Consider the following 115,343-nt stretch of genomic DNA (forward strand, 5'->3'; position numbering starts at 1 on the left):
AAGAACAAAAAGTCACCATCAAGGATGTGGCGGAGTTAGCGGGAGTTGGAATTGCTACCGTTTCTAGAGCCATTAATAATTCTGAGGGTATCAGCAGCAAAACCAGAGATAAGGTCATGCAGGCCATTGAAGAGCTCGGTTTTGTTCCCAACACATCTGCTCAGAGTCTTAAAATACGCCAGACCCACCAAATTGCCCTGGTTGTTCCGGATATACGAAATGCCATCATTCCAGAGATCTCCTGGTCTGTGGAACAAACAGCTAAACAGCATGGCTACCACGTGGTACAGATTAATACGGCGGGGAATGCCCGTACAGAACTGGAAACCATTCGAAATATTAAAAAGCTGCATGTGGACGGTCTCATATTTATGCCGCTCGCTTATCCCAAAACGCTGCCAGGCTTGATCGATAAGGCTCCTCTTCCCATCTCCATGATTAACTATGGCAAAAGGCTTGAACCCGGCATGAAGGCAGATATCGTCTCTCTATCTCAGCCCGAGGGAAAACTTGTGATGGAACATCTGATTAAAATTGGACGTACCCGAATTGCCTATGCGGGTGCCCCAAAGGACATCATTGAGGAGCGTTACCGTGCTTATGAACAAGCTCTGCCTCATGTCGATATTTCGCTTGTCTATTTCGGGGAAGATTTCTCCCTTAACACGGGTGCCAACGCTGCGGATTACTTCCATGGACTGACCCATATGCCAGACGCAGTCTACGCCATCAATGACATGGTAGCCATCGGATTGGTTAACCGGTTCAAAGAATTGGGCGTACGTGTACCCGAAGATGTCGCCGTAGTTGGGGTCGATAATAATCAATGGACTACGGTCTCGTCCCCGCAGATCAGCTCGGTTTCCATTATGGGCGAAGAGGTTGCCAGGCTGGCGACAGAATTACTGCTCAAACGAATCCGCGAGATGAGCACTACCGACTATGAGCATATCCAGTTTGAACCCAGACTTATCGTACGTGAATCAAGTGTAGCGATGATTCGTCCCTCTTCATCACGTTCCTAATGGCTCACAATAGATGGATGAAATGATGAAAATTACAAGCAAAAAAGGTGTCCCGCAGCCATCAATCACGGCCTGAGGGTCACCTTTTTGTGTTCTGTATCGATTTAATAAAAACGGACGAGCACTCTGGCATGGTTTGTTATTACTTCACGATCAACTGTCTAATCGGGCTCCCTTTTAGAAACATCTCGATGTTTTCTACCGCATGATTGTAATAGATTTCATAATTCCCTCGGGTCACATAACCCAAATGCGGTGTTGCCAGCACGTTAGGTAAGGTTCGCATGATATGATTAACAGGCAAAGGCTCCTGTTCAAAGACATCAAGTCCTGCCCCGGCGATCAGACCATTTTGCAATGCCTCAACCATAGCCCCCTGATCCACAATTCCCGCACGGGATGTATTGATCAGCAATGCTGTCTTTTTCATCCGCTGGAATTCAGCCTGTCCAATCAGATGACGAGTACGTTCACTTAGCACCAGATGAATCGACACGATATCACTTTGCTCCAGCAGTTCTTCCTTTGTTTCGCACCAGATTACGCCTTGTTCTCCGGCTTGTCCAGGTGTCAGATGCTGACTCCAGGCCATGACGTTCATGCCAAAAGCCTTCGCAATCGCGGCCATCCGGGAACCTATCTTGCCCAATCCGAGCAGCCCGAGCGTCTTTCCGTACAAATCCATGCCGACCGTACTCTGCCAGTTGCGATTGGATTTCAGCGCATTATTTTCGGTAACCAACTGCCTGGACAGTCCCAAGATAAGTGCCCAGGTTAGTTCCGTCGGTGGATTGGAGCTGCCCTCTGTCCCACACACCGTCACTCCATGGCGTTCCGCAGCCTTAAGATCAATTGAGGCATTTCGCATCCCAGTTGTAATCAGCAGCTTCAGCTTGGGAAGCCTGGATATAACCGATTCAGGAAACGGCGTACGCTCACGCATCAGAATGACGATATCCACATCCTGCAGCTCCTGGATGACCTTTTCTTCCGAGCCCATGTAATGATTAAAGGTCTGAACCTCAACCCGATCCTGGACTGAATTCCAATCAGCCAATGACAGGGCGACGTTCTGGTAATCGTCCAATAGGGCGCAACGTAATTTCGTTTGCAAGATGTACCCCTCCTTCAAAATGCGTTGTATCCTACACCTACCCGTATTGTATCAATTCGACACCGGTCTGCCCAATGTCCTTAGACATAAAAAAGAGCCGGAAGTCAGTTCCGCCTCTTCAATTCATATTAACATTTTAAAAATTAGCGCCGTTATTATAATCGCAATCGTGATCTTTGACAACCCCCGAACTTTGAATACAAACCGATCTAATTTTCCCTGATCATTGGTAAAGAGGGATGCTTCTATCGCGGCCAGAGCCAATACTCCAAACATGAGGAGACTGAATGTTATGATGCCTACTCCACCAAGAGTCGTTATCGATACACCTATGACATAAAAAATAGTAAGATACAATCGCCAATATGTAGTAAGTACCATGAAATTCCTCCTCGGAATTGGATGTTACTATATTTACGTTTCACTTTACATATCGTCTCATATAAATCATTATTTTCCTATCAATTTACGATACTGGGGTTTGACGTGCACCCCACTCTTAACACAGCGCATCCAGTTCAATTTCATGACTGACATATAGCTCCATCCTGGATCTCAATTGATTATACCGTTCGACCAACACATGATCCATTCCGAGTGCTCGCGCAATCACACCTAATATGGAATCATCCACATGTGGTGTACTCCAGCTAAACAGCTGATGATACAGGTTCAACATTGATTCTTGGCTCTCCTTAACATATCTAAGCGGGTGTGAGACGGATTCGAGTTTCAACTGGAGCAAGTCGTGGAATACGTGAAACCGATGCTCCGCAGCCACACTTCTTGTTAAGCCTGCTTGGGAAGTCTGCACACTACTCGCTTTATCTGTAAATGCAGCTAAGCCTTCTTCGTCCATCAGATCTCTGATCAAATCCGAGAATGTTAATCCGACCATGGGCATGGCCATGTAGGCCCACCAATGACTGCCTGTTCCATTAGCGCACAGTTCCCAATTCGGGTTCCATAACACATTTCGAAGTTGTTCCTTCTGGGATGTTCCATACATCGCAATACCCCACACCAGCCCGCCATTGCAGTCCACTGACGCCTGTTCTCCCCATGCCAGAAGTCTCGGCACCATCTTATCAGCAGGAGCCCATTTTGCACATAATGCAGGGAGGATCTCCGGGAAAATAGCATTTCCGTAAACTTGCTCAAATTTATCTTTCAATCGCTGATGTTGATCCTCACAAGGCATGTGCAGCAAGGCCAAACAGGCATCTTTGGACAAATACCAATCATCTGTCATTACACAATCCACCAGATATTCGGTGCTGAGTTGATATCCCATGTAAGCCAGGACATGCAGAATGTCTCCGGGAACCTCCTCTTTTAGCTTTCCATTCACAAAACTACATTGATGAAGCTGCCGGGCAAGCTCCAAATCACCGCAACGCATGACGACCTCCAGCAGCAGTACATATCGATAATCCTCCGGATGCTCCAAATATAACTGGAGCAAGACCGCTGCGTCCTCCCGGTCCCCATACCTCGCAATAACTCGGCAATAGGACTGAAGCACACCCAGATCCAGAGGACGACCCGAATGAAACCATTCCAGCAAAGTTTCGGTGGGCTGTATCATATCGAGTCCCCTCCAATAATCAATAACGCCGCCTCAATACTTTGCTCTACAAACGAGCGCTCTGGCCCCGATTTCATTAACACAGTAAGTCCAATCATTGAAATAACCAAAGATTTTGCAGCTGCACTCGCATTCAGATCACCGGACAATTCTCCGGACCGCTGCCCCCGTTCGATCGTCTCCTGAAAAATCACTGCCAGATACATCTGATGCTCCCGGGTTAAAACGGCGAATTTCGAATCGTGCGGGGCCAGTTCAACCATCGTATTAATACAAAAACAACCGTGGCTCGGCTTGGATACATCCCCCTCCGCCCCAATGTGCTCAAATAGCGCACGAAATGCCTGTTTTACAGACCCTTCATGCTGAAGCCTCGATCTAATTTGCGCAGCATGCAGGGTGGTATATCTGCGCAGCGCCGTCTCAAATAACTCTTTTTTGTCCCCGAAGGCAGCATACAAACTGGGACGTTGAATACCCATGGCGGATGTCAGGTCAGTCAATGACGTGGCTTCAAATCCTTTATCCCAAAATATGTGCATGGCTGCATCAAGCACTTTATCGGTATCAAACTCCCGTTGTCTCACCATTTTCTTTCTCCTTTTTATGTACCAATCGATATACTATATCGTAGCTATCATCCATCATGATGTCAATTCTAACCCTTCACTAAATCATTGAATAAATAACACACGAATACTTTAAAATATAAAATTGACATTTGAATGATATATACAGTATGTTAATTCAGAATCATTATGTACTGATCAGTATAAAACAAATTCAAAAATCCACTCTTGAAAGGTGACTCTCATGAATACTCCGATTCAACAGGTACACCCATCTTCAAAAGCTCATGCTGGCATGTCCCGACTTGTTGCGCTCCTCTTTGCTCTGTGCAGCGGACTTTCCGTAGCCAGCATTTATTATGCTCAGCCCCTTTTGGATGCCATGGCCAGAGATTTCCGGATCTCCCACTCACATATCGGCGTAATCATTACAGTGACCCAAGTCTGTTATGCCCTTGGACTCTTTTTTCTTGTGCCTCTCGGTGATCTGATTAACAGACGAAAACTGATCATTGTGCAGATGCTCTTCTCCGTCGCGGCTCTGCTTGTCGTTGGTACCACACCATCTAGTTCCATCTTTTTCACAGCTATAGCACTCGTCGGATTACTGGCTGTTAATACTCAAGCGCTCGTTGCCTATGCCGCAGCACTCGCTGCCCCTTCGGAACGCGGACGGATTGTAGGACTCGTGACTAGCGGAATCGTGATTGGCATATTGCTCGCTCGAACGGTTGCGGGCACCCTGAATGATTGGATCGGCTGGAGATCGGTTTACCTGTTCTCCGCATCGCTAACATTGCTCGGAGTAGTTGCCCTGCTCCTTCTCCTGCCGAAGCATGAGCCTCAGCGAACAAAATTAAATTATCCTCAATTGCTTATTTCGGTAATAAAACTGTATCGGGAGCTGCCTATACTCCGAATTCGTGGCGTGCTGGGCATGCTGATTTTTACTGCTTTCAGCATTTTATGGACTGCCATAGTCCTTCCGCTCAGCGCACCTCCATTCTCGTTGTCCCATACAGCCATCGGTGCTTTTGGTTTGGCAGGTGCCGCAGGTGCACTGGCTGCTGCTCGCGCCGGCAAACTCGCTGATCGGGGTCTTGGACAGCACACAACTGGATTCGCTCTTCTGCTTCTCCTCCTGTCCTGGCTGCTGATCAGCTTCGTTCACCAATCGTTATGGTTTCTGATCGTTGGCGTCATCGTTCTCGACCTCGCTGTACAGGCCATCCACGTCACCAACCAGAGTCTAATCTATCAGGTTCGCCCTGAAGCACAGAGCCGTCTTACTGCTGCATACATGATATTTTACTCGGTGGGCAGTGCAGCCGGATCTATTGCTTCGACTATGATGTATGCCTGGGCAGGATGGACGGGCGTGTGCTGGTTGGGAGCAGGTGTAAGTGCAGCAGGATTTCTGTTCTGGGCTGTTGACTGTTACTTACAACGGAATGTGATCCATTCCTCATGTGCTCCAACACATAAAGGAAACTGAATTATTTTTCTAACTTATTCCATACAACAATGAACAGCGTGGCTAGCGGACCACACAAGAGGGAAATCAGAAACCAGTTAAGCCCACTTCTGTTTTTTCCTTGAGCAAGTCCGGCATTAATTAACGCAAGGGTGCCCCAACCAACAAAATATTCGTTATCCATCACTCATCACTCCTTAATAAGTAATTGTTGTCATACCTATTCATTCAACTGTTCCAGCATGGCTTTCAGCTTCGTGTTGCGGCTTTGGATAAATGCATGCATATAATTCTTCAAGACGAGCCGCTCGGCCAGTCTTCCCAACACACCGAGTGGTGCTTCAAATTTCAGCATGTCCCTCATGCAAGTGGTTTGGTCATCGATCCTGCTGAAATGATGTTCGTGACGCATACTCCGGAATGCCCCTTTTACCATCTGATCGACAAACACATGCGGACGTTCATATTGCACGATACGGGAAGTCAGTTTCTGTCTTATGCCAAAATGAGTTGCTTGAAACGTCACCGTGTCGCCGGCACCTATTCTGCCAGAGGTCACGCCCGAAACAGCTCGTTCCCGTGTATGTCTCCATACCGTCTGTGTATGAACATCAATATCCCGGGCATAATCAAAACATTTTTCAATTGGAGCACGTATTGTCATTTCGGTGACCACTTCGATCAAGGTTTATCGCTCCTCAGGTACAATGGATTTTGTACCCAGTATACGCTTGCTCTCCTTCGAGAACAATGCACCAAAGGCCGTTACACAAAAACAGGTCCCCTGTCATTATGCAGGAGACCTGTTTTTACTCTAAACTTTTATAACCTTAAATAATCAGTTCTTTAATAGCAATGCTGCGTTCTTTGGACAAGTCACGATACTGCTCGGACTCGACCTTGACCAGCGGATTGAAGATGTCCGACGTATTATTCATGATGATTACCCCTTTTTCACCATTGCTCAGAAGAACTTGCTTGCCGATAAAGTTCGGAAGAAGGTGCTGCATCAGGGCCTGAACCGGCTTTTCATTCAGCTTGCCAAATCCCATCGAATAGATGTCACGCAGATTGTTGATCAGGTTCGGATTGCTTCCACCGTGAATACCGGATCTCATGCCGATGTATACGTCTGCCACTGACACGATCTGCGTGTATGGATGGATTTCATTTTTATCTATTTGCATCGGATACCCCGAGCCATCTTCACGTTCATGGTGCTGAAGAGCTACAAGCGCAGTAGCCTCATCTGTCATGGAACTTTTGATGATATCATGACCATAAATGGTATGACGCTGCAATTCAAGCTGTTCATCCGCCGTCAATGGTTCCACTTTGTTACGAATCCGATGGGACACTCTGCATTTGCCTATATCATGCAGATAGCCGCCGCGGCTGATCTGATAGCTTTCCTTCTGAGAATAACCCATCCAGCTGGCAATATAGAAGGACAGCAATCCAACCTGAATGGAGTGTGTGTAGTTGTTTACATCATCACGTTCCAGCATCATCAGGAGATGTACGACATCCTTTTGCTCGTCAAGTCCATCCACCATTGGCTGCAGTGCATCGTCCACCATGGTAGCATTGAATTTACCCACAGTAAGTGCTTCAAGAAATGCATTTTGGTAATTATGTACAGTCTGTGTAAATTGGGATTTCATTTCTTCTTCAGGCGGTTCTTCCTTAATACTCGAACCAGCTGCCATACTCGAACCGGCTGCAAATTTGGCTGCAGCGGCAAAAAACTCAGCTTCTGTTATTTCTTCTTCACGTGATTCAATATCTACATAGTCCACACGGTGCTGCATGAGCAAGGAAATATCCTCACTTTTGATTACAGTCCCTTTCCCGAGAATGTGCAACCCCGCATCGCTAAATGTATCCGCAGTCAGACGGTCTCCGTCTTGCAGGTTCATAATATGGATTCTCAATCGGTATTCCCCCTGAACAATTCATTATAGTAACAGTACCCGATGGATTGGGTCCCCAAAATACCTATACTTCTTTATATCGTTCATTTTCTTGATTTTCTGCATAGTTCAAACGACCTTAATCGCAAAAGGAAATACGAACGAGTAAGACTTTCTTCTCATTCATACTTCTAAAATAATCCCGGTTTTGCCAAATAAGGAACATGGAATGTTACCTTTCTTTGGAAGGGAGAAATATAAAGAGCCCAAACTTCTGTTTGGGCCCTTCCCTATTGAGCTAAATTTTGACTGATGCCAGACTGGCTCCACTGACGAATAAACGTTCGATGCTTTTCTCAACCGCAGGATCAGGTATAAGCGGTGGTGCCTGATGCGGCTTCACCCGGGCATCAATAATTATCTGATCGCAGCCCCAGTGCTTATGCGTATAGCTGCTGTTTACCCCATACATGTCGTGTGATGGATTGCTGCGCGTAAATGTAGCCCATAAGAAGTTGCTGAGGCTTGCACTCAGGAAAGAGCTGTCATCGCACAGAATGATCAATGGACAGGAATCAAGTCCTCCTTGTTCCTTCAGCATATCCGTAAATTGCTGCATTTCCCGCGCCGTCTCTTCATAACTCGTAAAAGCTGACGTCTGAATCGATACGATCCCCGGCATAATCAGCTGTGCATTTGTATAACCACGAATATTTTTCAAGGTATCCGGCACTTCTGTGCACAGCTCCCGAATCTTCTCGCCGTAGGCTGCAAAAACGACCTTACTACCGGTATTTAACCCGGTTCCTGAGTAATCCAGTGTATCGATGGTTGTATTGGTATGAAAATGGATATCCCGCTGCAAATTCATGCGCTCCAGAATATAGGTCAGGAATTCCACTTCGCGGTGGGTATCCAGCGGCTGCTGATCCTCAGCTGTAATAAACAGATACTTGGCCAGACTAAGCTGCCCCGTACCCAGAATACGGTTTGCAATGGTCAACAATTCTGTCGGCTGCTTCACCGTCTGATATGGCGTGTAACGCTCACTTCCGATTGCAAATAAAAGAGGGTGCACCCCGGCAGCGTCTACAGCATGTACTTCTTTGACACCCGGAATCTCCTGTTTGATCGCATCGCCCGTAATTTCATGGATTAGATCACCAAATGCCGTATCCTCCTGCGGAGGACGACCGACTACCGTAAATGGCCAGATTGCATTAGGCTTCGCATACACTTTGTGCACTTTCATCAGCGGGAACTCATGCGTCAAACTGTAATAGCCCAGATGATCACCAAACGGTCCTTCCGGTTTCGTTTCACCTGGATAAATATCTCCGGTAATGACAAAATCAGCGTCATTGCTAATACAGTATCCATCCTTGTAGCTATAACGGAAACGACGTCCAGCGAGCAGACCGGCGAAGGTCAGTTCACTGAGACCTTCAGGCAAAGGCATCACCGCAGACAGGGTATGAGCTGGAGGACCACCGATAAAAATACTGACTTTCAGCGGCTCTCCCTTTTTGACAGCCTTCGCCTGGTGTATACCGATCCCGCGATGAATCTGATAGTGGAGCCCAATTTCCTTGTTCATTGCATAATCATTGCCGCTCAGCTGGACACGATACATACCCAGATTGGAGTTCATGATCCCCGGTTTATCCGGGTCCTCCGAATATACCTGAGGCAACGTTACAAAGGCCCCCCCATCCATAGGCCAATGCTTGATCAGCGGCAGATCCGAGATTTGAATTTCCTGAGCCGACACGGGCAGACTGATCGACTTCTGTTTGGGCAGCGCCTGCCACGCTGCTAGACCTGTGCTGATGTGCTGCAATGGCGTCTTGAGCGCCTTCATCGGATCGTCCCGTACGGCCATGACCCGTTGTACGCCTTCGAGCGTGTTACGGAACATGAATTTGCAGCGTTCGAGCGTGCCAAACAGATTGGATACCGCCTGGAACTTCGAGCCTTTTACATTTTCAAACAACAGCGCCGGGCCTTTCGCCTCGTGCACTTTCATATGTATTGCGGCCATTTCCAGATTCGGGTCTACTTCTTCCTTAATCCGGATCAGATGTCCATGCTGCTCCAGATCGTTGATGCAGTCTTCCATATTGCGATATTTCATGGGATGGCTCCATTCTTTTGATATAATATATATTTATGTTCATATATTCACATGGACGCGCAAACAAAAATTTTAAACCAACCGCCTGAGTCCACGTCCTAATCTACTTCATTCTAAAAGACTCACTCTTCACGTCTCTTCTATTTTATCAAATGATCTGCTAGTAAACAAAAAATATATATTAACCTCACTGACTAAGGTTAAAGATGGGGCTCCCGAACATTACACTTCCGTGTATATGCAATTACGCCAGCTAAGAACCTCGGTTCCAAGCTGGCCTCCTTATCCCTCATACGAAAGAGAATATTAAATTCCCTCAACAATCCGCTTCGCTCTAACTTTCACCTCACGATAAAGTTCATCTTCATCGATCGTTAAGAGCCTCCTGCCTCTCATCAGAACCTGTCCGTTTACAATCGTCGTATCGACGTCCGCACCATTTACGCTGTATGCAAGGAGAGACTCCACCTCATGTACAGGCTGAAGATGGGGCTTCTCCAGATCGATCAGAATCAGATCCGCCTTGCGCCCTGCCTCCAGCATGCCTACTTCCTCTTCAAGCTTAAGCAGACCCGCGCTGCCCCGAGTCGCCATCTGCAGCACTTGTTTTGCCGGCAAGCGAGTCGGATCTCCGTAATCGAGCTTTTGCAGCCATGTTGCAGCTTTGATCTCTTCGAACATATCTAGAGTCGTCGCACTACCAGCTCCATCTGTTCCGAGTCCGACTTGGATCTCCTGTGCAATCATGTCCGTGATTGGAGCAATGCCGCAACCCAGCTTCAGATTGCTGACCGGATTGTGGGCTATGCCTCCACGCATGCCTTTTAGCCTGCCGATATCTCTGCGATTGAGGTGCACTCCATGGGCAAGCAGCACATGTGCGTTCTCGAACATACCTGCTTCCTCAAGGTATTGCGTTGGGGTCATACCGTAACGTTCGCGAATCTTCGCAACTTCTTCCTTCGTTTCGGCCAGATGGATATGAAGAGGTATATCATCCTGTTCAGCCAGGGCAATAACCTCCATTAGCGGTTCCATGGGACAGGTGTATGGCGAGTGTGGCCCATACATCGTTGTAATTCTTCCATCCGCCTTGCCTGACCAGCGTTGAACGAGATCAATGGCTTCCTGCATCCTACGGCCTCCGTCATCCTCCATGAATACCATTCCGCGCGTGAGAGATGCACGCATGCCCGTTTTGGATACGGCTTCAGCGATCTCATTCATGTGGATATACATATCTGCATAGGCTGTGGTACCCGATCGAATCATCTCGGCCATGGACAATTGGGCTCCCCAATAGATGTCTTCAGGCGTCATTTGTGCTTCAGCAGGCAGCATTTTGCGGTCCAGCCAATCCATTAACCTCAGATCATCCGAAAACGCGCGAAGCAAACTCATTGGGGAATGCTGATGTGCATTAATCAGACCCGGCATGGCAAGCATGTTTTTTCCGTTCATGATGTCGTCACCCGGATTGGCGGCAAGGTGATGCGAGATCTCGGCAATCCGGTCTCCTTCAATACGAATATCCCCCAGGAAGGGGGCCTCTCCGTCTTTCATAGATAGAATCATCGCTTGCTGAATCAATATGCCCATTCGTTTCACAGCTCCTCTGGATTCAAATAAATAGCTCAGATCCAAAGGATAAGCCTTCACGTAACGGAAAGGTCAAGTCATGAATATTTCGGCATCGTTATCTTTCGATAACTTTGGATGAAAGGTTTGGGGTCCATTTTCACCATATAGGGATACACCCCGGTACTTGTATGGAGGTAGAAAAATCCCCCCTCATCTCCCATTCTTCGGAAGGACATGTCGAATACATCCTTGATATGAAACTCGCGATATTTCGTTACTATTTTGTCCGAGTACAGGATCATGGATCGTTCGTTCGACTTGATCTCTTGGGCGAGACCTGTCACTTCCCTCTGTACTTTATAGTATGGCAGCACTGCAATACAGGTCATGATCCCCCTCCGCTCTTGTCATGATTCTGGTTCCATCATAGCAGATTGGAGAGGTGAGCCAAAATAATCAACTTGAATTACGATCTATAAAATTGAAGATTGGAGCGCACTTATGGGGTTTATCCAAAATGCTCACTTGATAACGGTCACGACATTCAGCGGAGATGGGAGCGCATTTTGAACATCTTGCAGGGTGAGACATTGTTCAATATGGAAGACGCCGTGGGCCAACTCAGTCCGGTACATTCGTTCCGCAACCGCTGCAGCCACTGCTGCCGTCGCATCGGCTTCGCGCTCACCCACCAGCAGGTGCTCTATTCGAACCGGTTTGCCTTGCTTCCATCCAACTGCATCCACCTTGACTGCAAACATCTCTTCTCCGCCGGGAATGAGAGCGAATGCCTTGACCGTTCCGCTTCGAATGGAAGGGTAACGCAGCAAGCTGAACACCCCTGCTCTCTTTGTAATCGCCATGGATCTTGTAATCCAACGGGAATCCAGGCATAGGCGAGTAGACACGGTTGGAATATTAAGCGTGCGGGCAACCGCATGTTGATCCGAGAAGTTAAACCGATATGCCTTTCTGCGTCCCAGCTTTGGTCCAAAATCAATCCATTTGCCATCCTGGAAACTCCTTACCTCGGTTGGCTTACCATCCTTCATCACAGTATAAGTCGCATTCATCTGATCAACAGTCCACTCCACCGCTGCCTTTCCGTGCTTCTCCCCCAGTCCCAGCATGATGGTAATTTCTGCCTCATCCACCTGATTCAGTTGAGCAGCAGCTTCACGTACAAGCAGATTCGTCACGCCAGGTGACAGGCCCACACTCAGCATGGCTGTTGCCTTGTGATGCTGCATTTTCTTATGTAATGTTTCCACTTGAGCAAGAAAATCCACCTTGGCCGAGATATCCATATAATCCGTTCCTGATTGTGCGCATGCCTCCACAAACCTCGTATCCGATTGATCGACACACATGATGACCAGCTTAACTGATTCCAGCATGACTGGATCGATAGCTTGTCTCACATCCAGCTGCAGCGGCTTCACAGTCCCTCCTGTAGTGCGACTGAATTCCTCCGCTCGATTCATCCGAGTTCCCGCTGCCCGCACTTTACCCGGGAACAACTGCCCTAGCTGGGTGCATATCATTTGTCCTACTTGACCATAGCCGCCTACGACCCAGATTTGGTCTTTATTTGCCTTAACATTAGATTCGAATTGCATAATAACCCTCCACCCAAAATGCTCCAAAATAGCGTGTAATATGAGTAAAACCACATTCAGAGAGCAGCGCCACGGTCTGCTCAGACGAGATCGGATCAGACTCCTTTCCCAGGGATGCCGCAAACCGATCCCATTCTTCCCGTGTTATTCCCGCACTTAACATGTGGTCCCTCCATGCGTTCATCATGACCTTATGGGCAGGTGAACTCAGATCAGCGTTGACGGCGGCAAGAAGCAGCGGTGCTCCGGATTTAAGCCTCGCAGCGAGACTGGTCATAAATTTCCTCTTCGCCTCCATACCCTGAAGGAAATGCAGCATCAGCATGCTTGTTGCCCCTTCGTATAACTCATCCAGTGGCAGTTCTTCCACCGTTATGCCTTCCAGTTTCACTCTTGGACCTAATCCTGCTTCAGCAACCCTTCGCTTCGCTAACTGAAGCATGGGTCCGGAAGGATCAACGCCGGTGAACGTCCACCCTGGGTGTCTATCAGCGAGCAATGTAATCTCTTTCCCTCCTCCGGCACCTGCAATGAGTATCTTAGATTCGTTGTTATCCGTTAATGATGCAGCTAGCAGCCTCTCCATCAGATCATGCATATGGGAATATCCCGGAATCTTCAGGGAAATGGATTGTTCATAACGATTTTCATCTGCTGTCTTCCAGCTCATCAGGGATGAGTGATCCGCGTTCATGGTGCAACACTCCTTCTGTGTTGATGTTAAACTTGACTCCTGATTCATCTAATTTCATTATAAAAGAGTACGATGAGCCTACAATCCCAGAACAATGGGATACCCCCGCGGGAGAGGAGACACCTGATATGAAGTCAGCATTAGAGCAAGGCAGAACATCCATAACGTCTCTCGAAAAAGGATCCTGGACCTCCCGTACCTATAGGGAAGCCGTACTAAAAGCAATCCACGCCGTTGTTCCCTATGATGCATACTGTTTTACGACAGTGGACCCACAGACCCTGTTATCAACCGGTGCTGTGACAGAAGACGGCATTGAAGCGATACATGATCGGCTGTTCATTAACGAATATACGGAAGACGATGTACATAAATATGCAGACTTGATTCGCAGCAACAAGCCTATTGCCCTTCTACAGGCATCCATCCATGCTATGCCCGAACGAAGTTTGCGATATCGTTCGATCTTGCAGCCTGCTGGTTTCAGGGATGAGCTTCGAGCAGTCCTGATCTGTGACGAGACGTGTTGGGGTTACCTCACCCTCTATCGAAAGGCAGATCAGCCTTTCTTCTCGGAAGAGGAAGGGCAATGGATTGAAGAATGGACCACTTCCATAGCCAGGATGTTGAAAAGGACCAGTCTGTCACTTATGGATGAGATCAAACAAGGAAGTCCAGCCGATCCGGGGCTTATAATGATAACCGATACCTTTCAGTTATTGTCATCCAATGACTCAGCACAATATTGGCTAACCCAATTGCAGCGGCTTGAGTTAGTAGGCCCGGACATTCTGCCTCGTCCGGTACGCGCAGTTAGTTCTCATTTGTTGAGCCAGACGCTGTCATCGGCTGTATCTTCGGAGTTGTCCGCAAAGTCACCTTCCAAAGTCTGCATACAGCTACTGGATGGTCGATATCTTGTGCTACACGCAAGTCGCATGCAGCAGATGACTGGTCCGGATCAGATCGCCGTCAGACTTGAACAGGCTATGCCGCAGGATTTGCTACCCCTGCTTGCGGAGAGTCACGGTTTATCTGTGCGTGAACGGGAATTGCTGGGCTATGTGCTCCGGAGCTACTCTTCCAATGAAATCGCTGCAGCGATGAATATATCCGCGTATACAGTTCAGGATCATTTAAAATCCATTTTCGCCAAGACAAGCGTATACTCACGCCGGGAGCTCATTTGGTATTTTGTATCCCGTTTCCAACTTAAAGATGATCGTGCCGTTTAAGAAGGACGGAGAACAAAAAAGAAGCGTAATCCATCTAAGGATTACGCTTCTTTTGTTCTATTCGCTTGAGTACACCTAACCAGCTTGCGCTTCTCATAGCGTTTTTTGTTGATAAGTCACAACTATGATTTTGCGGGTTTGGTTCCTTTGGCTGGTTTGATCTTCTTCTCCTGCAGGATTACTGTTTCCTGAGGATGTTCCACCGGATACAGTTTACGGAACAATAACGTCTGAAGGACAAGGAATGAACCGCCAACCGTCCAATAGAGCGGCATGGCTGCAGGTGCTGTCAGAGAGAAAAAGGCCATCATCAGCGGTGAAATGTACCCCATGATTGCAAACTGTTTTCGCTGCTCAGGTGCCATATTGGCCTGTGAAACTTTTGCCTGAATCAGGTAGATAACTGCAACCACAACAGCAAGCACATAATCGGGTGCCCCGAGTTTGAACCACAAAAAAGAATGTGAAGACAGCTCTGGCGTTAGCCGAATTGCCGTATATATCCCCGAAAGGATTGGCAGCTGAATCAGCAGCGGCAAGCAGCCGATATTCAGTGGATTAAAATTATGCTTTTTGTACAGCTCCATCGTCTCTTGGGAAAGCTTCTGACGATCTGCTGCGTCATTCTTGCCCTCGTATTTTTTCTTGAGTGCATCCATCTCTGGCTTCATGGCATTCATGATCACTCGGGTTCCCTGCTGGGATTTGGCCTGCCGCATCATCAAAGGCAGCAGCGCAAGCCGAATGACCAAAGTAATCACGATAATGGAGACGCCGTAACTGCCACCAAAGATGGTTGCAATGTGCTGAATCAGATACGACAGCGGAAATACAATATAGTGATTGAAGAATCCAGGTGTTGAAGCGTTAATCTCCGAAACATTGTTACTGCATCCGGCCAAAAGCATGACTGCAAATAAAATGGCAATCAGCCCATAGATCCGTCCCTTGCCAGATGTAAAAGTGAATCCCTTGCTTGTCTTATGTTCCATATATATCCTCCTCGTTGATTAGGTTTCAATGTATCCAACGAGGATATACAATCTGGCTCATCTTCATCCGGTGCTTCTCTACGTCTGATCATCCTGGTTAAATCTTCAGGTCTATGCTTTCCATCGAGCGTCAGTGTAGGGAGTCCGGGTTCAACGCCGTCTCCGCCTCCGCCTTCCATCCAGTACTCTGTCAATCCACAGTGCAGATGGGCAATGTAGGCATAGCTCACGGTGAAAATAAGCCCTATTGAGAATAAATAAGGTAATAACTCCTGAAGTTCAAACAAGGGATTCACCCCCTTTATAGGTTCATTTTTATATTATAACACTTACATATCCGTTTTGCATAAATTCAAGGCTCAGATGTTACAATCAATCGCTATTCCGTTCTCAATTTGGACAATTCCTTCGCAGCCCTATGTCTTGCCACGTTATAAGAAGGCCAGGAACTGCTGTTTTCTCTCTCATTCATGTAAGCTTCACGCTCCAATAGATGATCCTTCAGTGCCGGAAATTCCTCTTGCGCAAACTTTCTTAACTGCGGAATTGCATCCGCTGACAAATTCGCCAGATAAGCTGCATCAATGTTACCTGTCTTATGGTAACGTTCCACGTTCAGCTCGGCGATCCGGTTATCCATACCCACATAATTGACGGCTGCATAAGCTGTAAGTGACAGTACAATGTACCAGCGAAGCAGTGGAATGGAGGTATATCGGATGCGTAAACCGGCGATGAGAAGCAGCAATGCCAGAAAAATCATAAAGGCATGTACCAAGAATCGAATATACGTGTACCCGTATGCCTGTTCGTACAGATGGAGACGCATAAACGCAGAATACAGCATGATGGCTGTGCAGCCCACAAGAATAAGCAGAAGCACCTGATGAATAATCGAAGCTGTTCTCCCACTCGGTCTTGTACATTGGAGTGCAACAATCAAAATGAGAAAGTTAATACTGGTGACCAGCACAAGTTCGGCAAAGCCACTGCGGGCATATTCTGCGTAAGACAGGTCAGAGGGAAGATGCCCACTCCCTGCACCAAACAGGTAGGAAAACTGTACAAATACAAACAGTACATACACACAGTTAATAACGAACAGCATAGTGCCCACGATGATGGGATCCAGCTTCAACGTCTCCCTGCCGGTAGGGATGGAATGAGTATGGGTTTTGGGTTCAACCGTCTTGCTCGATTCGGTTTCCGTATTCTTCTGGCCTGCATGGTCATGATCGGAGACATGTACTGCCGCAGGCGATAACAAGTTTGCATTTTTCCAATGGGCGTTCTCCCTCTTCTCAGCTTCGTACTCCATAGGTTGAACGAATCCCCATACATAACTAAACAGCAAAATGCCTCCTATGAAAATCCAGAGGATTCTCGGAAATCCAGGTGTTAGGGTCAGATGGTTCAACCATTCCGGAAAACCGGACAAATATTGATTGAATACGCCATCTGCGGAAGTCAGCAATGCAACCACCACAATCAGGATCGGGAAGGATGCGGCCAGTCCAATGAGAACTTTGACCAGAACTGCTTTCTGGGACTTCTCCATCCCACGTCCCCCGGCTTTTACCACAATGCCCCCGATGGTCCCCCAGTGGCGAATCGATTGTGGCAGCAAATGATCCAAGGAGGTACCGATGATTCGGAGATCCCACCACTGCTTCCGCTTACGTCCAGCCAAATAAGTCATATGTAAAATAATCAAACCGGGGACAAGCAGAAAATTGAGAACACGCAGCAGTTCATTGTCAAAAAGTAAAAAGGTTAGCGCGAGCATGAGTACGACTGCAGCCATCCATGCGTCAATCAGGGTTAATGTACGGATTCGATCCCTCGCAAACACATACATAAATGCATAAAAGAGAAGCACAAAGAGCAGATACGATACGCCTGGCTCTCTTCCATAAAACAAATACTGATGAATAACCGCCAGGAGCAAGGCAGATAACAGCGTAATCAAAGCACGATTCGGTGAAGCCAGTATTTTCTCAATCATGGGAAAAACCTCCATTATCTTTCTAGACTTTATTCTAGATGATAAAATAAGAAGATAAAGAGAAATTATAATAGATAAAATTTCTTATTTTAGTCCGGTTGCAACAACAGCTCTTTTCCCAAGGAGGCTTGAAATCGTGAAACTGCATCAACAATATTTGCTGCTTCATAACCGCTTTGGTGATATGTCCGAGCATGAAGCTACGCTCTCCGAGCTCGCAGAACTGCTGGATTGCACACATCGAAATACGCTTACCATTGTCAAAAAAATGGCGGCCTGCGATTGGATTCGCTGGATCTCCCAGCGTGGTCGAGGTCGCAGGTCAACACTCACGCTGCTCGTACCAGCCGAACAGATCGCAGCAGAATATATGATGCAAGCCCTCAATCGCCGTGAATTGCATCAGGCCTCTGAACAGGTGCGCGCCTTCTCCACCTCGACCATGATGCGAGAGCATTTAAACCACTGGCTGCTCGGTTACTCGGGCCATCATACAGAAGCAGGGGAGCATGACGAGCGAATTGATACGTTGAGACTGCCACTGCAGCAGCAGCTTCATGCCCTTGATCCGCTGTATATTAATCTACTTGCCGAGTCCTTTGTCACCAGTCATGTGTTTGATGGGCTGGTTCAGCGTAATGAGCAAGGAGATATCATTCCATGTCTTGCCCACACCTGGGATGTTAGCCCAGATCGGAAAACCTGGCTTTTTCATTTGCGCAAAGGTGTCCTGTTTCACAATGGAGGACGATTGACTGCAGAAGATGTGGTGCATACATTTGCCAGGCTGCAGTCTACAGAGCGACGTACATTGTATCGGGATGTGAGCAGACAGATTCTATCTGTGGAAGCCCTGAATTCGCTCACCGTAGTTTTCCGTCTTAAAGCACCGCATGAATTATTTCTGTCCTTTCTAGCCACAAGCCGTGCAGCCATAGTCCCTTCGGACAGCATCACGAAGCCTAGCGATGACAAGTCAGTTGAATCCACGTCCTTGCAAAAGCCTGTAGGAACAGGCCCCTTCAAGGTGACGTTATGGGATGAACACCTGTGCAGACTGGAAGCATTCCCGGCCTATTTTCAAGGAAGAGCCCATCTGGACCGGGTGGATATTCTGCAGATTCCTTGGAGTGCCGAGACCGAATGGGGAGAACATGCCGAAGCGGAAACGCCTTTCTTCCACCTTGTTCCGAATCCGGCTGCCGCTAAGGGTGCTGACTGGACACAAATTAGTGCGGGTGTCATGGTGAATAAGCTGCTCACTTGTAACACGCAAAAAACCGGACCGCTCAGCGATCCGGCTATACGAACTCATCTATACGAATGCATTACTGGCGTGATCCAATCCTCTGATAATCCCTTGGTCAAGGATCAGTCGATTCCCTTACAGCTGGCTACCATTCCACAATATCGCAAGGATGCTGCTCTCATCGCAGCCAAACTGGAACAATGCGGATATGCTTGCAAGATTCATACGGCAACGATGGAACAATTCAAAGGTCAACTGCGGCTGGAGTCCGATCTCATATTATTCTCCCTGATCCGGGACCAGGATGAAGAATTGCGGAGGACAGACCTCTATCTTACCCTGTCGGAGCATCTGGATGAATCCATACAATTGCGTGTGCAGATGATGCTGAAAACCGTTATCGAGTCACCATTAATGACAGATCGAATTGCAGGCCTTGAGCGGATTGAACAGTTTTTGCTGGATCATCATTTGATGTTTCATTTATCTGAGAAACCTGTGGAAACCGCCTATCTGCCTTCCGTGCGCGGGCTTTCGTTTAATAGTCAAGGCTGGGTCAACTTGCGCCATATCTGGTTTCCATCTGGAAGTAAAGTGTTAGAAGATTGAAAGACAAGTTACATTCAGTTAATGTGTGAACGATAATAGACTGCTCATTGTATTGGTGTTGCTGTCTGGTGGCTCTTCTCATTCCTTAGCGAAACGGTGTCTTTGCGGCGATACACCCCAAGAAGCAATCCGATCATGGCATAATCAAAGATGAGATGGTTGCCGTATCCTATAAAAGGAAAGACCACACTTAAAATCGGAACTCTACCAGTGGTCATTGCCAGCGAATAAACCATTTGCAGTGCAAACATGGACGTAATAATGACGATAATCATCCGACCAAAGTCATCCCGAATGCGAGGGAGCGTCTTCACCATACTTGCTACAAACCAGATGATAGCCACCAATAGCCCTATACCGGCTGCCCAGCCAAATACATCGATGAGCAGCACACCTGGGTAGTCAAAATAACTCGTTTTAAATTGGTCAAATGCTGTGTCAAGCCCGTTTCCCCACCATCCGGCTGATTGAAGAATGCCCATGATGGAGTTATAGATATAGCCATCTCCCAATGGGGCATCCTCAAGATTAAACACAACCGAGAATCTTTCCAAACGATGGAATGAATCCGTTGTAACCAACAACAATAACCCGATACTTGCAGTTATTACTGTAGCTACGGCTGTATAGAGCCATTTACGCGTGATCCAACCAAATAAGACTAGTGAAATGATCCCGAACATCACAAGGCGTACCCAGTCCGATATTTGAAACAACAGCACTGCCGGTAACGCCACCATCGCTATATAGGATAATATGGTTTGCACACCAAAATGGGAACGAAGCTTATCCATCAAAATAGCACCAATGGCAAGTGGTAATACCCACATTGCAGCAGTAGTCAGATCTAATACAAATCCATATCCGGTCATGTATCTGTTTGTCCCATTGACCCTTGGGGATATCATTGGATTGATCCACAACATGAGATTAAGCAGAATGTAAATCCACCAAGCGGATCTTTTCCATTTACGATAATCAAAAAATATAAAGAAGGACATGAACAATATCCCCATGACGGTGTAAACCACATGATTGTAATACATGGATTGGTACATTGTATTTGTGACATTGGTTGTAAAAATCCACATCAGAAACAGACTGACGATGGCTAAACTAATCAATCCGATTATCAGCCCCCAATGCATCCGATGACGATGCAGCTTATGCATGCTTTTGCCTACTGCTGTGGGATCACCCATTTGCTCTATGGCATACTCGGCAGCCTCTTCCTGAGTTAAACCCTCCTCTTCCTTGTCCAGCATCATTTCTCTTATGTGGTTTCCCAATTCATCGCGCAGATCGGTATGTACTTCACGAGCTTTGACTTGACTGCACATCTCGTCTAGATAACGTTTAATCTTATCATGTTGATCCGTCATGTTAAGCCTCCTTCTCCAAGTACACGATCCACAGCACGTCGAAATAAAAACCACTCGTTTTTTTTGTGCTGTAAGGCCTCCACGCCCTTGTCGCGAATGGAATAGTATTTACGTTTTCGGCCGTCTACCTCCATCCAATAGGATTCGACCCAACCTTCAATCTCCATGGCATGGAGGATAGGGTATAATGTGCCTTCTTTCAAATTAAATACACCTTCCGATTGACGGTGAAGTTCCTTGATCAATTCATAACCGTAAAGTGGCTGATTGTGCAATAAAGTCAAAATTAGAGTTTCTGTACTTCCTTTAATCATTTGTTTGTTTACATTCATATGAATTCTCCTCCTTCCTGTCATTCAAGTAGTTACATCGGAAACCTATGCATTGTTAATCTAGGTATCATACTACCTTATTCTTCCTTTTCTGTCTATCCATCGTTTCGATCTGCTTTGTGATAAAATAACCCTATTAAGGAGGGTGACTCTCATGAGTAAACTGATTTTCTTTCTCGGCGGTGCAGGCAGCGGCAAAACAACACTGGCCAAAGCCCTTTCCCGCAAATATAAGGCAGCCTTCTTCGATATGGATATCCTGCTCCGCCTGGCAGCCGAGGCAATCATGACGCTTCAGGGACTTGATCCATCTGACCGGGATTCACCTGAATACAAACGTCTATGTCGTGATCTGGGATATCGCATTACAATGGATGCGGCACTGGATAACGTTCAATTAGGAATCGATACCGTGGTCGTCGGACCGTTTACCAAAGAAACCGAAACAACGAATTGGATTGAGCAAGAGCTCAGCCGAATCGGACGTTCACTGGAAGATACGGATGTTCGCGTAGCGTACATTTATTTGGCAAACGAAGAATTGTATCACAAGCGGATCATGGCAAGACAATCTCCTCTTGATGAATATAAGCTGGCTAACTGGGATACCTTCACCGCTTCCCTTGCCCGCAAGCAAGTGGCCTGGCCACTGCCTGCTTCGTCCGTCGTTTATATCGATAATTCAGAGGAAGATGTGAATGTGGCTCTATCCGAAGTTGAGAGACACATGTACGGGTAAATAGAGCCGTACATTCTCTTAACCTTTTTTATACTCTTTTAGACGTTTATCTGTTTCCGAAATGTTGACCCTTACATAGAATGAACTATCACTAGTCAGGAGGGGTCGAAATGAATAGAAAGAAGCATAGATGTCATCCACCCGTAACGAAATGCTATTACAAAAAGATTACCAAAACTTGTGTAACTAAAATCAAATATGTTCCCACCAAGGTTAAAAAGCACTGTCATGTTACTGTTAAATATGGTGTAATCAGAAAAAGAAATCATCATTAATAATAATCTTCAGCCCTTCTCGATGGAGAAGGGCTTTCTTAGTACCAAAAAAACCGGGGGCATCGTGCCTCCGGTTTTACTTCCTTATATATTAGGTTTTGGATAGTTCGATAAATCCTTCACCGAACACGTCACGAACATCGTGAATCGTGATAAACGCGATCTCATCCTCAGCACGTACAATCTTCTTCAACATGGGAACTTCCTGTTTGCTAATGACAATATAGAGAATTTCTTTCGGTGTTTTCGTATAGTAACCATGGCCCGACAGAACCGTTACACCGCGATCCATTTTCTCGATGACCTGCTTCGCAATCGCATCCTGCTTTGTCGAGATGATGGTAACCGCCTTTTTCGGATTCAACCCTTCTATAATAAACTCCATCGTTTTGGTTCCAACAAACAGCATGACAATCGTACACATGAGTCCCTGTGCCCCGATTATGAAGAAAGAGGAGAACGCCACGATCAGATCAAAAAACAGAAGTCCATAGCTGATGTTCCAATCCAGATACTTATTGGCGAGTCTCGCCAAGATGACGGTTCCCGCGGTTGTGCCGCCAACTCTCACAATCAAACCAATTCCCAGACCGGCAAACAATCCCCCAAAAATCGTATTAATCCACAGCTCATGCGAATCAATTGTCCAGCTCTCGGTCAGATGCAGGAACAAGGAATTGAATACCACTGCAATAATGGTGTATACCGTTGTGGTCTTGTCCAGAAACCGGTAACCCACAATTAACAAAATCCCGTTCAGAATCAAATTCATTAAACCTGGTGACCATTCGAACAGATAATACAAAATAATGGTGATCCCCGTTACGCCACCCTCAGCAAGATCATTTGGAATGACGAACAGATTCACCGCCAAGGCAAATAAAAATGCACCCGCCATAATAAATAAAATATCCGTTATTCGTTTCTTCATCAAGTATTCCTTCCAATCCTTCAGAAATCAACCTATCCATCAGGCTCATAAGTTGTCATATGCACTCACAATGATAGATTCTACCATGTCGCCAGCAAAATTTGTATACATAATACAAATTGTTGCACGAAATGTGCAAAGGATTCTAGATTGGGATCATTTTTGAATGGGTAAACAAAAAAATAGCCACACCTTTTCCACACATGACAAATGTCATGTGTCATCCTTGATATTCATCATTACACATGGCTGACGTTTATGACTTACCGGATGAAACGAATTCTTTTACAATAATAAAAACGCTTCCCATTCAGGATTGATCAGGGAAACGCCAGGTTATAGCCGTGCTTGGTTATAACGACTGAAGGAGGACTACCATTCATGAGCAGAGCAAAAGAAATGGCACTGAAAAAAGAAGTTACCCCTTACGAGAAAAATGATCTACGATTAAGTATCCGACAAATTATAAATACGATCCTTCCACTCTTTTTATTGTGGGCCGCAGCCTACTATAGCCTGTCCGTTTCGTATTGGCTGACATTTCCGATTGCCTTGGTGGCATCAGGATTTGTACTTCGAACGTTTATCATTTTCCATGACTGCTGTCACGGTTCCTTTTTCAAAAACAAACGTGCGAACGACATTCTAGGGACTATTACGGGCGTCTTAACCCTTACTCCCTACCAGCAATGGAAAGCCGAACATTCCATCCATCATGCCACCAGCAGTAATTTAGACAAACGTGGTGTAGGCGATATCTGGGTCATGACGGTTGAAGAGTACAAAGCAGCATCACCATGGGGACGGCTTTTCTACCGCATCTATCGTAATCCAGTCGTAATGTTTGGCATTGGTCCAATCTATGTATTTCTACTCGCTTACCGTTTTAACCGCAAGGCTGCTCGTCGCAAAGAACGCATCAACACACATCTGACTACGGTACTGATCGTTGCACTTTATGCATTCATGTCTTGGTTGGTTGGATGGCAGGCCTTTGTTATGGTGCAGGCACCCGTGTTTTTCTTCTCCGGTTTCTTCGGCATCTGGTTGTTCTACGTTCAGCATCAGTTTGAAGACACCTACTTCGAGCATGAGGATGAATGGAGTTACGTCAAGGCTGCTGTTGAAGGCAGTTCTTACTACAAGCTGCCGAAGCTGCTGCAATGGATCAGCGGTAATATCGGATTTCACCATGTGCATCACCTGAGTCCGCGTGTACCGAACTATTACCTGGAAGAGGCACATAATGCGACACCACCTCTGCAAAAGGCAACGACAATTACCCTTCGTTCCAGTCTGGCAGCCCTTCGCTTCCGTCTGTGGGATGAGGAATCCAAACGATTTATCAGCTTCAAGGAGATCAAATCGTTATACCGCAAACCTTATGCTCAGCCACCTATACGCGTAACCAATCAAGCGGGTCTGACAGAGAAGCCTTAAACTCTGTCGGATTCGTTTTCTTGTATTCAGGCTGAAGTCATGCTACAGTCAGGCTAAAGTTGGAATACCGCGCAAAGTCGTGTAAGGAGGAGAATTTTCATTCAAAAGTGGATGCAGCTCTTTTATAAAAATACAGGATTGAATCCGTACGTGTGGCTCGTCTTTTTCATCCTGCCCTTCTATTATATTTCGCAATACTCGAAACTGTGGACTCTGGTGACAGGAATTGTGATCATTCTTGTCTTCTTTGTCTGTTATTTACTCGCCTTCATCACCAAGGGCTGGCAAGTATATATGTGGATCGGCCTTCTTATTGCCATTTCGATTACAATGACGATAGCCTATGATTATGCGTATTTCTCATTGTTTCTTGCTTTTTTCATTGGGAATATTAAAAATAAAGCTGGCTTCATTACCCTCTATTCGGTCAATTTGGCAGCCAGTTTTCTGACCATAAATTACGGATTTATCATTCAGAGCTCCCGGCTGCTTAGTCAATTTCCATTTGTATTCATCAGTCTGATGGCATCCATTCTTCTTCCGGTAAGTACCTATAATAAAAACAAACGGGAGCAGTTGGAGGGGCAGCTGGAGAATGCAAACAAACGACTGGATGATCTGGTCAAAATGGAAGAACGCCAGCGAATCGCTCGTGATCTGCACGATACCCTCGGACAGAAACTCTCCTTGATCGGCTTGAAAACCGATCTGGCGAAACGCCTGCTTCGTGTCAATCCCGAGCAGGCCGAGGTGGAGCTAAACGACTTGCGTCAGACGGCAAGCACAGCACTCAAGGAAGTTAGGGAAATGGTTACTACCATGCGCGGAACACAGCTGGTTGATGAATTGCACCGTGCCGAGCAGATCCTGAAAGCTGCTGCGATCGAGTTCAAGCTCGATGGCAACCCCAAGCTGCAGGACACCTCTCAGCTTAACGAAAATGTGATGGGGATGTGTCTGAAAGAGGCCGTTACGAATGTGGTCAAGCATAGCCAGGCAACAATGTGTACCATCAGCCTGAAAGATACACCTTCCGATAACATATTGACTATTCATGACAACGGAATTGGATTGGAACACAGTAATAACAAAGAACGCCGCGGTACAGGAATTCTTGGCATGAAAGAACGCTTGGAATTTGTTAATGGTTGTCTGGATATTCGCTCGGGAACAAATATAGACGGAACGCAGCTTATTATTCAGGTACCGAAGCTGGTTCGCAAACCAATCAAGGAGGAATAAACATGATCAGAATCGTCATCGCCGAAGACCAACGCATGATGCTGGGTGCCCTCTCCTCCCTGCTTAACCTGGAAGAAGACATGGAAGTGGTTGGGCGAGCAAGCAACGGGCAGGAGGCGCTTGAACTCGTCCAGCAGCATACACCGGATATATGCCTAATGGACATTGAAATGCCTATCAAAAGTGGGCTGGAAGCTGCTGAGGAATTGAAAGGCATGAACTGCAAGGTTATTATCTTAACGACCTTTGCTCGGACAGGGTATTTCGAACGTGCACTAAAAGGCGGAGTTAGAGGTTACCTGTTAAAGGATAGTCCGATCGAGGAATTGGCTGAAGCCATTCGCCAGGTCATGAACGGACGCCGGATCTTCGCTCCTGATCTGGTGGACGAAGCCTATGTAGAGGAAAATCCGCTTACGGAGCGAGAGAATGCCGTTCTCGGCCTCATGGCTGATGGCAAGAACACGAAGGAAATTGCCAAACACCTCTTTATTACAACCGGCACCGTCCGCAACTATATCTCCATCATTTTGAACAAATTAAATGCAAGCAATCGGATTGAAGCCATCACCCGTTCCAAGGAAAAGGGCTGGTTCAAATGAAAGTACCGCTTCAACCCATTACGACACAAATAATAGCTTGGTCAGGAGCTTCCACTCCCAGCCAAGCTATTTCATTAACGTATATTTATTTGACTGATGCTACCATACCCAATGCGTTATTCGGCACCTGGTTTGTTTGCAGCTGATGAATCTGCTTGCCTTCCTGCCATGAAATCGTGACATTTACCGTTTCCCCACCACTCGGATATTCCACGTTTACGAAGCCTTTATCCTTAGGAGCAGGCAGTGTATGTGATTCCAGGTACTCGACCATTTTCTTGGCAATTCCCGGATTGTTCATCTTATCTTCGGAAACCGATCGGATCTGCAGTGTCCATCTGCCTTCCTTCCAGGTTAGATACTGGCTCCCTGCGGCACCTTCGGCCATGCCTTTGATTCCATGTCCAAGATCAACTGACATTTCATCGGGAATGTTGTCCAGATCCGTATCCGGGAAAATCCCTGTACTATCCGGGTCCTTATAGGTTTTCACTTCATAGGAAGCGAGCACATCTGGTGCGTTTTTGGAAGACGACAACGAAGCATCATTGACCGGAATGGTCTGATCTACGGAATAGAAATTCACTTTGAAAGCATCTGACGAATTGACTGGAATGGCTGCTGCAAGATGCTTACCTTTATCCAGGGCGAATGATGTCGGCAGAACAGCATCCTTCATCTTCAACTGGCTGCGAATTTCCTGAAGGACATCGTTCATGCTGGATTGCCCTTGTGTTTCGGTTGTTTCGCCCCCGGAAGTACTGGTGGTACCCTCTGAGTTATTTTCATTATTGGCCGTGCCTGCTGCCGCATTGCTTCCTTCTGAAGTGTTTGAAAAATCGGCCCCCCCGCTCCCGGATTGTGTTTGCTCTCCTGAAGTCGAAGTAGGTGTATTGCTTGCCTGTGACGTATTGTTATCCTGTCCTCCACAACCTGCTAGCGCAAGTAACACAGCTGTGGTAACAGGAATGATGACCCAACGTTTTTGCTTTTTCATGATGATAACCTCCTCGATGTCTTTATTTCCAGTGAATTATGTTTCATTATTAGTTCCATAGAGTGTAACTAGATTAACGTTTATCGTTCCAGAAGTTAACCGGCTGTACTTTTTTGGTCAGTACTTTGAACTGGTATCCTTCTGCTTTCAATGTTTTTAGCAATTGCGGAAGCACTTTTAACGTCGCTTCCTGATCATGCATGAGCACAACCGGTGTTGTACCACTCTTTTGGACCGTGTGGATCTGCTTCATTACACTGTTGTAGACCTTTTGGTGATCTTTCTTGTATTTCCAATCTTCAGAGTCCACATTCCAATCCCAGAGGTGGAATCCACCCTGAGAAAGTAATACTTTACGGTAAGACGATTTGAGATATGGCTTACTGCCATACGGTGTACGGACAAGACTTGTCTTCACTCCGGCAACTTGGTTCAGCGTCGTATTCGCCTGCTGCATTTCCTTCAAGCCGCTATATGCCGATTGATAAAACTTGCTAGGAACGTGTGTCATACCATGAAGTCCCAAGCCATGCCCATCCGCAACTATACGTTTCGTTGCTTTTTGAAATTGCTTCATTTCCGGTCCGAGCATAAAGAATGTCGCTTTGGCATGATACTGATCCAAGATATCCAGCAGTTGTCCTGTATGGGCTGTAGGCCCATCATCAAACGTAAGATATATGATCTTCGCATTCGCTTTTGCTCCAGTAGAGCTTGAAGCACTTGGCTTCGCGGATACCGATTGAGGTAGCAGGAGTGGAATCATAAGTAAGATGGCGAGTGCAGCAATAAATGACTTTCGAATATGTAGCATAAATATAAATCTCCCTTGTGTCTCGTATTTCCCCGGGTGTCTTCGAATCTCTCATTGCATCCCTTGGCGATAATCCTAATACTAGCAAAAAGGACAGGCCTCATTCTCGCTTCAAATGCTACGTTCGAGTTACACTTTTGTCAGATTAGCCAAGGAAATAAAACGAAATTGATAGATTTGTAGTGAAAATCATACCCGTCAGGATAGATCTTTTTTGACATATGTTTCATTAACCTATTTTGAATGATCTGATAGATTTAAGTTAGAAGTTGTTCCTTCTTTGATCAATTAGATCTAAAAAACACAGCAAAAAAAGCCTGCACAAAGGCAGACTTTTCATATGTAGAACGGTATACTCCATGAACATGGAATACGTATTACTAATTTGCTCTCGCTATCACTCCGCAGGAGCGGTGAATGAACGTTTACCGAACTCAGCGTCAAGCATGTAGAAAGCATTGCTGTCTTTTTCAATACGGCGCAGCTTCTGAATGATGCTGTCAAACAACGCTTCTTCCTCTACCTGCTCATCAATGAACCATTTCAGGAAATACATTGTGGCATGCTCGCGTTCATTCAAGGCAAGGTCAGCCAGATTGTAGAATTTTTTCGTGTTTTGCTGTTCATGTGCGTATCCGTGCTCGAACACATCCAGCATGGAAGTATACTCATTTTTCGGTTCCGGCAAAGCCTCCAGTGTCGCGCGTTGTCCGCGATCATTCAGGAACTTGTATATTTTCATGCCATGGAATCGTTCTTCTTCAGCCTGTACAATGAAAAAATTCGCGAAGCCGTCCAGACTTTCACTGGAACAGTATGCTGCCATCGCGAGGTATACATGGGCAGAATAAAATTCAAAGTTCATCTGTTGGTTCAATGCTTGTGTTAGCTCTTTACTCATGTTCGACACACCTCATGCTTTCTCTAGGAATGCTCCTATTCTATCATAATGAACGTTCGACTGACATGGATTATCTACCTAATCGGCCAATGAACGAATTTATGTTCTTCATATGAGATGTGCAGCGAATCAGAATAAAAGAAAGCTCTGCCGGAATGGCAGAGCTCTCTTCTTTCATTTGGAGAAATGAATTATACCAAGAACGCTTTGGAGATGATAACCAACAGGATGAACAGAACCAGAATGGCACCTACAGAAGTGAAACCTCCGTATCCGTAGCCTCTTGTTTCTCCACCTAATACTTCGCTCATTGACCGTACCTCCTCTGCAACAGGTATGGGATATCTTATGCAGGAAGAACGGGTTTGACCGGGCGAATGCCCTATTATTTAAAATTGCACGTTTTTAATAACGGGGAGATTCCACCCGCATGATATCGAGAAAAGGTACTTTTGCCATGAACTCCTCTTCAGTGCACTCTACATGTACCAACCGAGTACGGGAATCCAGCTTAACAATAACCCCTTGCACCTGCTCTTCTTTCCCCCATACCGTCAACAGCACTTCCGAACGCTCATGATACGCTTCAACCAATTGATTCCCCAGCTCTTCCAGCTCAAATTCATCCCGGGTAGGTCTTTTTGCAACTTTTGCTTTTGCCAATGTGGAGCCTCCTCTACAGCTAATCCGACGTCCCGATTCCACGGGTTGTTTGCCGAGGGCATATTCAATTAGTATACCATTCATTTGCGTTCGTGTAATGTCATGGAAGTCATTTGGAGCAAATTTCCCAATTCATCACTGTAAGTGGATTGACGTTATTCATCACGGTACTCGATTACAATCGTGTACTCGTTCGATCGAGCTTCCCCGCTTCTTCTCTGTCCGTTCAGTTCATAGGTGTACAGGGCAGTCAGGAAACCATTCAGCGTTCCCGTTTCCTCTGGCGATAGCTGCGCTACGTAAGAAATATTTTTCTCCGCACCCGGGGCCAGTTCTCCCAGATGCAGAACCCTTGGCGAAGAGTATTCGGGTATGTTCCATTGAACTTGATCTTCCGCTTGACCGCGCCATTTGGCTCCAGGTGGAAGAACACCTGTCAACTGTACACGAGCAGACAGAGAGCCTGTATTCTCGACGCGGACCTGAAAAATAACGGATCCTCCCTGCTCGACTAAATTGGGATTTACTTCAACGTGGACCTTAATCATTGGGCTCTTCAGGTAGACTGTTGCTTCGTTGGAAGCGGCCATGCGCTGCACCGTTCGTGAATCAGGCAATCGATACGTATACAAGAGACGCGCCTGGTTAACCAGCTCGAATGATTCAGGCACCCCGGTCCCGTGTTCAATAATTTTGGCTTCAAATTGAATGTTAATGACAGACCGTGCAGTCAATGTTCCCAGGCTAACGCCTTTGACCGGATTGGCCCCGGGCCGCTTGACTCCATTCCAGCTAAGGCTCCCCTCCACAAAAGTCATGCCGGCTGGCAATGAATCTGACACCTTGGCATCCACCGCATAATTGCTTTCATTCGCTATGGTAATGTCATATCGTATGGTGTCATCTACTGAGGCAACTACTGGATGTACCCTCTTTTGGATCGAAATAAAAGGCTGGATGACTTCAAGTGTAACTTCGTTGGAATAAACGATCTCCTGCTTGCCTGCAGAAGTATACTCCAGCACCGCCTGACTTGGAATGCTTTCAGCATCTCTTACCGAAACAACCTGTACCCGATATTGAATAGTAACCTTACTTCCGGGCTCAATGTCACCGATCTCTATTCCAGAATCCGGGGTCATCTGGGGAGCGAACATTCCGTTAATTACAACACTTGCAGGAATAAACACAAGGCCAGGAGCCAAAGCGATGGTCACCTTGGCACCTGCAGCTGTCAGAAATCCAGGATTGCTCACAACGACACTGTACAAAACAATATCCCCTGAAAAGGTCGGGATATGGTCCGACTGAAGGGCAACCTCCAGACGGGATGAGGCCAGAGTGACCTCAACCGTATTGGATAGTTCTCGGCCTGTAACCGTCCTGCCTTCCGGTGTTAGAAATTCATAGTTAACCTGTGCCTGATTGAGCAGCTTCAATGTCGGAGGTAATCGCACGATGGCAACTTGAAAGTGGTAGCGCAGTGTAGCTCCCGGCGTAACCTCTGCAGGAGGCAGCCCAAGCTGAGGTGATGCACCGGGTAATGGAACGCCATCACGAAGTACACTATTTGGAAGCAGTGACGTATCTTCCGGGAGCGGATCTACTACGTATACGATGGCGGTTCGATTACCTGAATTCGTAATCTCAATCTGGTAAGTGAGCGACTGTCCCAGTGCAGCAACAGTGACATTGGCTTCCTTTCTTACTGCAAGTCTGGGTCCAACCCATGGTGTAACAACGGTATTAGAGTAGGCCACCTGTTCCAGTTCAGTCGTACCCGAGCTGAACCGAACCAGGGACTGATTCTGTAGCCAGTGGGACAACGGACCGGAGGACTGGCTCATATCACCACGACCTCTACTCTGAATGTAACCGTAACCGAAGCGCCCGCAGCGATCGATCCGAGCGTTATTCCCGTATTCGGATTGCCAGTTGGTCTTGCCACTCCATCCACCGTTACACTTCCCGGTACAAACACCGTTCCTACCGGCACAGGGTCAACCATGACCACATTATTGACCACTTCAATACCAGCGTTTGTAACAACAACCGTATAAGTGATTACATCACCGACAACAGCATCAATGGCGTCTGTGCTTTTGACAACCGTCACGTTAGGTGCAGATACTGGAATGACAAGGACGTTGGAAGACACCGTACCCGTTAACTGACGGCCATCCGGCGGACTAAATGTATAATTGGCGACGGCTTGGTTAGTCAACCGCTGATCTTGCGGCAGCGAATCCACGGTAACTTCAAGGGTAACGGTCACATTAACGGACCCCCCTGGCGGTATGGTGCCTACAACAATGCCTGTTTCCGGATTGGCTCCTGGCTGCGGAACACCATCAATCAATACACTGTTTGGAAGAAGCACAGCCCCATCCGGAATGTCATCCGTTAAGGTCAGATTGGCAGCCAGATTTCCGCTGTTGTTAATGGAGAAAGAGTATACGATGGTGTCGCCGATCGTTGCATTGGATGTATTGGCCGTCTTCGTTACAGCTATGATCGGTTGATAAATTGGGGTTACTACGATATTTGAATATGAAGCACCAGAGAAGACACCCGATGTGAAACTTACGGCAGACTGACTGCTCACAACAGGTGGTGTAGGCAGCGTATTGACTCGTACCGCATAGGACACTGCTGCAGATGCACCTGGAGCCAAAGTTCCAATAGCGATACCCAGCGCAGGGTTAGCCGAGGCACGCGGAACACCGTCTACCAGAACACTTCCAGCGACAAATGTGGTGGCTGGATCGATGGGATCGGTTATTACCACATTGTTTACAGGATCAATTCCATTATTGGTTATAACCATCTCATATATAATGGTATCGCCTACTACTGCATCAACTGCCGCTGTCGTTTTCGTTACACTAACATCCGGAGCGGATACCTGAATGTTAAGTGAATTAGAAGTCAGACTGCCTCCCAGTGTTCTTCCGTCTGGCAGCGTATACGTAAAGGTTGCAGAAGCCTGATTCGTTATCGATTGGCTCAACGGAAGAGTGACGATGACAACGGAGAACATAACCATGGTTGTTGTTGACACGACGCCAAGTGGAATGCCCGAAGCCGGATCGGCACCCGGTACAGATGCACCATTGACGATAACACTATTGGGTACAAGTTCGGTTCCGGCAGGGATCGTATCGGTCAACGTAACGGAGGCCCCGTAGTTCCCGGCATTGGAGATGGCGATGCTGTACACAACGGTATCCCCTACCGTGGCTATCGCCTGATCTCCCGTTTTGACCGCCGTCAGAATCGGCTGGAACACTGGTGTTGTAACCGTATTGGAGAACGTGGTGGCTGAGAACGCCCCTGATGTAAAGCTGACCGTGGATTGATTGTTCAAAACCGCACTTGCAGGGAGAGCTGTAACCTGCACACTAAAAACAACGGTCACGGTAGCACCAGGTGCGATGGAACCAATGGTAATTCCCGTTGAAGGGTTAGCAGCGGGGCGAAGAACCCCATCCACAAATACGCCTGTTGGTGCAAGAACGGTGCTTGCCGGTACCGCGTCTGTGAAGACTACATTATTGACCGTCGCAATTCCGTTATTTGTGACTGCTACGCTGTATGTCACAATATCGCCAACCGATACCGACGTTGATGTCGTCGATTTCACCACATCGACATCCGGAGCCGACACGGTGATGGTAAGTACATTGGACAGAACAGAGCCTGTAATTGTCCGACCGTCCGGCAATGTGAAGGAAAGAGCCACCGAAGCCTGATTCACCAGCTGCTGTGGAGACGGCAAAGTATCGATAACCACAGAAAAAGTAATGGTTGTTGTCGCACCGGCAGCGACCGTGCCTGCCGAAATGCCTGTGGCTGGATTGGCGGCTGGCAGCGGCTGGCCATTCACAATGACACTGTTCGGAACAAGAATGGTTCCCGCCGGGATATTGTCCGTCAGGTTAATCTGGGCCCCATAGTTACCCGTGTTGGAGACAGTGACCGTGTAGCTAACGGTGTCACCTACAGTAGCGTTCAGTGTGCTTGCCGTCTTGGTTGCAGTGAGAATGGGCTGGAATACCGGTGTGACCACCGTATTGGAAAACGTTGTGCTCGAGAAAGTCCCTGATGTAAAACTGACTGTGGATCGATTACTCAGCTGGCCGCTTGGCGGTATCGCATCCACACGGAAGGTAAAAGTTACAGTTGCGGACGCTCCTGGAGCAAGTGTGCCGAGTGATATCCCCCCTGCCGGGTTGGCTGCAGGTTGCGCTACTCCATTGACGGTCAGACTGCCTGTGACAAAGGAGGCCCCGGCAGGAATCGGGTCCGAAAACTGAATATTGTTTACAGGAGCTATACCACTGTTTGTTACCTGAACGGAATAAGTGATGGTATCACCTACGGCAGCCGCAGTTGAAGGTGTACTTTTAACGACAGCAACGTTTGGAGAAGAGACCGGAAACGTCAGCGTATTTGAGGTGGCTGTTCCTGTCAACGTACGTCCGTCCGGAGGTGTGAAGGTAAAGGAAGATGTAGCAAAGTTGCTAAGCTGCTGCGGAGATGGAAGTGTATCCACAACCACAGCAAACGTGACAACCGCGGTTGCTCCAGCGGCAACAATGCCTACCGGAATACCCGTTCCCGGTGTCGCTCCAGGCTGCGGTACACCTGATACCACAACACTGTTGGCTACAAAAGAAGTCGCAGCAGGAATCGTATCTGTGACGGTAACATTGGCCTGTAAATTGCCAGTGTTACTTACAGTCACCGTGTATACAACCGTATCACCTACGGTGGCATTGACTGTATTGGCCGTTTTGACAAGTGAAATCTGCGGTTGGATAACCGGAGTCTGTGTCGTATTGGACGAGGATGACCCCGAAAATGAACCGGATGTGAAGCTGACCGTCGACTGATTGTTAATCTGCGAAGGGATCGGCATGGTAATCGTCACCTCAAAAGTTACGGTAACCTCAGCTCCTGGAGCCAAAGTACCGATTGGAATGCCGGCGGTCGGATTGGAGAGCGGGAATGAAGTCCCGTTCACAATGACGCTTCCGGGTACAAATGGGGTATTCGGAGGAAGAGGGTTGACATATACCACATTGTTAACTGCTACGGTTCCGTTGTTGCGAATAACAGATGTGTACCTGATGACATCGCCGACTACCCCGTATTCTACATTGTCACTGTTAACAATCGTTACATTGGGAAGAGAGACAGGGATCGTGATGGAGTTGGATGACGAGAATCCGGCAATCGTCCTTCCACTTGGAAGTGTGTAGGAGAATGAAGCGACCGCTTGGTTAGTCAACTGTCTTGAATCAGGCAAACTTGTGACCGTTGCGACAAAAGTAACGGTTGTACTTGAGTTCGCTGCAATCGATCCCAAACTAATACCTGTTGCCGGACTTACACCTGGCGTAGGTACACCATTAATGATAACACTGTTCGTACTGAAAACAGCTCCCGCAGGAATCGGATCTGTCAAAGTAACCGAAGCGGCGATGTTACCAGTGTTGTTAATCTGAATGCTGTAATTAAAGGTATCGCCTACCGTCAGATTGGTTGTACTTGCTGATTTCACTACTTGAATGACGGGCTGAAATATGGGTGTACTAACTGTAACCGATGAAGAGACACCATTAAAACTGCCCGACGTAAACGCTGCGCTGGCACGGTTGGTCACTGATCCTGTGGATGGAACAGACGTCACTCTGGTCTGGTAGGTCACGGTGACGCTGCTTGAGCTGTTCAGGGTTCCGATAGCAATGCCCGAGACCGGACTTGCACTTCCGGAAGCTATTCCATTAATGGTGACACTGCCCGGCACAAACTCCGAGCCGGTCGGCGTATCCGAGATCACCAGATTTTGGACCGCACTAATTCCCGCATTGGTCGCAATAACGGTATAGGTAAGGATGTCACCTACCGTCGCATCAGGTGTGTTTACCGTTTTGCTAATCGAGATATTCGGGGCCGATGCAGGTATGCGAACGATATTGGATTGACTTGAGCCTGAAAGATTCCGCCCACTCGGTAGTTGGTACGTGTAAGTTGCAGTACCCTGATTCTCCAGTGTTGGCGGAGATGGAAGTGTACTTAGTGTTGCGCGAAACACGACCGTTGCCGTGGCTCCTGGCGCAAGACTGCCCAGCGTTATTCCGGTTAAGGGGCTGGTTCCCGGACGCGCAGTACCATTCACCGTTACCGAATTCGGAACAAACGTCAGTCCTGCAGGGATGGTATCGGTTACCGTAACTTGAGCTGCTATGTTTCCGCTGTTTGTTACCACCAGTGTATATGCAAGCTGATCTCCCAACGTTGCATTCGTTTGACTCGCCGACTTGTTGATCGCAATGATCGGCTGGTACACAGGTGTAGTAATCGAATTGGAGTTGGAAATGCCCGTAAAGGCACCTGAACTATAGGACACAGAAGCCCGATTAAGCAGTGAGCCTGATGCAGGCAAGGATTGAACCGTAACCTGAAACGTCACCGTCGCGGAACTTCCTGCAGTTAATGTTCCAACAGATATGCCACTGTTTGGATTAGCCGATGCAACGACAGTGCCTCTTACGGTCACACTCCCCGGAACAAATATGGTTCCTGAAGGGAGAGCATCCGTCAGAATTACATTGTTAATCGGCTGAATGCCACCGTTCGTGGTAACCACGGTGTAGGTGAACGTCTCCCCTACGGCTACGTCACTGACGGAAGCGGATTTAACCGCGGTGACATTGGGTAATGTCACCGGAATCGTCAAGGTGTTCGATGCTACTGTTCCTGTTATGGTCCGTCCGTCAGGCGAGCTGAACGAATATGAAGCAGCAGCCTGATCCACAAGGGTTGGCGGTGTTGGCAAGCTTGTGACAAGCACTTGAAAGGTGACGGTATTGGCGCTGCCTGCAGCAAGGCTGCCCAAATTCACACCCGTCGCCGGATTGGCGCCTGCAATGACATTTCCGTTCAGGCGAAAGCTGCCTGCTACATACGAGCTGCCACTTGGGATGTTATCTGTCAATGTGACGTTCGCTGCAACATTCCCTCCGTTATTTACCTGAAGCGTGTACGTTACCGTGTCACCCACCGTGGCATTGGTGGTACTCCCCGACTTCACAATGGACAGGTTCGGTGAATATACAGGAAGTGTGGAGTTGTTGGATGGAATTACACCTGTTATGGTTGGACCTCCTGCCACACTCTGAAACGTAAAAGCTGCATTGGCCGAATTCACAAGCTGCAGGATGCTTGCATCCTGTCCGATAAGCGCCCGGTAGGTTACAACAATACTGCTGGACAGGGCTAATGAACCCAGCGGAATGCCTGCGGTTATATCCAGTGTTGGACGGGATACACCTGCAACTGTGACGCTCCCAGGAATAAAAGTTAGTCCAGCAGGCAACGAGTCCGATAGCACTACACTGGCGGCGCTGGCCGTACCTGCGTTGGCAACCGTAACCGTATAGAGAATGCTGTCCCCTGCTACCGCACCGGTGGCCGTTGATCCCTTCGATACGGTAATTCTTGGTGCATTAATATCGACCTGAATGGCATTGCCGTTAACGATATATGCATCTCCCGATGTAGTTAACGTCAACACGGCTGAAGATTGATTGTTGATCAGTCTGGCTGACACATCCACATTGGTGATGTCCCAGCCCTGTCGTCCGCCAGAAATGTTGGAGCCTGGTGCACCGTTGATCTGGTTCCGGGTTCCAAAGGTTCCTGTCGTGTTAAGTGCTCCGGTGTCTCCGTTGATTTGGGATGCAAAAAAGTTGGCTGCCAGGTTGTTAGGCCCTGACAAAGCAACCGAGGTCGCCGACGTTGGTCCAAATAACGCCTGGTCTCCGGTGCGATTCGCGTCACCTTCCTGCGCACTGAACAGCGCTCTTCCTCCGAGCGTGCCTGAGATCGGAGTCGCAAATCCTGTCAGTGTGGTAACCACCGGTGCTGAAGTCGATTGGACAAGTACTCCGCCAGCCCGCAGTGACATGTTACGGAATGGCAGATTCGGATTTTGATAAATGACTCCTAGTGTCCAGCCTGCATGGTTGGCCGTGGCATCATTGTTGATAACGATCGTTCCCACGACCGCTCCGGTGATATATGTACCCGCTCCCCCACTTTGTACCAGCGATGTAACATTGGCCGAACGCACATATCCGGCAGCGCCGTTCCCCAGATCGAATTGATTGTATGTCGCCGGGTCAGGAGTAACGCTGGATGTCCCTGCAGGGGTGATAAACGTGACAGGATTGTTGATGGCTGCACTCAGGTTCACATTGCCATTAATATAACTTCCGCCCCAGATCAACTCTGCGTATAGAACTGTACTGCCTGCTGGAAGGACGAGTATCGCAGCTGAGCTGTTGCTCTGATACAAACTTGTCGTACCTGCTGGATATGTCCCAAAACTTACGGCCGTGTTGGTCGTCGTGAATGCCCCAATACTGTCTTGTGTTCCCGGCACCCCTGCCGTTTCGGAACGACTCAAACCGAGTGTATTTCCTGTAAATGTAATTGCTCCTGTAGCATTGACGGTTGAACGAACGACAAGAGGAATAGAGATCACCTCCTTCATCAAGGATTGTAATCATCGTATGAGACGGAGCCTTGGTTCAGTCTATGAGGTTCATTCCGAAATTTGTTTGTCCCTGTGAAAAGTTTCTGCTCGGTTCTGTGTATATGTCACTTTGTATTCACCCATTTAATTAACATTTGCGTTTTGCACAATCTGTTTTATAATCAACTAATACGAGAGTCATTCTGTCGTACCATTATGATGCAGTCAGCGGTGATATATGAAGAGTTTGTCTACACATAGCAACCATATTCCAACAGAATATGAATTCAAGCATTCCAAATGGATCAAAAAAATGCTTCATGCATATTGGGTTGTTGTAATTACACATTTCGTCGTTCAGATCGGCTGTTTCCTGTTCTTGGACTATGATCGCACTCCTGAGGATTTCATCATTCATGTTCTAATCTGGCCCACAGCCTCAAGTATTGCTTCCATTATGATCGCCAGTTGGATCGACCGACGCTTCAGTCCCTTTTCGTTCTATGCCATGTCAGCAGCCAGCACAGTTGTTGCCTGGACGATCATTCATGTCAATTATGACATTCGAATTATCCAAGCGATCAGCCTGCTGCCCATCTTCACGTCGGTTTTGTTTTTTAGCAGAAAACGGGTCTGGACCGCATGTTTGATGCAAACGACGGGTTATGTTTTGGTTCTGTTTGATTCAGGCTATCGTTCCTATCTGACTTCCTTTGACATGGTCTCCATCCCAGCCTTTCTCATTGTCGGTACATATGTAGCTCAGGTCATTGTTACAAGTGGCGTTGAGGTATTGGATGATCTCAAGGACAGCATGTTAGCCAAGCAGGAACTGATTGTACGAAATGCCATTATGACCAAGCAGTCCAAAACCGATGGGCTTACCAATCTGTATAACCAGAGCTCATTCAAAGACTATTACGATAAAGCATATGAGTATGCCAAGAGCGGTATGAGCCTTCATTTGGCTCTCATTGATATTGATGATTTCAAATCGATCAATGACACCTATGGACATCGGGTGGGTGATATCATACTGGAGAAAGTTTCGCATGTCATTCAGGAGAACATCACTTCAAGTGATATTGCAGCCCGTTATGGCGGTGAGGAATTCGCATTGCTTATGTTTGAACAGTCCTTCGATCAGGCTTACGCTCTCGTGGAACAGATTCGTCAAAAAATAGCCCTGATGGGCCATTTGGAACTGGAAGGGAATTCCATCACCGTAAGTGTGGGACTCAAAAGTTTCAATGCCCGGCTGACCAAAGAAAAGCTGTTTGAAGAGGTGGATGCCTGTCTATACGCTGCCAAAAGGACGGGTAAAAACAAAACCGTGACTTCCATTGACCTTGTTGAGGTTTAGTGAATACAAGAGACATCAAAAAAAGTTGTACCGCACACCGAATTCGGTTGTGCAGTGCAACTTTTTTTACATCTAGAATATTCGTCTTACTCGGCCCATTCCCAGCGATGGGCATACTGCTCCAACTTGGGATGAAGTGTACCCGGCTGGCCATCAATAAGCAGACGAAGTTTCGTAATCCAGTCCTTGAACGAGTCGAACGATGCAAACAGATTCGCCATTTCAGAGGTGAGGTACAGAAAATGAGGCGCCGGATATTCAGCAGTCAGATGACGCAGAGCCGAATCCATTGGTGTGTATTTCTTCCTCTTGCCTTCCAGTCCCTCCACCTTAATACGGAACTCCGTATGATCTCGTTTCCACTCATGCAAGCGGTCCTCTCTCTTATAATACGGCAGTACCCCCTCCTTGCTCATACGCTTAACCGTGTTCTCATGCAGCGGATAAAGGACCAACTGTGTAAATGCGCGCGTATCTGAAGTGACTGCTGCATGTTGAAGTTGTTCATCGGTCACATGCTCGAATGAATCGTAGAAAATCAGTGTACCTTTCCGGCTTGCTGCAGGCGGTTCGTAACCGTACGGAACCGATGTATAATTTCCAGACATGATATTCCTCCAGTCCGTCATCAATTCTTATTTGTTTTGGGTATCCTACTCATCCTGATCCTTGTTCAAATCCACATAGAATGTCATTTTATTCTTGCCCGAACGCTTCGATTCATACAAGGCTTCATCTGCCAAACGGATAATTTCACTCGGATTGCCGCTGTTTGTCGGATACTCGGCACCACCGATACTGCATCCAATATGGATCCGCTCATACTCAATGATAAATGGTTTATTCAAGCTCTGGATAATCTCATTCGCATAATCTTGTGCCTCTTCTTTTGGATTAGCCCCAATGGAACGGAGTACAATGAGAAATTCATCGCCGCCCAAACGAACCGTAATTCCCTTGTCGTGGCTGAGGGCCATTAAACGCTGGGCCACTTTTTGAAGCAGGACGTCTCCGGTTTGGTGTCCAAGGGTATCATTCACACTTTTGAATCCATCCAAATCCAGATAGAGGAAAGTCAATGTGTGATCCGTACTCTCCGTCTCAAGTGATTCCTCCAAATAAACTTCGAGTGCTGTCCGGTTTGGCAAACCTGTCAGTTGGTCGTAATGGGCCAAATTCTGCATAAAAACGAGTTCCGAGTCTTTATTGGTAAGTGCGGTTAGCATGCCCCTGAGCGAGCGACATAACACTTCGATCTCCTTAATCCCCCTGTTCTCCGGAATCTGCACCTCATTACCTGCACGAAGTTGGTCTGCCACTTTAGTTAATCGAGTAATTGGCGAAGAGATCAGGCGAGAAAGCAACCATCCAATGAGCGCAAATAATACGGTAACGGCAAGCCCCGCCCAAACGTTGAACCATAACATATCGGATACGGAAGCAAAAGCCGTTGATTTGAGCTGGCGAACGACAACAGTCCACCCGAGACCGGGATAATCCAGATGACCCTGGCTGTATGCGAGTCCGGTAACATATTCCTTACCGTCAGCCCACTTCTCTATGGACCAGCTCGTCTTGTTGATCTCCGCTGTTTCCGTTCCGGACAACTTTAACGGTTTGCCAACCCATTCGTCAGGACCAAGCAGCACCGTATGTTCTCTCTTGCTCACAATAAACAATTCAATGTCCTTTTCCCGGTATTTCAAAGGCTCGAGGACGCCTTTCTCCACTTCTTTAGCCCATTCCCAGCTTAAATGCGCAGCCAGTACGCCAGCAATCTCACCATTTTTATATTTCAAGGGAAAACTGATATCGACAAATTGCAGTGGTTCTCCGGTAGGGTTCGGAAGCAACTTGGCTAGAAGCACTGCGTTATGTACGTCTCCAATAAACTTACCCTTGATTCCTTCCTGATACACAGGCCGTTCAGATAAATCTTCACCGCGCAATATGCCGTCTGTTGAGGCAAGTACTTTTCCTTTTGGATCCATGAATCCAACCCAGGAGAATGTGGGAAAGCTATTCTGTAGCTGATTCAGCAGCATCTGTATATCAGCAGGCTCGAAGCGATCTTCAAGTGCAGCCATCTGGCCAAGAAGCTCCAGTTCTCCGGAACGCGCCCACATGAAGCGATCCAGCTTGTCTGTTGTCTGAGAAGCCGTGCTGGTCAGCGAGTGACCAATCTCCGTTTCAACAGCGACCGCTGATTTTTGACTAAAAATATAACCGATCGTTAATGTCACCAGCAAGGACAATATGGCGAAGGTCACGGTAAGTATCGTTCTGAGTTTGTAAGACATGTTGGCCTCCAGTAATCGGTGAAACCATCTTGCTTTTTCAACACGAAATATGCTGTAAAGGGCACACGGAATGTCACCTATTCGTTTTCATCTTTATCGGAATTAATGACCTGTTTTATTATACATGCCTTTTGCATTATTCGATTCCATTTGCTCCGTCAAAACAACCGTGTTTCTTCCATTCAAAGAATAGTCACGATTCTGTATATACATACTTGGGTTATGAATATAGAGAGCAAGCATATCATCCAATGATGAGATGATGATTCAGCATGTCTGTCGTACAGAGAGAACTTCAACTAGAAATTGGGGGTGTAATATTGAGCCTGCTTCATCTTGCTGTTATTTTCCCTTTTGCCATGGGGATTTTGCTTACGATGCTGAACCGCTTTTTCCGTAGAATACATATGGGGTGGCCGGTTCTTATTGTTCCGGCACTGTTGTTCGGTTATTTTGCAAGCCTCATACCTTCCGTGTCTCAGCGAAATATGATATCCGGTTATGTGCCTTGGATTCCGTCACTTGACATTGGATTTAATCTATATCTGGATGGCTTAAGCCTGCTGTTGACACTACTTATTACCGGGATCGGAGTTCTGGTGGTGTTTTACTCCATCTACTACATGGACAAAAAAGAGGATTTGAACCGCTTCTACCTGTATTTGCTCATGTTTATGGGGGCCATGCTGGGCGTTGTTCTGTCCGATAACATGATTGTATTGTACGGATTCTGGGAACTTACAAGTATCACGTCATTCTTGCTAATCGCGTTTCATTACAAACGCAAGGCTTCAACTTCAGGCGCTCAAAAGTCGTTTTTGATTACCGTGTTTGGCGGGTTCGCCATGTTAGCGGGATTCATGATGATGTACTTGATGACTGGAACGTTTAGTATCCGTGCAACCATTACGGAATGGGGACAGATTCAGGATAGTGCATTATTTTTGCCTGCACTGGTGCTGATACTGATCGGGGCATTTACCAAATCCGCGCAGTTTCCCTTCCACATCTGGCTGCCGGATGCGATGGAAGCTCCAACCCCCGTCAGTGCATATCTGCATTCGGCCACAATGGTTAAGGCTGGCTTGTACGTTATAGCCCGCTTCACGCCCATCTTTGGGGGAGAGGGAACCTGGTTTTGGCTGGTCACTGGCGTAGGTCTTCTGACCTTATGTTATGGATCATTCCTTGCTGTGAAGAAGAACGACCTGAAGGCCATTCTCGCATATTCCACGATCTCACAGCTTGGATTAATCATGTCCCTGCTTGGCGTCGGCTCCGCAGCACTCTACTTCGGATATGGCGATTCCTCTGCCGTTTATACGGTTGCAATTACAGCAGCCCTACTTCATCTCTTCAATCACGCGACCTTCAAGGCAGCGCTGTTTATGGTCGTTGGCATTGTCGATCATGAAACGGGGACCCGCGATATTCGCAAGCTCGGAGGACTTGCTTCCTTTATGCCAATCACGTTCACTGTAGCGCTTGTGGGAGCACTTGCCATGGCGGGTATTCCGCCTTTCAACGGTTTCTTGAGTAAAGAGCTGTTCTTCCAAGCCATGGTTGAAGTGACACATCTGCGCATCTTCGGACTTGGTTCATGGAGCATCCTGTTGCCTGTACTCGCTTGGCTCGCCAGCGTATTTACCTTAATCTATGCGCTGATCATCGTGTTCAAAACGTTCCTCGGTAACCGCCGAACGGAGCTTCCGGCGGAGAAGCTGCATGAAGCTCCGGTGGGTATGCTGATTCCTCCGGTAATGCTCGGTGTACTTGTCATTACATTCGGACTTTTCCCGGATCTGCTGGCTGGATCGCTTATCGAGCCGGCGATGGCCTCCGTGCTTCCAGCACTGCTGGACGGAAACGAGCATTTTGACGTTCACTTCTCCTTATGGCACGGAATAACTCCGGAATTAATCATGACCATCGGTGTCATTATTCTTGGTATCATGCTGTATAAACTGTTACCTCGCTGGAGAAATGTGTATGAACATTACCCCCAAGGCCTGACCATTAACAATATGTATCACGTCATTCTGGATAATGTGCAGCATTATGCCCGCAAATGGACGGAAGCTTACATGAATGGATCTGTCCGCAATTATCTGGTGTACATCTTCTCGTTCACCGTTGCACTGCTTGGCTATGCCTTTTTCCGCTCAGGCGAGAATATTACCTGGAATTTCAAGGGGCATGCTCCCTTCTCATTCTATGAAGCGGTGCTGCTTGTCGCCCTGATTGCTGCTGCAGTCTCCATTCCGTTTGCAAAAAACAGGCTCTCTGCGGTCATTATGACGGGTGCTGTCGGGTATCTGGTTACGCTGCTATTTGTATTGTTCCGTGCACCCGATCTGGCATTAACCCAGATGATTGTGGAGACCGTATCGGTTGCGCTGTTCCTGCTGTGCTTCTACCATCTGCCTGAGCTTCAACGTGGCCGGTCCAGCCGCAGGTATCTCAGCGTAAACATGATTGTTGCTATTGCGGTGGGTATCGTAATGACCTTCGTAGCTCTTGCTGCAAGCGGAACAGCTTCGCTGGAGAGCATCTCCAATTTCTTCATTCAGGAGAGCTATGACCTTGCAGGAGGTAAAAACGTCGTCAATGTACTGCTCGTAGACTTCCGCGGATTTGATACGATTCTGGAAATCATGGTGCTGGGGGTAGCCTCACTATCCATCTACTCCATGATTAATCTGAATCTTGAAGCCAAGGATCTCGGAGCGCGATTGAAATTCCGCAAAAAAGAAGAAACCAAAGATAACGATAATCTGGATGAAGAAGCCGATAATACGAAAAAATATGGCAATCAGGAACGCAGCTCCTCCACCTGGGATACCGTTCCCTTACAGAGTAACGATGTGCTGCTGCAAACGACAACCAAAGTAGTCGTCTTTATCATTTTGACGTTTGCGCTGCATTTGTTCTTCGCGGGACATCATAACCCCGGTGGCGGTTTCATTGGTGGACTGGTCACAGCCGCTGCACTGGTCTTGATTGCTCTTGCATTCAGTACGGATACGGTACGCAAGGCGCTGCCCATTGATTTTCGTACGTTGACGGCTGTTGGATTAGCTATTGCCCTGTTGACGGGGGCCGGCTCCTTTTTATTCGGGGTTCCCTTCCTCAGTCAGACCTTCGGTTATTTCGAACTTCCTTTGCTGGGAGAGACGGAGCTTGCGACCGCGATGCTGTTCGATCTCGGCGTGTATATCGCTGTCCTTGGTGTCACCATGACCATCATTCTACAGATCGGGGAGGATCGCTGATATGGAAATATTGATGTGCGTTGCCGTTGGCATACTATTTGCCGTCGCCGTCTTTTTAATCTTGTCACGGAGCCTGCTCCGAATCGTGTTAGGCATGTCCATCCTCACGCATGGGGTGCATCTGCTGCTGATTACGATGTCACGTCTTAAGACAGGTGCTCCTCCCTTGCTGGGAGAAAATGCAGAAAGCTATGTCGATCCGCTGCCCCAGGCGCTGATTTTGACTTCCATTGTCATCAATTTCGGGCTAACTGCTTTCTTCTTTGTTCTGTCCTACCGCTCTTATCTAAAATTGAGAACGGACGATATGGAAGAAGTAAGGGGGCGCCCATATGAATAACCTTGTGGTTCTACCTTTGCTTCTACCGCTAATTACAGGTGTTATTACCATACTGTTTTTCCGTAAAGTCCGCATTCAACGCATAGTCAGTGTCATTGGGACACTATTGACCGCTGCTGCATCAACCGTTTTAATTACACAGGTCGCGAGCTCGGGCGTACAAACCCTTAATATGGGCGGCTGGGCTCCACCGTACGGTATCGTTCTGGTAGCTGATATGGTATCTGCACTGCTCGTTGTGGCTGCTTCCATCATTGCTCTGGCATGTCTGCTGTATGCTTTCCGAAGCATTAACCAAGAGAGGGAGGAGCATCATTTCTACGTCTTCTTTCACTTTCTGATTGCAGGCGTGAACGGTTCTTTTCTGACAGGCGATCTGTTTAACCTCTTTGTCTGTTTTGAACTGATGCTGATCTCTTCCTACGCACTAATTGTGCTGGGAGGAACGGAAAGACAGCTTCGTGAAACGATCAAGTATGTCCTGATCAACATCGTTTCTTCCGCTTTGTTTGTCGCCTCCATCGGCTTCCTGTATTCGGTAACAGGCACGCTGAATATGGCGGACTTGTCCAATCGGATTGCCGAGGTGGGTCAGAGTGGTGTAATTACTCTGATTGCTGTCCTGTTTCTCATTGTGTTCAGCATCAAAGCGGGTCTGTTCCTCTTCTTCTGGCTATCAGGCTCCTATGCAGCTCCGCCTGCCGTAGTAACGGCTTTGTTCGCCGGATTGCTGACCAAAGTAGGGCTGTACGCGATTGTGCGCACATTCACGCTCATTTTTTATCATGATCCGGATTTCTTCAATGCCTTAATCGGCTGGATGGCTGGCGCAACCATGATCCTCGGGGTAATTGGCGCCATCTCCTATCGTGACGTGAACAAAATTTTGGTCTATAACGTGGTTGCAGGTGTCGGGTTTGTGGCCTTCGGCATGGCCGCTGCAAGTCGTCAGGCTCTGGAAGGGCTGCTCTTCTACATGCTGCATGACATGTTGATCAAAACGCTGCTCTTCTTGCTGGGAGGTGCCCTGATCGCCGTTGCGGGTACGTCCAAACTTGAAAACATGGGTGGATTGCTCCATCGTTATCCGCTGCTTGGATGGATGTTCTTCATCAGCGCACTTGCCCTGGCAGGTATTCCTCCATTCAGTGGTTTCCCGGGTAAGCTGCTGCTCTTCGAGGGTGGCTTGCAGGCCGGCCTATACGGTCTTACAGGAATTGCGGTACTCTCCAGCCTGCTGATGCTCTACTCGGTCCTGCGCATTTTCATTCAGGCCTTCTGGGGCGAACCGCCAGCAGGTATCGTTAGACGGCCTTACGCGGTAAACGGACTCTTAATCCCTGCAGGCATCCTGTTCATATTTATTATCGTCATGGGCTTGGGGGCTGAAGGAATGTTTCAGCTAACCTCCCGCGCAGGCGACATTCTGCTGCATCCCAATATTTATATTGATGCAGTATTGAAGGAGTAGATGCTTATGGCCTTTCAGATCATACTAAATCTTATCATTGCCTTTGTATGGATGTTTCTGAACAATGCCTGGAATGGCATTGGTTTTCTTATTGGTTACCTGCTCGGTCTGCTGTTAATCGGGAGTATGCGGCGGTTCTTCCCCCAGCGCTTCTATATCGTTCGAGTCTGGGCCATCATGAAGCTGCTTTATCTGCTGTTCAAGGAATTAATACGAGCCAGTATTGAGGTTATACGCCAGATTATCAAGCCCAGGCTTGAAATTCGTCCTGGCATTTTTACCTACCGGACTCAATTGTCTTCCGATTGGGAGGTTACCTTTTTATGCCTGCTCATCTCGCTGACACCGGGATCGTTACCACTTGAGATATCTGGGAATCAACGAAAACTGTTCATTCATGCACTGGATATCAAGGATGAACAAAAAATGAGGGATGATATCAAAAATACGTTTGAAAAAGCCATTATGGAGGTGACGCGATAATGCTATCCTCAATGTTATTTATATCCCTGCTTGTACTGTCCTTGGCCATCCTGGGTTGCTTGTACCGTGTGCTGCGCGGTCCTTCCATGGCTGACCGGATTACGGCCCTGGATACCATCGGCATTAACGTCATCGCCATTGTAGCTGTGCTGTCCATGATGCTTCACACACAGGCCTATCTGGATATCATCCTGCTGATTGGTATTCTTGCTTTTCTTAGTACAGTGGCATTCGCACGTTATATTGAACGGGGGGCGGTATTCAAAAATGAAGGAGATCGTTAATGGAACCGCTGAAATTGCTATCGGTCTGATTGTTCTGTGCGGAGCTTTACTGAGTGCACTTAGCGCCTTTGGACTCATACGATTACCAGACGTTTACCTGCGTGCGCATGCCGCGACTAAAAGTACAACACTCGGTGTGTTTTGCGTGCTCATCGGAACATTTCTCTTCTTCTGGTACTTCGACAACTACATTAGTGCACGCGTACTTCTTGGCATTGTGTTTGTCTTTATTACCGCTCCGGTTGCCGGGCATCTGAATGCGCGCGCAGCATATCGGACAGACGTTCCACTCTGGGAACAGAGTGTACAGGATGAGCTTGAACCGCTGCTCAAAGGTAAAAAAGTCAACCATGAGGCCAAGGATATGATGGAATGATGAAGACCAATTCAATTCCTATTAAAACAACCCCGCAGCAAACGCACCAGTGCGTATTGTTACGGGGTTGTTTTTGGGTCCAGTGACGCGGTGAATTATAAAAACCTGTCCAGCCAATCGTACGCCTTGGCACCACTGATTTCGTGCCCGCCTGCAAAGAAGTCGGCACCCAAAGCATTCAGTGCACCCTCTTGTGCATAGATCTCCTCCAACCTGGTGAAAGCTTCTCTCGCCGCGGCCTGCGGAAATACCCGATCGTCCTTTCCTGCTTCAATGAATAATGGTCTTGGCACGATCAGTCCGATAATATCCGGCAGCTCTGCTTCCCGCAAGATGCCTGGAATGTAATTATCAAGACAGTGGTTCCGGTCCAGAATACTTGCTTGAAAGGTACTGGCATATCCGCTGATTACCGCAGCCTGGAATCTTACATCCAGCGCAGCCGTAAAGGCCGCAACGAGCCCTCCACCCGAGATGCCCATGATTCCAATCCTCTCTGCATGAACTTCAGGGCGGGTAGACAAATAATCAAGCACCCTTATCGTCTCGTAGACACGATGTCCGGCCAGTGTCTGTCCTGCCATGAGCAGATGAGCTGCAATCTTCGTGCAGGAGCTAATTCCTGACGGTTTATCCTTATCCTCTTCCAGTCTTCGATCTCCGAATCCGAGCAATTCTGGAGCGGCAACCATGTACCCTCGCTGCACCAGGGATACGGCAAAATCTTTATGCAGTCCGGGTGCTGCCGCTCGCGGTGAGCCGTCAGGCTCCATACCGCTTATCTCCCGGCTCCCATATCCATGGCCATGACAGGCAATCATGGCAGGCACAGGTGTATTTGTGTTACTTAACTCATTAGGAATCAATACGTAAATTGGCATTCGCAAGCCTGCATAGGTCGTTATTTCCACGCGTTCCCTCACGTAACCCTCGCAGGCAATACGCTCCAACACGACAGCATTCAGCTCTGCATCATCAGCCGGAAAACCACCAAGTCGTGCACGTATTCTTGAACGCAGCTGTTCACTCCATTGTTCCAAAGGCTGTCCTGCCTGATATGCATAACGTCCGCGTTTAGTTGTTTGTTGTTGCAGATAAGATTCAATCGCAGTCATTAATGGTAAACCTCCTTGTTCATTCACTGCACCAATCCATATGGAATAAAACATAATAAATGAACTATACGAATCAACATCCGTACTATTTTCCAGTACATTATAGTGCAAGCCCATGGCCTATGAATTTAATATTCATGCTGCATTACCCCAAAACCCTGCTATTCTTATGAAAAAGGAGACATTCCCCTAGCCTGCAAAAGCAGACTTCAGGAATCTCCCTTTATCATCTGATGGCTACCTTATAGGAACATTTTGCAAGCTGGGTAATCAGATCCATGCTGATCAAGCGTTATGTTTTTGTCCTGGGAGCCACCAATTCCATTTTCCCATCAGCTTCATAAGTGCTGGCACGAGCAGCAAACGAATGACTGTGACATCAATGAGCACCGCAGCAGTAATGCCAACGCCAAGCTGCTTCACTCCTTCCACATCTCCAAAGGCAAAAGGTATAGTCACAGCAAGCAGAATGGCAGCAGCCGATGTAATCAGTCGACCTGTTGAAGCAAGTCCCTGCATGACCGCCTGGTCACTATCTCCTGTCAGACGATACAACTCCTGTATCCGGCTGAGCATAAATACGCCATAGTCCATTGAAATACCGAAGACAAGTCCAGCGATAAACACCGGAATCATGATGGCAATCGCCGAGGGCTCCATCCCCAGATGTCCCTGATTGAAGACTAGCACCAATACTCCAAAAGAAGCTGTCAGGCTGAGTATATTCATCAGAATCGCTTTGATTGGAATCAGCAGCGAACGAAATGCCATTAGCAGTACAATGTAATTAGATACGATTACGAAAACCAGCACCTTGGGCAGCTGTCCCAAAATTTCCTGAATAATCTCAACTTGGGAAGCAGCTTCTCCGCCATACCGAATAGGTACCCCCTGAGCGCCTTGTTGCGCGTCCCTGTCATTCATCATGTTCAGCCAGTCTGCAGCCTGTTCCGATCCGGGATCTCCCTTAATGGTCGCCACCAGACGAATAGCATCCTCAGATACGTATGAGGAGAGAAGCGAATCGTGCAAGATCAGCTCGCTGCTCACGCCTCCAATCGGCAAGGTTCTGTTCTGTCCTGGCCTGTACTTCCGATCCATTCCCCAGACGGATTCAATCTGAAGAACATCCTCATCCTTTTGCAATTCCCTTACCTTTCGAAGCGCCGCATTCCAGTGTGATGCGGTTAACCTCTCTCCCGTTCCTCCGATGAGGATGTCAACGGAAGCGATATCCTTTTGAGCGAATACCTGCTGCATCCTCTCTGCAGCTTGTCTGGATTCTATGGTTGCTGGTAATGAGGTTGCGTCCGGAATCGCCATCTCCAACTGCCTAACCGGAAGCACACAGAACAGCAGAATACCTGTACCCAACAAGGTCATCCGTATCGGTCGTTTCATCACTGTGCCAAACCATCGAAGCCATATGGAGGGTTTACGCGGCGGCGTACGGTTTAAAAGTTGCTTTTTTCGTTTAAAGATCCGCTGGGCATAGAGGGTAAGAATGGCTGGCAGTAAGGTCACATTGATTAACACGGATATCATCAGCACCGTCATGGCACCAAGCGAGACACTCAGAAACATGGGGAGTCTGATCCAGACCAGCGACAACAGGCCAAGCAGCACACAAGCGGCAGAAAATAAAACAGCCCTTCCGGCTGTACGCAGTGTCCTCTGGATAATCTCATACGAACTATGCCCATGATCATGCGGAGACAATTGCATCTCATCCCTGAATCTGCTTAGAATGATCAGCGCAAAATCGATGCTTAACGCCATTCCCACCATCGGTATGACATTAATAACGAAATTCGAAAGTTCCACGTAATGCCCCATGAGAGAGGTCAAACCCATGGCTGTGACCACACCGACGATCCCCATAAATACGGCAACAAGTGCCGCATATAAACCTCGAAAAGCAAAACACAGAATAACCAGGGCAATTGGTAAGCCAACGATTTCCGCACGCTCCAGATCCCGAAAGCTCAATTGATTCACATCCTGCTGAACTACGGGCTTGCCGGTTAAACGAATCATTCCTTGATCACCTGCTGTATTCAGGGAACGAAGCTGCTCAATGGGAGCATTCATCCGGTGTGCCGGTACACTAAAATCCAGGAGTGCATATGCCGTACCATCCCGCATCATTGCGCTTCTTCCAGCCTCAAGTGGAGAGATTATGGTTGAAATATGGGGCAGCGTGGCTACCTCTTGCAAATGTCTGTTGACCCAATTCCGAAATTCTGCTGGAGAGGTGCCTGTCTGCTTTTCATAAACGACAATAATCGGATCATCCGGTATTCCGAAGTCATCCTTAAGAATACGCTCAATATGATGTGCATCTCCATGAATCCGTTTCAACCCATGATCCTGAAGAACGCCGGGCAGATTCCATGCCCATACGGCAGATACCCCGATAATAAAAACCCAGCTGATCATGATGAACCGTGGATATCGGCCTATGAGGTAAGCAAGGCTGCGATAACCCATATCCAAGCTCCTCTTCTATCAGATTGGCATTTCATTCTTCATTTATGATGGCTAGCAGCGCCTACAATACAATCAAGTAACACACCAGAATAGTACAAGTCTATTCAACCCAGAAGAAGTTTATGTTCAGCAAACAAGGAAAGACGGACAAGACCTGCACGTTCGCACAGGTTGTCCGTCTTGATTAATCGATTTAGATAATTAACATGAGGATCTCATATGAAAAGATGAAAAGTAAATGACCAAGTGAATGACCTTATACAGGCCGAACTACCGTGAATCGCTCACCAAGTTTAGCGTAATCATTGCCCGCAAGCCGGCTTACAGGCTTAAGATGATCCATCAAAATGTAGTGATGAGCGGGGTCATACACTTTTTCATTAAAGTGATACTGTACGATGCGAACGAGAAGCAGATCCGTTACAGGTTTTCCTTCGTCATTAGACACCGGAATATGCTGATACAGACGGCATTCCATGCGGATCAGTGCTTCCTGTATTCCGGGAACCGCCACAACTGAACTGGGTACCGTCGTCAGGCTGGTTCGCTCCAGCTCGCTCTCATGCGGCTCAAGCAGTGCTGCTGTCTCGTTCATTTCGTTAACGATTGATTCGTCGCAGATATGTACGACCAGCTCTTGCCCTGCAATCACATTGCGGGCGGTATCTTTCATCACTCCATCCTTACGGTTAATGGAAATGGACAACAACGGCGGATCGGAGCTAACGACATTAAAGAAACTGAACGGGGCTGCATTCACGACGCTGCCGTCTTCTGATAGGGTTGTAACAAAAGCAATCGGTCGCGGCACTACCGAACCGCTCATCAATTTATAATTATCTCTGCTCGTCAGATCATTTGGATTCAATGTATACATCATCGACCTATCCCCTTTCCTAATCGGGAACGAATGGTTCCCATACGGACACTGTTACTTCGTAAGTATATATCGGGTCATACTAAAAAAACAAAAAACTCCCTGATGCCCATGGACACCAGAGAGTTGTACGATGATGTGCAGCACACATCATTGTGCCATTTCATTTATTTAACAATGCTTTTCTGGATATCTTCTAGAATTTGCGTGTTGGCTTGCACTCCGCTATACAACCAGCTGCTTGTGCTCTCAAACTCGTATACTTCTCCGTTTTTCACAGCAGGAATACTTTGCCAGACTGCATCTTTCAACGCTTCTGCCCCTGTTCCCTTATCACTGTTAACCAGGAAGAGATAGTCAGCATTCATATCTGCGATTCTTTCCAAGGAAACCTCGGACCAGTTCCCTGTTGCTTTTGCCGATATTTCCTTCACAACTTCAGGCTGCAGCAGTCCGAGTTCATTGTACATGACTTCACCACTGGAGACATTGTTACTAACCACATAAAACTTGTTATTGAAGAGCCAGAGTGCCGCTGCAGTTTTCGTACCACCTGTTGCGGCAGCCACCTTTTCCTTAATTTCTTTCGCTTTTGCATCATAATCGTCAAGCGCTTTTTGAGCTTCATCTGATTTGTTCAACAACTCGCCTATTTTCAAAAGAGCCTGACGCCAATCCTTGTTCACATCATCACCAAGTACATAAGTTGGGGCAATTTTGTTGTATTGTTCGTATTTCTCCCCTTCTACTGTACTCTCGGAACCCATAATGATCAGATCCGGTGAGAAGCTGGCAACAGCTTCAAAAGGAAGTTCGCTTGCAATAGTAGGGACTCCATTCAGAGTTCCTTGAAGATAATCCTGCACACTGCTGCCATCACGTGCTGACCACTGAGCAGCTGGCTTAACGCCAAGTGTTACCAGATGATCTTCCAGATAGGAAGCTATAATGCGCTGTGGATTAGCTGGAATCGTCACATCATGACCCTGTGCATCTTTTACTGTACGTTCTGTTGGAGCTTCTGTCTGTGTCTCAGTCTCCGTTGTAGTATTTGTCTCTCCTGCTGCAGTTCCATTATCTGCAGATTTCGTTCCGCATGCGGCCAGCCACAATGACATGACCATAATCGTGATTAGCAGCATGATTCCTTTTTTATTACTCTTCAACACGTGATTATCCCCTTTCATGATGAACATCTCAATATGAGCTGGCATGGCAATTTTAAAAGAGCTCTATACCCTTCCGTATATAAACCCTGTATGTACTTGTCCATTTCCATTGACAATGATAATTGTTATCAACTGACTTGTCAATCCGGTTTTACCTTTACCGCGTTCGATATCTGGTGATCCATTCACCTTTGGGCGAATGCCGCCATATGATGTTTTCAGAATACGACGATAGGAAGGATGTTCGTAGATGGATTACTTCAATCATACTTATACAGGTTACGAAGAAGACCGCTCTGTACAGTTTCCTCCATTATTCCCGGGTGGCAGCCAGGGAGGGCAGCCTATCCAAGGAATTCCCGGAGGACAGGGATCGTTTCCCCCTTACTTTCCAGGTGGAACCACCGGGGGACAGCCGCCGTTCTTTCCTGGAGGAGGCCAAGGTACGGTTCAAGGCGTTCCCGTACAGTTGTCACAAGGCAATCTGCCTACCCTGTTAAGCGCCTATCCACGTCCGGTTGGGCAGCCACCAGCTGAGATGGTATTTCTATACAATCTGATCAAAAGCAGCCCCGGACTTCTGCCGTTGTTTATCCAGCAGCAACCACAGAATTTGACCCAAGCCGTGCAATTCGCCCAAACAGGCGTAAGCGCCCCAAGGGAGCAGAATCAGCGTGTTCTGCCGAACTTCTGTTACAACCGATGGTCCCTTGTTTTCACCTACAATGACGTCTTTCTCATGTGGCCTGTCACGAATATCTTTGGTTTTGTCGTCGGTTACTTCTATCCGTTCCTGACCCCTGGCATTTTGCTCAATACGCAAATCTTGTTCGCTCTTTGCTAACACATAAGCGCCCCATCCGAAGTCTAGAGCTTCGAATGGGGCGCTTAGATTTTAATATAGATTTAACGGGTCTGCTGACGGTGCCCACGCTTACCGACCATAACCAGATAGAGCAATAAAGCCCCAAGGTCGGCACATGCGATAACGATTCCCATTGGTACCGCGGTTCCCTCTCCTCCCAAGCCGACGAGCGGAGCTACGATCCCGCCAAACAGGAATGTCATGACCCCTATAAGTGCAGAGGCACTGCCAGCTGACTTCTCCTGGTTGGCCATGGCCAGCGCGAAGGAAGCCGTGTTGACGAGACCCACACTGGAAACGACAAGAAATAACGGAACCAAGATGGAGATCAGATTGCCTCCCAATAGGATGGCAATGAGCAGAGATGTGCCTCCCACAGCAGCGGCAACGAGGCCGGTTATGAGCAAACGCGTTTCAGACACTTTACCCGCCAATCTCCCGGCAATCTGACTTGCCAGAATAATTCCGAGACCATTAACGGCGAAGCAGATACTGAACATCTGCGGAGAGACGCCGTAAATCTTTTGCAGTACAAATGGTGAACCCGATATGTACGCGAACATTCCCGCTGCTACAAATCCTTGAGTCAATGCATATCCCATGAACAGACGGTCCGATGCGATTTGCCGGAATGTGACCAGAGTCTGCTTCAAGCCTCCGCTGGATCTTCGTTCGGATGGCAGGGTCTCTCCAAGTCCAAAAATAACGGCCAGTAACGTAAGCACCCCAATAAGACTCAATAAGATAAAGACACCACGCCATGAAGTATAAGCGAGCAGCTGCCCACCGATAATCGGTGCTGCGATAGGCGCTACCCCGTTAATAAGCATCAGCAGGGAGAAGAACCGGGTCAACTCAGGACCCGAATACACATCTCTTACCACTGCCCGGGATATAACAATTCCGGCTGCACCCGCAGCCCCCTGAATAAAGCGCAGCACAACAAAAGAACCCATTGTCGGACTGACCAGACATAGTATGGAAGCAATCGTATATAGCACAAGTCCTGCAATAAGCGGCGTACGACGTCCTCGTACATCACTAAGGGGACCTGCCAGCAGCTGCCCTACAGCAAGCCCGACCATACAGGCTGTTAAACTGAGCTGTGCATACGAAGGAGAGGAATTAAAATCCTCAGCAAGTGTAGGCAGTGCGGGAAGATACATATCCAGAGACAATGGACCGAAGGCAGACAGTGTCCCCAATATTAAGGCCATACGTACACGTGATGATGATTGATGATTTAAGGAGGCTGATGTACTTTTCATAGGGATTAAACTTGTTCCTTTCCTTACGATGTTTCCTGATTGCTTTAGTGTTCTCCGTCTCCAAGCAGTCGCAGCAGGTTGGATGGCAGTGTAAACTGCTGATTGTTAATGATAATGCGGCGCAGCTCCTCTTCATCCCGTTCATTCTCTGCATCTTTGATCTCTTGAATTTCCCGGTGAAGCCTCTCCATCTGTTGATCAAGGGCATTGGCTGAATCTGCTGCACTTTTTAATTCCTTGGTCAGACGTTCAGGAACGTCCTTATTGTATTTATAAAAGATTTTATGTTCAAGGCTTGCCCAGAAATCCATGGCAATGGTACGGATCTGAATCTCAACGCAGGCCCGCTCTTCACCATTGGACATATAAACAGGTACATCCACCAAAAGGTGCAAGCTTTGATATCCATTGGGTTTCGGATTCTGGATATAATCCTTCACTTCAAGCACACGCAGATCACTCTGATTGCACAGCATATCCTTGATCCGATAGATGTCCGAGATAAAGGAGCATGTGATACGAACGCCGGCAATGTCCTTGATATTTTTCTTGATGCTTTCGAAGGTCAGCTCGTGATTTTTGCGAAACATCTTGTTCATGATACTTTCAGGAGACTTCAATCTGGATTTCGTATGCTCAATCGGGCTGTAATCATGCAAGGACTGAAACTCTTCCTTTAAAACTTCAATTTTGGTTTCCATCTGATCCAGAGCAAATTTATAAATCATCATGAATCTGGTAATTTCATATTTGAATTTCTTGAATTGGTCAATCGGATGTGGAGCGTTCATCATGGTTTTCTTCCTTTCTTTTATGCACACTTGAGTAATTTACAGGTATAAGAATTCAGGCTGTCGCACCTGTCTCAGATTCATTATAAAACATATGGAGCCAATAAACGAATTTGTGACACGTGGGCAGTTAGGATTAACGAGAGGTATGGGATCAGATTTTTGACACATGCTACATGTTATTCCATGCTCTGCACCTTGTCATAACCGCATCTATTGACCATGAAAGAGGCTGATTTTTCTTGCTGTATCAAGTGACCTATTCCTCCAATGAATTCAGGGTTAAAGCATATATGTATCTGCCCGAAGGCTGTATAATCTCTTCTCCTTGCCACAAGCATGAGACGGAGGAACATATTGGAACATGCAGCACGGACTTATTACATGATGCGAAATTCCGGCTGCTGGCAAGTCGTTATCCTCCAACGCAAATCGGTAACCATATGCAAGAAAGTTGGCCTGTTCTTATCTATTGTCGCGGAGGCCTTGGCAACTATGGCGGCGTAAAAACAGCCTGGGTGGAGCAGTTTGCGCACAAGGGGTACATCGTGTTCGCTCCCTCGTATCGCGGCAATGAGGGCAGCGAAGGCCGGGACGAGTATGGTGGACATGATATTGAAGACGTGCGAGCCGCATACCGGCTAGTACAAGCACTTCCATATGCCGATTCTTCGCGTATTTCGCTTATGGGATTCTCCCGCGGGGCCATCAATGCTGTGCATACAGCCACCTTTTTCAACGAAGGCCCCCACCATGTACATAAACTTGTGCTGTGGAGTGGTGTTGCTGATGTCGAACGGACATATCAGGAACGAACCGACCTAAGACGCACATTGAAACGTATTCTGGGCGGATCGCCTCGTGCTGTTCCCGAGGCCTATCTTGCCCGATCTCCGCTGGCTGCCGCCTCCAAGCTTCGCTGCCCTGTACTGATCATGCACGGTACAGAAGATACCCAAGTCAACTATAGTCATGGAACCCGTATGTATCATTGGTTGAAACGAAGAGGAATCGAAGTGACCTTTCATGCCTATGGGGGACAGAATCACTGGTTCCATGACAATATCCATGCAGCCGCGGTAAACAACATGTTTGATTGGCTTGCTTCACCTTAGTTTCACACCATAAGTGAACGTACGGTCTTTATTTTATGGGATGATGCTGTATACTTGAGGGGTTGAGCATTTCTTGAAAGGACGGATTCACCATGCAGCAACCTCTGCAAAAGTATTCACTTCTGCTTCTATGTCTAGCGGCCGGAATGGTCGATGTCATTGGATATCTGGGACTGGGGCATGTACTTACTGCGAATATGACCGGCAATATCGTCCTGCTGGGAATCGCGATTGCCCGTGCGCAGGAGTTTATCGTGGTGCGTTCCCTTATTGCTCTGGCGGGCTTCATTGCCGGCAATGCCATTGCCGCACGCATGATCGGTACCAATAAGACCCAAAACGGATGGTCCCCCCGTGTAACCCGTGTTTTTGTTGTCGAAAGCATCCTGCTTCTGATATTCGCGCTCGTTATGATCAGCCCTTATTCAGAACAGCTTGCCTATCTGTTAATCGCCATACTGGCTGCTGCTATGGGAATGCAGACTACAGCTGCACGGCGGATCGGCATCGCCGGGATTTCCACCACAGTACTGACAAACAATCTTGCCGCAGTCGTCGAAGATGCCGTAGGCATTATGCAGCGTCTCCGGCACACGAGTATAGGTTCACTGATGAAGGCATTATCCAATGATTCGTACTTGCGGGTATTTGCCGTAATCATTTATTTGATTGGTGTCATTGTCGCGGCGCTTATGTTTCATAACATCCCTATGATTGCGGTCTGGGTACCGGTTGTCGTGGTTGGAGGCGTGACTTTGCTTGCCCTATACCGGTTTAACGATCAGCAAGGTGGTACAGCAGAACGTTAACATTCGAGTTTGATAAGGCATGTCAATCTTCTTACGAAACATTCTGGGAGGCATGTAGTGTTAGTGTGCATTTCAGATATGCTCCATTCGTTTATCGGATGTCATCTCCGGTAATCCGGGATGCCTCCTCCCGAATTAGCTGTACCAGATGCTGCGCTGCAGGTGATAACACCTCACCAGCTCGGGTACACACGGCAATCTTATTCTTCAGATGAACTCCTCGGACATATACACGTGAAAGCCTGCCCTCACGAACATCTTCCTTCACGACCAATGAGGATATAAAATTGGCTCCGTAACCGGCCTTTACAGCACTGATCGTTTCATTCAACCCGTTGAACTGCAGCGCAATTCGAGGGGCAGCCACGTTATTCATACTGCATAGTGAGAACAGCCGCTCACGCGTCGCACTGCCTTCTTCACGCATGATGAAGGGTTCTGCTACCATCTGGGTCAACTCCACTTCCCGATCAGCATACGGATGCGCTGGATGCACGACAAACCACATGTCATCCTCAAACAACTCATCCCAATGTACGTCTTGATGTGTAACCCCGCTCCCACCGTATACGGCAATCTCAGCCTCATATCGCAGCAGTTGATCAAAGGCCATCCGGGTATTGGTCGTACTGACCACAAGTTCCACATCTTCGTGCGTTTGTTTGAACTTCGCAATCCATCCAGGCAGCAAAAAATTAGAAGGCAAGTACGTTGCCGTTAATCGAATGATGCCTTTTTTCCCTTCCCGCATATCCTGCACAAAGTTCTCCACATCCTGTTCAAGCAAAAACAGACGTTCTGCGTATTCTTTTAACTGCACACCCACATCGGTAAGAACCAGTCGTCTACCCTCTGAAACAAATAAACGAATGCCCAGCTCATGCTCAAATTTCTTCACCTGTGACGAGACCGCAGGCTGGCTAATATTCAGTTCTTCTGCGGCGCGGGTAACGCCACCATATCTTACAATGGCATGGAACAGTCGTAGTCCGTGCAAATTCATTTCTGTCACTCCTATGTCTGCAAAATATATAACTATAATTTATGATTTTATATATAATATATATTTTATTTATACATCTGTAATTATTATAGTTGAATTATGAAATTCAAACTATCGTTTCTGGAAAGGAAAAAAACCTTTATGAAAAACACTGATTATTCTTCTCTTGAGCACACTTGGAGTCAGGTCGACGACTATTTGAATCAGTTGCTTATTCCCTCGGATCCTCAGCTGGAACAGACGCTTCGTAGGAACACAGAAGCCGGATTACCAGCCCATGATGTTGCTCCTAACCAGGGGAAATTCCTTCAGCTTCTGCTTCAAATCCATGGATCAGCACGTGTGCTAGAAATAGGTACGCTGGGTGCTTACAGCACAATCTGGATGGCAAGAGCACTGCCTGAGCACGGAAAAATCGTTACGCTAGAAGCTGATCCACATCATGCGGAAATCGCACGCACCAATCTGGTGCAGGCTGGCCTAATTGACAAGGTTGATCTGAGGATTGGACCTGCATTAACAACCCTTCCTGACGTTCAAGAAGACTACAGAGAGCCTTTTGATCTGATCTTCATTGATGCAGACAAACCGAGCAATCCCGACTACCTCCGATGGGCGCTCCGTCTGTCCCGGCCGGGAAGTCTCATTATCGGGGATAACATCGTCAGAGATGGCGAAGTGATCCATGCAGAGAGTACGGACCCCAGAGTTCAGGGCGTACGTCAATTCCTGAAGCTGATCGCCGATCACCCTCGGCTTGAAGCGACTGCACTGCAAACGGTAGGTAGCAAAGGGTATGATGGTTTGGTTATCGCTCGTGTCATTGCATAATTAAAGCCTTATGACAAAATAAACAGTGGTCAATTCTTCCGCAAATCCCCCTTTCCTGTTACACTGGAATCACTGCACTGGTAACGACTGGGGGATTACACTTGAGAGTTTTACAACAGATTCGTGCTGAGATTCGGGGTTGGTCCCGAAATATTCAACTCTTTTTTCTGGCAAGCATCCTGTATCAGATCGGAAATGGCATGTTCTCGGTTTTGTACAATCTGTACATTCAGGGTCTAGGCTACAATGATACAATGAACGGCCAGATCGTAAGTATTCAATCGTTAGCCACAGCGATCATGTTTGTACCTATCGGACTTGGTGGTGATCGTTTCAGTCGAAAAAGACTGCTAATCGCAGGGGCTTTATTCAGCGGAATCTTTCTTATCGGCCGGTCATTTGATTATTCGGCGAGCGGCCTGATCTGGTTTGCTGTATTTTCAGGGCTATTCGCAGGCGTCTTTCAGGTTCTGGCCATTCCGTTTCTCGCAGAGAATGTGAAGAAAAGCCAGCGGTTGAAGATGTTCAGCTACTATTCTTCCCTTGTGCTCGCCTCACAGGTGCTCGGAAGTCTTGGCGGGGGAGTGTTTGCCGACCTTCTGCATACACTGGGAATCGCCAAGGTTACTGGACTGCAAACGGTATTGTTCATTGGAGGTGCAGCAACGCTGGCTGCATTTATTCCGATGTTGTTTGTATCCGATGATAAGGCTTCCGCACAGACTGTGACTACGGATCATACTGTTCCTGCGGCGATTGCCACTGAGGATAAGAATCTGTCAACGACCGAGGAGTCTGGGAAATTACAGAATAACAATAAAGATTCCCGACTGATTGGTCAGTTTGTTTTCACCCAATTATTGATTGGATTCGGTTCCGGACTAGTTGTCCCTTATCTGAATCTGTATTTTACCAACCGCTTTTCCGTCTCGCTAAGTGCCATGAGCATACTTATTTCGCTTGGACAAATTATGACGATCGTCTCCATGCTAATCGGGCCGACGCTTGCCGCCAAAGTCGGAAGTGTCAGAGCTGTAGTCATATTTCAGGTCTTATCCCTTCCATTTTTGCTGTTGACCGGTTTCACTAACGTACTTTTCATTGCTTCGGTCAGCTTTTTGTTCAGACAAGCTTTGATGAATGCAGCGAATCCAATTCAATCCGCCATCCTGGTTGACAGGGTATCTGACAAGCGTCGCGGAATCGCCAATTCCCTGATGCAAACTGCATTTATGATTGGGTGGGCAACGATGGGACCTGTTCAATCCTATCTTGTAACCACATATGGAACTTACTGGGGCTACGCCATTACGTTTAGTATTACGGGTGGTTTATACGTGATTTCCTCGCTGATGTACTATATGATGTTTAAAGAACCCAAACCTTCAGCTCGTGTTCGGTTAAACTAATCAAGCTGTAGCAAGTTCGCTTAACATGTCGTAGTTCGTTCATAAATAGCAAACTGTGAAGGGACGTATTTTATCATCAGGAGTGATCACACATGGTTCATACTCTTAATTCAGACTCATACTTACTACTGATACAACCTGATCCAGCAGAAAGACAAAGCGGATGGAACTGATGCATAAGCACAGTCCCTCCGCCTTTTTCCGGTTCATTCTTAGTCTGTGCGTCTCGGTACTCGGCGGACTTCTGTTCACAGCCATCCACACCCCGATTCCCTGGCTGCTCGGCCCCATGGTATTTATGCTGCTTGGGTCCCAGATCGTTAAACTGCCGCTCCTATGGCCAACGTCCATCCGGGATTATGGGATTCTGATCGTCGGTTATTCTATCGGGTTGTCACTGACAGCAGATGCATTGCAGGGCATTCTCCACCAGCTTCCCGTGATGCTGCTCATGACCCTGCTGTTGATTGGATTATGTACGTTAACCGCATACATCGCATCCAAGCTGACTGATTTTGACTTTCCTTCTCTCCTGGTCGGAAGTATTCCTGGCGGGTTGTCCCAAATGGTTTCGCTTGCGGAAGAAATAAAGTCCATTAATCTGACGCTGGTGACCTTCCTGCAAGTGACTCGGTTGATCTTGATTGTGTTCTGTGTGCCTTTCCTGGTGTTCAGTCCATGGATTGGCGGTGCGGCGGGCGCTGCAGCTGATCCGCAAGCGGCCCAGGCAGCGTCATGGATGAATCTCTTTCCGGAGATCCTGCTCTATGGTCCGCTCTGTGTAGCTGGCGCCTGGGTTGCTCGTAAGCTTCGTTTTCCTACGGCGTTTATGCTTGGGCCAATGATTGTTATGTGTGTCATACATCTGACTACAACAATGCAAACATCACCCTTGCCTTCCTCCTTGCTGAATATTTCTCAGCTGATGATTGGCAGTCATGTGGGTCTCATGCTAAGGCCTCAGCATCTGCAGCGCAAAACACAGACCATTACCCTCGCTGTGCTTAGCAGTGTTCTCCTTATTGCCAGCTCGCTTGGGTTAAGTTATGTACTCATGCATCTGTTCTCTCTTTCAGCCGCTACCTCACTGCTCAGCATGGCGCCAGGTGGAATGGATCAGATGAGTATCATGGCTCATGAAGTCAATGCCAACTTGTCCGTGGTGTCAGGGTATCAGCTGTTCCGGATTCTTTTTATTTTCTTCATTGTATCCTCCGTGTTAAAGCTGCTTCTCACACACATGCTGAAGAAAAAAGAAGAGCGTGTTCGTTCCTCCAGATCCTGAGGGACAAGCACACCAAAAAAAAGAGTATCCCTTGGTTGTTATCCATGGATACTCTTTGGTTTGATTTTACACGTTGAGCTTGATTCGTGCAGGGTACATTCTTCTTAGCCACTTATGAGTACATACGATTATACATCCAGCTGACCACACCTACTGCAACCACTGCAGCAGTAATTACAAAAACATAATAGCCCGTTTTACTTTTCGATCCAGAAGTTTGCTTATCATAGAAGTCCGAGTTTCGTCGATAGAATCCCATCCACAGTTCAGCGATCATATTCGCTGTCACGACCAGAAATTGTTTGACCAGATGCATCAACCCCATGCTCCTCTCTACTCATATAACTTCCATAATAAGTATAATTACCCTTTTTCAATAAAACAACTTCACGTTAGAATCCGGGTTTCGTTTCTTCCTCCAACCAGTTCAGAATATTAAAAGCCTCCTGATCCGAATCTCCACACATATCAACAGAAGCCTGTAATCCACTGCAAACAGCCGGACGATCCGGATGACCAAAGATGCTGCATCGATTATCGGCTGTCAGTTGTACGCAGCGTACACCTGCGGGTTTACCATCCTTCATGCCTGGTATCGGTGAAGAGATGGATATGGCGATACAACATGCGGCACAGCCTGTCCTGCATTCCAAAGTAATTCCCCCTTCCAACAGTCGTATCCTAAATACATAGATGTCATTCACGATTCACCCAACTCCAGGTCCGTGCCAGTCCTTGGGCAATCCTGCGGTTCATAGCACTATTGGCGAAGTACCCCCCATGACTGAGCGGATTCCAGCTCCCAATCAAACCACCTGAGTTAATTTCTATATCTTCCTTGACCGCGGCTTCATAAGCAGGATCGATAGGTCTTAATGGATATCCAAGAATATCGTCCCGATCATAAAAATTAACCCATTCCCCCTCCAGCCCGGGAAAGTACTGCTGTGCTGCCATGGAGGATGGCACATGAATCGGACTGCTAAAGTCATGATAACGTAGACTCCAAAGTGGCAGCGTCGTTCCGAACGAATAGAAATTGGTTAACGTATCTCCCCGCTCCAATGCAGAGGTCACATCCACGATCGATGGAACACGGCTCGATGGAAACTGGAGATCATAAAAAAATTGCTAGCAATGACAGCACCCAGGCTGTGAGCAATTACGCAGAGCGGCGTTTCGGGACCGTTGCGCTGTGCCAGTACATGCATGGCCCGGTTGAGGGTGCTGTGTACATCGTCATAATTATGACCTTGATGCTCAACGGGCTGATAGGCGACGGCATCCGCCAAATAGTGAATAACAAATCTGCGCAGCACCTGATAATTCAACCGCTGAGAGCTTACCAACTGTTCGAACAGCGCTTCTTCCCTCTCTTCAAAGACGTCCGCCCAGAAGACCGGCTCAATGTCCAAATATTTCTCCGCTGCACCACGCATGACCATCACTTGATCAAATTCCTTATGCAAACGTGAAATCAATTTATCCGCATAATCATCCTTTTGCATACCCAGCCCATGTATAACCATCACAGCTACACGCGTCATGGCTCTCCTCCTATCGTCCTTAGCACTAGGAACTCTCCTCAGAACCATATGAATAATTCATCCGTAACATGCATACACGCGGAGATCAACGATAGTCTATTTCAAATTTTAGTTATACATAGTGTATCATGACCCCAAAGAAAAACGAACCAGTTCCAGGTTCGCAGACCTGTACTGGTTCGTCTTGAATAGTAGAAAGCGAATATTTTTATAAGCTCGGGTGGGTAATTATCCCTTCAAATGAACGGTTAATATACCATTGCGATTCGATGAAACGTCACCTGTAGTTACTTCTACCCGATCGACCATATCCTGCCCGTCCGGAATAATAATTGGTGTAATGAGCGGATGTCCAGCAGCTTCAATGACATTACGATCAAATTCGAGCAGCGTCTGTCCCGCTCTAACATGTTCACCAGCTTCGACGTGCATGTTGAAGCCCTCGCCTTTCAGCGATACCGTATTGATCCCAACATGGATCAAAATTTGCAAGCCGCTTGCATGTTCCAGAATCACCGCATGTTTGCTTTTGATAACATGTGCAACCTGGGCATCAAACGGGGCAACTACTTGATTGCCTGAAGGTTCAATGGCTACCCCTTCACCCATCTGTTTCTCGGCAAAAGCCGGATCCGGTACCTGCTCCAGCGGAACCGCTGTTCCTGTTAATGGTGCCATGACTTCCAGCGTGTTTACCGGTTCGTCTCCCACTTGTGCGTTTGTGCGTGTCCGTTCGGCTGCGGCTGCTTCCTCACCCGAAACCGCTGTATTGCTCGCGGAGACTGCGGTTGTTTTGCTTCCGGTTACTGCTTCAGCATTAGTGCTGCGATCTTGCTTTCTCAACTTCGCTCTGCCGAAAATCACCGTCAGAACGAATGGAACAATGAGCACAATCGCCATGCCGATGAAGAACACTCCCCATTTGTTCGGGAAGATGGACAGGAATCCGGGAACCCCACCTACACCGATGGAGGTCGCCTGGACATTATTCATGGTCAACAGAACGCCACCAATGGCTGAACCTACCATACCGAAGATAAACGGATAACGATAACGGATGTTTACCCCGAAGATTGCAGGCTCCGTAACACCTAGGAAAGCTGATACGGATGAAGTAGCCGCAAGTCCGCGCATCTTCTGTTCGCGCAGAACCAGCATCATCGCAAGTGCTGCTGAACCTTGGGCGATATTGGACAGCGCCAGCATCGGCCATAAAAAGGTACCTCCCTGACTACCAATCAATTGCACATCGACCGCGAGGAACGTATGGTGCATACCGGTAATAACCAGCAATGCATACAGACCACCATAGATTAGACCACCAAGTGCCGCATAGGATTCATAAATATAAATCAGGCCAGATGTAATCGCATTCGCAATGGCGAACGTAACGGGACCAATGATGGTAAATGCAAGGAATCCGGTAACAAGTAACGTTATAGGGGCCACGACAAGCAGCTTGACGGAGTCATGAACCCTTTTGTTCAGGAAAATCTCAATTTTGGCCAGCAGGTAGGCCGAAACCAATACCGGCAGAACCTGGCCTTGATAACCAATTTTCTCAATGTGCCAGCCGAAGAGATTCCAGGTCGGCACGGTGCCTTCATTTACTGCATTCGCGTAGCTGTAGGCACTCAGCAGATCAGGGTGTACCAGGATCAGCCCAAGCACAATCCCCAGCAGCGGACTTCCGCCGAATCTTTTTACCGCTGCCCATCCAATTAAGGCAGGAAGGAATGTAAAGGCTGTGCTTGCAATGGTATTAATGATGGACGCAAGGTCCTTCCATGCCGGATAAACATCAACCAGCGATTGTTCATCAAAGAATATGCCCGGCCCTGTCAGAATATTGTTGATTCCGAGCAGAAGACCTGCCGTAATAATGGCAGGCAGGATCGGAATAAAAATGTCCGACAGCGTTTTGATCGCTCGTTGGATCGGATTTTGCTTTTTGCCGGCAGCTGCCTTCACATCGTCCTTGGACGCACGGTCACCGCCTGTAATCTGGATCATCTCATCGTATACCTTATCGACAAGTCCAGGTCCGATAACAACCTGGAATTGTCCTTGCGATGAAAATTGCCCTTTGACCAGGTCATTCTGGTCCAGACCTTCAGTATCCACTTTACTCTCATCATACAAGGCGAACCGGAGTCGTGTGACACAGTGCGTCGCAGCTTCGATGTTTTCTTTTCCACCGACTGCCCGTACGATCTCCTCAACCTGTTTTCTATCGATTGCCATGTTGTCACTTCCTATTTAGATAATGTAATTTAGTCCTGTTGTGGTACAAGCCACATATAAGAAGCGTACGGACTAAGTGAGATAGCCTGATCCAGAGCAGGTGCCACCTCTGTGTTGCCAATAAGCAGTTCAGCCGTTTTACCAGATACGTGATCGTTCCAGACCGCTGCTGGTATTGAGAAGGATACCTCTCTCTCGCTGAAGTTGGACACAACGATCAATGTTGCATTGCCATTTGTCCGGGCATAAGCGAATACTTCAGGATGTGCATCATCCAGGCGCTCATACAGACCGTCTGTCAGTACGGGGACCTGTTTACGCAGTGCAATGAGCTTGCGATAGTGATAGTAGATCGAGTTTGGATCAGCCAATTGCTCAGCTACGTTTGTCGAAGGATAACGTTCATCTACTTTGATCCAAGGTGTACCTGTTGTGAATCCGGCGTTCTTGCTGTCATCCCACTGCATCGGCGTACGGGAGTTGTCACGGGAGCGCTCTTTCACGATGGCAAAGGCTTCTTCCGCTGACTTACCGCGTTCTTCCTGAAGCAAACGATACATATTCGTAGATTCAATGTCACGGAATTCGCTTACGTCATTCCAGACGGGATTCGGCATTCCGATCTCCTCACCTTGATAGACATAAGGCGTGCCCTGCATGCCGTGAATGGTTGTTGCCAGCATTTTGGCACTCTCGGCACGGTAGTCCCCATCATCTGCGAAACGGGACAGCGCTCTCGGCTGATCATGGTTGTTAAGGAAGAGTGCGTTCCAACCTCCACCTGCCTGCATTCCTGTCTGCCATTCACTGAACAAGCGTTTCATCGCTTCAAAATCATAAGGCATCAATTCCCACTTCTGTCCATTCGGATAATCCACCTTCAAGTGATGGAAATTGAACGTCATTGAAAATTCACGGGAAGCCGGATTCGAGTAGCGGATGCAATGTTCCAGTGTTGTGGAAGACATCTCTCCAACCGTTACCATGTTGTAAGGACCGAATACTTCCTCGTACATCTCGGTGATATATTCGTGAACACGTGGTCCGTCCGTATAGAACTTGCGTCCATCTCCTGGTCCTTCACTGCCGTCATCATTCGGAAAACGCTGATCCTTGGAGATTAGGTTAATGACGTCCATCCGGAAACCATCTACACCTTTTTCTGCCCAAAACTTGATCATGTCCCTTACAGCCTTGCGAACCTCTTCGTTTTCCCAGTTCAGATCGGCCTGGGTTTTGTCAAACAAAGTCAGGAAGTACTGCCCTGTCTGTTCGTCGTACTGCCAAGCGGGTCCGCCAAATTTGGACTGCCAGTTGTTTGGTACGCCGCCGTCCGGAGCCGGATCTTTCCAAATGTAATAATCCCGGTACGGATTATCCTTGGATGAACGCGCTTGCTTGAACCATTCATGTTCGGTTGACGAGTGGTTCACCACAATATCGATCATCAGTTTCATATCACGAGCTTTCAGGCCCTTCAATAATTCATCAAAATCTTCCATCGTACCAAAGTCCGGATTAATCTCGTAATAGTCCGCTACGTCGTAACCATTATCATTCTGCGGAGATACATATACCGGCTGCAGCCACACAATATCAATTCCGAGGTGCTGCAAATAATCGAGCTTCTCGGTCAGCCCCCGAATATCCCCGGTACCTGAACCCGTGGTGTCGTTGAAGCTCTTGGGATATACCTGATACACCGTGGAGGTTCTCCACCACGATGAGGAAGTTGTATCGTTTGAACTCATGTTAACGCCTCCAATAAGTTGTATTGCACATGATCAATATCTCAGTTGACTACATTTCTATATTACATAAGTAAACATGTATATACAAGTTGAAACTACAATATACCTAGAATATTCCTCTTCTACACATTCCCCATTAATATTCACTCTGTAACATAAATTTTGCAGGTTTGCGTTTGGCAACTCCCTGATACATGTATTGGTGAACGCAAATAAACGTCTGCTTTCGCAGTGATAGCACTGCAAAAACAGACGCCTTTATGGTTGGTAGGTTCGGTTCCCCTTGTAAAGGGGGTGCACTCGTGAATAAAGACTCTGCCCCTTCCTAAAGCATTTCCGGCGAGACGGCTCTTTTCCCTTGTTCAGGCCTACTTACTGGCATTGATGAAAGTGAGGCCTGTTCTTCACGTTCCAGTTCTGCAGCGCCGATCTCACCGGAAAGAACGGCGCGCATGCGCTTCTGATCCAGCAGGCCTTCCCACTTCGCTACGACGAATGCGGCCACGCAATTGCCCATCAGATTTGTGAAGACACGCATCGTGTCCATGAAACGATCTGCACCAAGCAGCAGGGCAACAGCTGCAACCGGGAATGCATTGAGCGCAGCTGCGGTAGCCGATAATGCAAGAAAGGCAGAACCGGGAACACCAGCCATCCCCTTAGAGCTTAGCATTAACACGAGCAGGATTGTGATCTCTTGTCCAAGCGTCAGGTCGATGCCTACGGCTTGAGCCAGAAATACGGTTGCAAGGGAGAGATAGATTGAAGCACCATCCAGATTGAACGAGTACCCTGTCGGAACGACGAGACCAACGACTGCTCGGTCACATCCCGCTTTCGTCAGCTTATCCATCATACGGGGCATAACCACTTCGGATGAACCTGTTCCAATCGCCAGCATGACTTCAGAACGGGTATATTTTACAAATTGTAAAAAGTTAAGACCAGTGATCCACCAAGCCGCAAGTGCAAGCATCACCAAGAACAACAACGCCGCTCCATAGCAGGCAATAATAAGCATTCCGAATGAAGAGAGCGTGGAGGCTCCATACGCTCCAACCGTGTAGGCCATAGCACCAAACGCACCAATTGGAGCAAGTTTCATGATGTACCCAATAATCCGGAACAAAATTCCCAGTATATTTTCAATCAATGTGAGCACATTTTCCTTTGCTTTGTTCTCGGTTGCCGCCAGTGCCACTCCAAACAGACAAGCTACAAGCAGTACTTGCAATAATGCGTTTTGTGCGAAAGCGTCCACAACACTGGTCGGAATGATGTTCATGATAAAATCGACCACATGCGGCAGCTCGGATCCGTTCGTTTTGGCTTCAATGCCACTTGCATCAAGTGTTGAAGGATCAACGTTCATGCTTGCACCGGGACGGAGCAGGTTGGCTGTACCGAGACCAAGGACAAGAGCAATCGTCGTTGCAATTTCAAACCATATAATCGCTTTGAGTCCGATTCGCCCAACCGACTTCAGATCACCAATTTTGGCAATACCTGTAACGATCACCATGAAAATAAGAGGTGCAATAATCATTTTAATCAATTTGATGAAGCCTGTTCCAAGCGGTTGCAGTAAGCTGCCCAAATCAGGCCACAAGATACCTACACCTATCCCAATAATCACCGCCACAATAATTTGGAAAAACAATGATTTCATAAATGACATGAACGTTCCCCCTATTTTCCGTTCCATTCGGAACGTTGTTTACGTGTAGTTTTTTATAACATCCCCCACCAGCCTGCAACAATGAAAATTCAATATTTTTGTTATATGTACCAACTTCAAGCCCACTTTTTGAACCTGAAACCGAAAAAAAGCGAATATCACGTCAGTTATCATAACGTGATATTCGCCTTTGGGCGTATATTTGAATTATATAAAATAGTGTTCATGTACAAAAAACGATTACGTAAATCGACATTACGTGCTAACAAGAATCATTCAATTCAATTAAAGCGTGATGGATTCGCCTGGTGCAAGGACCTGACCTTTCAGTCCTTTCGCAGCAAGTTGCTGTACAAAGTTCTCAGAATCTTGACGGATCATTGGGAATGTATCATAGTGCACCGGAATGGTCAGTTCTGCGTTGAACCACTCCGCAGCTTGTAGTGCGTCTTCTGGGCCCATGGTGAAATGCCCGCCAATCGGCAGAAAAGCTACGTCGATCTGATGACGGTCGCCAATCATTTTCATATCGCTGAACAAGCTTGTATCTCCCGCATGCAGAATGGTTTTACCACCTATGTTAATGATGAATCCTGCAGGCATTCCTGCATACATGATTCGCTGTTCCTCTTCAAGCACAATCCCCGAAGAATGGAACGCCTGAATCATTTTGGCCTGAGCAAAATCCAGATCTACTGTTCCGCCCATATTCATGCCTATGGTGTCCAGCCCTTTCCAGGACATGTATGTAGCCAGCTCCACGATGGCGACGACTTTGGCATTATTTGCCTTAGCAATCGGTTCGGCATCGAGAATATGATCCATATGTGCATGCGTCAGCAAAACGGCATCGGTTTTGATGTCTTCCGGCTTGGTCACGGCCAGTTCATTGCCACGCAGGAACGGATCGATAATTAAAGACTTCTCCTCCGTACCCAATTGTACGCTGGAGTGTCCATGGTACGTCATTTTCAACATCTTAAGTCCTCCTGACGATTGGATGTGAGATGTGAGCAATCTCATTTCTTAAGTTCCGCTGCGTTCACATCCATCTTAATGGCATTTACCTACTTTATTATAAATCAAACCGTTTGCGGGAAGCAAAATGTCGCCTTCAGGATTGCAAACGGTAGACTCTGGCTTCATAGGGTTGCAGCAGAATAGTACCTTCATCCGTTGAATATCGTCTTTTCACATTGCTGATGACCAGCTTCGCACGTTCCTCTGTCCAGCCTTCTGGCCAGTGCATCTCCGGTTCATGCTCTCGAAAATTAAGGATAATGAGCATCTTCTCGTCGTCCAGCGTACGTGTATAAGCATAAATGTCCGGATCATCCGGCAAGAGCAGTTCATACTCACCGTAGATCAGCACTTTGCTCTTCTTCCGAAGGGCAATTAGCTTGCGATAATAATGCAATACGGATCCGGGGTCATTTTCGGCAGAAGCCACATTGATCTCTGTGTAGTTATCGTTCACCTGAATCCAAGGCTCGCCTTCCGTAAACCCTGCATGCTCCGTGTCATCCCATTGCATGGGTGTACGTGCGTTATCCCGGCTTTTCAGCCAGATCGCCTTCATAATGTCATTTTTGTCCCGCCCTTGGGCGATATAATGCCTGTAATAATTCATTGTTTCAATGTCTCGATACTGCTCGATATTCGGAAATGTTACGTTCGTCATACCGATCTCCTCACCCTGATAGATGTAAGGCGTTCCTTCAAGGGTGAGCATCCAGGTAGCCAACATCTGTGCAGACCGAACCCTGTAACGACCATCGTCTCCGAAACGGGAAACTGGGCGCGGCTGGTCATGATTGCCCATATAGTTGGCATTCCAGCCTCTACCGTGCAGGACTGTCTGCCAGCGGCTCATGATTTCCTTCAGTTCAGTCAGCTTCCACTCCTTGTAATTCCACTTCCCTATCCCCGAAGATTTGGCGTCCACAAACATATGCTCAAACTGAAACACCATGTTCAGTTCGTTGCGATCTGTTCCCACGTAAGCAAGAGCCTGCTCTGGACCCAAACCTGACGTTTCTCCGACGGTCATGGGTCCATACGGCTTCAGAATCATGTCGTTTAGCTTGTTCAATATGGAATGTACTTGTTCCAGGTTGGAGAAGAGCTGGTATGCTGGGACAACCGGCAGATTGTCAGGATTGTGTGCACTGGGCAATCCTTCAGCCTTGGCAATATGGGCTACCGCATCAAAACGGAACCCGTCCACCCCTTTTTGCAGCCACCAGTGTACCATTTCGTACATCTCCTCGGCCATTTGTGGATTGTTCCAATTCAGGTCAGGCTGATGCTCGGAGTACAAATGCAGATAGTATTCGTTCGTTTCGGGATCATGCTTCCACACGGACCCACCGAAATAGGATTCCCAGTTATTCGGAACCTGACCATTTTTACCTGATCGCCATATGTAATAATCCCGTTTGGGATTGACCTTGGATGAGCGGGATTCAGCAAACCAGGCATGCTCATCCGATGTGTGGTTCAGTACCAGATCCATCATGATTTTGAGCCCTTTGCTGTGAGCCGCTGCGAGTAACCGGTCAAAATCCTCCATCGTGCCGAATTTGCGCATAATGGCATAGTAATCACTGATATCATAACCGTTATCATATCCAGGAGATTCATAAATGGGACAGATCCAGATGACGTCAATCCCCAGATCCGTCAAATAATCAAGCTTTTCATAAATGCCCTGTAAGTCACCGTGACCATCACCATCCGAATCCTTGAAACTGATAGGATAGATCTGATATACAACACTCTCTTTCCACCACACGATGTGGATCACCCCGTTTCGCTCTTCACTCATTTTTTTTCCGCACATTCGCATTATTTCGATATCTGTCATGAACATAGGTCATTGAGGTACAGAATAACCCGTTAATATGTTTTATCCGAAATGCCGACTTTATAAACACAAACGTGTTCCAAAGCACACAAAAAAAGACCAAAATGAATCCCGCCTGAGTGGCAGACTTCTATTCCGATCTCCTTGTCTTTATGAATTGTATGAACAGACGAAATGCAATATAACCGATCGAGGCACCGAGGATATTGAGGATAATGTCATCCACGTCAAACGAACCCACACGTAAAAACAGTTGCGCCAACTCAACGGCAAGCAGCAGCAAAATAACGATCCATGTAAATTTCAACCCCGCTCGGCATGAACGGAACAACCAGGGAATCCATATGCCGAGTGGAATAAACAATACAATATTACCGAACAGATTTTTCACCCAGGCCTCCGTACTGTATCTATCCCTCTCTAGTAACAAGGGTCTGATCGTCTCGAGCGGAACAAGATTGTATTGATAACGATCCGCGGAGACCCTTCCATGAATAAATAACAAATTCCCCATAATCCATAGGTAGGCTATTGCAAAAACGGCAACCAAGACCATTATCCAGGGCTTGTCTATTCCCCTACCTTTTTGCATGACTTTATCCTCCGGGAGTGATTACCGCAGCGCGGCTCCCTTATTTTACCGGAATATAGATCTTCATGTCCAACTGATCAGGGGTGGATTTCCACACATCGGTTATCTCAAAATCAGGCCCTTCCCTGCGTTCATAATTGGATTGGGGCAGCCAGCTGCCATAAATCATCTTGCGAATATCCTGTCCGGAACCATCCACTGTGAATTCGGCGTACAATCCACCCGGGATCTCAAATGCTGTATAACCTGGTTGAAGCAGTGTCTTGTCAGATGAAGTTTCCTCACCAACAAGAAATGTGAATGCACCATCATCCTCAAATTGACAGGCGACACCATAGGCCAAATCAGGACATGCTCGTTCAGGGATATTCATAAATTTCTGTTCTGAACCAAAATCATGATAGAATCCCGGAATTTCATAATAGTGCTGGTCGTTATTCAAGTTCGTGTGGTAAGCATAACCTATGATTTGGATGGCCTTCATGGTTACAAGGCGTGGTTTGTTCATGATAAACCCTCCTCCCAGTCGGGTACGATAGTCATTAAAGTCAATACTCTGCTGAATCTTAGCAGAAGCGGGCTGCTCATTCAGCTTGCGAAAGCGGGCCGGTGTCGTCCCCCAATGGGCAGTGAATGCTCTGGTGAAAGCTTCCTGTGAATGATATCCCCACTTCAAGGCCACATGGAGGATGCCATCTGCTGAGCTTAGCAATTGCCGAGCTGCTTCTGTCAGTCTGCGCTTGCGCACATATTCAAGTACGGTAAACCCGGTGATCGCCTGGAATAAACGCTGAAAATGAAACGCGGAAAAACCCGCGGCTGCCGCTGCCTCCCTCATGTTGAATTCATCTTGCAAATGCTCCTCAAGATACCCAATAGCCCGTTGTATTTGCGAGTAATGATCCACCATAACGAGTAATTTCCCTTTCTTCATAGAAATGGAGTTGAATGCTGTCTCCTTAATTTGATTATCACTTAACGGAAGTTTATTTTTTTGATATTGCGTGCGGTGTTAAACCCTTTTCCATAAAAATAATACAACAAAGTCCCCTTGCATCAAGGGGACTTCATCTCCTGACTTATTTATCTCAGCCTTTCCAGTGTCCCGAAACCGGATGAATTCCCCAGATATCGGTAGCATATTCACTAATGGTACGGTCACTGGAGAAAATACCGGATTGAGCCGTATTCAGAATCGCTTTATGTGACCAGCCGGGCCCATCACGATAAGCCTTATCAATGGCCGCGTGGGCATCGGCATAGGCAGCAAAGTCACGCAATACAAAATACTCATCTCCATGTGCCAGTAATGAATCATAGATATCCCAGAATTCGCCTTCCCGACAACAGAACGGTCCTGGATGAACCAGCTGTTCCACTACTTCGCGAATGCGCTCATCCTGCTGCACAATTTCGTTAGGACGATAGCTGCCTGAACGATAATAATCCATCACTTCATTCGCTCGCAGACCGAAGATAAACATATTCTCTTCTCCAACCTGCTCAGCCATCTCCACATTGGCCCCATCCATCGTACCAATGGTTAATGCGCCGTTCATCATAAACTTCATATTGCCCGTACCCGAAGCTTCCTTCCCTGCAGTGGAGATCTGTTCGCTGACGTCCGCGGCCGGAATAATTTTTTCTGCCAGAGAGACGGAATAATTTTCGAGGAAAAATACCTTCAGCCGGTCATTTACCGCCTTATCCTTGTTGACGGTATCCGCAACCGTGTTGATCAGCTTGATGATTTTCTTCGCAAAATAATAGCTTGGTGCAGCCTTCGCTCCAAAGATGAATGTACGTGGAACGATCTCGAATGACGAGTCATTCTTAAGACGGTTATACAGGTGCATGACGTGTAAAATGTTGAGAAGCTGGCGCTTGTAGCCATGCAGCCTTTTGACCTGTACATCAAAAATGGAATCCGGATTAACTGCCGTTCCGGTATGATCCAGAATGTATGCCGCGAGCCGTTCCTTATTTTCGTGTTTGATGGACCTAAATTGCTGCTGGAATGACGCGTCGCCTGCAAATTCGGCGATTTCATTCAATCTGCCTGGCTCTGTCATCCATTCACTACCGATCGTATCGGTAATCAGATTGGACAGTTTGGGATTCGCATGCATTAACCAGCGACGATGCGTTATCCCGTTCGTCTTGTTGTTAAAACGCTCCGGATACAAGGCATAGAACGGCGCCATCTCCCGCTCCTTCAGGATCTCGGTATGCAATGCAGCGACACCATTAATGCTATGACTGCCGACAATCGCCAGATGTGCCATACGAACCTGATCGTTCGCAATGATAGCCAAATGCTGAATACGCTCCTGTTCTCCCGGATAACGATCCAGAAGCATACCGCAGAATCGCTTATTAATCTCTTCAATGATCATATAAATGCGTGGCAGCAGTTTACTGATCATGGACACCGGCCATTTCTCCAGCGCCTCACTCAGCGTTGTATGATTGGTATAAGAGACGGTACGCGTTGTAATATCCCACGCTTCATCCCAACCATAACCTTTCACATCAATGAGAATCCGCATCAATTCCGGAATGACCAGCGTCGGGTGAGTATCATTGATGTGGAATGCTACCTTGTCTGGTAGCCGGTCATATGATAGTTCCAGCTTGTTAAATGTACGCAATGCACTCTGTACGCCAGCAGAGCACATGAAGTATTGCTGTTTCAAGCGAAGCAGCTTGCCCTCGTACTGGGAATCATCCGGGTATAAAAACTCCGATATCGACTCCACCGACCGGCTGTAATCCAGGTAACCGTAATAGTTCGAAGGGGTATCCAAGGAGGTTTCCCTCTTCGGCTCTGCACTCCACAGGCGAAGTGTATTCACATGCGGCTGACCGTATCCAAGAACCGGAGTATCGTAGGGTACCGCAACGACGGATTCCGCATCCTTGGTCACAAAATGATAATGTCCGTCCTGCTCATAGGCCTCAACCCGTCCCCAGAACTGAACCTCGACCTTTTTGTCCGGGCGTCTTACTTCCCATTCATTGCCCTTATCGAGCCAGTTGTCCGGAAGCTCTACCTGATTGCCACCAATGATTTTTTGCTCAAATAATCCGTATTTATACCGGATACCACAGCCATGGCCAGCATAGCCGAGGGATGCGAGCGAGTCCAGAAAGCACGCCGCCAAACGGCCCAATCCGCCATTCCCCAGCCCGGCATCCGATTCCTGCTCTTCAATGTCCTCCAGTGAGAAGCCCAGCTCGGCGAGACTGTCGCGAACCAGTTCCAGTTCGTTCACATTCAACAAATTGTTGCCCAGCAGACGTCCAATCAGGAATTCCAGCGAGAAGTAATATACCTGTTTATCCTGGCGCTGCTTGAATCCCTGATTCGACGCTGCCCAGTCCTGACCCGCATACTCGCGAATCATGCTGCCCAGAACGTGATAGACGTCTTCGTTCGTGGCTTCTTCAAGTGGTTTGCCCAATTTACTGACCAGATTCCGCCCAAAAATACTCTTGAATGTTTCCTTGTTGTCAAACAAAAGCAGGTTCCTCCCGGTGAAATTCTGTACATTGTGAAAAGATAATTATTACACTGGCCACTACGCTGGCAGAACAACCTTCCGATCACTGTTACCCCCGGATTTCTATGATCTAGTTTCTCAAATGTAGAAATCCGGGGATAAAGGTGAACGCTACGCTTCTCCAGGTTTTTTCTGCCCTCTTCGTTCACGTGCAATTTTCATTTCACCAAATATACAGAATTTATATTTTATTTATAGATGATATCGGTTAACAGCAGGTATTAGATAATAGTACTCTTAGCCAAGATATACGGGTTCGACGGGTCTCCAATGAGCGTCTGTCCGCCAGTCAGTTTCACGTCTTTGTCCAGAATGACATTCTCCAGTACCGCATCTTCACCGATGTAACATTTCTGCATGATAATTGAGCCTTTAATTCTGGCTCCCTTCGCTACCTGCACACCCCTGAACAAAATGCTGTTCTCCACTTCTCCGCCCACAATACATCCATTGGCAAGCAGGGAATGTTTGACCTCGGCCGTGTCGAGGTATTTCGCAGGTGCCTCGTATTTAATTTTGGTCTGAACGGGTTCTTCTCTGAAAAGTTGTTCATACAGCCCCGTATTCAACAGCTCCATACTGTTGCGATAATAACTGTCAATGGAGTTAATCACGGCATGGTAGCCTTCATAAGCATATGCCGCAATGTTTAAACCATCCGGATTTTTCTGTATAACATCACGGAAGAAATGGCTCTCGCCATGATCAATGCAGCGCTGAACCTGACGCAGGAACAACTCCTTTTTCATGATGAAAATTTCTGTATATATATTCGGGTGATCGGCGCTTTGGTGAATGTCCACCACATTACCGTTCCCGTCATGTTCAACTTTGACACAGGCATCGTGCTCAGGCAGCAGTTGGTCCACTCTTTTGCAAATCAGCGTCACGTCTGCTCCCTTATTCACATGATATCGATAGGCATCCTGCAGATCTACTTTGGTCACATGCCGACTGCCGGCATGAACCACATATTCACCCGAACCGCGGTGAAAGAAATCGAGATTGTTGTGAAAATGCTGCAAATCCCCCTGTGACGTATCCGTTGGATCATTCCAGTCCGGCGGCAAAATGAACATGCCTCCATGCTTGCGATCCAGATCCCAGGGTTTGCCGTCACTCAGGTGATCCATTAACGAACGATATTTGCGGCGGACAAACACCCCAATACTCTCTATGCCCGCATTCATCATATTGGATAATACAAAGTCGATTAGACGGTAACGCCCGGCGTAAGGAACCGCGGCTCCGCAGCGAAAGTACGTCAATTCCTTCAATTCCTCAAGTTCATGATCAAGGTTAATAACACCGATTAATGGTTTCATCGCATGCACCGTCCTTTGGGCTCAGATTAGACTTTAGTTGTCATTCCCTGTTGAAGCTGACGTTCCAATTCTTCATGGTCCACAAGCAATACGTCACTTTCATCCTCAGGCACAGGAGATAGGTAGGTTCCATCCGGAATGACCAGCCCTTCCGCAATGATTGCTCTGTGAATGTGCACATTCTTCCCGATCTTCACCCGTGGCATGACGACAGAATCTATGACGGAAGTGTGCTCTCCAACCTCCACCCCGTAGAACAGTATGGAGTGGTTAACCTCTCCATGTACGATGCTGCCTTCACTTATAATGCAATTACGTACCTTGGCCACAGGTGAAATGTACTGTGCCGGCTGATTCGGATTACGGGTGTAAATGCGCCAATTGGGATCATTCAGGTTGAGCGGTGTTTCCTCATCCAGAAGATCCATGTTGGACTCCCACAAACTGCGGATGGTACCTACGTCTTTCCAATAGCCTTCAAAAGGATAAGCGTATAAGGATTTTTCATTTTCAAGCAATAAGGGAATGATGTCTTTGCCAAAGTCGTATGAGGTGGATGCCTGTTGTTCGTCCTGGATCAGGAAACGTTTCAGTACATCCCACTTGAAGAGATAAATACCCATGGAAGCAAGTGTGCTTTTGGGTTCTGGAGGCTTTTCTTCGAATTCGTAGATGCGGTAATCATCGTGGGTGTTAAGCAGCCCAAACCGGCTGGCTTCTTCCAGCGGAACGTCAATGACTGATATGGTGCAATCTGCGTCCTTTTCCTTGTGATACCTGAGCATTTTTTCATAATCCATTTTGTAGATGTGGTCCCCTGAAAGGATGAGTACATGCTCTGGATCGAATTGTTCGATGAAATTCAGGTTCCGGTAAATCGCATCCGCTGTGCCTCGGTACCAGCTGCTCCCGTCTTCACGCTCATGTGGTGGAAGGACATATACTCCGCCATTTTTGCGGTCCAGATCCCAATCGCTGCCGATGCCGATATAGGAGTGTAGTACCAGAGGTTCGTATTGTGTAAGTACACCAACGGTGTCGATGCCTGAATTGGAGCAGTTGCTTAGAGGAAAATCAATAATTCGGTATGTCCCGCCAAAATATACAGCCGGCTTAGCGAGTGATTTGGTCAACCCTTTTAACCTTTTGCCTTGCCCTCCTGCGAGCAGCATCGCTACAACTTCTTTTTTTGCCATCATTACAGCCTCCTCCACGCGCATTCTTCTGGTTCATTTCAGAGCCCATAATCCAATATTCTGTTGTGTGGACGCTGTTGTCATGATTAGGAGCATGCTGTACAAACAAACCGTGTATCCTGGTATGAAATCTCGATCGAGATTGCAACGGAACGTAATTTTTTGTCATGTCTGAGTAGGATGATTATTGCAGAATAGCCTTGACTTGCCGTGCAGAGGTGATTGGTGGAATCGAAATTAAGATGTACCCCGTGAGAAATGTAATGTAATCCATTATCCCTAATTAACATTAAACACGAAACGGGCTGGGGAATCTTGCTGGAATCATAAGGCAAAAGATTAGGCCGATATCACTCCTTTTTGATACTGCTGTGATTAGATTATTGTATTCGCTGTAGGGAATCAAAATCCTTTTGCTTTTGTTCGATTGATTAAAATGGAAAAATAAGTAACTCCTCTGTGCTATGGCATGACAAAAAGCCAGGACTTCACCCGGCTCATCTGCCTGCTCATTTATTTGTTTCTGACTTGCGCTATTCAGGATGCTGATATTCGTATCTATATAATTTTGCGAAATAGCTCCATCACTTCTTCTCTCGAAGGCTGATATGGATTGCCGGGGGCACAAGCATCTTTCATCGCATTATCTGCAAGCAGCTCAAGATCGGGATCCGTTACGCCCAGTTCGGACAATTTCTCGGGAATGCCCACTTCCCTGGAGAGCTGGCGAATAGCGTCAATGACATACATGGAGCACTCTTCATCACTCTTATCCTTCACATTCATGCCGATGGCTTTGGCGATATGCCGGAATTTACCGGGCACATGCTTCGCGTTCATCTCCTCCACATAAGGGAGCAGCATGGCGTTACATACGCCGTGCGGCAGATCGTACACACCTCCGAGTTGATGTGCCATGGCATGCACATAGCCGAGACCCGCATTATTAAAAGCCATTCCTCCCAAGAAGCAGGCATAGGTCATGTGCTCCCTGGCTTCAAGGTCGCTCCCGTCTCTGACCGCTCGCGGCAAATATTCAAAGATCAGTTCAACCGCTGCGGCAGCGGTCGCGCTGGTCACTGTAAATCCACCAGGTGTCACCATCGCTTCCACCGCATGAGTCAGAGCATCCATGCCTGTTGCTGCGGTCAGACTAGCTGGCTTGCTGAGCATCAATTCCGGATCGTTGACTGACAGGGAAACCAGACTGTTCCGGTCCACCATCACCATTTTCACCTTGCGTTCCTCATCTGTAATCACGTAGTTAATGGTCACCTCACTCGATGTACCGGCGGTCGTATTGAACGCTACAAGCGGTACAGACTTATGATGCGATTGATGCAATCCTTCGTAGTCCCGAATATGTCCACCATTGGTAGCGACAATGCCGATGGCTTTGGCTGCGTCCTGGGGTGAGCCTCCACCTATCGATATAATGGCATCACAGCCATGTTCCTGATACTTTTTGAGGCCTTCATGCACATTATGACAAGTTGGATTGGGCTGTATTTTATCATATACAACGTAGTCTAGCCCTGATTTTCTTAATATAGACAGTACTTGCTCAGCTACACCGGAAGAGATCAACTGCCGATCACTAACAACCAGCGCTTTGCGAATATTCATGTCCTGAATCATCATGCCTGCTTCCTGTAAACATCCCCTACCCATCAAGTTCACGGGCGGAACATAATAAGCATGTGTTGCCATTTGAACCAGCCTCCTGTAACCCCTGATTTACTGTCTTTATTGTACCTGAATCCGTTTTCAGATATAGTGAAATAAATCACATTCAATGCAGAAATGTTACATTTCCCCTTTCCAGATGCTGAATCTCCCTTCCCTTTTTATTTCACAAGTTTAACTGCGTGCAAAAAAAGCGGCCTGAAACCAGAGGTTTCAAAGCCGCTTTTTATGAATGTTGTAATCCTATCATTTACCATCAAAATGGTATGAAACGATCGGTATCTGTTTGCAGAAAACTTGCTTACAGAGCTTTATCGTCTACCCCATCCAGCCACGCTTCAATATCACCGATTACGGAGGAGACACAGCCATCCTCAAACGGGGAATTCAGACCAGCCAGTTCAACCAATCCTGTGAAGGAGAGGCTTCCTCCCGCCTTGCACAATGTCAGATAGTCGGCCCATGCAGACTTCATATCCTCGTTACTGCGTTTCCAGAACTGGAAGGCACAGATCTGAGCCAGCGTATAGTCGATGTAATAGAACGGCGAGGAGAAAATGTGCCCCTGCTTATGCCAGAATCCACCTTGCTCCAGATAGGCATTATCCTTGTAGTTGATGTGTGGCAGATACGTTTTTTCAATGTTGCGCCATGCCTGCTTGCGCTCAGTCGGTGTTGCATCCGGGTTGGCATAGACGAAGTGCTGGAATTCATCCACGGCAACGCCATAAGGAATAAAGAGCAAACCGGAGGACAGGTGATCAAACTTGTATTTGTCCGTATCTTCCTTGAAGAACAATTCCATCCACGGCCATGTGAAAAATTCCATGCTCATGGAATGAATCTCTGCCGATTCGTAAGTCGGCCAGTTGTATTCCGGCACCTCAAAGTGACGGCTCTCATACACCTGGAACGCGTGACCAGCTTCGTGTGTCAGGACATCGATATCTCCGGATGTACCGTTAAAGTTTGAGAAAATAAACGGTACTTTATAATCATTCAGGAAGGTGCAATATCCGCCGCCCTGCTTGCCTTTTTTACTAACCAAATCCATCAGTTCGTTATCCGTCATCATCTGGAAGAACGTATCCGTCTCAGGGGACAGCTCTGCGTACATTTTTTTACCATTCTCAATAATCCAGTCCGGATCCCCTTTAGGAGTCGGGTTACCTGTCTTGAAGCTGAAACCCTGGTCATAAAAATAGAGGGTATCCACATCGATCCGGCTGCGCTGACGCTCTCTGAGCTTCGTGGCCACAGGTACAATGTAATCACGAACCTGTGCTCTGAAATTGGCAACCATCTCCGCGTTATAATCGGTACGATTCATGCGATCATAACCAAGTTCCACATAGGATGGATAGCCTAATTTTTTGGCAATTTGCGTACGTACTTTTACAAGTTCATCGTAAATGCGGTCAAATTCCGCTTCGTGCTCAGCCATGAACGTATATCTTGCTTCCGAAGCGCGTTCCCGCATGGAACGATCTGTAGACAGTTCAAACGGATGCAGCTGTGGCAAGGTACGTTCTTCGCCTTCAAACGGAATTTTTGCGGAAGCAATCAATTGATTATATTCTGTGGACAGCTTGTTCTCTTTTTGAAGATCCTCGATAATTTCAGGGCTGAAGGTCTTCAGGGACTGTTCTGCCAGCTGGAACAGCTGAGTTCCCCATTTTTGCTCCAGTTCCGCACGGAATTTTGAATTCACCAGTGCCCGGTAATAATCGGTGATATACTCTTGAATGATCGGGGAGCTTTCATCCAGAAATTCGTTTTCTGCTTTGTAGAATGTATCATTCGTGTCAATGGAGTGACGGATATAGACCAGTTGCGCCATAGTCTCAAAATCACTGCGCAATGCGTTAATCTGATCCATAAATCCGCTCTGCTCATCCACCGTAGCCGCAGCTTCGAAACCCTTCAACAGCTCACGGAAAGAAGTTTTGATTTTTTCCAGATCGGGACGTGTATACGTATATTCACTAAATTTCATTTATGTACACCCTTTCCTGTTAGGCATATTTCGGGAAATATCCCGAGTTGGACTAATCCCTATTATACAAAAGAGCAGCCTAAAAATCCCATCTTTACGAAAAATATTTGTCCATCGGTCAAATTGTGCGACACCTTTCGTTATATATATATTACGCGATTATGTAAGGTACAAATTTATATGTAAGTAACGTATTGCACAGAACATCAGGATAACATCTTGCCAAAACAAATAAACCTGCCTCGCAAACGCGCGAAGCAAGCTTATGGCTTGTCTCATGTCCATGTCATCCATGTCATTTATGGTTTAGCTATTGTCTTTGTCAAGAATCTGAAAGAACCAGCCCATTCCGATCATTCCCACAACCATTACTGCAATTAGAATAATGATGTATGTCATGAATGTACCCCTCCCTGCATCCGATTGATCAACATACTATTTACAGTTTACACGTTGAAACGCCTTTTGAATTGTCCTAACATTGACAAAAATACGACATCTTTAATTTTAACCTAAATTATTATTGCACAACTATTCGATCAGCATCCCATTCGTCATATCGAAATGGTTATCAAGTCAGGATGACTTACCAGAAGTTCCATCTGACATATTTACGGTGTATACTATAAATCTATTAATTAAGTAATGGTTTGAATGCAGCATGCAGTATGGACTTATGCAAATCGCTTACGTAGAAAGGTTGAAATCAATGTCGCCGACTCGTATCCCCTTACGCCATCTATTTCTCACATTTATGCTTGGCCTCATGCTGATTATTCTATCCGCTTGTGCCGATGGAGAAGCTCATCTGACGGTCAACATGGATGGTTCAACAGACCTGGATATCCATCTCGGTGTAACTGAATCCGCGCTCGGAAAGATTGGACAGGACAATCTGATGCCCCTGCTCGAAGAAGCCCTGAAGAAAAACAACTTTCAGGCCGAGGTCGTAGACGACGGAGAACGGAAGCAGCTCTCAGCAACAACCCACTATGAGAAAAGTAATACTGCCGCTAGCTTCGATCTGTCCAAGCTTCCAAAAGGCATCCAGGTTGAGCAGTCCACGGAGCCAGGCTTCTTCACTTCCAAATTCCATGTTACTGCCACCGCTGACCTGATGGAATCCATGCCGGATGGGGAGATTAAGGATCAGATCAACAAGGTGCCAAGCTTCCTTAAAAACCTGCTGCTCAAAGATGTGAAGTTCGACTTCAAACTGAGTCTGCCAATCAAAGCTGAAGATTCCAACGCGGACCTGGTTGAAGATCAGGGGAAGACACTGACCTGGCACATTTCTCCCCTCAATTCGAATACACTGGATTTGACAGTACAGGTACCAAACATTCGTAACATTATCATTACCGCAGTCATCGCTTTAATTGTCGTCGCTGCACTGCTCATCTGGTTTTTTGTCCGTCGCAAACGGACAAGACGCCGCCGCATGGGATAACTTCACCCGGTTAATGTGAATACTGGAGCATAATTGGATGTTTGACTTGCCAAACCGTGTTATGGATAGTAGAATACATCCGTACTGTGTGAACGGTTAAATTCATTATGGAATAGCTAAAGAGGTGACAGGTTTCATGAATATCCGGGAATGCCCACTGCCTGGTATCGGAGTTAAGTACCAGTTTGATACAAAAAGCGGCAACCAACTGGTTATTATTAAACACGAAGATGGACGCCGCGAATTGTTCTCTGTTGATCCAAGTGATCACGAAGAACTTACATTGATTGCGGAACTGGAAGATGATGAATGCGTAACCCTCTCCGGGTTGATCGGAGGATGGTCCTGATCCTTTTTGGTCATGGACTATGGTATAGACCTAAAAAACCTGCCCCTTTAATCGGGAGCAGGTTTTTTTAGGTTTTATCTCACTCTTTCATGTATCCAGCATTAACCGATGAGCCCGGATATAAGGTACCCAGGTGCGCAGCACACGGGTAATTTCGGATGAACTGAACGGCTTGCTAATAAAATCCTGCATTCCGCATTCCAGGCATGCATCACGATCACTCTCACCCGCAAATGCCGTTATGGCAGCGATGACCGGAATCTCGGGATGGCTTTGTCTTATTTTGCAGGTTGCTTCAATCCCGTCCATGATGGGCATTTTGATATCCATGAAGACGATATCGTAAGATTCCCTTTCGAGTGCGCGTACCGCTGCCTCTCCGTTCTCAACGATATCACAGACGCCGCCCAGCTTGCGCAGCAGCTCCTCCATCAGGTGGCTGTTCACCGGCTGATCCTCCGCAATCAGGATGCGAATATTGGCTGCGAGCAGGGATTGATCTGCTTCAACCCAAGTATGGTCTGAAGCTTCCATTCCGTCATCAGACTCGTCCTGCCATTTCTCAAGCAGCAGGGTAAAATGAAACTCGGCTCCCTTGCCTATTTCACTATGCACCCCAATTGCACCATCCATTAATTCAACCAGCTTCTTGCTGATCGCAAGTCCAAGACCGGTACCACCATATTTGCGATTAATGGCCGGGTCAAGCTGGGAGAAGGATTGGAACAATTGATGCTGTTTGTCCATGGCGATGCCGATTCCCGTATCCTTTACGACAAAAGAGAGCTGGAGTTTGTTCGGATCACCATCTTCGGGGGCATTCACGCTCACACGAATTTGAATGCTTCCTTTCTCCGTAAATTTAACCGCGTTGCCCACAAGATTGATCAGAATCTGACGAATTCGGGTTACGTCCCCTCTCACACGCTCAGGGATCTGGTCAGAAATCTCGCAATACAGCTCTATATTTTTCTCGGCAGCTTTCAGAGCAAACAGTTCAACAACACTGGCTAGCATTTCCTGGATATCCACGGCGTCACGTGACAGATCCATTTTACCAGCCTCAATTTTACTGAAATCAAGTATCTCGTTGAGAATGTGAAGCAGTGACTCCCCACTATCGATGATGATCTCAGCGAATCCGGATTGCTCTTCATCAAGCTCAGTTTCTTTCAACAGATTGGCCATGCCCATAATCCCGTTCAGCGGAGTCCGCAGCTCATGGCTCATAATCGCAAGAAATTCGGATTTGGCACGGTCCGCCTGTTCGGCTAACTCCTTGGCACGAATGATGTCATTCACCGAAGTCATATCCCGGAACACCAGTACTCCTCCGCGGGTATTTCCTTGATCCATAATCGGTTTCAGCTGGAATTCCGCGAGGAAGCTTGATCCGTCCTGCCTCCAGAAAACAGATTCCGATCTAGGCAAACTTCGACCTTCCCGTACTGCCTTTACAATCGGTGATTCATTGACCGGGTAAGGGATTGCCTCGTTTTGCATTTGCAGAATGATATGCTCGAAGTGCACACCATTCATTTCTGTTGGACAGAATCCCATCATCTCGGCTGCAGCGGGGTTGGCAAATATCAATTTCCCGTTCTGGTCCAGTCCAATGACGCCTTCAGACATCGCATTCAGAATCAGGGCACGTTCGTAGCTCAGATTCTCGATCTCCTCCACATATTTTTTGGACTCAGTGATATCACTTGTAATTCCATACACGCCAACGACTCGATCCTCAAGGATAATGGGAACATTGATGACTCTGGTTTCAATTCGGCGTCCGTCCTGGTGAATCAGCCCAATCTCATAACTCTGGGCCTTTCCTTTGACAGACTCTTCAAAATGATAGCGGGTTTTGGCCAGATCCACCGGATCAATCAAATGATCAAAGGATTGGCTGAGCAGTTCCTCCTTGGAATGTCCCGTCAAATGTTCCTGGCCGACATTCGCTTTCAGCAAATTTCCTTCCAGATCAAGAGATGCAACGCCTAACGGGTTACAGTCAAAGAGTGATTGATACTCCTGTAGACTTTGCTCCTGCTTTTTGCTCGCCGTAATATCCCGGGTCACCGCAATCATCTCCTGCAGATTTCCCTGCTCGTCATAGATGTAGTGAGTGATCGTATCAGCCCACACCACAGAACCATCCTTATGCAGCAGACGGTAGTTAATACGGTCTGGTGCCAGACCCTGCATCTGTCCTGCAACATACGCTTCCACGATTGGAATATCGTTCGGATGAATGCAGAACAGTCCGGATTGACCCACGATTTCTTCAGGTTTGTACCCCAGCATCCCAAGACTGGCGGGTGACACATACTTGAAGGTACGTTCCTGATCAGCGTGATGTATGGCAATAAGATCGAGAGAAGATTCCGTAAGGATACGAGAGATTCGGGTGCTCTCTTCCAATTGTTTGCGCTGTTCAATCAAGTGCTGCTCCGCTTCCTTTTGTCTCGTAATATCCACTGCCTGTACAAGCAAATAAAGAGGATGGTTGTTCTCCTCATCCCTAACAATGCAGGCCCGTATGTTCGACCACAGAAGAGAACCGTCCTTACGCTTTAATCGGATTTCCGTCTCGTACATCTGGCTTACCCCATTTGTCATATCCCCGAAGTTGGACCTGAATCTCTCCATCTCCTGATCTACCTCATGGATCATATGTTCAATCGGTGAATCGATTAACTCATCTTCATTGAATCCCAGCATTTCACAAAACGCAGGATTAAGCTGGAGCCAACGTCCGTTCACATGCGAAGCAACAGCAATGCCGATTGGTGCATATTTGTATAGTTGCTCAAACAGAGAGCGGCTCTCTGTAATTGGATTCGACACCGCTTATCCTCCTTTTTACAAATTATTCTCTAATCCATATTATTCGTAATTAACAGCTTGTGCTGTACATAACTTCATCTATAGAGTAGTACCCCAAATAGGATGATGATTAAACGATATCCACTGAATCTTTTGCATGAATCGACATTTTGTGTATGCTCTCACACAGGGAATGTTCAAACAGAGTACAATTCCGGGTGCTAATCGTCATATAAATGAAAAGATACGCGTGAGGTTCCGTTCACACAAGCCCGAACATTCAACGAAACGGAGGTTGTCATGTATGATCATCGTTGCGAATCAACCGCTTGATTTGGTACGTTCTCAGTGGTCTGCTTTTGAATGGCATTGGTTGCAGCAGCTTCAGAACAGACCGACCCTATATTCCTATCAGACCATGGATCATCTGCAATTCGAATGGAAGCTTCGAGCCTCTCTGGTTCATGCAGCAGAAGGATTGAATGCCAGCGGAGTCAGCTTTGCTTCGTTTGAGAAATCAAGATGTAATCCCGCCTACTGGAATCTCAACAATGAGGGAGGATTTGAACTCAAACCGAATGTAACTCCGGCTGAAGGCATTCGGGATATTTGGAGGAATGGTTCCCTGTATGCATTTGAATGCGCAACTGCAACAGTCATTGTGCTGTACGGAGGGGTACTCGAAAGTATTCGCGAGGAGGCCTTCAATTCACTCTTTCGCGACTTACTGCTCTTCGATTGGCACTATGACAGCGATCTGCGCTTAACCGAGAAGAACGGCAGCCATAACGCACTTCCTGGCGATGTACTTTATTTCAAAAACCCGGATGTCTCTTCCGAAACGCCAGAGTGGCAAGGGGAAAATACGATTATGCTCCGTGAAGACCTGTACTATGGTCATGGCATCGGTATTGCCTCCGGGGGACAGATTATTCGTACATTGAACCAATTCCGCACTCCCGGAAGTCAAGTTTCAGCCTACTTGATGGATAACGTGATTTATCCCGATTTTTATTATCTGTCCCGATTCGCCGAAAATAGTGATCTGAATGCACCTGCAGGCACTACACCTGTGTTGCCAGGACAATTATATGTACGGATTGGCGGCAGCCGGTATCTGCGAACATGAAGCTGAACGTTTGGTTAACGAGGATTCAGAGGAAAGAAAAACGTTTGACCACAACATAAATAAAGCCCAATGGAAAAACAGATTCACTGCCTTTTCATTGGGCTTCTGAGCGTAAACTTATTGGGAAACCTCACGGGTTTTCCATTTTTCCGCATGCCAGGCACAAATCAACCTGTTATTATGTGTTTGGGTCCAACTGGACAACAACCTGCTTGCCACTTACCTGAATACCTGTTGTTTTCGTGCCATATTCAGCCAGCGACTTGCTCAGCTGCTCAGCCCACTCCTTACCTGCGGCGCCTTCTTTGCTTCCGTGAACCTGTATGACCAGCTTAACCGAGTCACCTTTTTTCAAGATACGTTCCGCCTGAGCTTGTTTCGTATCCCGGTCATGGTCTTCCATCTGCAAGTTGAGACGAATCTCCTTAACCTTGCGTTTGTCCGGCGATTTGCCGGATTTTTTCTTCTCCTGCTGAGCTTCCTGTATGGCTGCTCCGGCACGGATGAGTTTGCAGGGTGGCGGGCTTGTCATCAGGGACAGGCATACCAGATCCACTTTATGCTGCTTGGCAAGTGCCAAAGCTTCTTTTGTGGACATAATACCGAGATCTTCGCCGTTCAGTCCGGTCAGTTCAATCTCGGATGCTTTGATCTTTTCGTTCAAAATCATGGTGTATCCTCCTTTACGGCAAAAGCCTGTCCTGACCTATGACAGATCAGAGCAGGCTTGGATCAGATTAATGCTATGTTCGTGCCCGATGGTTCAATTACAGGTTATTGAATGCTTCGGTCAGAACAGGGACGATTTGCGATTTGCGAGACACGACGCCTTTCAGCAGTGCCTTACTATCGGAAAGTGTCACATTGTATGCTTGTTCAACCGCTTTGGTAGACTTACCGTAAGCCAGTGCAACGGAATCATTATTCAGAATGTCTGTTACCACGAATAGGAACAGATCCAGCCCTTTACTTGAAATAATCGCTTCGATCGCTGCTTCAAGTTCTGGTTGTTTCACAAGCACATCGTTAACGTCAACGGCGTTTACTTGTGCAATTTCCACTTTGGCTTGTCCCATGGCAAACTCTTTGGCATCCAGGGAGATCAGTTCTGCAATTGTTTTCTGGCTCAGATCCGCGCCGGCTTTCAACATATCCAAACCGTAGCTGTCAGCATCCACACCCGCAATGGCAGCCAGCTCACGTGCTGCTGCTACATCCTGCTCTGTGCAAGTTGGGGATTTGAACAACAGGGAATCCGAAATGATCGCGGACAACATCAGTCCTGCAATCGGTGCGCTAATTTCAACGCCGTTTTCTTTGTACAATTTATTCAAAATGGTTGCTGTGCAACCTACTGGTTCTGCACGGAAATACAGAGGCTGGCTTGTTTCGAAGTTAGCAATGCGGTGATGGTCAATAACTTCAGCTACCGTCACTTCCTCAATATCGCTTACACTTTGCTGACGCTCATTGTGATCGACCAGAATAACCTTGTTTACTTCGTTCGCAGCCGTTTTGATCAGACGTGGAGCTTCTACCTTGAAATGATCCAGTGCAAACTGGGTTTCACCGTTCACTTCACCAAGACGCACAGCTTCAACGTCCTGTCCCAGTTTAGTTTTGAGATCCGCATACGCAAGTGCAGAACAGATCGTATCCGTGTCGGGATTTTTGTGACCAAAGATTAACGCTTTTTCCATATTTATAGCCCTCCGTCAATTGTGATTAGAATAATCATGTCATAATTCAAATCATACCTTACTGATTATATCGTCAATAAGACTTAATTCCAAACCCTTAACAGCGAATTGATTGAAATTCGTTCTCAGGGTCTGCTTCATCACTGGAAAAGGGAGAAACCCTGCAGTTTTATTTGGAGGCCGGTTGAGCCACGTTCGCAATCAGGTGACTCTCCAGCTTCTCCCCTTCACACAGTGCCTGTACCAGTGCCCGGCCGGATTCAGGGGTCATTTTGCCATACCAGTCTCCCTGCGGATACACGATCGTCACGCAAGCATCGTCACACCGCCCGTTGCAGCGTGTTCGTGTTGTATGAATAAATCCACCAGCCTGCTGCTTCTGAATTTCATCCCGTACAGCCTGAGTGACTTCCTCTCCTTCATTCCGCATGCAAGTACCACCGTTGCAGAGCAGGATGTGGTGCTGAAGTTGATCCAGATTATAAATAGCCAAAACTCGGTTCATTCCCCTCGACTTCTATGATATGTATTGATAATCAAGTATCTTTCATAAAAATATAAAGTAGCACACGGAACCTGGATACGCAATGCAAATATTAATCTGCCGAGCCTTCTCCAGTCTCTCCCCTTTTCACATGAAACGTCTGTAAACTGCCGTCCTCACCGATCTCAAGCAGGTTCAATTGCTCACCGTACGCGCATCCTCCATCTATGCCGATCTTGTCACCACCAGGATCAAACCAGATATCTGCACAATCATGCAGGTGCTTCACTGGTGTGTGTCCAAATATCACCGTATCCGAGATGGATGTGGGCCTCAAGTAAAAGGCCTCCCGAATCCAAATAAAGTCCCGTTCAGGCTGACTGCGCCAATCCTTTACATCCGGATTGATTCCTGCATGCACAAAGATATAACCTGGTACTTCATGAACAAGGGGAAGCTCACTCAGAAAACGGAGATGATGCTCATATCTGCTGCGAATCCAGTGCTTGGCTTCCATGTAGGCAGTCCAATCCATCTGCTCTTCATCAAAACAGATCTCCACATAACTGCCCAGTGTCTGCAATCCGCCATTGCGAATCCAGTGCATATCATACTCTTCCACGTCATTCATTAGGGCTTTGACCATCATCGCATCATGATTTCCCTTGATCACCACCACACCATGCTTCTCCCTAAGTTCCATGATCTGCTCAACCACCTGCCGGCTTTTCGGTCCCCGGTCCACATAATCTCCAAGGAGAATCAGTTCATCCTGATTGAGGTCAACATGCACTTGACGAAGCAGCGCATTGAATTCATCATAACAGCCATGAATATCACTAATGATACATCTGCGAATGTGAATTCCTCCTCTCTGCTTACACAAGAATACAATTGAAGCCCCGCATAGCGGGACTCCAACCCCTTAGAATATAAATTCCAGTTCAACCGGCTCTAATCCTTCTTGAGACCAAAAGCTTCAGCAATCAGGCCAAAAGAGCGCAGGCGTGCATCAAACGAATGAATGGCTGATGCAATAATGACCTCGTCCGCTTCATGACGTTCTGCCATGGCCGTAATTTTATCCTTCACTTGATCCGGTGTACCAATTATGGAGAAGGAGCGACGCTGACGAATCTGTTCCATTTCCATCGCTGTATAAGGATAATTATGGACTGTTTCCAGCGAAGGAAATGAACTCTGCTCTAATCCTCTGCCCAGACGCAAAAAGAACAGTTCATTACTACGGGCCAGTTCTGCTGCTTCCTCCTCTGTCTCTGCACAGAAGGCCGCTACGGCAATCATGGAATGAGGTTTGTCATTCAAAATCGATGGTTTGAAATGTCTACGATAGTATTTCATTGCTTCTTCCCCGCCAGGTGTTCCGAAAAACTGCGCAAATGCATAGGATGTCCCCTGTGCTGCAGCAATTCGGGCGCCTTCTGAACTGGAGCCCAGCAGCCATACTTCAGGTACCGTTGGTACAGACGGTCCGGCTACCAGGGATGCAAAACGGTGATCCTCTGGCAGCTGCTCGTGGAAATAACCGCCCAGGTCAGCAATTTGCTGCGGGAAAAATTGTACATTGGAAGCCTTGCCCTCGTTCAGAGCCCGGCTCGCAATCGGCATGCCGCCTGGTGCTCTGCCAATGCCGAGGTCAATTCGCCCAGGGTGCAGTGCCTCCAGCAGACGGAAGTTCTCCGCGACTTTATAGGCACTGTAATGAGGCAGCATTACGCCACCGGAACCAACCCGAATCCGGTCGGTATGAGCTGCGACATGTGCGATCATAACCTCCGGACTGGAGAAGGACAATGCTCCGCCGCCATGATGCTCGGACATCCAGAACCTGGAGTACCCCAGTTCATCGGCATGCTTCGCTAACGTCACAGTCTCCTGCAGTGTGTCCTGTACGCTGCGTCCTTCATTGATATGTCCATGTTCGAGTACACTAAGTTTCATCTATATTCATTCCTCTCGTCGAATGGGTTGCTGGCCATATTTTTCGAATGCAAAATTCACACTCACTTCATTGTAACATTATTAATTACAGTTTCAAAATCTCTTTATTCTTATCTGTGGAATTGCAATTAACAACTTGTTCCTCTTTCTTCCTTAATATACACGGTCCCGTTTACACTGAATAAAAAAGTGCCACCAACAACAGCTGGTGGCACATCCTATTTGAATCAAAGCTTTTTCTTCAGATTATGGTGCTCGTTTGGGCAGCAGCTTCACATACTCGTCAGATAGCCTCATGAGGCTGAGCACATGCTCGTAATCGGAACGATATGGCTCCAGATCGGTAACCGGTTCATATGTTTTAAGCGAATATGCTGTTCCGTCATCAAAACCTGCACCTGGTATAAACATAATGTCATTGTTGACAAACGAGCCTGTCGGCAAGTAATACCGAATACCGAATGCATTGTGGTCCATATTCAGCAGGTCATGCCCAAATGCAGTGAACTGTTCTTCTTTTAACGAAACACCCATTAGATTCATGACTGTAGGCAGAATATCGAGCTGACCACCAGGCTGTTCAATCAATTGACCCTTAACCTGGTTAGGCGTGTGAATCAAAAGTGGGATATTAAAACGGCTCACCTTACCATCATATGGAACATTCAGGCTCGCTTGAATCTGTTCGGTAATCTCGTCATTTGCGGGCAAGCCGAAGTGATCCCCATAGATAACGAGTGTTGTATTCTCCCATAACCCGTTCGCTTTCAACTCATCAATGAGCTGACCGACGGCATAATCGGTGTAATTAATGGCCTGCAAATAATCGTGAAGCAATGTGTTCGTAATCGTTGCAGGAATGGTGATGCGAGCCCGATCCGCTGGAACCGTGAACGGCGAGTGGCTCGATGCGGTAATGAACTGGGCATAGAACGGCTGATTTGCCGCTTGATGCGCAGCCATTTTTTCCACACCTACACGATATAACTCCTCATCCGAAGGACCAAAATCGTTAAAGCGGTCATTCTCGAAACTCGGCTTATCGAAATATCGATCAAAACCGAGGGCCGGGTACATCTTGTTCCGATTCCAGAACGTTACGTCATTCACGTGAAAAGTCTCCGACTGGTAGCCTTCGTTGCGAAGCAGCTTCGGTAGACTTGGCAGCTCGCGGTCGCTATATCCGGCTGACATCGGAACAACCCCGGTTGGATAGATGGACGTATTGGACATAAACTCGGCATCCGAAGTATTACCCTGACCGATCTGTTGGAAAAAATGAGAGAAATAATAGCTTTCTTTGGCTAAATCGTTCAGTACCGGTGTCAATACCTGACCATCCAGGGAAGCATTGATCGGGAAATTCTGAAAGGATTCCAATTGCAGTACGATCAAATTGCTGCCTTTGGCCTCACCAAAATATTTGGCTTTGATTGCCGCTCCCTGGTTCGTTTTGTCCTGATATGGATATTGGCTCACCAGTTGATTAATCTTGTCGATTGTTTCATTAATATTGCCATTCGCTATAGCTTCGTTTTCTTTGCTGGTCAATATGGCCGAGGACACCTGATAATTCAGAAATCCAAGATTCTCAGCCCGCACCAATTCGTTATCAATCGTTTCGCCTTTGACAATAAAACTGCCTGACAACACGATACAGAATGCAGCCGTAAGAGCTACCCCCAGCTTGCCCCAGTATCTTCTGCGCATTTTTCCGAAATGCAGCCCGCTGTCCCGGTAACTTCCGTTTCTGACACCCGACCGCCGACGACGCATAATGAGCCAAACCGGCAATGCAAGCACGATGTCAACAAAGAACAAAAAATGGGAAGGCCGTATCAGTGGTCCAATACTCCCCCGCACCTGTGCAACCTGCCCGATCTCACTGAGCGCCGTATAGGTGGGTACGGAGCTAAAATGCACATTATACAGCGTTGCCGCAAACAGGACGAGAGAAAAGAGCAGGTTAAACCCGCCATACACAATCCGCTTCCAGCGCTTCGGCACAATGAGATCCAGGATGCACACAACAGTCAGAGCTCCTAAAGCATCCGTCACCAGACCGATCCCGGACAGTCCTTGGAAAAAGAAATACCGCAAAAGCGACAGCTTCAGCAGCATAAGGATAAACAAGACGGCAAATAGGATCCGTGAGGAGGTCCGTTCATTTTTGGAATTTAACATGGTCGCTTTCAACCCTTATCTGAAATTTTACGTTCGTTTTACAAAACGCATATTTCAGTATAACAGTTTTGCTATTTGTATTCCATGAACGGACCCAAATTCCTGTAACTAGCATCTTGCAGCATCTGGTCCCCGTTGAGATTAGGACAAGAACGCCTAAACTAATTTATAATTCACCTATAGGAAGACGTTCATTGACTCGTGCCAATCTCCCTAGGTTAAGCTGTCGTCGAGATATCATCATCCTGTACGTTACTGTTCTGCATCCGTGCAATGAGGACGGCCTGCGCAGCAGCAATTCTGGCGAAAGCCACCTGTTCAGGTGGACAACTTACGTAATCCATTCCCATACGCTGGCTGTAGGTGAAGGTACTCAGGTCAACATGTTCCTCCGCGCAGAGACCTACTCTCAAATGAGGTTTACGGAGCCGAGCCTGAACGACAGCGCGTTCCAGTAGTTGTTCTCCCCCATCCAGATGCAGAATCTCTGCTCCAAATGACAGGAAATCAGCCTGCCTGGCTGTATGTGCCACGGTTAGTGCCATTTGAGCCCCTTCAATCAGCGAGCCTACCCTGTAATGGCAGTGACGTCTCTCCTCCCCCAGGATCTGTTCAGCCACTTGATCAATCAGTTCCCTGATTACTTGCAGTTCGCTACCAGGTCCTCTTGACGTTACAAGAATCTCGGGGCGAACCCACAATCCCTGGCGAATACATTTGAGCGCTGCACGAAAGACAGCCTCTGCCTGCATTTCATAAATTTCCGGGAAAACGGTTCCAAGATGACATCCATACTGCCTGCTGACTGGATGCTGCTCGTGCAGCCGCTCTACAAGCTGGATCATGCGACTCAGGTCCTCTTGATTCACATCATGTCCTCCTGCATGCCCTGCCTGTAATTCTTTATGACGTTCCACCAACTGTTCCACATCCGGTAGAAGTTTATATAATGGAGGATCGAATAGTCTTATCGTTACCGGAAATCCGTTCATTTCCTCAAAAATCTGCTCCACATCAGACTGCAGCATGGGCAGCAGCCGTTCAAGACCGCGTTTGCGCTCAGCGTCGGTTTCTGCCAGCACCATCTTTTGTACATAAGGCATCCGCGACGAAGACAGTAACATATGATCGGTTCGGCAGATGCCAATTCCGTCAGCTCCAAGCGTACGGGCCATGGCAGCATCACGAGGATGACTTGCATTTGCGAGTACCGTTATATTTTTCACATCATCGGCCCATTCAAGCAATTGCTGAAGTTCAGATGTGGGAATTACGTTAGAAGACTCGACACGCAGCAGTGCCTCTTCTCTAGTTATCAGACCTTCATTTGCAAAATCCACTATGGTCCTGATCACAGCTTCAGGAGTTAAACGTGCATCCCGTGCTTGTAAAAGGTAAAGCTTCCCTGACTCAATGACAAATTTAATCTCCTGAACTGCGGCGTTCACTCTCTCCAGCTCACGGCTCGCTTGCAACAGCTGGCCAATCAGCTCTGGTTCCACATGCCTGATCTGTTCCAGTTCCTCCAGGTCATACCCTGAGCCTGCAAACGACATGTATTCGCCATAGATCCCTTGAGCCCCAGTCAATGGATGACGTGAGTAGATTGTACCGCTTCCGCAGCGTTCTCCACACTCTCCATTCACCATCACCTGAATTAAAACGGGCATACCATAGGCGATCGAATTGGAGCTCAAGGCTCGCTTATGCAATCCTGGATCAGAAAGGGAGAATGCCTGGATGATCCTGTGCAGTTGAAGCTGCACATCCTGAGGGAAAGCAGGATGTCCCTGTTCCTCAATGACGTCTTTATATTGTGCTATAGCGTACTCTAGTCTCGTTTCATCCAAACTCGTAATATCGCCCAATCGTTCATCGAAAACCTCAAGCGGGATGCCATGAACCAACCAGCCATAATTCTGCAGCAGCACCCGATAGCAGTTGAGTGCATACGGGCGGTTGTTCATTCGCCGGGCAAGGCCTTCTACTGTAATGTCATTAAGTCCTACGCTTAGCAGCACCAAGGAGTTCGCATTCCGGGGAAGCACGTCACTGGATTGCACAGCAAGCAAAAGCGGGGCCTCCGGATCACCAAAGGCAGTGCCCGTATGTCGTTCCAGCTGACGGACTGCCCTGGCCAGATCTTCGGAACCTTCGGCAAAAGTTGTTTCTGAGCAGCTAGGGAACTCGTGACAGTATTCCGTTGTAATGGTGAATCCTGCCGGAACAGGCCACCCCGCCTGGCATAACTCCGCAAGCGCGGCTCCTTTACTGCCCAATAGTCCTTTCATCTCTGCCGTGCCTTCTTCCAACAGAACTACCCGTATCGTCATTACAGCGCTCCCATCCGCCATTCCATGGCTATGCTTAGAGGTATTCAATTGTTGCGAATCACCCTCTAGTTAATGGTATGATGCAAACGCGAAGTCAAGGACATCTGTGTACGCATTTTGTACTCGGAATGTAAACGTTGATCAAAAGAGTTTTATGGTATTATAAAACTGACTCAAACGAATGAACCTAAGAATGGCGAATCCTATCATTTCAAGGTTGGAACAATACGATAACTGGGGAGTGAGTATCATTGTTTAGCAAAGTTGGTCAAATCATGTTGTATGTCAACGATCAGGACAAGGCCCTTCAATTTTGGACAGAAAAAGCAGGCTTTCACGTGGTCTCCGAAGTCAACGGCGAGGGTATGCGCTGGATTGAAATTGCTCCTGAAGAAGGTGCCGAGACAACCATTATCCTTCACGACAAGGAATTCGTAGCCAAAATGTCCCCCGAGTTGAATCTGGGCACACCTTCGCTCATGTTTTTCACCAAAGATCTCGATGGGCTCTATGCGGACTTGGCCAGCAAGCAGGTTACGTTAGGTGAACTGGTTACGATTCCGGGCGGAAGAGTCTTCAACTTTGCTGATGATGAAAACAACTACTTCGCTGTGATGGAAAGAGCCTAGATTCCTGGAATCTGGCTCCGTGCTCCCCACTTGGGCGGGCGCTTGATTTTCCTCTTCGTATATAAACAAAAAGGCGTCTGACAAAGAGTCAGCCGCCTTTATAACTGTTATTCATACATATGATCTAATTGATACAGCTCCAGCACATGCTCCGTTTCGAAGCCGGCCTTACGGTATAACGATAGTGCACCAGAATTCGTTTCATCTACACATAAGCGGATTTCACTCACTTGGCTCTCCTGATTGAGCTCATATAGCACCTTCTTCAGTAAAAGCGAACCCAGTCCCTGCCTGAAATAATCCGGATTCACGGCAATATATTCAATACTGCCCTCACCAAATTCAGGATCAGCCTCGGCGTAGACATATCCGCGAATCTCTCCTTCCGAGCCAGAGAGAACGTATAAATAATGATGCTCCTTGCCTGAGCGCTGAATGACTGTTTCACCATCGTAATACGTTCCGGTAAAGGTGGAATCATGTAACTGGATAAAAAATGGATACTGATCTGGAGTAATGGTATGAATCCTGTTATTTTCACCCTGGTCCAGGCTTACTTCATTCAATGAGCGATTATGCAAAATAACCTGCCTGCTCCCGAGCTTAGCTCCCTTATCCTTCATGAATGTGATGGCATTCGCATGATGTTCATTATAAAACCCGTAAATTTTTCGGATATGTATCCGGTTTTCAGTTAACTTGTTTATTCCCTGCTCCCACAAACGGACTGCAAGTTCTTGCCACTGCTCAGGAGCGCACTGAATAAATGGACCCCACAACTCTACAGTCCCTGTATCCGTATCTGTATCCATCCCAAGCACTCCTGTCAGCTGCCCATCCTCACTCAGGGTACTAATCCACAGGTCCGGTTGATCACCGAAAGCATCCATCATTGCTTGCTCAATTTCAAGCGCATCCTTGCCGCAGTACCCAATATGATGCTCATGATGCTGGTTCAGCTCCGCAATAAATTCAGCGATCACTGACTTATCCATAATCTGAGTAATATTACGTTCCATGGCTGCTCTCCTTCCAAAGGTTGTCTAAGCCAACACACGCAGGATATCATCAATTTTCTTCCCATGGGAGATAACCCCGTAATTCATCCACGTTAGAAAGTCCACTTCGTATACACATCCGTTTCTTACTGCTGAAAGCTGCCGCCATTCCCTGCTGTCCAGCAGCTTCCGCTCATCTCCGATCGTTGGCGAATCCAGACAGTCAAATGTAATGAATAAATGATCCGCCTGCAATAGCTTCACTTGATCAACGCTTATGCTGACTCTACGTTCTTTCAGTGCCCATTGCTGCACCAGAGGATGTGGCGTTAACCCCAAATCCTGATACATCACAGGTCCCACATAACCCTGCTGTACACCGTACAACACAATTTCTGAGGCAGTGATCCGCAAGAAAGCTACCGTCTTTCCTTGCGCAGATCGTGTTAATTGAGCGTTGGCCTCACGAGCTTTTTCTTCATATGAACCTACGACGTCCCTAACCCGATCTCCTTTTCCCAATACATCTGCTGTTGATCTTAATATGGAGCGCCAGTCCTCTCCCTTATGATTCACATAAAACGTAGGTGCCACCTGTTCGAAACGGGCCAGATTCCACCGCTCATAGCCATCACTCAGCATAATAAAGTCCGGCTTATGGTTCTCTTGGAACATGGCATCCTGATGGGTTACATCGAATTCAGGAACATCATCCATCCCCAAGTAGTGCTGTTTGCCCCACAAGTGGTGAGCGTATTGAAGCACGGGCTCCACGCCTAGCGCTAATACAAAATCTTCGAGGTACGGTGCAAATACTCGCACGTCCTGACGATAATGACGTCTATATACGCCCGGTGAGATGCCTGCATATTGCTTAAACCGACGACTAAAATAATACTCGTTACTGAATCCGACACTTTGGGCAATATCGTGCAGCCGATCATCTGTCTGCTGTAATAGTTGTTTGGAACGTTCCAAGCGAATCGAATTCACATAATCCAGAGGAAGCTTGCCGGTCATCTCCTTGAATTGTCGCGTATAGCTTGACCTGGTAAGCCGGATACCCGCAGCAAGATCATCCACCGTCATGGGCTGGTTATAATGATCACGGATATAGCGAATGGATTGTTGTAAGCGAGTTCGATGATCCATGGAAGCATTGCTCGAATCATTTTGCAGAATCAGCATCCGGAACCATTCCTGGAAACGAAGCTGCAAGTCCCATTGTTTCAGCCAATCCTCTGTCGCCCGCTGCTGTAACAGTTGATCCAATATATCCAGACAGGAGCTCCAAGGGGTGTAAGACAACTCAATAGGCGATGATGATTCCGAGATGACTTGCGACTGTTGAAAAGCAGGACTTGTCTCTTCGAGTTGAGTGGTGGATCCAATCCTACTTGTCTCACCAGCGGTCAGATCAAGCTTATAATAATGCAGCTTGGATTCTGAACCAACTCCAGTTTGCAGCGGTAAGACGGGTATATCAGAAGGGAAAAACAAAATCGTCCCTTTTTTTAACTTGAAGATGACATCTTGCGCCATCAATTCTTCCTGTCCTTGGGTTACTACAACAATCGAATAGCCCTTCGACGATGTGCATTCTAAACCATTGTAAGGTTCCAAGGCAGAGTTTTGAACGTATTGAATATGCTGAAGTGAACACAGCCAGGGCATGGGAAGTATCTGTTCTATGGTATGAGACATTCGTCATCTTCCTTAATTGAGAATAGTTATCATTAGGAATAGTCTAAACCAAAAAAGAAAGCTCTTCAACCCTGGTTGAGGAGCTTTCTTTTTTAAATTATTCTATCGATGTTGGCTATGGCGTCATTTTTTCCAGAAGATCATCGATTTTCATTGAGTTTGCTGTAATCGCACCTGATTGCCAATACGACCTCTCCATCATGTATACCTGGTTGTTTTTAACTGCCGGAAGGGATTTCCACAACTTGCTATCCAGCAGCTTCAAAGCTTCCTTGTTCTCGGGGGATGACCATTCTCCATTGGATGGGAATACAATAATGTGATCCGCATCAAGCTCCGGAATAGCCTCTTCAGAAAGGACTTCCTGATATTCTTCCATGCTGCCAACCAGTGGATGAGGCGTTAGACCAAGCTCCGAATAAATAAATCCGGTTAATCGATTTTTAACTCCGAACAATGCCAGTGTATTATTGCTGATATTCAGCCGGACGACCGCTACAGTCTCATCACCGACCGCTTCCTGAAGCTTCGCCTTAGCGTCTGCAATTTTGGCCTCATATGCCGCAACAACTTCTTTTCCCTTGTCTGGTTTACCTACAACCTCGGCAATGGTCGTCAAGATCTGATTGGAATCCTGTAAAATGCCTTCTGGCAGGCGGTACGTCGGTGCCACCTTTGAATACATTTCATATTGCTCCATGTCCGCACCGCCATCCACTATGATGAGATCCGGATTATATTGCAGTAAAGCTTCAATGCTGCCTGTGATATCAAATTGAGGCACATCCAGATCCAGATATTCCTGTACGCCCCACATCGGATTATACCACTGCACTACTGGCGTGATATCCAGAGCCTTGAGATAATCCTCCACGTATATCCCCGCAATACGCTGTGGACGAACCGGAATCGTTACATCTCCGAATTCATCCTGCACCACACGTGTTTCTGCTTCTTGGCTCGACTCGGATGAATTGCTGCTGCCAGCAGTTGTGTTCTCCGTTACTGGCGATTGTGCCTGTTCCTCCGTTGCTCCCGAATTCGAGCTGCAGCCCGCGATGAATACTGCCATGACCAGAACTGTAATTCCCCAACCTTTAATCCCTTTACTCAAACTTGCCATGCTACTCTCCACCCCTATGTAATCAGCTGTATTAAAGAGAATGCCTATCTACAATGATTATCATTCTCAATTAATGTCTAAGGTGAATTGTACCTTATGCCTTGCCGCACTCACAATACACATTTGAATCCATTTTTTTATACAAACGAAAGATACAGAACACCCTTGCCCCTGCTAGAGCAGAGGCAGTTTTCCGTTATGGTAACTCTCAAGCAATTGACCTACGAAAGAATGTTCATGCTCACCCTGCAGCAGTCGGGCGCCAATAAGTCCAATATCATCACTCACATAACCAGCCAATTCGGGATTCCCTGTATGCTGCAGCGTCTGTTTGAATGCCTGTTCCCTCGATGCACGAAGCAGTTCATCCTCAGCGATAGAATCAGCATCTTGTACCCACCTCTGATATGCCGACATCCATTCATCTGCAAAATCCGAATCATCACGCTTGTCCAGATAGCTGTCGATATCCAGCCCTTGAAACAGCTCGTTTGTAATCAGCCTGCCTTCATTAAGTTCGTTAAGGAGCTTCTCTGCCTCTCTTCTATTCATTCGGTAATCCCTCCATCTTCTATGATGCTGTACATTTCAGGTAGTATGAATCTTCGTATGCTGCGGGTGGGATTGCTCTAAAATAATAATAATCCAGCCTTCTCTCCTCATACTGTTGAATGGCCAACCTCTCCACATTTGTATTTCATTGCGCCGAATTGGGTTATGCTCTCCCGATCCGGAAGAATGCCTGTTCCCTCCAGATCAAAGATGCAGTACAGATGCTCATGCAGCTTAGGGACATGCAGATCTTCGATTACATAATGATCAGGGTTAAATGTAATTTTCATATATTCTCTCCCCCTTGCCACAGTCGGGTGACCTGTACCAATTGATGCTCCATGTTAAACTCCAGCTTATAGATATCCGGCATCGTCGTACTTTTCCAGAACTCATATCCGTAGGACGAATCGTAATGTTGGAAGATCAGTGTCATCACATCTCCATGTGTCCCTATCGCTACTTTTTGTCCCGTGTGGTTGTTAAGGATCCGATTAATTACGGCTACGGCCCGAGAAACTGCCTGTTCACCTGATTCTCCGCCAGGGTATGCAAAAGAAGGATCAAGGTACAATCTTAATTTGGATTCAAGAAAATTGGCATGCTTAACACGTTCATCGGATAATTGGCGTTCGCGCAAATCTTCCTCCATCACCACAGGAACGCTCGACCTATCAGCCAGTTCCTGAATGGTATCAACCGCTCGACGGTATGGACTGGAATAATACCATTGAATCTTCTCCTGACTGAGAACTTCTGCAACATTCGCTGCATCTCGGCAACCACGCTCTGTGAGTCCTCGCTCTCGTTCCTGTCCTTCCACATAGGCGGATTCTGCATGCCGCACAAAATACAAGATGGTTCTGGACTCTTCACTCATCCGTCAGCCAGTCCCTTCTTCTTCTCAATCACAAGGAGACAAGTACTGTCTGGCAAGGGTGCAGGCTGTCCGTCTTCCTTCATAAATACAATGCGTCCCTCAAGTGCCTCGGTATATCCTTCCTGAAGAAAATGCTCCAGCTTAATCATCTCTGCCTGCTCACCAAGCGCCTCACGAATACAGTTTTCGTAAGCCGATGGCGTAAAGATGCCGAACTGTTCCTGAATCTCGTGAACATATGCTTCTTCGCCCCACGTATACGTATACAGGAATTCCATGGCATCATTAATGTTAAGAACGACCTCATTCTCAGCAACTTGTTCAAACGTAATCTTCCGGCCCTGAAAGTCCTGAGCATATCGTTCCAGCCACTGCATCCCATCCGGCTCCAAAAACCGAATCCGTCTTTTCTGCTCTTGAGGCTCTGTCATAATGCCATCACGGATTAATATTCTTCCACCCGGCGACAGAACATGAAACGAACTTTGAAGTGCTGCGACAACCGTATCCGTGTTAAATCTCCGTCCATTCCGCTCTATATAGGAGTACAATTCATGCAGAATAGACGAAAAGATGACCGTATCCACCGAGCCTGGCTGCACGTATTGATCCAGCCTCAAGGCGTCCCCCTTCATCACCTGCCAGCGGTGACCTTCTCGCTGCTTCTTGCGCTCCAGCGCTTCGATGACATTGGCAGAAATATCAATGCCAATCGGCTCCACTTCCGGCTTCTCCTGCTCAATAAGATCCAGCAGAACGCCGCCACCTGGACCGATATCGAGTACACGCTTGCCAACGATGTAGTCCAGCAGCACTTTTTTATAATCCCCCGAGCTGTTCATGTCCGCCAAATACGTTTCTTCATTATGGAATCGGTCATACGCATCACGCCGCAGTCCGAACAAATCGAAGAGCAGCAATACGGCCTTCTCATATAGCGGTGATTTCTCGGCTTCAATACAGAACGCAATTAGCTTCTCAGCCGCCGGGGAGAACTCAAATGTCACAAAAACCGTATCCGGCAGATCCGGTTGACGTACTACGCGATGGGTCAGATGCGGATAAACGACCAACCGTTCCTCTTTAATCTGCTCCCATGACCATTGCTCAAGGTACTTTTCAATCATTCGTTTTTTGTAAATGTTCAGCTTTTTGACACCTTTATAGTCGTAATACATCGTATTCATTAACGGTTCAAAACTGATATGACGTACATCATCTCTATTGTCTGCCGTTTGAGACATATCTCCACGATGCAGTGAGAGAAGGAACACTTTCACCATTTCCTGCAAGGAAAAATCCTTCAGAGCGGATTCCACATACCACAATGTACGATGAGACAGAGGAGCCAGCATGTTGTCTACATCAAGCTCTGTTTGCAGTTTAGCGTACGCCTCATCCAGCGCCTCACCTTCGCGAATGGACGAGCTTCGGAGCCGGGATAAACGTTCCTTCAAAGGCCAGTCTGCGTGATTCGGTTCGCTGATAATCCACCCAACCATTCGCTCTACTTCTGCTTCAACCTGCCGCCATAGATTCGGATCAACTCCAGCAATAATGCATTGGTTGAGCGTCATCAGAACCGTGTGCAATTCTTCAGCTGTCAGCCAGCCATGAGTGATAAAATCATGAAGCGGAGCGTTCTCGGCAAAAGGTATCTCCCCGCGTATGTATTGTCCAATCAGTCCATGCGTTCCAATGAGGGCATAGATCATTTCCTGTCTTGGCGTAGCTTCTTTCTTCTGAACTGAATTCGCCTCATTAACCTGGGCCACAGCTTTATCGTCACTACCGATGTTTCCTGTCCTGCGATTAACAACATACTCCCTGTATAACTGTGCAGAACCCCTATTGTGTACAAACAAATTCACCCCTGCGCGCTGCCACACCTTCCTTTGCTGCAATGAGCCGGCCTTGGCTGTCTCCGACCAGACAAGTACTTCCTCCACGACCTCTCGCACCCAAAAGGAAACGTTCAGCTGATCCAGGACGTGCAAGGTCCGCTCGACGTAATCTAGAACGGGATTGGTTCCCTCAAGGTCAGCAATAGAATGAATACGTTCAAGATTAATATGGGGCTGCTCGGCCGCCGCCAGCAGCTGCAGCCATAATTGCTGCTTATCCTCTGGGATGTTGCCTGTTCTATAAGAATGTATGGCTTCTAATGAGTGCAGCATGTTGACATTCACCTCGTTATTTTAGTTCAATTCATCTTTGTCTAGATGGTTCAATCGATCCTTCACCAGTTTCAGCACCTTTTCTGCTTCATTCCCGGGTAAGCTCTCTTCCAGGCGAGCAGCTGCAACGGGCAGAATCCATCGTTCGATCTCCTGCCAGGTTAAGCCTGATAGATGCAAGTAATGGTTGATGTATCCGTCCACTATCGTATCACGAGACCTTTCAAACCCCAATCGTATCGCAGGGTCGGAATCCTCCGGTAGCGATGCGCTCGTTAATATGACCCAACTGCGTGCCACATCACCTGCCGGATCGCCCGACATGCCTGTCATCCAATCGATCACATCATAGGCGTTCTTCATCTCGTTCATCATGACATTATCGGGATGAAAATCACCGTGACAGATCTGTATTCGCTCAGGGAGACGGGTCAGATAATCAAGTATCCGGGTTTTGTCCTGTGCAGACAATTGCTGTGTTCTCTGAATCGCCCCTGACAAAACCTGCTTCTGTAAAGGCAGGACTCTCTCATCATCACTTTGGGTATGAAGCTCCTGATGATTGGCAGCCAGTTGATGTACCAGTTCTCGAAGGCTTGAAGGCTGACGGAACATCATGGAGAACATCGTCTGACCTTCGATCCGTTCAAATACAATACCCGTACGTTCCCCTTCAACTATAATTTTCCGTGCATGAGGCACGGGTAATTTCTTATCATTTAACAGTTGTGTAATTCTGAATTCATTCTGGATGGCTTCAAGCGGAAAGTCAGTTTGGTACAGTTTCAAAATTTGATTGGACGAGTATGCGTAGATGTCCGCAGTTCGACCTTGACCAATAAGCTTCATACTTTAGCCTCCAGCGTTTATTCGAATTCTTTGCCCCTGATTTTGCTAAACACCATGACATCGACCAGGGTACCTGAACTGTCCCGGCGCATACTTCGCAGTATACCTTCCAGGTTGTAACCTGCACGCTCAGCGACCTTGGAACTGCGTACATTCCGAGAATCACAGCGAATCTCCAGACGGTTAGCGTTCAGATATGTTATTGCAAATTGCTCAATTCCCCTTACAGCTTCCGTCATTAATCCTTCACCTGCACGCGACGATCTGATCCAGTAGCCGATCTCAAAGCAGCGTGCATTCCAATCAATACGATGCAGGCCGCTGCTGCCTACAAAATCATCAGTATGCTTATCTCGCAAATGAAGAACGAGATCTGTCCGCTCCATAAACTGTAACCTGGCTTTGCGGACATGTGCTTCGGATTCCTCAAGCGAAGGTACCTTTTCGGCAAATGGCAGCCACGGCCGCAGCTGTTCAACACTCTCCCGAATAGCCTCGTTGACATCAGCGCCATCTCCCCACTCAGGAGCTCGTATCGTGAGACGAGCTGTGTCGAAGCGCTCGGGAAAGGATAGCATAATTGGATGTGTTGGTTCCGTGTTAGACATAGTGTCCTACTCCTCTACCTGGAATATCGAATCCACAATAAGCGGGAGGTTATCCCGGACAGAAACAGCTCCAAAAACCGAACGTGCATGCACACCCTTTTCCTCAAATACATCCATCATTAGATCTGAAAACCCGTTCAACACCTTGTGGTGTTCCTGATAAGAAGCCGACGCGTTAACAAAACCCTGGACTTTGACTACTCGTTTCACCCGATCCAGTGAACCCAGCACATCCTGGACCACAGCGAGCACCTCAATCCCGGCATTTCTGGCAAATTCGTATCCCTGTTCCGTCGTGAAGTCCTCTCCCAATTTGCCACGCTCCACCGTATTCGGACCTTTCCCTGATACATACATTAATCCATTTACAATAACTGCATTGGCATACTTCGCAGCCGGAGCACTTGCCTCAGGCAAAATAATTCCCAGTTCACTCAATCTCGCTGCTATCATCGCTTTCCCTCCCAGGAGACAAATGTCAAAACATAAACCTATCAATATATTACTATTTTGGATAAACATTAATATACGCTCGATCTTAGGCTTAAGCAATGATCGCTTTGATCATGATGGACGATACTCTTTCGGTTTCTATGAATGTCACTTTGATGAAGTAACGTTATGCTCTAATTCCACTACTTACAGTTTATCAGATCATTGGATCATCCAAAACGCTTCTACATTGCAATCTCCAGTTTAGGATTAATTAATATATTAATTCTAATCTTTTGAAAACGTTATATTGTAATTCCTGTTGTTCTCTATTACGATAGTTACAAACAAGTACATAAATAATCTGTTTACTCAAAGGAGGACGTTATCTTGAATGCACCCTTATTTCGTGACCCTATCTTCGATGGAGCCGCTGATCCGGTCGTTGTATGGAACCGCGCCGAACAGACCTGGTGGATAATCTACACCAACCGCAGAGCTACAGCAGGAGGACCGAAATTTGCCTGGGTTCATGGCACGGATCTCGGCGTTGCCTCATCGTCCGATGGAGGACAGACGTGGACCTATCGTGGTACGTTAACCGGTTTGGAACATGAATGGGGACATAATACGTTCTGGGCGCCGGAAATCTTCTGGCATGATAACACATATCACATGTATGTCAGTTATATACAAGGCGTGCCCCATGACTGGCCGAATCATGATCGCCACATTTTACATTACACGAGCCCGGATCTACTGACCTGGACATATCATGGCAAACTGGAGCTCAGCTCAGACCGTGTCATTGATGCCTGTATTTATCCGCTTCCGGATGGTCGCTTTCGGATGTGGTACAAAGATGAGGCCAATGGATCTCATACCTATGCCGCAGACAGCACGGATCTTTACTACTGGGATGTGATCGGTCCCGTCATTACAGGTCGCGCCCACGAAGGACCCAACGTTTTCCGCTTTCATAACACCTACTGGATGATTGTGGATGAATGGAGAGGACAGGCTGTATACCAATCGGATGATCTTGAGAATTGGGTATGGAACAGCATGATTCTCGATCAGCCGGGGACACGTGAAGACGATGGCGTTATCGGTTTGCATGCAGATGTAGTGGTCCAGGATGATACAGCTTATATTTTCTACTTCACCCATCCTGATCGCGTTGAAGGAGTAGATCATGCCAGTGAGCCTGCTCGTCGTTCCTCCATTCAAGCGGCACGCCTGGATGTTGTGAATGGGGTTATGGTCTGTAATCGGGATGAAGAGCTGCAATTACAGCTTCGTCCGGAGACAGATGAGAGTCCTATTTCGGTTTGAACCCCATGAGGTAGATGATTAGCACCCTTCATATTGTCAAAAAATACGGAAAAGACCTGAACAAGTTCCTGCTTCTGCAGGCTTAATCAGGTCTTTTTGTACGATCTGTGCATGATCCTGCAATCGCTGGATCGATTATGATGGACGCGCCTTCCCATCCCTCTGCCTGTATGTTCGTGGAGACATCTGTACGGTTCGCTTGAACACTTTGCCAAAATGAGAAAAGTTGCCGAAGCCTGCTCGCCAGGCGATCTCCGTAATGGAATCCTCGCTCTCGCGCAGCAGCCGCTGCGCTTCCTTCACGCGAAGCAAATTCAAATAATCAATGAAAGTAAAACCCGTGGTTTGTTTAAACAATCGACTGAGGTAATGCGGACTGATTCGGAATTCTGCCGCAACTTCTGGCAGGGTAAGAGGGTTCCGATAATTATCATTCAGGAAGCGAACAACGGCTTGCGTCTTCGGATGCAGGACCGGCTCGCTCTCGACAGAATATACTCTCCCCTGCTCCTGATTGCGATATGCGAGAAGCAGCAATTCAATGGAGCGATGGCGCAGCAGCAGACTGCTTCCAGCCTTAGGCTGAATCATCTCATCAATCATTTCATGAATGATCCGTTCTGCCGTATCGCTAACAGGTGATGGAAGCCTTAACATCGGAACTTCCCATTCAAATGGCTCCTTTAACCCCTCCATCAACGCAGGGGCAATACTCATCTCTTTAAAAAGCTCCTGCTTCAGATACAGTACAATTCGTTCATGATCGGGCCTTCCGCTTTCCAGCGTCTTATGTACTGCATTTCGGTCAACAAATACAAAGTCCCCGGCTTTGACATGGTAAGAACGGTCTTTAATAAAATAAATGCGTTCCCCCTTCAGGAGATAATAGAGCTCATAATGATCGTGGAGATGATCCGCGGTCATGGAATAATACCCCACCCTGCGATCATATTCAATATCCAAATATCCGGTGGAATCGTGGTAATCCGCTCGAAACGGCTGTGACATGAAGCAGCCCCCTTTTCAAGGATTATAGCAAAATAAGCGGGGTTTGAAAGCGATTACGCAAAAAATGCGGCGAAAGAAGTATTCCCTTGTTATAGGCTAGAGCTATATTCAAGGAGGCGATAGATATGGGTAGCAAAAAACGCTATGTACTGGTCGGCACCGGTGGCCGTGCAGAATTTTTTTATGGAGCACTAGCGAAAAATTTCCGTGAACAATCCGAGCTTGCAGCTTTTTGTGATATTAATCAAACGCGGATGAATTATGCGAATCAACTGCTGCAAGAACGATATCAATACAATCAGGTTCCTACCTATACAGCAGACCAGTTTGACCAGATGATTGAGAACGAGAAACCCGATGCCGTCATTGTAACCAGCGTTGACCGTACGCATCACAAATACATTATTCGGGCGATGGAGCTTGGATGTGACGTCGTGACCGAGAAACCCATGACCATCGATGAGCACAAATGCCAGGATATCCTCGATGCTGCCAAACGGACCGGGCAGAATATCCGGGTTACCTTCAACTACCGATATGCTCCCCACCATACCAAGATCCGTGAGCTGATCATGAACGATACCATCGGTAAAGTAACCTCCGTTCATTTCGAATGGCTGCTCAATACCAGGCACGGTGCAGACTACTTCCGTCGCTGGCACCGCGACAAACGTAACAGCGGTGGTTTACTCGTCCATAAATCCACCCATCATTTTGATCTCGTCAATTTCTGGATCGGCTCCCAGCCCGAAACGGTCTTTGCCTTCGGCGATCTCATGTATTATGGGCGTGAGAATGCCGAAGAACGCGGCGTTACCCAATTTTACAGCCGTGCCACCGGCAACCCGCTCGCTAAGGAAGATCCTTTTGCCCTCCACCTGGATTCGGATGCGCACCTCAAAGCGATGTATCTGGATGCGGAGCCTGAGGACGGCTACCAGCGTGATCAGAGCGTATTCGGAGATGGCATTAACATTGAGGATACGATGGGCGTGCTTGTCCAGTATCAGAACAAAGCCATTTTGACGTATTCCCTTGTTGCCTACCAGCCGTGGGAAGGATACCGTATAGCCATTAACGGCACCAAAGGACGGATCGAGATGTCCATCGTTGAACAGTCTTATGTCAATTCACTCGGGGACAAAAGTCTCGAAGGCGCCCTGATCGGTAAAACGCTGCGTGTGCTGCCCATGTTCGATGCCCCATATGAAGTGCATGTCGAAGAACAAAAAGGCGGCCATGGCGGAGGCGATCCTGTTCTGCTCAATGATTTGTTTGGCGAGCCTGCGGAAGATCCGTATGCTCGTGCTGCCAACCATATTGATGGAGCAAGATCGATCCTGACCGGTATTGCAGCCAACCGTGCGATTTCAACCGGGCTGCCGGTCCACATCAAGAGCCTGGTTCAGTTTTAATTTGATGGAAAGTTAATTCTACAACGGTCATGATTCAAGGCTGCGTATTTACGCGGTCTTTTTTCCATTTGCAATCACTTCTGAAGAACCAAAAGCGAACATTGAATGATCACCAAGTTGAAGGAGGAAATGGATGTTCTTTTCATTAAAAAGCCGATTAATTGCCTTAATTCTTGTCCTGTTCGTCCTCTCGTTCGGTACGCTCTCCTTCCTGTTGTTTGCGGAATCCCGGGCTGTGATCCGTTCCTATATCGAATCCTCTGCTCTCGAGAAAATGGAGGAATACGGCTCTTACATCGATATGGTACAAATGCAAATTTATGATGTAGCCTCTCTCGTCTTCAATAGCGATATGTCGAAAAATTGGGATAATGCCATGAGTGACCCACACCTGTCCGAGGGGGAGAAAATGCTGGCTAACCTCGCCATGAGCCGTTTTCTGACGCAGGCCACGAACAGCTATACCAGCATTTCCGATGTGTCCATCTATCGGCGAAACGGGCTTCGGATTGGCGGCGAAAATCAGGTCGTGGGCGATCCTTCGTTTTTGCAAGAATCATGGTATACGAACTTCTTCACATCCGGAGACCGGTGGCTGGCTGCACATACCGACGTTCATGAAAGGGTCAGGGACCATGGCAACCCGGTGGTCAGCCTGCTGATGCCTCTCGGCACCTTCCATCATGCTACAGCACGGAATGTCATGAAGGTCAATGTAAGCGAGTCTTATTTTCTCGAACCCCTCAGCCGGATTCACCTGGCCAACAACAGCACCATTTTTCTGCTCAATGAACAAGGTCGGCCCCTCCTCTCCCAACAAGCGCATGAGCTTGGGGCCGGAACTCTATCCGACATCGAACATATTCGAAACCGCACACCAAAATCAGGCGTTGAATACCTGACCAATGAAGCGGGCGGGCGAGACATGATGGTGTACAAAAAACTCGGGCGCACAGGCTGGATGCTGGTAGGTCTGGCACCGGAAAAAGAGATGTATTCCTCTCTGCACAAACTCCAAACGACTACATTCGTGGTGACGATTGCCATCATCCTGGTGTCCCTGTGTGCTGCGGCCTGGTTGTCCTATGGCGTAACCAAGCCCTTAACCCGTCTGGTTCTGGCGATGAGACAGGTACAGCGGGGTGCATTTGATCAGGCCGAATCCCTGCTTCCCCCAGACCAGAATGTTAAGAGCGAGATTAGTTATGTGATATCTACGTTTCGCTACATGATCATCCGGCTCAGACAGCATATCCAGAATGAATTTGAGCTGAAGCTGCTTCGACAGCAGGCGGAATATAAGGCTCTCCTCATGCAGATTAATCCGCATTTTATGTTCAACACGCTGGAACTGGTCAGCAGTCTCGCGATGCAGCGCCGAACGGAAGACACGGTGCAGGTCATTGAGGATCTCGGGAAAATGATGAGGTACTCCATGCATACGAACGATGATCGTGTGTCACTGGCCGAGGAACTTACGTACGTCCGCCACTATACCTCTATTCTTCAAACCCGCTTCGGACCCAAGCTTGATATTTCCATTGAAGAATCGGGCAGGCTGGAACACCTCGTTATAGTCAAGTTTATTCTTCAGCCGCTGATCGAGAATGCAGTCAAATACAGTTTTCAACATCAAACGACTGCTCAGGTGCGTATTCGAATCTGCAGGAACAAGGAACGCCTGCAGCTCCAGATTAAGGACAATGGCCCGGGGATGCCTCAGGACATCATCACCAGACTGCAGGATTCTAAGAGTGTTACAGCCCAACTTGAACCGATGCTTCGCCATTCAAGCTGGCATATCGGACTTGGCAATGTGGTTGCCCGGTGCCGGCTGCATTATGGTTCGCTCTTTGCCATTCATATTACGAACGGGGATACCCAGGGCACTTGTATTGAACTGGTTTTACCCGTACAGGAGGAAAATCATGTACAACGTTTTGATCGCTGATGATGAGATTGAGGTCCGTGAAGGCCTGAAACTGAAAGCAGATTGGAATGGAATGGGTTTTGCCATCTCAGGTGAGGCCGCCAACGGAGTGGAAGCCGCTCGGTTGCTCCAATCGGGACACTATGACCTGCTCCTGACCGATATGAATATGCCGGTCATGGATGGAGTGCAGCTGCTCGACATCTGTAGAAGCCACAATCCATCCATCGAAATCATTATCATCACGGGATATGAGGACTTCCAATATGCCAGAGCCGGTGTTCGTAATCATGCCATGGACTACTTATTGAAGCCGGTAACCCGCGGAGAACTGAAAGCAGCCTTGACCAAAATCAAGGAAGAGTTGGATAAGAAACGCAAGGCTCTGAATGAATCCGAAAGGATCCAATGGCGTCTGTCCCAATACTATCAACAGATGAAAACACACTTTATTATGGATCTCGTCAAGGGTAACAAGCTCCCTCCTTCTTCACTGCCCGAACGAATCCGATTATTTCATCTGGAAGAATGGCAGCATTCCGAAGTCTGCTTCATGACTGCAGGTTTGCGGGAAACGAGCCAGGCTCCTGCTTCCGAAATCCGGATTCCGGAGGACATGCACCTCCCATTCCAAATGGTCTGTCATGAGATTGCTGAATCTTATACGGGAACTGCACTTGTATTTCAGGACACAGCCCATCAAGGAATCATGCATTTTATCTTATTGGACGGAATGCAGCATGAATTCGTGGAAAGACTGCGCATACAGATCATGTCCTATCTGACCATGGAAGTGCAGATTGGAATTGGGTTGACGGTAGCTGGACTCGATCGCTGGAAAGAAGGGTACGTGCACTCCCTGCTGGCATGGAACCTGGCCGGACGTCAGTCTGGACAAGCTGAGACAATAGAGGTAACCGATCACAGTCCACTGATTCCCGAGGAGATCAACCGCGCCATGCATCGATGTCTTCTTCGAGGGGACCTGGATTCCTTTCGCAGCATGATCCGAAATGAGCTGGACGATGCCTTTCACAGATCCTCTTCCCGTTTAATCCGCTGTCTATTGCAAATTTCACTGCTAATGGAGACTGCCGCCATGGACTACATGCGTCCTGCTCATGGCACACCATCTCACTGGATCTCTCCTGAATGGGTACTGTGGCTGGAGACTCCCGAACAAGCTGAACGGCTGCTGATGCAGTGGGCACAGGATTTTGTAAACGGGAAGCAGCCATCTGAGACCGCAGAAGCAACCATGATTG

The 115,343-nt window shown here is 47.3% G+C and carries 97 protein-coding genes (2 of these 97 running past the window's edge); 29 read left to right on the forward strand and 68 right to left on the reverse strand.

Features of this window, described 5'->3' with window-relative positions; translation table 11 throughout:
* Positions 1-1,025 carry the 3' portion of a LacI family DNA-binding transcriptional regulator gene (locus CHH60_RS06195; protein ID WP_095358403.1) on the forward strand. 7 nt of this gene lie to the left of the window's left edge, so the window shows 1,025 of its 1,032 coding nt (coding positions 8-1,032); the start codon falls outside the window, past its left edge; the stop codon is at positions 1,023-1,025.
* 142 nt (positions 1,026-1,167) lie between these two features.
* Here CHH60_RS06195 and CHH60_RS06200 read toward each other — a convergent pair whose 3' ends face one another.
* From CHH60_RS06200 to CHH60_RS06215, 3 genes are all read right to left on the reverse strand, one after another.
* Complete coding sequence (locus CHH60_RS06200; protein WP_095358404.1) at positions 1,168-2,139, reverse strand: D-2-hydroxyacid dehydrogenase family protein; 972 nt, start codon at positions 2,137-2,139, stop codon at positions 1,168-1,170.
* Between the two features lie 499 nt (positions 2,140-2,638).
* On the reverse strand, positions 2,639-3,727 hold the full coding sequence (locus CHH60_RS06210; protein ID WP_095358406.1) for a hypothetical protein: 1,089 nt from the start codon (positions 3,725-3,727) through the stop codon (positions 2,639-2,641).
* Positions 3,724-4,317, reverse strand: coding sequence for a TetR/AcrR family transcriptional regulator (locus CHH60_RS06215; RefSeq protein ID WP_095358407.1), 594 nt, complete (start codon positions 4,315-4,317; stop codon positions 3,724-3,726). The genes CHH60_RS06210 and CHH60_RS06215 overlap by 4 nt, the downstream gene beginning before the upstream one ends.
* Before the next feature lie 274 nt (positions 4,318-4,591).
* Between CHH60_RS06215 and CHH60_RS06220 the strand changes: the two genes are divergently transcribed.
* Positions 4,592-5,791 carry an MFS transporter gene (locus CHH60_RS06220; protein WP_369680176.1) on the forward strand — a complete coding sequence of 400 codons (1,200 nt, stop codon included), beginning with the start codon at positions 4,592-4,594 and terminating at the stop codon, positions 5,789-5,791.
* Between the two features lies 1 nt (position 5,792).
* Here CHH60_RS06220 and CHH60_RS29710 read toward each other — a convergent pair whose 3' ends face one another.
* The 8 genes from CHH60_RS29710 to CHH60_RS06255 form a co-directional block, all read right to left on the reverse strand.
* A complete protein-coding gene (locus CHH60_RS29710; RefSeq protein WP_167301695.1) occupies positions 5,793-5,954 on the reverse strand; it encodes a hypothetical protein in 162 nt (53 codons plus the stop codon).
* 36 nt (positions 5,955-5,990) lie between these two features.
* Positions 5,991-6,446 (reverse strand): SRPBCC family protein, encoded by a 456-nt coding sequence (locus CHH60_RS06225; protein ID WP_341176630.1) that lies wholly within the window; start codon positions 6,444-6,446, stop codon positions 5,991-5,993.
* A gap of 154 nt (positions 6,447-6,600) precedes the next feature.
* A complete protein-coding gene (locus CHH60_RS06230) occupies positions 6,601-7,704 on the reverse strand; it encodes an HD-GYP domain-containing protein (protein WP_095358410.1) in 1,104 nt (367 codons plus the stop codon).
* 277 nt (positions 7,705-7,981) lie between these two features.
* Positions 7,982-9,817, reverse strand: a complete 1,836-nt coding sequence (locus tag CHH60_RS06235; RefSeq protein WP_095358411.1) for a UbiD family decarboxylase — start codon at positions 9,815-9,817, stop codon at positions 7,982-7,984.
* 306 nt (positions 9,818-10,123) lie between these two features.
* Entirely contained in the window at positions 10,124-11,416 is a 1,293-nt protein-coding gene (locus CHH60_RS06240; RefSeq protein ID WP_095358412.1) for an amidohydrolase, read from the reverse strand.
* Between the two features lie 77 nt (positions 11,417-11,493).
* Positions 11,494-11,787, reverse strand: a complete 294-nt coding sequence (locus CHH60_RS06245) for a hypothetical protein (RefSeq protein WP_095358413.1) — start codon at positions 11,785-11,787, stop codon at positions 11,494-11,496.
* A 132-nt stretch (positions 11,788-11,919) separates the two neighbouring features.
* A complete protein-coding gene (locus CHH60_RS06250; RefSeq protein ID WP_095358414.1) occupies positions 11,920-13,017 on the reverse strand; it encodes a saccharopine dehydrogenase family protein in 1,098 nt (365 codons plus the stop codon).
* Entirely contained in the window at positions 13,001-13,711 is a 711-nt protein-coding gene (locus CHH60_RS06255) for a class I SAM-dependent methyltransferase (RefSeq protein WP_095358415.1), read from the reverse strand. The genes CHH60_RS06250 and CHH60_RS06255 overlap by 17 nt, the downstream gene beginning before the upstream one ends.
* A gap of 128 nt (positions 13,712-13,839) precedes the next feature.
* Here CHH60_RS06255 and CHH60_RS06260 point away from each other — a divergent pair, with 128 nt between their 5' ends.
* Positions 13,840-14,946, forward strand: a complete 1,107-nt coding sequence (locus tag CHH60_RS06260) for a helix-turn-helix transcriptional regulator (protein WP_095358416.1) — start codon at positions 13,840-13,842, stop codon at positions 14,944-14,946.
* Between the two features lie 122 nt (positions 14,947-15,068).
* On the opposite strand, the gene yidC is transcribed toward CHH60_RS06260, so the two are convergent.
* From yidC to CHH60_RS06275, 3 genes are all read right to left on the reverse strand, one after another.
* Entirely contained in the window at positions 15,069-15,938 is an 870-nt protein-coding gene (gene yidC, locus CHH60_RS06265) for a membrane protein insertase YidC (RefSeq protein ID WP_095287516.1), read from the reverse strand.
* Positions 15,875-16,225, reverse strand: coding sequence for a hypothetical protein (locus CHH60_RS06270; protein ID WP_176475996.1), 351 nt, complete (start codon positions 16,223-16,225; stop codon positions 15,875-15,877). The genes yidC and CHH60_RS06270 overlap by 64 nt, the downstream gene beginning before the upstream one ends.
* A 92-nt stretch (positions 16,226-16,317) precedes the next feature.
* Positions 16,318-17,943 carry a DUF4153 domain-containing protein gene (locus CHH60_RS06275; protein WP_176475997.1) on the reverse strand — a complete coding sequence of 542 codons (1,626 nt, stop codon included), beginning with the start codon at positions 17,941-17,943 and terminating at the stop codon, positions 16,318-16,320.
* A 136-nt stretch (positions 17,944-18,079) separates the two neighbouring features.
* Between CHH60_RS06275 and CHH60_RS06280 the strand changes: the two genes are divergently transcribed.
* A complete protein-coding gene (locus tag CHH60_RS06280; protein WP_095358418.1) occupies positions 18,080-19,801 on the forward strand; it encodes an ABC transporter substrate-binding protein in 1,722 nt (573 codons plus the stop codon).
* Positions 19,802-19,845: 44 nt separating this feature from the next.
* Here CHH60_RS06280 and CHH60_RS06285 read toward each other — a convergent pair whose 3' ends face one another.
* Both CHH60_RS06285 and CHH60_RS06290 read right to left on the reverse strand, forming a co-directional pair.
* A complete protein-coding gene (locus CHH60_RS06285; protein WP_095358419.1) occupies positions 19,846-21,183 on the reverse strand; it encodes an FtsW/RodA/SpoVE family cell cycle protein in 1,338 nt (445 codons plus the stop codon).
* A complete protein-coding gene (locus CHH60_RS06290) occupies positions 21,180-21,515 on the reverse strand; it encodes a PadR family transcriptional regulator (RefSeq protein WP_095358420.1) in 336 nt (111 codons plus the stop codon). Before CHH60_RS06290 ends, CHH60_RS06285 begins: the two co-directional genes overlap by 4 nt.
* A gap of 154 nt (positions 21,516-21,669) precedes the next feature.
* Here CHH60_RS06290 and CHH60_RS06295 point away from each other — a divergent pair, with 154 nt between their 5' ends.
* On the forward strand, positions 21,670-22,254 hold the full coding sequence (locus CHH60_RS06295; RefSeq protein ID WP_095358421.1) for an AAA family ATPase: 585 nt from the start codon (positions 21,670-21,672) through the stop codon (positions 22,252-22,254).
* A gap of 366 nt (positions 22,255-22,620) precedes the next feature.
* Here CHH60_RS06295 and CHH60_RS06300 read toward each other — a convergent pair whose 3' ends face one another.
* Positions 22,621-23,460, reverse strand: coding sequence for a YitT family protein (locus tag CHH60_RS06300; protein ID WP_095358422.1), 840 nt, complete (start codon positions 23,458-23,460; stop codon positions 22,621-22,623).
* Positions 23,461-23,841: 381 nt separating this feature from the next.
* Between CHH60_RS06300 and CHH60_RS06305 the strand changes: the two genes are divergently transcribed.
* The 3 genes from CHH60_RS06305 (at position 23,842) to CHH60_RS06315 (ending at position 26,744) form a co-directional block, all read left to right on the forward strand.
* The gene (locus CHH60_RS06305; protein ID WP_095358423.1) at positions 23,842-24,900 is read left to right on the forward strand and encodes a fatty acid desaturase; all 1,059 of its coding nucleotides are present in this window, start codon (positions 23,842-23,844) and stop codon (positions 24,898-24,900) included.
* A gap of 99 nt (positions 24,901-24,999) precedes the next feature.
* A complete protein-coding gene (locus tag CHH60_RS06310; protein ID WP_095358424.1) occupies positions 25,000-26,142 on the forward strand; it encodes a sensor histidine kinase in 1,143 nt (380 codons plus the stop codon).
* A gap of 2 nt (positions 26,143-26,144) precedes the next feature.
* A complete protein-coding gene (locus tag CHH60_RS06315) occupies positions 26,145-26,744 on the forward strand; it encodes a response regulator transcription factor (protein WP_095358425.1) in 600 nt (199 codons plus the stop codon).
* Between the two features lie 85 nt (positions 26,745-26,829).
* Here CHH60_RS06315 and CHH60_RS06320 read toward each other — a convergent pair whose 3' ends face one another.
* From CHH60_RS06320 to CHH60_RS06350, 7 genes are all read right to left on the reverse strand, one after another.
* A complete protein-coding gene (locus tag CHH60_RS06320; protein ID WP_095358426.1) occupies positions 26,830-27,741 on the reverse strand; it encodes a hypothetical protein in 912 nt (303 codons plus the stop codon).
* 73 nt (positions 27,742-27,814) lie between these two features.
* Positions 27,815-28,555, reverse strand: coding sequence for a polysaccharide deacetylase family protein (locus tag CHH60_RS06325; RefSeq protein WP_095358427.1), 741 nt, complete (start codon positions 28,553-28,555; stop codon positions 27,815-27,817).
* A 397-nt stretch (positions 28,556-28,952) separates the two neighbouring features.
* Positions 28,953-29,456, reverse strand: coding sequence for a ferritin (locus CHH60_RS06330; RefSeq protein WP_095287527.1), 504 nt, complete (start codon positions 29,454-29,456; stop codon positions 28,953-28,955).
* A 191-nt stretch (positions 29,457-29,647) separates the two neighbouring features.
* Entirely contained in the window at positions 29,648-29,767 is a 120-nt protein-coding gene (locus CHH60_RS06335; RefSeq protein ID WP_017688846.1) for a hypothetical protein, read from the reverse strand.
* Between the two features lie 94 nt (positions 29,768-29,861).
* On the reverse strand, positions 29,862-30,119 hold the full coding sequence (locus tag CHH60_RS06340) for a YolD-like family protein (RefSeq protein WP_095358428.1): 258 nt from the start codon (positions 30,117-30,119) through the stop codon (positions 29,862-29,864).
* 155 nt (positions 30,120-30,274) lie between these two features.
* The gene (locus CHH60_RS06345) at positions 30,275-31,966 is read right to left on the reverse strand and encodes a DUF11 domain-containing protein (protein WP_095358429.1); all 1,692 of its coding nucleotides are present in this window, start codon (positions 31,964-31,966) and stop codon (positions 30,275-30,277) included.
* Positions 31,963-38,682, reverse strand: a complete 6,720-nt coding sequence (locus CHH60_RS06350; RefSeq protein WP_255247838.1) for a DUF7507 domain-containing protein — start codon at positions 38,680-38,682, stop codon at positions 31,963-31,965. The genes CHH60_RS06345 and CHH60_RS06350 overlap by 4 nt, the downstream gene beginning before the upstream one ends.
* Positions 38,683-38,977: 295 nt before the next feature.
* Between CHH60_RS06350 and CHH60_RS06355 the strand changes: the two genes are divergently transcribed.
* Positions 38,978-40,027, forward strand: a complete 1,050-nt coding sequence (locus CHH60_RS06355) for a GGDEF domain-containing protein (RefSeq protein WP_255247839.1) — start codon at positions 38,978-38,980, stop codon at positions 40,025-40,027.
* 86 nt (positions 40,028-40,113) lie between these two features.
* On the opposite strand, the gene CHH60_RS06360 is transcribed toward CHH60_RS06355, so the two are convergent.
* Together CHH60_RS06360 and CHH60_RS06365 are read right to left on the reverse strand one after the other, a co-directional pair.
* The gene (locus CHH60_RS06360) at positions 40,114-40,635 is read right to left on the reverse strand and encodes a hypothetical protein (protein WP_095358431.1); all 522 of its coding nucleotides are present in this window, start codon (positions 40,633-40,635) and stop codon (positions 40,114-40,116) included.
* Positions 40,636-40,680: 45 nt separating this feature from the next.
* Positions 40,681-42,327, reverse strand: coding sequence for a diguanylate cyclase domain-containing protein (locus CHH60_RS06365; protein WP_095358432.1), 1,647 nt, complete (start codon positions 42,325-42,327; stop codon positions 40,681-40,683).
* Positions 42,328-42,599: 272 nt separating this feature from the next.
* Here CHH60_RS06365 and CHH60_RS06370 point away from each other — a divergent pair, with 272 nt between their 5' ends.
* From CHH60_RS06370 to mnhG, 6 genes are read left to right on the forward strand one after another with little or no spacing between them, the layout of a single operon-like run.
* Positions 42,600-45,599 carry a Na+/H+ antiporter subunit A gene (locus CHH60_RS06370; protein WP_441339380.1) on the forward strand — a complete coding sequence of 1,000 codons (3,000 nt, stop codon included), beginning with the start codon at positions 42,600-42,602 and terminating at the stop codon, positions 45,597-45,599.
* A gap of 1 nt (position 45,600) precedes the next feature.
* The gene (locus CHH60_RS06375; RefSeq protein ID WP_095358434.1) at positions 45,601-45,939 is read left to right on the forward strand and encodes a Na(+)/H(+) antiporter subunit C; all 339 of its coding nucleotides are present in this window, start codon (positions 45,601-45,603) and stop codon (positions 45,937-45,939) included.
* The gene (locus tag CHH60_RS06380) at positions 45,932-47,410 is read left to right on the forward strand and encodes a Na+/H+ antiporter subunit D (protein ID WP_095358435.1); all 1,479 of its coding nucleotides are present in this window, start codon (positions 45,932-45,934) and stop codon (positions 47,408-47,410) included. Before CHH60_RS06375 ends, CHH60_RS06380 begins: the two co-directional genes overlap by 8 nt.
* Before the next feature lie 6 nt (positions 47,411-47,416).
* The gene (locus CHH60_RS06385; RefSeq protein ID WP_095358436.1) at positions 47,417-47,893 is read left to right on the forward strand and encodes a Na+/H+ antiporter subunit E; all 477 of its coding nucleotides are present in this window, start codon (positions 47,417-47,419) and stop codon (positions 47,891-47,893) included.
* Complete coding sequence (locus CHH60_RS06390) at positions 47,893-48,177, forward strand: Na(+)/H(+) antiporter subunit F1 (RefSeq protein ID WP_095287537.1); 285 nt, start codon at positions 47,893-47,895, stop codon at positions 48,175-48,177. The genes CHH60_RS06385 and CHH60_RS06390 overlap by 1 nt, the downstream gene beginning before the upstream one ends.
* Positions 48,161-48,553 (forward strand): monovalent cation/H(+) antiporter subunit G, encoded by a 393-nt coding sequence (gene mnhG / locus CHH60_RS06395; RefSeq protein WP_095358437.1) that lies wholly within the window; start codon positions 48,161-48,163, stop codon positions 48,551-48,553. Before CHH60_RS06390 ends, mnhG begins: the two co-directional genes overlap by 17 nt.
* A 95-nt stretch (positions 48,554-48,648) precedes the next feature.
* On the opposite strand, the gene CHH60_RS06400 is transcribed toward mnhG, so the two are convergent.
* From CHH60_RS06400 to CHH60_RS06415, 4 genes are all read right to left on the reverse strand, one after another.
* Positions 48,649-49,668: an alpha/beta hydrolase family protein gene (locus tag CHH60_RS06400; RefSeq protein WP_095358438.1), complete on the reverse strand. Its 1,020-nt coding sequence runs from the start codon at positions 49,666-49,668 to the stop codon at positions 48,649-48,651.
* 285 nt (positions 49,669-49,953) lie between these two features.
* Positions 49,954-52,158 (reverse strand): MMPL family transporter, encoded by a 2,205-nt coding sequence (locus CHH60_RS06405; RefSeq protein WP_095358439.1) that lies wholly within the window; start codon positions 52,156-52,158, stop codon positions 49,954-49,956.
* 256 nt (positions 52,159-52,414) lie between these two features.
* On the reverse strand, positions 52,415-53,035 hold the full coding sequence (locus CHH60_RS06410; protein WP_095358678.1) for a flavin reductase family protein: 621 nt from the start codon (positions 53,033-53,035) through the stop codon (positions 52,415-52,417).
* A 167-nt stretch (positions 53,036-53,202) separates the two neighbouring features.
* On the reverse strand, positions 53,203-54,204 hold the full coding sequence (locus CHH60_RS06415; RefSeq protein WP_255247840.1) for an iron-hydroxamate ABC transporter substrate-binding protein: 1,002 nt from the start codon (positions 54,202-54,204) through the stop codon (positions 53,203-53,205).
* Positions 54,205-54,454: 250 nt separating this feature from the next.
* Here CHH60_RS06415 and CHH60_RS06420 point away from each other — a divergent pair, with 250 nt between their 5' ends.
* Complete coding sequence (locus CHH60_RS06420) at positions 54,455-55,048, forward strand: hypothetical protein (RefSeq protein ID WP_095358440.1); 594 nt, start codon at positions 54,455-54,457, stop codon at positions 55,046-55,048.
* Positions 55,049-55,110: 62 nt separating this feature from the next.
* Here the strand turns inward: CHH60_RS06420 and CHH60_RS06425 are convergent, their stop codons facing one another.
* Both CHH60_RS06425 and CHH60_RS06430 read right to left on the reverse strand, forming a co-directional pair.
* Positions 55,111-56,337, reverse strand: a complete 1,227-nt coding sequence (locus tag CHH60_RS06425) for a multidrug effflux MFS transporter (RefSeq protein WP_095358441.1) — start codon at positions 56,335-56,337, stop codon at positions 55,111-55,113.
* A gap of 44 nt (positions 56,338-56,381) precedes the next feature.
* On the reverse strand, positions 56,382-57,128 hold the full coding sequence (locus CHH60_RS06430; RefSeq protein WP_095287774.1) for a GTP pyrophosphokinase: 747 nt from the start codon (positions 57,126-57,128) through the stop codon (positions 56,382-56,384).
* A 242-nt stretch (positions 57,129-57,370) separates the two neighbouring features.
* Here CHH60_RS06430 and CHH60_RS06435 point away from each other — a divergent pair, with 242 nt between their 5' ends.
* Both CHH60_RS06435 and CHH60_RS06440 read left to right on the forward strand, forming a co-directional pair.
* A complete protein-coding gene (locus tag CHH60_RS06435) occupies positions 57,371-58,243 on the forward strand; it encodes an alpha/beta hydrolase family protein (RefSeq protein WP_255247841.1) in 873 nt (290 codons plus the stop codon).
* A 92-nt stretch (positions 58,244-58,335) separates the two neighbouring features.
* Positions 58,336-59,052: a YoaK family protein gene (locus CHH60_RS06440; protein WP_095358442.1), complete on the forward strand. Its 717-nt coding sequence runs from the start codon at positions 58,336-58,338 to the stop codon at positions 59,050-59,052.
* A gap of 91 nt (positions 59,053-59,143) precedes the next feature.
* Here the strand turns inward: CHH60_RS06440 and CHH60_RS06445 are convergent, their stop codons facing one another.
* On the reverse strand, positions 59,144-60,055 hold the full coding sequence (locus tag CHH60_RS06445; RefSeq protein ID WP_095358443.1) for a LysR family transcriptional regulator: 912 nt from the start codon (positions 60,053-60,055) through the stop codon (positions 59,144-59,146).
* A 141-nt stretch (positions 60,056-60,196) separates the two neighbouring features.
* Between CHH60_RS06445 and CHH60_RS06450 the strand changes: the two genes are divergently transcribed.
* From CHH60_RS06450 to CHH60_RS06460, 3 genes are all read left to right on the forward strand, one after another.
* Complete coding sequence (locus tag CHH60_RS06450; protein ID WP_095358444.1) at positions 60,197-60,886, forward strand: O-methyltransferase; 690 nt, start codon at positions 60,197-60,199, stop codon at positions 60,884-60,886.
* A gap of 101 nt (positions 60,887-60,987) precedes the next feature.
* Positions 60,988-62,295, forward strand: coding sequence for an MFS transporter (locus CHH60_RS06455; protein ID WP_095358445.1), 1,308 nt, complete (start codon positions 60,988-60,990; stop codon positions 62,293-62,295).
* Between the two features lie 163 nt (positions 62,296-62,458).
* The gene (locus CHH60_RS06460; protein WP_255247842.1) at positions 62,459-63,580 is read left to right on the forward strand and encodes an AbrB family transcriptional regulator; all 1,122 of its coding nucleotides are present in this window, start codon (positions 62,459-62,461) and stop codon (positions 63,578-63,580) included.
* A 112-nt stretch (positions 63,581-63,692) separates the two neighbouring features.
* On the opposite strand, the gene CHH60_RS06465 is transcribed toward CHH60_RS06460, so the two are convergent.
* From CHH60_RS06465 to CHH60_RS06535, 16 genes are all read right to left on the reverse strand, one after another.
* Entirely contained in the window at positions 63,693-63,896 is a 204-nt protein-coding gene (locus tag CHH60_RS06465) for a hypothetical protein (RefSeq protein WP_095358446.1), read from the reverse strand.
* A 76-nt stretch (positions 63,897-63,972) separates the two neighbouring features.
* Positions 63,973-64,233 carry a YkgJ family cysteine cluster protein gene (locus tag CHH60_RS06470; protein ID WP_095358447.1) on the reverse strand — a complete coding sequence of 87 codons (261 nt, stop codon included), beginning with the start codon at positions 64,231-64,233 and terminating at the stop codon, positions 63,973-63,975.
* Between the two features lie 43 nt (positions 64,234-64,276).
* Positions 64,277-64,663, reverse strand: coding sequence for a hypothetical protein (locus CHH60_RS30200; RefSeq protein ID WP_255247843.1), 387 nt, complete (start codon positions 64,661-64,663; stop codon positions 64,277-64,279).
* Positions 64,654-65,127, reverse strand: coding sequence for a hypothetical protein (locus tag CHH60_RS30205; protein WP_255247844.1), 474 nt, complete (start codon positions 65,125-65,127; stop codon positions 64,654-64,656). The genes CHH60_RS30200 and CHH60_RS30205 overlap by 10 nt, the downstream gene beginning before the upstream one ends.
* Before the next feature lie 228 nt (positions 65,128-65,355).
* Positions 65,356-67,371, reverse strand: a complete 2,016-nt coding sequence (treP, locus tag CHH60_RS06480; RefSeq protein ID WP_095358448.1) for a PTS system trehalose-specific EIIBC component — start codon at positions 67,369-67,371, stop codon at positions 65,356-65,358.
* A gap of 29 nt (positions 67,372-67,400) precedes the next feature.
* Positions 67,401-69,122: an alpha,alpha-phosphotrehalase gene (gene treC, locus CHH60_RS06485; RefSeq protein WP_095358449.1), complete on the reverse strand. Its 1,722-nt coding sequence runs from the start codon at positions 69,120-69,122 to the stop codon at positions 67,401-67,403.
* A gap of 325 nt (positions 69,123-69,447) precedes the next feature.
* Positions 69,448-70,800 carry a C4-dicarboxylate transporter DctA gene (gene dctA / locus CHH60_RS06490; RefSeq protein ID WP_095358450.1) on the reverse strand — a complete coding sequence of 451 codons (1,353 nt, stop codon included), beginning with the start codon at positions 70,798-70,800 and terminating at the stop codon, positions 69,448-69,450.
* Positions 70,801-71,085: 285 nt separating this feature from the next.
* A complete protein-coding gene (locus CHH60_RS06495; protein WP_095358451.1) occupies positions 71,086-71,778 on the reverse strand; it encodes a metal-dependent hydrolase in 693 nt (230 codons plus the stop codon).
* A gap of 136 nt (positions 71,779-71,914) precedes the next feature.
* Complete coding sequence (locus CHH60_RS06500; RefSeq protein ID WP_303621367.1) at positions 71,915-73,627, reverse strand: glycoside hydrolase family 13 protein; 1,713 nt, start codon at positions 73,625-73,627, stop codon at positions 71,915-71,917.
* 169 nt (positions 73,628-73,796) lie between these two features.
* Positions 73,797-74,258 carry a VanZ family protein gene (locus tag CHH60_RS06505; RefSeq protein WP_095358452.1) on the reverse strand — a complete coding sequence of 154 codons (462 nt, stop codon included), beginning with the start codon at positions 74,256-74,258 and terminating at the stop codon, positions 73,797-73,799.
* Positions 74,259-74,298: 40 nt separating this feature from the next.
* Positions 74,299-75,165 (reverse strand): AraC family transcriptional regulator, encoded by an 867-nt coding sequence (locus tag CHH60_RS06510; protein WP_095358683.1) that lies wholly within the window; start codon positions 75,163-75,165, stop codon positions 74,299-74,301.
* Positions 75,166-75,346: 181 nt separating this feature from the next.
* Positions 75,347-77,779 carry a glycogen/starch/alpha-glucan phosphorylase gene (locus CHH60_RS06515; RefSeq protein WP_095358453.1) on the reverse strand — a complete coding sequence of 811 codons (2,433 nt, stop codon included), beginning with the start codon at positions 77,777-77,779 and terminating at the stop codon, positions 75,347-75,349.
* Between the two features lie 263 nt (positions 77,780-78,042).
* Positions 78,043-79,146 carry a glucose-1-phosphate adenylyltransferase subunit GlgD gene (gene glgD, locus CHH60_RS06520; RefSeq protein WP_095287557.1) on the reverse strand — a complete coding sequence of 368 codons (1,104 nt, stop codon included), beginning with the start codon at positions 79,144-79,146 and terminating at the stop codon, positions 78,043-78,045.
* Between the two features lie 26 nt (positions 79,147-79,172).
* Complete coding sequence (locus CHH60_RS06525; RefSeq protein ID WP_095358454.1) at positions 79,173-80,342, reverse strand: glucose-1-phosphate adenylyltransferase; 1,170 nt, start codon at positions 80,340-80,342, stop codon at positions 79,173-79,175.
* Positions 80,343-80,900: 558 nt separating this feature from the next.
* Positions 80,901-82,052 (reverse strand): iron-containing alcohol dehydrogenase, encoded by a 1,152-nt coding sequence (locus tag CHH60_RS06530; RefSeq protein ID WP_095358455.1) that lies wholly within the window; start codon positions 82,050-82,052, stop codon positions 80,901-80,903.
* 277 nt (positions 82,053-82,329) lie between these two features.
* The gene (locus CHH60_RS06535) at positions 82,330-84,024 is read right to left on the reverse strand and encodes a M3 family oligoendopeptidase (protein ID WP_095358456.1); all 1,695 of its coding nucleotides are present in this window, start codon (positions 84,022-84,024) and stop codon (positions 82,330-82,332) included.
* Positions 84,025-84,733: 709 nt separating this feature from the next.
* Between CHH60_RS06535 and CHH60_RS06540 the strand changes: the two genes are divergently transcribed.
* Both CHH60_RS06540 and CHH60_RS06545 read left to right on the forward strand, forming a co-directional pair.
* The gene (locus tag CHH60_RS06540) at positions 84,734-85,474 is read left to right on the forward strand and encodes a hypothetical protein (RefSeq protein ID WP_095358457.1); all 741 of its coding nucleotides are present in this window, start codon (positions 84,734-84,736) and stop codon (positions 85,472-85,474) included.
* Between the two features lie 136 nt (positions 85,475-85,610).
* Positions 85,611-85,823, forward strand: a complete 213-nt coding sequence (locus CHH60_RS06545) for a hypothetical protein (protein WP_095358458.1) — start codon at positions 85,611-85,613, stop codon at positions 85,821-85,823.
* Between the two features lie 87 nt (positions 85,824-85,910).
* On the opposite strand, the gene CHH60_RS06550 is transcribed toward CHH60_RS06545, so the two are convergent.
* Entirely contained in the window at positions 85,911-88,667 is a 2,757-nt protein-coding gene (locus CHH60_RS06550; protein WP_095358459.1) for a PAS domain-containing hybrid sensor histidine kinase/response regulator, read from the reverse strand.
* A gap of 283 nt (positions 88,668-88,950) precedes the next feature.
* Between CHH60_RS06550 and CHH60_RS06555 the strand changes: the two genes are divergently transcribed.
* On the forward strand, positions 88,951-89,775 hold the full coding sequence (locus CHH60_RS06555; RefSeq protein ID WP_095358460.1) for a protein-glutamine gamma-glutamyltransferase: 825 nt from the start codon (positions 88,951-88,953) through the stop codon (positions 89,773-89,775).
* 178 nt (positions 89,776-89,953) lie between these two features.
* Here CHH60_RS06555 and infC read toward each other — a convergent pair whose 3' ends face one another.
* From infC to CHH60_RS06590, 7 genes are all read right to left on the reverse strand, one after another.
* Complete coding sequence (gene infC / locus CHH60_RS06560; protein WP_095358461.1) at positions 89,954-90,445, reverse strand: translation initiation factor IF-3; 492 nt, start codon at positions 90,443-90,445, stop codon at positions 89,954-89,956.
* A gap of 97 nt (positions 90,446-90,542) precedes the next feature.
* On the reverse strand, positions 90,543-91,475 hold the full coding sequence (locus CHH60_RS06565) for a manganese-dependent inorganic pyrophosphatase (RefSeq protein WP_095358462.1): 933 nt from the start codon (positions 91,473-91,475) through the stop codon (positions 90,543-90,545).
* 169 nt (positions 91,476-91,644) lie between these two features.
* Complete coding sequence (locus CHH60_RS06570) at positions 91,645-91,968, reverse strand: (2Fe-2S) ferredoxin domain-containing protein (RefSeq protein ID WP_095358463.1); 324 nt, start codon at positions 91,966-91,968, stop codon at positions 91,645-91,647.
* 103 nt (positions 91,969-92,071) lie between these two features.
* Positions 92,072-92,845 (reverse strand): metallophosphoesterase family protein, encoded by a 774-nt coding sequence (locus tag CHH60_RS06575; RefSeq protein WP_255247846.1) that lies wholly within the window; start codon positions 92,843-92,845, stop codon positions 92,072-92,074.
* 68 nt (positions 92,846-92,913) lie between these two features.
* Positions 92,914-93,921 (reverse strand): LLM class flavin-dependent oxidoreductase, encoded by a 1,008-nt coding sequence (locus tag CHH60_RS06580; protein ID WP_095287568.1) that lies wholly within the window; start codon positions 93,919-93,921, stop codon positions 92,914-92,916.
* Positions 93,922-94,167: 246 nt separating this feature from the next.
* Positions 94,168-96,105 carry an LTA synthase family protein gene (locus CHH60_RS06585; protein WP_095358464.1) on the reverse strand — a complete coding sequence of 646 codons (1,938 nt, stop codon included), beginning with the start codon at positions 96,103-96,105 and terminating at the stop codon, positions 94,168-94,170.
* Positions 96,106-96,323: 218 nt separating this feature from the next.
* A complete protein-coding gene (locus CHH60_RS06590) occupies positions 96,324-98,438 on the reverse strand; it encodes a putative PEP-binding protein (protein ID WP_176475998.1) in 2,115 nt (704 codons plus the stop codon).
* Positions 98,439-98,689: 251 nt separating this feature from the next.
* On the opposite strand from CHH60_RS06590, the gene CHH60_RS06595 reads away from it, so the two are divergent.
* Entirely contained in the window at positions 98,690-99,067 is a 378-nt protein-coding gene (locus CHH60_RS06595) for a VOC family protein (protein WP_095358466.1), read from the forward strand.
* A gap of 107 nt (positions 99,068-99,174) precedes the next feature.
* Here CHH60_RS06595 and CHH60_RS06600 read toward each other — a convergent pair whose 3' ends face one another.
* From CHH60_RS06600 to CHH60_RS06645, 10 genes are all read right to left on the reverse strand, one after another.
* On the reverse strand, positions 99,175-100,086 hold the full coding sequence (locus CHH60_RS06600) for a GNAT family N-acetyltransferase (RefSeq protein WP_095358467.1): 912 nt from the start codon (positions 100,084-100,086) through the stop codon (positions 99,175-99,177).
* 24 nt (positions 100,087-100,110) lie between these two features.
* Positions 100,111-101,769, reverse strand: coding sequence for a helix-turn-helix domain-containing protein (locus CHH60_RS06605; RefSeq protein ID WP_255247847.1), 1,659 nt, complete (start codon positions 101,767-101,769; stop codon positions 100,111-100,113).
* Between the two features lie 115 nt (positions 101,770-101,884).
* Entirely contained in the window at positions 101,885-102,892 is a 1,008-nt protein-coding gene (locus CHH60_RS06610; RefSeq protein WP_095358468.1) for an ABC transporter substrate-binding protein, read from the reverse strand.
* Between the two features lie 174 nt (positions 102,893-103,066).
* Positions 103,067-103,444, reverse strand: a complete 378-nt coding sequence (locus CHH60_RS06615; RefSeq protein ID WP_095358469.1) for a hypothetical protein — start codon at positions 103,442-103,444, stop codon at positions 103,067-103,069.
* Positions 103,445-103,551: 107 nt separating this feature from the next.
* Positions 103,552-103,734 (reverse strand): hypothetical protein, encoded by a 183-nt coding sequence (locus tag CHH60_RS06620; protein WP_095358470.1) that lies wholly within the window; start codon positions 103,732-103,734, stop codon positions 103,552-103,554.
* Positions 103,731-104,324, reverse strand: a complete 594-nt coding sequence (locus CHH60_RS06625; protein ID WP_095358471.1) for a histidine phosphatase family protein — start codon at positions 104,322-104,324, stop codon at positions 103,731-103,733. The genes CHH60_RS06620 and CHH60_RS06625 overlap by 4 nt, the downstream gene beginning before the upstream one ends.
* Positions 104,321-106,501, reverse strand: a complete 2,181-nt coding sequence (locus tag CHH60_RS06630) for a class I SAM-dependent methyltransferase (RefSeq protein WP_095358472.1) — start codon at positions 106,499-106,501, stop codon at positions 104,321-104,323. The genes CHH60_RS06625 and CHH60_RS06630 overlap by 4 nt, the downstream gene beginning before the upstream one ends.
* A 21-nt stretch (positions 106,502-106,522) precedes the next feature.
* Positions 106,523-107,350: an aminoglycoside phosphotransferase family protein gene (locus tag CHH60_RS06635; RefSeq protein ID WP_095358473.1), complete on the reverse strand. Its 828-nt coding sequence runs from the start codon at positions 107,348-107,350 to the stop codon at positions 106,523-106,525.
* 17 nt (positions 107,351-107,367) lie between these two features.
* Positions 107,368-107,958 (reverse strand): GNAT family N-acetyltransferase, encoded by a 591-nt coding sequence (locus CHH60_RS06640; RefSeq protein WP_095358474.1) that lies wholly within the window; start codon positions 107,956-107,958, stop codon positions 107,368-107,370.
* 6 nt (positions 107,959-107,964) lie between these two features.
* A complete protein-coding gene (locus CHH60_RS06645) occupies positions 107,965-108,411 on the reverse strand; it encodes a RidA family protein (protein WP_095358475.1) in 447 nt (148 codons plus the stop codon).
* A gap of 369 nt (positions 108,412-108,780) precedes the next feature.
* On the opposite strand from CHH60_RS06645, the gene CHH60_RS06650 reads away from it, so the two are divergent.
* The gene (locus CHH60_RS06650) at positions 108,781-109,725 is read left to right on the forward strand and encodes a glycosyl hydrolase (protein WP_095358476.1); all 945 of its coding nucleotides are present in this window, start codon (positions 108,781-108,783) and stop codon (positions 109,723-109,725) included.
* A 135-nt stretch (positions 109,726-109,860) separates the two neighbouring features.
* On the opposite strand, the gene CHH60_RS06655 is transcribed toward CHH60_RS06650, so the two are convergent.
* Positions 109,861-110,733 carry an AraC family transcriptional regulator gene (locus CHH60_RS06655; protein ID WP_095358477.1) on the reverse strand — a complete coding sequence of 291 codons (873 nt, stop codon included), beginning with the start codon at positions 110,731-110,733 and terminating at the stop codon, positions 109,861-109,863.
* 125 nt (positions 110,734-110,858) lie between these two features.
* Here CHH60_RS06655 and CHH60_RS06660 point away from each other — a divergent pair, with 125 nt between their 5' ends.
* The 3 genes from CHH60_RS06660 to CHH60_RS06670 form a co-directional block, all read left to right on the forward strand.
* Positions 110,859-112,148, forward strand: a complete 1,290-nt coding sequence (locus tag CHH60_RS06660; RefSeq protein ID WP_095358478.1) for a Gfo/Idh/MocA family oxidoreductase — start codon at positions 110,859-110,861, stop codon at positions 112,146-112,148.
* Positions 112,149-112,281: 133 nt separating this feature from the next.
* Entirely contained in the window at positions 112,282-114,099 is a 1,818-nt protein-coding gene (locus CHH60_RS06665) for a cache domain-containing sensor histidine kinase (protein ID WP_095358479.1), read from the forward strand.
* Positions 114,077-115,343, forward strand: the 5' portion of a protein-coding gene (locus CHH60_RS06670; protein ID WP_095358480.1) for a response regulator. The gene runs 335 nt beyond the window's last position; 1,267 of the gene's 1,602 nt are visible here — the first part of the coding sequence; the start codon lies at positions 114,077-114,079; its stop codon lies off the right edge, out of view. The genes CHH60_RS06665 and CHH60_RS06670 overlap by 23 nt, the downstream gene beginning before the upstream one ends.

The sequence above is a fragment of the Paenibacillus sp. 7523-1 genome, from assembly GCF_002276415.1.
Lineage (GTDB): Bacteria > Bacillota > Bacilli > Paenibacillales > Paenibacillaceae > Paenibacillus > Paenibacillus illinoisensis_A.

What these genes read in the sequence shown, in the direction of transcription:
- CHH60_RS06210 (WP_095358406.1), bottom strand. Translation starts at nt 3,727, where the DNA reads ATGATACAGCCCACCGAAACTTTGCTGGAATGGTTTCATTCGGGTCGT.
- CHH60_RS06215 (WP_095358407.1), bottom strand. Translation starts at nt 4,317, where the DNA reads ATGGTGAGACAACGGGAGTTTGATACCGATAAAGTGCTTGATGCAGCC.
- CHH60_RS06220 (WP_369680176.1), top strand. Translation starts at nt 4,592, where the DNA reads ATGTCCCGACTTGTTGCGCTCCTCTTTGCTCTGTGCAGCGGACTTTCC.
- CHH60_RS29710 (WP_167301695.1), bottom strand. Translation starts at nt 5,954, where the DNA reads ATGGATAACGAATATTTTGTTGGTTGGGGCACCCTTGCGTTAATTAAT.
- CHH60_RS06235 (WP_095358411.1), bottom strand. Translation starts at nt 9,817, where the DNA reads ATGAAATATCGCAATATGGAAGACTGCATCAACGATCTGGAGCAGCAT.
- CHH60_RS06240 (WP_095358412.1), bottom strand. Translation starts at nt 11,416, where the DNA reads ATGGGCATATTGATTCAGCAAGCGATGATTCTATCTATGAAAGACGGA.
- CHH60_RS06245 (WP_095358413.1), bottom strand. Translation starts at nt 11,787, where the DNA reads ATGACCTGTATTGCAGTGCTGCCATACTATAAAGTACAGAGGGAAGTG.
- CHH60_RS06250 (WP_095358414.1), bottom strand. Translation starts at nt 13,017, where the DNA reads ATGCAATTCGAATCTAATGTTAAGGCAAATAAAGACCAAATCTGGGTC.
- CHH60_RS06255 (WP_095358415.1), bottom strand. Translation starts at nt 13,711, where the DNA reads ATGAACGCGGATCACTCATCCCTGATGAGCTGGAAGACAGCAGATGAA.
- CHH60_RS06260 (WP_095358416.1), top strand. Translation starts at nt 13,840, where the DNA reads ATGAAGTCAGCATTAGAGCAAGGCAGAACATCCATAACGTCTCTCGAA.
- yidC (WP_095287516.1), bottom strand. Translation starts at nt 15,938, where the DNA reads ATGGAACATAAGACAAGCAAGGGATTCACTTTTACATCTGGCAAGGGA.
- CHH60_RS06275 (WP_176475997.1), bottom strand. Translation starts at nt 17,943, where the DNA reads ATGATTGAGAAAATACTGGCTTCACCGAATCGTGCTTTGATTACGCTG.
- CHH60_RS06285 (WP_095358419.1), bottom strand. Translation starts at nt 21,183, where the DNA reads ATGACGGATCAACATGATAAGATTAAACGTTATCTAGACGAGATGTGC.
- CHH60_RS06290 (WP_095358420.1), bottom strand. Translation starts at nt 21,515, where the DNA reads ATGAATGTAAACAAACAAATGATTAAAGGAAGTACAGAAACTCTAATT.
- CHH60_RS06295 (WP_095358421.1), top strand. Translation starts at nt 21,670, where the DNA reads ATGAGTAAACTGATTTTCTTTCTCGGCGGTGCAGGCAGCGGCAAAACA.
- CHH60_RS06300 (WP_095358422.1), bottom strand. Translation starts at nt 23,460, where the DNA reads ATGAAGAAACGAATAACGGATATTTTATTTATTATGGCGGGTGCATTT.
- CHH60_RS06305 (WP_095358423.1), top strand. Translation starts at nt 23,842, where the DNA reads ATGAGCAGAGCAAAAGAAATGGCACTGAAAAAAGAAGTTACCCCTTAC.
- CHH60_RS06315 (WP_095358425.1), top strand. Translation starts at nt 26,145, where the DNA reads ATGATCAGAATCGTCATCGCCGAAGACCAACGCATGATGCTGGGTGCC.
- CHH60_RS06320 (WP_095358426.1), bottom strand. Translation starts at nt 27,741, where the DNA reads ATGAAAAAGCAAAAACGTTGGGTCATCATTCCTGTTACCACAGCTGTG.
- CHH60_RS06325 (WP_095358427.1), bottom strand. Translation starts at nt 28,555, where the DNA reads ATGCTACATATTCGAAAGTCATTTATTGCTGCACTCGCCATCTTACTT.
- CHH60_RS06330 (WP_095287527.1), bottom strand. Translation starts at nt 29,456, where the DNA reads ATGAGTAAAGAGCTAACACAAGCATTGAACCAACAGATGAACTTTGAA.
- CHH60_RS06335 (WP_017688846.1), bottom strand. Translation starts at nt 29,767, where the DNA reads ATGAGCGAAGTATTAGGTGGAGAAACAAGAGGCTACGGATACGGAGGT.
- CHH60_RS06345 (WP_095358429.1), bottom strand. Translation starts at nt 31,966, where the DNA reads ATGAGCCAGTCCTCCGGTCCGTTGTCCCACTGGCTACAGAATCAGTCC.
- CHH60_RS06350 (WP_255247838.1), bottom strand. Translation starts at nt 38,682, where the DNA reads ATGAAGGAGGTGATCTCTATTCCTCTTGTCGTTCGTTCAACCGTCAAT.
- CHH60_RS06355 (WP_255247839.1), top strand. Translation starts at nt 38,978, where the DNA reads ATGCTTCATGCATATTGGGTTGTTGTAATTACACATTTCGTCGTTCAG.
- CHH60_RS06360 (WP_095358431.1), bottom strand. Translation starts at nt 40,635, where the DNA reads ATGTCTGGAAATTATACATCGGTTCCGTACGGTTACGAACCGCCTGCA.
- CHH60_RS06365 (WP_095358432.1), bottom strand. Translation starts at nt 42,327, where the DNA reads ATGTCTTACAAACTCAGAACGATACTTACCGTGACCTTCGCCATATTG.
- CHH60_RS06370 (WP_441339380.1), top strand. Translation starts at nt 42,600, where the DNA reads ATGTCTGTCGTACAGAGAGAACTTCAACTAGAAATTGGGGGTGTAATA.
- CHH60_RS06375 (WP_095358434.1), top strand. Translation starts at nt 45,601, where the DNA reads ATGGAAATATTGATGTGCGTTGCCGTTGGCATACTATTTGCCGTCGCC.
- CHH60_RS06380 (WP_095358435.1), top strand. Translation starts at nt 45,932, where the DNA reads ATGAATAACCTTGTGGTTCTACCTTTGCTTCTACCGCTAATTACAGGT.
- CHH60_RS06385 (WP_095358436.1), top strand. Translation starts at nt 47,417, where the DNA reads ATGGCCTTTCAGATCATACTAAATCTTATCATTGCCTTTGTATGGATG.
- CHH60_RS06390 (WP_095287537.1), top strand. Translation starts at nt 47,893, where the DNA reads ATGCTATCCTCAATGTTATTTATATCCCTGCTTGTACTGTCCTTGGCC.
- mnhG (WP_095358437.1), top strand. Translation starts at nt 48,161, where the DNA reads ATGAAGGAGATCGTTAATGGAACCGCTGAAATTGCTATCGGTCTGATT.
- CHH60_RS06400 (WP_095358438.1), bottom strand. Translation starts at nt 49,668, where the DNA reads ATGACTGCGATTGAATCTTATCTGCAACAACAAACAACTAAACGCGGA.
- CHH60_RS06405 (WP_095358439.1), bottom strand. Translation starts at nt 52,158, where the DNA reads ATGGGTTATCGCAGCCTTGCTTACCTCATAGGCCGATATCCACGGTTC.
- CHH60_RS06410 (WP_095358678.1), bottom strand. Translation starts at nt 53,035, where the DNA reads ATGTATACATTGAATCCAAATGATCTGACGAGCAGAGATAATTATAAA.
- CHH60_RS06420 (WP_095358440.1), top strand. Translation starts at nt 54,455, where the DNA reads ATGGATTACTTCAATCATACTTATACAGGTTACGAAGAAGACCGCTCT.
- CHH60_RS06425 (WP_095358441.1), bottom strand. Translation starts at nt 56,337, where the DNA reads ATGAAAAGTACATCAGCCTCCTTAAATCATCAATCATCATCACGTGTA.
- CHH60_RS06430 (WP_095287774.1), bottom strand. Translation starts at nt 57,128, where the DNA reads ATGAACGCTCCACATCCGATTGACCAATTCAAGAAATTCAAATATGAA.
- CHH60_RS06440 (WP_095358442.1), top strand. Translation starts at nt 58,336, where the DNA reads ATGCAGCAACCTCTGCAAAAGTATTCACTTCTGCTTCTATGTCTAGCG.
- CHH60_RS06445 (WP_095358443.1), bottom strand. Translation starts at nt 60,055, where the DNA reads ATGAATTTGCACGGACTACGACTGTTCCATGCCATTGTAAGATATGGT.
- CHH60_RS06450 (WP_095358444.1), top strand. Translation starts at nt 60,197, where the DNA reads ATGAAAAACACTGATTATTCTTCTCTTGAGCACACTTGGAGTCAGGTC.
- CHH60_RS06460 (WP_255247842.1), top strand. Translation starts at nt 62,459, where the DNA reads ATGGAACTGATGCATAAGCACAGTCCCTCCGCCTTTTTCCGGTTCATT.
- CHH60_RS06465 (WP_095358446.1), bottom strand. Translation starts at nt 63,896, where the DNA reads ATGCATCTGGTCAAACAATTTCTGGTCGTGACAGCGAATATGATCGCT.
- CHH60_RS30205 (WP_255247844.1), bottom strand. Translation starts at nt 65,127, where the DNA reads ATGACGCGTGTAGCTGTGATGGTTATACATGGGCTGGGTATGCAAAAG.
- treP (WP_095358448.1), bottom strand. Translation starts at nt 67,371, where the DNA reads ATGGCAATCGATAGAAAACAGGTTGAGGAGATCGTACGGGCAGTCGGT.
- treC (WP_095358449.1), bottom strand. Translation starts at nt 69,122, where the DNA reads ATGAGTTCAAACGATACAACTTCCTCATCGTGGTGGAGAACCTCCACG.
- dctA (WP_095358450.1), bottom strand. Translation starts at nt 70,800, where the DNA reads ATGTCATTTATGAAATCATTGTTTTTCCAAATTATTGTGGCGGTGATT.
- CHH60_RS06495 (WP_095358451.1), bottom strand. Translation starts at nt 71,778, where the DNA reads ATGTTGAAAATGACGTACCATGGACACTCCAGCGTACAATTGGGTACG.
- CHH60_RS06500 (WP_303621367.1), bottom strand. Translation starts at nt 73,627, where the DNA reads ATGAGTGAAGAGCGAAACGGGGTGATCCACATCGTGTGGTGGAAAGAG.
- CHH60_RS06505 (WP_095358452.1), bottom strand. Translation starts at nt 74,258, where the DNA reads ATGCAAAAAGGTAGGGGAATAGACAAGCCCTGGATAATGGTCTTGGTT.
- glgD (WP_095287557.1), bottom strand. Translation starts at nt 79,146, where the DNA reads ATGAAACCATTAATCGGTGTTATTAACCTTGATCATGAACTTGAGGAA.
- CHH60_RS06525 (WP_095358454.1), bottom strand. Translation starts at nt 80,342, where the DNA reads ATGGCAAAAAAAGAAGTTGTAGCGATGCTGCTCGCAGGAGGGCAAGGC.
- CHH60_RS06530 (WP_095358455.1), bottom strand. Translation starts at nt 82,052, where the DNA reads ATGGCAACACATGCTTATTATGTTCCGCCCGTGAACTTGATGGGTAGG.
- CHH60_RS06535 (WP_095358456.1), bottom strand. Translation starts at nt 84,024, where the DNA reads ATGAAATTTAGTGAATATACGTATACACGTCCCGATCTGGAAAAAATC.
- CHH60_RS06540 (WP_095358457.1), top strand. Translation starts at nt 84,734, where the DNA reads ATGTCGCCGACTCGTATCCCCTTACGCCATCTATTTCTCACATTTATG.
- CHH60_RS06545 (WP_095358458.1), top strand. Translation starts at nt 85,611, where the DNA reads ATGAATATCCGGGAATGCCCACTGCCTGGTATCGGAGTTAAGTACCAG.
- CHH60_RS06555 (WP_095358460.1), top strand. Translation starts at nt 88,951, where the DNA reads ATGATCATCGTTGCGAATCAACCGCTTGATTTGGTACGTTCTCAGTGG.
- infC (WP_095358461.1), bottom strand. Translation starts at nt 90,445, where the DNA reads ATGATTTTGAACGAAAAGATCAAAGCATCCGAGATTGAACTGACCGGA.
- CHH60_RS06565 (WP_095358462.1), bottom strand. Translation starts at nt 91,475, where the DNA reads ATGGAAAAAGCGTTAATCTTTGGTCACAAAAATCCCGACACGGATACG.
- CHH60_RS06580 (WP_095287568.1), bottom strand. Translation starts at nt 93,921, where the DNA reads ATGAAACTTAGTGTACTCGAACATGGACATATCAATGAAGGACGCAGC.
- CHH60_RS06585 (WP_095358464.1), bottom strand. Translation starts at nt 96,105, where the DNA reads ATGTTAAATTCCAAAAATGAACGGACCTCCTCACGGATCCTATTTGCC.
- CHH60_RS06590 (WP_176475998.1), bottom strand. Translation starts at nt 98,438, where the DNA reads ATGACGATACGGGTAGTTCTGTTGGAAGAAGGCACGGCAGAGATGAAA.
- CHH60_RS06600 (WP_095358467.1), bottom strand. Translation starts at nt 100,086, where the DNA reads ATGGAACGTAATATTACTCAGATTATGGATAAGTCAGTGATCGCTGAA.
- CHH60_RS06605 (WP_255247847.1), bottom strand. Translation starts at nt 101,769, where the DNA reads ATGTCTCATACCATAGAACAGATACTTCCCATGCCCTGGCTGTGTTCA.
- CHH60_RS06610 (WP_095358468.1), bottom strand. Translation starts at nt 102,892, where the DNA reads ATGGCAAGTTTGAGTAAAGGGATTAAAGGTTGGGGAATTACAGTTCTG.
- CHH60_RS06615 (WP_095358469.1), bottom strand. Translation starts at nt 103,444, where the DNA reads ATGAATAGAAGAGAGGCAGAGAAGCTCCTTAACGAACTTAATGAAGGC.
- CHH60_RS06620 (WP_095358470.1), bottom strand. Translation starts at nt 103,734, where the DNA reads ATGAAAATTACATTTAACCCTGATCATTATGTAATCGAAGATCTGCAT.
- CHH60_RS06625 (WP_095358471.1), bottom strand. Translation starts at nt 104,324, where the DNA reads ATGAGTGAAGAGTCCAGAACCATCTTGTATTTTGTGCGGCATGCAGAA.
- CHH60_RS06630 (WP_095358472.1), bottom strand. Translation starts at nt 106,501, where the DNA reads ATGCTGCACTCATTAGAAGCCATACATTCTTATAGAACAGGCAACATC.
- CHH60_RS06635 (WP_095358473.1), bottom strand. Translation starts at nt 107,350, where the DNA reads ATGAAGCTTATTGGTCAAGGTCGAACTGCGGACATCTACGCATACTCG.
- CHH60_RS06640 (WP_095358474.1), bottom strand. Translation starts at nt 107,958, where the DNA reads ATGTCTAACACGGAACCAACACATCCAATTATGCTATCCTTTCCCGAG.
- CHH60_RS06645 (WP_095358475.1), bottom strand. Translation starts at nt 108,411, where the DNA reads ATGATAGCAGCGAGATTGAGTGAACTGGGAATTATTTTGCCTGAGGCA.
- CHH60_RS06655 (WP_095358477.1), bottom strand. Translation starts at nt 110,733, where the DNA reads ATGTCACAGCCGTTTCGAGCGGATTACCACGATTCCACCGGATATTTG.
- CHH60_RS06660 (WP_095358478.1), top strand. Translation starts at nt 110,859, where the DNA reads ATGGGTAGCAAAAAACGCTATGTACTGGTCGGCACCGGTGGCCGTGCA.
- CHH60_RS06665 (WP_095358479.1), top strand. Translation starts at nt 112,282, where the DNA reads ATGTTCTTTTCATTAAAAAGCCGATTAATTGCCTTAATTCTTGTCCTG.